Annotated in this window: 82 protein-coding genes, 1 tRNA gene and 1 pseudogene (1 of these 84 running past the window's edge); 32 read left to right on the top strand and 52 right to left on the bottom strand. The window is 47.5% G+C overall.

Annotation, left to right across the window (positions count from 1 at the left end; all coding sequences use genetic code 11):
* The 6 genes from BN3349_RS11980 to BN3349_RS08225 form a co-directional block, all read right to left on the bottom strand.
* On the bottom strand, nt 1–2,149 hold a 2,149-nt coding region (locus BN3349_RS11980; RefSeq protein ID WP_281256023.1), incomplete at its 3' end, for an ESPR-type extended signal peptide-containing protein.
* A gap of 300 nt (nt 2,150–2,449) precedes the next feature.
* Complete coding sequence (locus tag BN3349_RS08245) at nt 2,450–4,522, bottom strand: alpha-amylase (RefSeq protein ID WP_040976843.1); 2,073 nt, start codon at nt 4,520–4,522, stop codon at nt 2,450–2,452.
* Between the two features lie 139 nt (nt 4,523–4,661).
* Complete coding sequence (gene malG, locus BN3349_RS08240) at nt 4,662–5,552, bottom strand: maltose ABC transporter permease MalG (protein WP_032107994.1); 891 nt, start codon at nt 5,550–5,552, stop codon at nt 4,662–4,664.
* Between the two features lie 9 nt (nt 5,553–5,561).
* Nucleotides 5,562–7,112, bottom strand: coding sequence for a maltose ABC transporter permease MalF (malF, locus tag BN3349_RS08235; RefSeq protein WP_040976842.1), 1,551 nt, complete (start codon nt 7,110–7,112; stop codon nt 5,562–5,564).
* 183 nt (nt 7,113–7,295) lie between these two features.
* Nucleotides 7,296–8,486 (bottom strand): maltose/maltodextrin ABC transporter substrate-binding protein MalE, encoded by a 1,191-nt coding sequence (malE, locus tag BN3349_RS08230; protein ID WP_040976841.1) that lies wholly within the window; start codon nt 8,484–8,486, stop codon nt 7,296–7,298.
* A gap of 78 nt (nt 8,487–8,564) precedes the next feature.
* Nucleotides 8,565–8,801 carry a hypothetical protein gene (locus tag BN3349_RS08225; protein ID WP_040976840.1) on the bottom strand — a complete coding sequence of 79 codons (237 nt, stop codon included), beginning with the start codon at nt 8,799–8,801 and terminating at the stop codon, nt 8,565–8,567.
* 91 nt (nt 8,802–8,892) lie between these two features.
* On the opposite strand from BN3349_RS08225, the gene malK reads away from it, so the two are divergent.
* The 3 genes from malK (at nt 8,893) to malM (ending at nt 12,345) form a co-directional block, all read left to right on the top strand.
* Nucleotides 8,893–10,011, top strand: a complete 1,119-nt coding sequence (gene malK / locus BN3349_RS08220; RefSeq protein ID WP_032107991.1) for a maltose/maltodextrin ABC transporter ATP-binding protein MalK — start codon at nt 8,893–8,895, stop codon at nt 10,009–10,011.
* A 101-nt stretch (nt 10,012–10,112) separates the two neighbouring features.
* A complete protein-coding gene (locus tag BN3349_RS08215) occupies nt 10,113–11,384 on the top strand; it encodes a maltoporin (protein ID WP_040976839.1) in 1,272 nt (423 codons plus the stop codon).
* 85 nt (nt 11,385–11,469) lie between these two features.
* Nucleotides 11,470–12,345, top strand: a complete 876-nt coding sequence (gene malM / locus BN3349_RS08210; RefSeq protein WP_040976838.1) for a maltose operon protein MalM — start codon at nt 11,470–11,472, stop codon at nt 12,343–12,345.
* Between the two features lie 154 nt (nt 12,346–12,499).
* Here the strand turns inward: malM and BN3349_RS08205 are convergent, their stop codons facing one another.
* The 17 genes from BN3349_RS08205 to BN3349_RS12055 form a co-directional block, all read right to left on the bottom strand.
* Nucleotides 12,500–13,330 carry a DUF3037 domain-containing protein gene (locus tag BN3349_RS08205; RefSeq protein WP_040976837.1) on the bottom strand — a complete coding sequence of 277 codons (831 nt, stop codon included), beginning with the start codon at nt 13,328–13,330 and terminating at the stop codon, nt 12,500–12,502.
* A complete protein-coding gene (locus tag BN3349_RS08200) occupies nt 13,327–14,064 on the bottom strand; it encodes a HipA family kinase (RefSeq protein ID WP_040976836.1) in 738 nt (245 codons plus the stop codon). The genes BN3349_RS08205 and BN3349_RS08200 overlap by 4 nt, the downstream gene beginning before the upstream one ends.
* A 1,711-nt stretch (nt 14,065–15,775) precedes the next feature.
* On the bottom strand, nt 15,776–17,971 hold the full coding sequence (locus tag BN3349_RS08195) for a DUF927 domain-containing protein (protein WP_040976835.1): 2,196 nt from the start codon (nt 17,969–17,971) through the stop codon (nt 15,776–15,778).
* Nucleotides 17,955–18,398, bottom strand: a complete 444-nt coding sequence (locus BN3349_RS08190) for a hypothetical protein (RefSeq protein ID WP_040976834.1) — start codon at nt 18,396–18,398, stop codon at nt 17,955–17,957. Before BN3349_RS08190 ends, BN3349_RS08195 begins: the two co-directional genes overlap by 17 nt.
* Nucleotides 18,398–18,628 carry a hypothetical protein gene (locus BN3349_RS08185; RefSeq protein ID WP_040976833.1) on the bottom strand — a complete coding sequence of 77 codons (231 nt, stop codon included), beginning with the start codon at nt 18,626–18,628 and terminating at the stop codon, nt 18,398–18,400. The genes BN3349_RS08190 and BN3349_RS08185 overlap by 1 nt, the downstream gene beginning before the upstream one ends.
* 10 nt (nt 18,629–18,638) lie before the next feature.
* Nucleotides 18,639–18,821, bottom strand: a complete 183-nt coding sequence (locus BN3349_RS08180) for a hypothetical protein (RefSeq protein WP_040976832.1) — start codon at nt 18,819–18,821, stop codon at nt 18,639–18,641.
* Entirely contained in the window at nt 18,814–19,041 is a 228-nt protein-coding gene (locus BN3349_RS08175) for a hypothetical protein (RefSeq protein ID WP_040976831.1), read from the bottom strand. Before BN3349_RS08175 ends, BN3349_RS08180 begins: the two co-directional genes overlap by 8 nt.
* Nucleotides 19,042–19,390: 349 nt before the next feature.
* Complete coding sequence (locus BN3349_RS08165) at nt 19,391–20,119, bottom strand: antA/AntB antirepressor family protein (protein WP_040976829.1); 729 nt, start codon at nt 20,117–20,119, stop codon at nt 19,391–19,393.
* Nucleotides 20,116–20,391, bottom strand: a complete 276-nt coding sequence (locus BN3349_RS08160) for a hypothetical protein (protein ID WP_040976828.1) — start codon at nt 20,389–20,391, stop codon at nt 20,116–20,118. Before BN3349_RS08160 ends, BN3349_RS08165 begins: the two co-directional genes overlap by 4 nt.
* A gap of 112 nt (nt 20,392–20,503) precedes the next feature.
* Nucleotides 20,504–20,722, bottom strand: coding sequence for a hypothetical protein (locus BN3349_RS08155; protein ID WP_040976827.1), 219 nt, complete (start codon nt 20,720–20,722; stop codon nt 20,504–20,506).
* On the bottom strand, nt 20,715–21,038 hold the full coding sequence (locus BN3349_RS08150) for a hypothetical protein (protein WP_040976826.1): 324 nt from the start codon (nt 21,036–21,038) through the stop codon (nt 20,715–20,717). The genes BN3349_RS08155 and BN3349_RS08150 overlap by 8 nt, the downstream gene beginning before the upstream one ends.
* 27 nt (nt 21,039–21,065) lie before the next feature.
* Nucleotides 21,066–21,326, bottom strand: coding sequence for a helix-turn-helix domain-containing protein (locus BN3349_RS08145; RefSeq protein WP_040976825.1), 261 nt, complete (start codon nt 21,324–21,326; stop codon nt 21,066–21,068).
* A 13-nt stretch (nt 21,327–21,339) separates the two neighbouring features.
* The gene (locus BN3349_RS08140) at nt 21,340–21,546 is read right to left on the bottom strand and encodes a helix-turn-helix transcriptional regulator (protein ID WP_048736258.1); all 207 of its coding nucleotides are present in this window, start codon (nt 21,544–21,546) and stop codon (nt 21,340–21,342) included.
* A gap of 140 nt (nt 21,547–21,686) precedes the next feature.
* Nucleotides 21,687–22,577 carry a hypothetical protein gene (locus BN3349_RS08135; protein ID WP_048736256.1) on the bottom strand — a complete coding sequence of 297 codons (891 nt, stop codon included), beginning with the start codon at nt 22,575–22,577 and terminating at the stop codon, nt 21,687–21,689.
* 12 nt (nt 22,578–22,589) lie between these two features.
* The gene (locus BN3349_RS08130; RefSeq protein ID WP_040976824.1) at nt 22,590–23,270 is read right to left on the bottom strand and encodes a hypothetical protein; all 681 of its coding nucleotides are present in this window, start codon (nt 23,268–23,270) and stop codon (nt 22,590–22,592) included.
* A gap of 492 nt (nt 23,271–23,762) precedes the next feature.
* Nucleotides 23,763–25,022, bottom strand: a complete 1,260-nt coding sequence (locus BN3349_RS08125; protein WP_040976823.1) for a tyrosine-type recombinase/integrase — start codon at nt 25,020–25,022, stop codon at nt 23,763–23,765.
* A 319-nt stretch (nt 25,023–25,341) separates the two neighbouring features.
* Nucleotides 25,342–25,436, bottom strand: a tRNA-Sec gene (locus BN3349_RS12055).
* 164 nt (nt 25,437–25,600) lie between these two features.
* On the opposite strand from BN3349_RS12055, the gene selA reads away from it, so the two are divergent.
* Nucleotides 25,601–26,986, top strand: a complete 1,386-nt coding sequence (gene selA / locus BN3349_RS08120) for an L-seryl-tRNA(Sec) selenium transferase (RefSeq protein WP_040976822.1) — start codon at nt 25,601–25,603, stop codon at nt 26,984–26,986.
* The gene (gene selB / locus BN3349_RS08115; protein WP_040976821.1) at nt 26,983–28,842 is read left to right on the top strand and encodes a selenocysteine-specific translation elongation factor; all 1,860 of its coding nucleotides are present in this window, start codon (nt 26,983–26,985) and stop codon (nt 28,840–28,842) included. Before selA ends, selB begins: the two co-directional genes overlap by 4 nt.
* A gap of 67 nt (nt 28,843–28,909) precedes the next feature.
* Here the strand turns inward: selB and BN3349_RS08110 are convergent, their stop codons facing one another.
* The 6 genes from BN3349_RS08110 to BN3349_RS08085 all read right to left on the bottom strand — a co-directional run bounded on the left by BN3349_RS08110 (nt 28,910) and on the right by BN3349_RS08085 (nt 33,660).
* Nucleotides 28,910–29,629 carry an MgtC/SapB family protein gene (locus BN3349_RS08110; protein ID WP_040976820.1) on the bottom strand — a complete coding sequence of 240 codons (720 nt, stop codon included), beginning with the start codon at nt 29,627–29,629 and terminating at the stop codon, nt 28,910–28,912.
* 300 nt (nt 29,630–29,929) lie between these two features.
* Nucleotides 29,930–30,745: a shikimate 5-dehydrogenase gene (locus BN3349_RS08105; protein WP_040976819.1), complete on the bottom strand. Its 816-nt coding sequence runs from the start codon at nt 30,743–30,745 to the stop codon at nt 29,930–29,932.
* A 27-nt stretch (nt 30,746–30,772) separates the two neighbouring features.
* Nucleotides 30,773–31,570: a serine O-acetyltransferase gene (gene cysE / locus BN3349_RS08100; RefSeq protein WP_032107973.1), complete on the bottom strand. Its 798-nt coding sequence runs from the start codon at nt 31,568–31,570 to the stop codon at nt 30,773–30,775.
* 9 nt (nt 31,571–31,579) lie between these two features.
* On the bottom strand, nt 31,580–32,593 hold the full coding sequence (gene gpsA / locus BN3349_RS08095; RefSeq protein WP_040976851.1) for an NAD(P)H-dependent glycerol-3-phosphate dehydrogenase: 1,014 nt from the start codon (nt 32,591–32,593) through the stop codon (nt 31,580–31,582).
* A 96-nt stretch (nt 32,594–32,689) separates the two neighbouring features.
* On the bottom strand, nt 32,690–33,196 hold the full coding sequence (gene secB, locus BN3349_RS08090; protein ID WP_040976818.1) for a protein-export chaperone SecB: 507 nt from the start codon (nt 33,194–33,196) through the stop codon (nt 32,690–32,692).
* Between the two features lie 17 nt (nt 33,197–33,213).
* On the bottom strand, nt 33,214–33,660 hold the full coding sequence (locus BN3349_RS08085) for a rhodanese-like domain-containing protein (RefSeq protein WP_032107971.1): 447 nt from the start codon (nt 33,658–33,660) through the stop codon (nt 33,214–33,216).
* A 258-nt stretch (nt 33,661–33,918) separates the two neighbouring features.
* Here BN3349_RS08085 and BN3349_RS08080 point away from each other — a divergent pair, with 258 nt between their 5' ends.
* The 5 genes from BN3349_RS08080 to BN3349_RS08060 all read left to right on the top strand — a co-directional run bounded on the left by BN3349_RS08080 (nt 33,919) and on the right by BN3349_RS08060 (nt 39,732).
* Nucleotides 33,919–35,232, top strand: coding sequence for an anaerobic C4-dicarboxylate transporter (locus BN3349_RS08080; protein WP_040976817.1), 1,314 nt, complete (start codon nt 33,919–33,921; stop codon nt 35,230–35,232).
* Nucleotides 35,233–35,433: 201 nt separating this feature from the next.
* The gene (locus BN3349_RS08075) at nt 35,434–36,102 is read left to right on the top strand and encodes an NAD(P)H-dependent oxidoreductase (protein WP_040976816.1); all 669 of its coding nucleotides are present in this window, start codon (nt 35,434–35,436) and stop codon (nt 36,100–36,102) included.
* Nucleotides 36,103–36,187: 85 nt separating this feature from the next.
* Entirely contained in the window at nt 36,188–37,729 is a 1,542-nt protein-coding gene (locus BN3349_RS08070) for a subtype B tannase (protein ID WP_040976815.1), read from the top strand.
* Between the two features lie 171 nt (nt 37,730–37,900).
* Nucleotides 37,901–39,184 carry an NAD(P)/FAD-dependent oxidoreductase gene (locus tag BN3349_RS08065; protein WP_040976814.1) on the top strand — a complete coding sequence of 428 codons (1,284 nt, stop codon included), beginning with the start codon at nt 37,901–37,903 and terminating at the stop codon, nt 39,182–39,184.
* A gap of 86 nt (nt 39,185–39,270) precedes the next feature.
* Entirely contained in the window at nt 39,271–39,732 is a 462-nt protein-coding gene (locus BN3349_RS08060) for a DMT family transporter (RefSeq protein WP_032107966.1), read from the top strand.
* A gap of 48 nt (nt 39,733–39,780) precedes the next feature.
* Here BN3349_RS08060 and pssA read toward each other — a convergent pair whose 3' ends face one another.
* Nucleotides 39,781–41,148, bottom strand: coding sequence for a CDP-diacylglycerol--serine O-phosphatidyltransferase (gene pssA / locus BN3349_RS08055; protein ID WP_040976813.1), 1,368 nt, complete (start codon nt 41,146–41,148; stop codon nt 39,781–39,783).
* Between the two features lie 176 nt (nt 41,149–41,324).
* On the opposite strand from pssA, the gene BN3349_RS08050 reads away from it, so the two are divergent.
* Nucleotides 41,325–42,404: a TrmH family RNA methyltransferase gene (locus BN3349_RS08050; protein WP_040976812.1), complete on the top strand. Its 1,080-nt coding sequence runs from the start codon at nt 41,325–41,327 to the stop codon at nt 42,402–42,404.
* Here the strand turns inward: BN3349_RS08050 and BN3349_RS08045 are convergent.
* On the bottom strand, nt 42,395–42,655 hold the full coding sequence (locus tag BN3349_RS08045) for a YfhL family 4Fe-4S dicluster ferredoxin (RefSeq protein ID WP_040976811.1): 261 nt from the start codon (nt 42,653–42,655) through the stop codon (nt 42,395–42,397). The genes BN3349_RS08050 and BN3349_RS08045 overlap by 10 nt on opposite strands.
* A gap of 83 nt (nt 42,656–42,738) precedes the next feature.
* Between BN3349_RS08045 and BN3349_RS08040 the strand changes: the two genes are divergently transcribed.
* Nucleotides 42,739–43,437 carry a ribonuclease T2 family protein gene (locus BN3349_RS08040; protein WP_040976810.1) on the top strand — a complete coding sequence of 233 codons (699 nt, stop codon included), beginning with the start codon at nt 42,739–42,741 and terminating at the stop codon, nt 43,435–43,437.
* A 95-nt stretch (nt 43,438–43,532) separates the two neighbouring features.
* Here BN3349_RS08040 and BN3349_RS08035 read toward each other — a convergent pair whose 3' ends face one another.
* Genes BN3349_RS08035 through BN3349_RS08020 form a run of 4 tightly spaced genes read right to left on the bottom strand, consistent with a single transcriptional unit; the run spans nt 43,533 to nt 47,344 of the window.
* Nucleotides 43,533–44,606 carry a sulfate/molybdate ABC transporter ATP-binding protein gene (locus BN3349_RS08035; protein WP_040976809.1) on the bottom strand — a complete coding sequence of 358 codons (1,074 nt, stop codon included), beginning with the start codon at nt 44,604–44,606 and terminating at the stop codon, nt 43,533–43,535.
* A 10-nt stretch (nt 44,607–44,616) separates the two neighbouring features.
* Entirely contained in the window at nt 44,617–45,441 is an 825-nt protein-coding gene (gene cysW, locus BN3349_RS08030) for a sulfate ABC transporter permease subunit CysW (RefSeq protein ID WP_040976808.1), read from the bottom strand.
* Between the two features lie 9 nt (nt 45,442–45,450).
* Nucleotides 45,451–46,263 (bottom strand): sulfate ABC transporter permease subunit CysT, encoded by an 813-nt coding sequence (gene cysT / locus BN3349_RS08025; protein ID WP_040976807.1) that lies wholly within the window; start codon nt 46,261–46,263, stop codon nt 45,451–45,453.
* A 46-nt stretch (nt 46,264–46,309) separates the two neighbouring features.
* The gene (locus tag BN3349_RS08020; protein ID WP_082024896.1) at nt 46,310–47,344 is read right to left on the bottom strand and encodes a sulfate ABC transporter substrate-binding protein; all 1,035 of its coding nucleotides are present in this window, start codon (nt 47,342–47,344) and stop codon (nt 46,310–46,312) included.
* Nucleotides 47,345–47,780: 436 nt separating this feature from the next.
* On the opposite strand from BN3349_RS08020, the gene BN3349_RS08015 reads away from it, so the two are divergent.
* The 3 genes from BN3349_RS08015 to BN3349_RS08005 all read left to right on the top strand — a co-directional run bounded on the left by BN3349_RS08015 (nt 47,781) and on the right by BN3349_RS08005 (nt 51,443).
* Nucleotides 47,781–48,956, top strand: a complete 1,176-nt coding sequence (locus tag BN3349_RS08015; RefSeq protein ID WP_040976806.1) for a phosphoglycerate kinase — start codon at nt 47,781–47,783, stop codon at nt 48,954–48,956.
* An 81-nt stretch (nt 48,957–49,037) separates the two neighbouring features.
* Complete coding sequence (gene fbaA, locus BN3349_RS08010) at nt 49,038–50,117, top strand: class II fructose-bisphosphate aldolase (protein ID WP_032107957.1); 1,080 nt, start codon at nt 49,038–49,040, stop codon at nt 50,115–50,117.
* A 75-nt stretch (nt 50,118–50,192) separates the two neighbouring features.
* Nucleotides 50,193–51,443 carry an O-antigen ligase family protein gene (locus tag BN3349_RS08005; RefSeq protein WP_040976805.1) on the top strand — a complete coding sequence of 417 codons (1,251 nt, stop codon included), beginning with the start codon at nt 50,193–50,195 and terminating at the stop codon, nt 51,441–51,443.
* Between the two features lie 61 nt (nt 51,444–51,504).
* On the opposite strand, the gene BN3349_RS08000 is transcribed toward BN3349_RS08005, so the two are convergent.
* From BN3349_RS08000 to recO, 4 genes are read right to left on the bottom strand one after another with little or no spacing between them, the layout of a single operon-like run.
* Entirely contained in the window at nt 51,505–51,861 is a 357-nt protein-coding gene (locus BN3349_RS08000) for a diacylglycerol kinase (RefSeq protein ID WP_040976804.1), read from the bottom strand.
* Nucleotides 51,862–51,876: 15 nt separating this feature from the next.
* On the bottom strand, nt 51,877–54,108 hold the full coding sequence (gene relA, locus BN3349_RS07995) for a GTP diphosphokinase (protein WP_040976803.1): 2,232 nt from the start codon (nt 54,106–54,108) through the stop codon (nt 51,877–51,879).
* A 9-nt stretch (nt 54,109–54,117) separates the two neighbouring features.
* The gene (gene rlmD / locus BN3349_RS07990; protein ID WP_040976802.1) at nt 54,118–55,437 is read right to left on the bottom strand and encodes a 23S rRNA (uracil(1939)-C(5))-methyltransferase RlmD; all 1,320 of its coding nucleotides are present in this window, start codon (nt 55,435–55,437) and stop codon (nt 54,118–54,120) included.
* 3 nt (nt 55,438–55,440) lie between these two features.
* Nucleotides 55,441–56,127 (bottom strand): DNA repair protein RecO, encoded by a 687-nt coding sequence (gene recO, locus BN3349_RS07985; RefSeq protein WP_040976801.1) that lies wholly within the window; start codon nt 56,125–56,127, stop codon nt 55,441–55,443.
* Nucleotides 56,128–56,357: 230 nt separating this feature from the next.
* Between recO and BN3349_RS07980 the strand changes: the two genes are divergently transcribed.
* The 5 genes from BN3349_RS07980 to ruvX all read left to right on the top strand — a co-directional run bounded on the left by BN3349_RS07980 (nt 56,358) and on the right by ruvX (nt 59,477).
* Nucleotides 56,358–57,413 carry a YeeE/YedE thiosulfate transporter family protein gene (locus BN3349_RS07980; protein WP_040976849.1) on the top strand — a complete coding sequence of 352 codons (1,056 nt, stop codon included), beginning with the start codon at nt 56,358–56,360 and terminating at the stop codon, nt 57,411–57,413.
* 10 nt (nt 57,414–57,423) lie between these two features.
* On the top strand, nt 57,424–57,645 hold the full coding sequence (locus BN3349_RS07975) for a sulfurtransferase TusA family protein (protein WP_040976800.1): 222 nt from the start codon (nt 57,424–57,426) through the stop codon (nt 57,643–57,645).
* A 97-nt stretch (nt 57,646–57,742) separates the two neighbouring features.
* Nucleotides 57,743–58,477, top strand: a complete 735-nt coding sequence (rsmE, locus tag BN3349_RS07970) for a 16S rRNA (uracil(1498)-N(3))-methyltransferase (protein ID WP_040976799.1) — start codon at nt 57,743–57,745, stop codon at nt 58,475–58,477.
* A 20-nt stretch (nt 58,478–58,497) separates the two neighbouring features.
* Nucleotides 58,498–59,055 (top strand): YqgE/AlgH family protein, encoded by a 558-nt coding sequence (locus BN3349_RS07965; RefSeq protein ID WP_040976798.1) that lies wholly within the window; start codon nt 58,498–58,500, stop codon nt 59,053–59,055.
* The gene (gene ruvX, locus BN3349_RS07960; RefSeq protein ID WP_040976797.1) at nt 59,055–59,477 is read left to right on the top strand and encodes a Holliday junction resolvase RuvX; all 423 of its coding nucleotides are present in this window, start codon (nt 59,055–59,057) and stop codon (nt 59,475–59,477) included. Before BN3349_RS07965 ends, ruvX begins: the two co-directional genes overlap by 1 nt.
* A 98-nt stretch (nt 59,478–59,575) precedes the next feature.
* Here ruvX and BN3349_RS07955 read toward each other — a convergent pair whose 3' ends face one another.
* The gene (locus tag BN3349_RS07955; protein ID WP_040976796.1) at nt 59,576–60,259 is read right to left on the bottom strand and encodes a 2,3-diphosphoglycerate-dependent phosphoglycerate mutase; all 684 of its coding nucleotides are present in this window, start codon (nt 60,257–60,259) and stop codon (nt 59,576–59,578) included.
* A gap of 190 nt (nt 60,260–60,449) precedes the next feature.
* Here BN3349_RS07955 and envC point away from each other — a divergent pair, with 190 nt between their 5' ends.
* Nucleotides 60,450–61,679, top strand: coding sequence for a murein hydrolase activator EnvC (gene envC / locus BN3349_RS07950; RefSeq protein ID WP_082024894.1), 1,230 nt, complete (start codon nt 60,450–60,452; stop codon nt 61,677–61,679).
* A complete protein-coding gene (locus tag BN3349_RS07945; RefSeq protein WP_040976795.1) occupies nt 61,676–62,524 on the top strand; it encodes a divergent polysaccharide deacetylase family protein in 849 nt (282 codons plus the stop codon). The genes envC and BN3349_RS07945 overlap by 4 nt, the downstream gene beginning before the upstream one ends.
* Before the next feature lie 40 nt (nt 62,525–62,564).
* Here BN3349_RS07945 and BN3349_RS07940 read toward each other — a convergent pair whose 3' ends face one another.
* The 7 genes from BN3349_RS07940 to yrfG all read right to left on the bottom strand — a co-directional run bounded on the left by BN3349_RS07940 (nt 62,565) and on the right by yrfG (nt 69,448).
* Complete coding sequence (locus tag BN3349_RS07940) at nt 62,565–64,097, bottom strand: YifB family Mg chelatase-like AAA ATPase (protein WP_040976794.1); 1,533 nt, start codon at nt 64,095–64,097, stop codon at nt 62,565–62,567.
* Between the two features lie 103 nt (nt 64,098–64,200).
* Entirely contained in the window at nt 64,201–64,818 is a 618-nt protein-coding gene (gene yihA, locus BN3349_RS07935) for a ribosome biogenesis GTP-binding protein YihA/YsxC (protein ID WP_040976793.1), read from the bottom strand.
* A gap of 20 nt (nt 64,819–64,838) precedes the next feature.
* Entirely contained in the window at nt 64,839–65,318 is a 480-nt protein-coding gene (gene trmL, locus BN3349_RS07930) for a tRNA (uridine(34)/cytosine(34)/5-carboxymethylaminomethyluridine(34)-2'-O)-methyltransferase TrmL (protein WP_040976792.1), read from the bottom strand.
* Between the two features lie 222 nt (nt 65,319–65,540).
* Nucleotides 65,541–67,157 (bottom strand): phosphoenolpyruvate carboxykinase (ATP), encoded by a 1,617-nt coding sequence (pckA, locus tag BN3349_RS07925; protein ID WP_040976791.1) that lies wholly within the window; start codon nt 67,155–67,157, stop codon nt 65,541–65,543.
* Between the two features lie 253 nt (nt 67,158–67,410).
* Nucleotides 67,411–68,280, bottom strand: coding sequence for an Hsp33 family molecular chaperone HslO (gene hslO, locus BN3349_RS07920; protein WP_040976790.1), 870 nt, complete (start codon nt 68,278–68,280; stop codon nt 67,411–67,413).
* 94 nt (nt 68,281–68,374) lie between these two features.
* On the bottom strand, nt 68,375–68,788 hold the full coding sequence (gene hslR / locus BN3349_RS07915; protein WP_040976789.1) for a ribosome-associated heat shock protein Hsp15: 414 nt from the start codon (nt 68,786–68,788) through the stop codon (nt 68,375–68,377).
* Between the two features lie 3 nt (nt 68,789–68,791).
* The gene (gene yrfG / locus BN3349_RS07910; RefSeq protein ID WP_040976788.1) at nt 68,792–69,448 is read right to left on the bottom strand and encodes a GMP/IMP nucleotidase; all 657 of its coding nucleotides are present in this window, start codon (nt 69,446–69,448) and stop codon (nt 68,792–68,794) included.
* A gap of 72 nt (nt 69,449–69,520) precedes the next feature.
* On the opposite strand from yrfG, the gene nudE reads away from it, so the two are divergent.
* The 9 genes and pseudogenes from nudE to BN3349_RS07865 all read left to right on the top strand — a co-directional run bounded on the left by nudE (nt 69,521) and on the right by BN3349_RS07865 (nt 78,793).
* On the top strand, nt 69,521–70,078 hold the full coding sequence (nudE, locus tag BN3349_RS07905) for an ADP compounds hydrolase NudE (RefSeq protein ID WP_040976787.1): 558 nt from the start codon (nt 69,521–69,523) through the stop codon (nt 70,076–70,078).
* A gap of 151 nt (nt 70,079–70,229) precedes the next feature.
* A complete protein-coding gene (locus BN3349_RS07900; RefSeq protein ID WP_040976786.1) occupies nt 70,230–72,257 on the top strand; it encodes an OPT family oligopeptide transporter in 2,028 nt (675 codons plus the stop codon).
* 85 nt (nt 72,258–72,342) lie between these two features.
* Nucleotides 72,343–73,152, top strand: a complete 810-nt coding sequence (cysQ, locus tag BN3349_RS07895; protein ID WP_040976785.1) for a 3'(2'),5'-bisphosphate nucleotidase CysQ — start codon at nt 72,343–72,345, stop codon at nt 73,150–73,152.
* 74 nt (nt 73,153–73,226) lie between these two features.
* The gene (gene zwf, locus BN3349_RS07890; RefSeq protein ID WP_040976784.1) at nt 73,227–74,717 is read left to right on the top strand and encodes a glucose-6-phosphate dehydrogenase; all 1,491 of its coding nucleotides are present in this window, start codon (nt 73,227–73,229) and stop codon (nt 74,715–74,717) included.
* A gap of 72 nt (nt 74,718–74,789) precedes the next feature.
* Nucleotides 74,790–75,488 (top strand): 6-phosphogluconolactonase, encoded by a 699-nt coding sequence (pgl, locus tag BN3349_RS07885; protein WP_040976783.1) that lies wholly within the window; start codon nt 74,790–74,792, stop codon nt 75,486–75,488.
* 243 nt (nt 75,489–75,731) lie between these two features.
* Nucleotides 75,732–76,103 (top strand): annotated as a pseudogene (locus BN3349_RS07880) (aspartate/glutamate racemase family protein); the annotation flags it as partial.
* Between the two features lie 126 nt (nt 76,104–76,229).
* A complete protein-coding gene (locus tag BN3349_RS07875) occupies nt 76,230–76,646 on the top strand; it encodes a hypothetical protein (protein WP_032107933.1) in 417 nt (138 codons plus the stop codon).
* 294 nt (nt 76,647–76,940) lie between these two features.
* The gene (gene gnd, locus BN3349_RS07870) at nt 76,941–78,395 is read left to right on the top strand and encodes a decarboxylating NADP(+)-dependent phosphogluconate dehydrogenase (protein WP_040976782.1); all 1,455 of its coding nucleotides are present in this window, start codon (nt 76,941–76,943) and stop codon (nt 78,393–78,395) included.
* A 113-nt stretch (nt 78,396–78,508) separates the two neighbouring features.
* Nucleotides 78,509–78,793 (top strand): YfcZ/YiiS family protein, encoded by a 285-nt coding sequence (locus BN3349_RS07865; protein ID WP_040976781.1) that lies wholly within the window; start codon nt 78,509–78,511, stop codon nt 78,791–78,793.
* A gap of 67 nt (nt 78,794–78,860) precedes the next feature.
* On the opposite strand, the gene BN3349_RS07860 is transcribed toward BN3349_RS07865, so the two are convergent.
* Together BN3349_RS07860 and BN3349_RS07855 are read right to left on the bottom strand one after the other, a co-directional pair.
* Entirely contained in the window at nt 78,861–80,705 is a 1,845-nt protein-coding gene (locus tag BN3349_RS07860; RefSeq protein WP_040976780.1) for an ABC transporter ATP-binding protein, read from the bottom strand.
* Between the two features lie 104 nt (nt 80,706–80,809).
* On the bottom strand, nt 80,810–81,853 hold the full coding sequence (locus BN3349_RS07855; protein ID WP_040976779.1) for a glycosyltransferase family 9 protein: 1,044 nt from the start codon (nt 81,851–81,853) through the stop codon (nt 80,810–80,812).
* A gap of 104 nt (nt 81,854–81,957) precedes the next feature.
* Here BN3349_RS07855 and BN3349_RS07850 point away from each other — a divergent pair, with 104 nt between their 5' ends.
* A complete protein-coding gene (locus tag BN3349_RS07850; protein WP_040976778.1) occupies nt 81,958–82,698 on the top strand; it encodes a 3-deoxy-D-manno-octulosonic acid kinase in 741 nt (246 codons plus the stop codon).
* 74 nt (nt 82,699–82,772) lie between these two features.
* Here the strand turns inward: BN3349_RS07850 and coaD are convergent, their stop codons facing one another.
* The 3 genes from coaD to tpiA form a co-directional block, all read right to left on the bottom strand.
* Complete coding sequence (gene coaD, locus BN3349_RS07845; protein WP_040976777.1) at nt 82,773–83,243, bottom strand: pantetheine-phosphate adenylyltransferase; 471 nt, start codon at nt 83,241–83,243, stop codon at nt 82,773–82,775.
* A 2-nt stretch (nt 83,244–83,245) separates the two neighbouring features.
* Nucleotides 83,246–84,532 (bottom strand): lipid IV(A) 3-deoxy-D-manno-octulosonic acid transferase, encoded by a 1,287-nt coding sequence (waaA, locus tag BN3349_RS07840; RefSeq protein ID WP_040976776.1) that lies wholly within the window; start codon nt 84,530–84,532, stop codon nt 83,246–83,248.
* Nucleotides 84,533–84,644: 112 nt separating this feature from the next.
* Nucleotides 84,645–85,247, bottom strand: the 3' portion of a protein-coding gene (gene tpiA, locus BN3349_RS07835; RefSeq protein WP_040976775.1) for a triose-phosphate isomerase. 165 nt of this gene lie beyond the right edge of the window; only the last 603 of its 768 coding nucleotides appear in the window; its start codon lies beyond the right edge, outside the window — the gene reads right to left on this strand; its stop codon occupies nt 84,645–84,647.

Below are 85,247 nucleotides of genomic sequence, written 5' to 3'. Positions count from 1 at the left end.
CTGTGGCTGAACTCGCCGCTGAAGTCGCAGAATTCTCCGCTTTTGTGGCAGAGCTTGCCGCGGCAGTTGCGGAACTAGCTGATTCGGTAGCCGAACTCGCCGCAGATGTTGCAGAACTATCGGCTTTTGTGGCAAAACTTGCAGCCGCAGTTGCGGAACTAGCCGATTCAGTGGCTGAAGTCGCAGCCGCAGTTGCGGAACTCGCAGCCGAAGTCGCAGAGCTATCAGCTTTTGTTGCCGAACTTGCAGCGGCAGTTGCAGAATTACCTGCTTCCGTGGCTGAACTTGCCGCCGCGGTTGCGGAACTAGCTGATTCGGTAGCCGAACTTGCCGCAGCACTTGCGGAATTACCTGCTTTCGTCGCGGAACTTGCGGCAGATGTTGCAGAACTATCCGCTTTTGTGGCAGAACTTGCAGCCGCAGTTGCGGAACTAGCTGATTCGATAGCCGAACTCGCCGCAGCACTTGCGGAATTACTTGCTTCTGTTGCTGAACTTGCCGCAGATGTTGCAGAACTATCCGCTTTTGTTGCAGATTTACCCGCTTCGGTGGCTGAACTTGCTGCGGCGGTCGCGGAACTAGCCGATTCGGTGGCTGAAGTTGCAGCCGCAGTTGCGGAACTATCAGCTTTGGTGGCTGAGCTCGCTGCGGCGGTCGCAGAACTAGCCGATTCGGTAGCCGAACTCGCCGCGGAAGTTGCAGATTTACCCGCTTCGGTGGCTGAACTTGCCGCAGATGTTGCGGAGCTATCGGCTTTTGTAGCAGAACTTTCAGCCGCAGTCGCGGAACTAGTCGATTCAGTGGCTGAAGTCGCAGCCGCGGTTGCCGAACTTGCAGCTGCAGTCGCAGAATTTTCCGCTTTTGTGGCTGAACTCGCTGCGGCAGTCGCAGAACTAGCCGATTCGGTAGCCGAACTCACCGCAGACGTTGCAGAACTATCGGCTTTTGTGGCAGAGCTTGCCGCAGATGTTGCAGAGCTATCCGCTTTTGTGGCAGAAGTTGCAGCCGCGGTTGCGGAACTAGCTGATTCGGTAGCCGAACTTGCTGCTGCACTTGCAGATTTATCAGCTTCTGTGGCTGAACTTGCGGCGGCAGTTGCGGAGTTACTCGCTGCGGTGGCAGCGGTTTCAGCACGAGTGACAGCGCTGTTGATGGCAGATAGTGAGTTTGTAACGGTTTGTGCGGCTTGTTCGGCGCTTGCGATAGAATTTTTTGCCGAGTCGGATAATCCATAAATAATATTGCCGTTGGAATCGGCAGTTACTTTAAGATCCGAGGTGGCGCCGAACGAAATTTCATTGCTGCCTTGTGCCGATGACCATATTTTCCCTTCCGTTGCCGTGCCGTCGCTTTGATTATTGGAAATAGTAAATTTATAAGTCGATTCGGAACTTGCGCTGTTAACAGATTCCTGAATCGTTGTAATATTTGCTTGCAGTTGGCTAGCTACGGCAAAAAGCTGCGAACCGTTAACCGCTTCAGTTGAATTGGCACTTAACTTTCCCGGTGCCACATTCACAATCAGGCGCTGTTCATTCTCTCCTGTTCCACCGACACTGACAAATGATCCCGCCCCCGAAATTCCGCCGGCAAAATTAGAATAAGTAATATTATTAATCGTGACCGAACCCAGACTATTCGTATCCTGTACACTGTAACCGGTTGAATTGGTTCCAATAATTACTGCACCGGTAAGCCCATTTCCGTTACTGGCAGCAATATTGTTACCGATAATAACCATATTCTGTGCCGATGCGGTACTGTTATTCCCTATCACATAAGACCCAGCCGCATCCCAATCAATTGTGCTGTTTGAACCGAAAATCCCGCCCTGACACCCCTGCGGATTCGGCACATTATTCTGCCCGAATACAATCAAATGAGATTCGCTGTTCTGACAATCCCCGGCAATATTATTGCCGGAACCGTAATTAGTTATAGCTAGCGAATATTGCATCGGCAAAATCGTTCCCAATAATACACAAGTCAGTAAAGTGAATTTACCACCGACAGACAAATCCGCCGCTTTAATCGCCGCTTTTTTCGCTTCGGCATTTGAACAAGACTTCACCTTGCCTTTAGCCAGTTCAGAAACCACAGTCAGCCTGTTTAACGTAGTGTTCCAGATAACTTTGTATGTGTTGTTCATCATTATTTCCTTCGTTAGGTTTTGATCTAAAATTATCGGCATTTATGCCAAGTTTTTTTGCTGATAAATAACTCAAACCGCGATCATTTATTGAGCAAAATTTTTTTTAAGACGCACGAAAGGAAGGCAGTCATCCCCCGATAAAAAATCGGGAGATTTCCACCGCACTTTTCTGCGTTTATAAAACTATGATCAGATAACTAAGACAGCGAAAAAATATAGGTTATATTTTTGCTAACTGAAAACATATCTAGTTAAAATATAAGGAATATTTTACTTAATTATGTTGAAATGTCGTTGTTAGTTTCCCGCCCAAACCACCATTACTCTGTCATCGCCGTAGTGGCGGTCGAATGAAAAATACTTGCCGTTTTGCACCGCACTTTGCACACCGGCACCAATTGCCGGATGCTGCTGACGAAAATGACTTAAGATTTGCCAATGTGCGAGCAATTCGGCTTTTTCGTCATTTTCCCGCAACTCCTGCCAGTTCATGTCGGAACGGGTTCCCTGTACGGGATCCGAGCCGGTCGGACCGAATTCGCGTCCGCTTTCATCACCGTAATAGATTTGCACGGCGCCCGGTGCCAGCAGCAGTAAATTAGCGGCGATTTTTTGTTTATGCGGATTTTGCTCGCTGTCGCTATGGAAGAACAGACGCGTGTCATGGGAAGACAGATAACTGAGCACATTAAAATCCTGCAATTTGCCGTTCATTTCCTGATAGACAGGGTCGATTTTAGCAAAACAATCTAAAGCGTTTTTTGCCTGATCCTGAAAATCAAAATTGATCATGGCATCAAAGCCATGTTGATAATAACTGCTCTTCGCCACGCCATGTCCCCAAGCCTCGCCGGTCATCCAAAACGGTTGATTAAAACTTTCCTGCGGATGTCCGGTCTGCCATTCTTGCAATGCCTTTTGCGCTTCGGTTTTCAGCTGTTGCCATGTGCTTTGCTCCACATGTTTCGCCGTATCCACGCGGAAACCGTCCACGCCGTATTTACGCACCCAATCGCTCAGCCAAGTGATCAGATAATCGCGCACTTTGGCATTCGGCAGCGGCACGGCATGGGTGTCTTTATGTTGATAAAACGGCGGTAAACCGACCGCACTTTCGGCTTCGGTTTTCAGATCCGGCAGTGAAGAAAGCGACATTCTTAAATCATCGAATTTCGGGCTGTCGTAATCGCCGATATCGGAACGCACCCAATCTTTGCCCCACCATTGCGCCCAGCCGGCTTTATCACCGAAATTAATGTAGTCGTTAAAACTATGCCAGTTTTGTCCTTTCTTCGGTTGCCAGTTCGTCCAGTTATCGCCGAGAATGGTTTGGCGTTCGTCATCTTTGAGATAAAGCGCGCCGAACTTGAATTGCTGCATATCCGCCAAGGTGGCATACCCGGTATGATTTAGCACCACGTCGAACAGCACGCGCATTCCCCGTTGGTGCGCCTGTTGGATAAAGTTTTTCAGCTCCGCTTCCGTGCCCATGTTGGCATCCAGGTTAGTCCAATCCTGATGATAATAACCATGGTAGGCATAATGCGGAAAATCGCCTTTATCACCGCCACCGACCCAGCCGTGCATCTGTTCCAGCGGAGAACTGATCCAAATTGCATTCACACCAAGCTGCTGTAGATAATCCAGTTTCGCCGTCAACCCCGCCAAATCGCCGCCGTGAAAGGTGCCGATTTCCTGCATGCCGTCTTTTTGGCGTCCGTAGCTGTTGTCATTATGCGGATTGCCGTTGTAAAAACGATCGGTTAAGACAAAATAAACCGTGGCATTTTTCCAGTTAAATTCGGCGGGTTTTTGTACCGCACTTTTTTCCGTCGCTTTTTCCAACAACAATAATCCACCGGACTGCGCCGCTGGCATTAAGGTGAGTTTGCCGTTTTCCACTTGCGCACTGTTACCGGAATAAAAATCGCGCACCAGTTCACCGTCCTTAAACGTGGCGCTGACATCAATCTCCAGCGGTTGTTTATTCCAGACCTGACAGGTTTTCACTGTTGTCTTTCGGTTGTCCGGCTCTTGTTTGATACTCACACGTAAAGTCGGTGTACCGCTGCGCATATCAATTTGCGCCAGATAAGTGCCGTCGCGGAACAGGCGCAGCTGTGGCACGTCACCCGCGCAAGGAACTAACGAGACAGTTTGATTTAATTTGACCGCACTTTGCGGCTGGTAACATTGATTATGAAAGGTAAATCGCAGCGGATAATAGCCTTTCTTCAATGCCGTTTCGGATTGAAATAACTGTTTTTCCCCACTTTCGCCGAACCCGCGGAAACTGTCATGCTGCCATTGTCCAGCAGCGCAGGCGGTCATTGAGCAGAACAGTGATAAATAAAGCATAGACTTTTGCATAAATCACTCCTGTAAATGTTTATAAATGCCGTTGTCTTATTCTTATTTTAGGTTGTGTTGCGTTTTAGTTTTACTGAAACATTAATGAATAGGAGAAAAAAAAGTGTGGTACACGGATACACATACCACACCCAAATAATCAGCCTTTTACCCCGCCTGCGGTTAAACCACCGACCAACCAGCGTTGTGCCAACAGGAACACCGCAGTAATCGGAATGGCGGACAATACCGCAGCGGCAGCAAAATCACCCCACAAATAGTTTTGCGGATACAGGTATTGCTGCATACCGACCGCCAGCGTGTAGCTGTTCACATCACGCAGCAACAGCGATGCAACCGGCACTTCGGTAACTGCCGAGATAAACGACAGAATAAACACTACCGCTAAAATCGGTACCGATAACGGCAGTAAAATCAAACGGAATGCCTGCCAAGGTGTCGCCCCGTCCAGCGCGGCAGCCTCTTCCAGCGAACCATCGATAGTTTCAAAATAGCCTTTGATTGTCCACACATGCAGCGCAATACCGCCCAAATAAGCAAATACAACGCCGGCATGGGTATTCAGCCCCAGAAACGGTACATATTGTCCCAAACGATCAAACAAGGCATATAATGCCACCAGCGACAGCACCGCCGGGAACATTTGGAAAATCAGCATGCCTTGTAAAATGGTTTTTTTGCCTTTGAATTTCATCCGTGCAAAGGCATAGGCGCAAGTGGTGGAAAGTGCCACAATGCCGACGGAGGTAATGGTTGCCACTTTGACCGAATTCCATAACCAGAGCAATACCGGGAACGGCGGCGGCGTAACCGAACCGTCCGCATGCACAACATCAAACCCTAATGCCAGCTTCCAGTGTTCCCACGAGATTTCGCGCGGAATAATATCGCCAATCGCCAGATTACCCGGGCGCAGCGAAATACCGATCACCATCAGCAACGGAAACATAATCAGGGCTAAAAAGCAGATTAGCAGCACATGGGTCGCCCACAAACGATAACGCATAGATTTTGGTTGTACGATAGCCATGATGTCCTCCTAATCCAGTTTCATTTTTGTGGCTTTAATATTCAGTAACGCTAATCCGCCTACCAATAAGAAGATAATGGTAGCGATTGCCGCGGCTAAGCCGAAATCTTGCGTGCCACTGCCTTCAAAGGCGATACGATAAGTATAGCTGACCAACAAATCGGTATAACCTGCCGGTGTGGTAGTGCCGATCATATCCGGACGACCGTTGGTTAACAGCTGGATCAGCACGAAGTTATTAAAGTTAAAGGCAAAGGACGCAATCATTAACGGAGTCAGCGGTTTTAACAATAACGGCACGGTAATTTTGCTGAAATTCTGCCATGTGGAGGCACCGTCCATGGCGGAGGCTTCGTATAAATCCTGCGGAATGGCTTTCAACAATCCCATACACAAAATCATCATATACGGATAACCCAGCCAAGTATTGACGATAAGAATCATGGATTTCGCTAACAACGGATCATTAAACCACTCTGGACGAATACCGAACAGCTGATTTAAGATCATATTGATTTCACCGAAACTCTGATTAAACAAGCCTTTGAATACCAAAATAGAAATAAACGACGGTACTGCATAAGGCAAAATCAGCAGTAAACGATACACCGCTTTACCGCGCAGGGCTTCCCATTGCACCACGCAAGCCAGCACCATTCCGATAATTACGGTAAATGCTACAGTTAATACGGAAAATACGACCGTCCAGATAAAGATTTGTACAAAAGGCTTCTGAATACCGGCGTCGGTAAAAATTTTAATAAAATTACTAAATCCGGTGGAAACGGTAAAGCCCGGCTCCAGCGTTTCGTTCAGCCAGTCGCCACTTTCATTAATGGCTTGGAAAAAGCCGGTATCCTGATTGGCGCGGTATTTTTTACCGTTTTCATTATTTAGCAAAATGCCGCTTTCGTCATCATAGCTGTAACGCGCTTTTTGTTCCGAAAATTGACGCAGCGAACTCATTGTCAGCTCGTTACCGTCCGGCAGTACAATCGTCATATTCTGCAATGCACTGCGGTTTTGCGTAATCACACGCAGCGGCGCAGGCTCTCCCTGCGGTGCCGGTTGTTCGATGACTGTAACTCGTTTATCGGTTAGCGCAATATTTTCCGCGGCAAAATCCTGTCCGCTATTCGGGTTATGCAGCGCAATGATAAAACGATCATCGGACTGCGGATACAGTTTGAAATCGAATTTGTCGCCGGAAAAATAATGCTGCTGACTTAATACATTCAGCGCCCGTTCAAAAGCCAGCTGGTTGGTACCGCTGTAATTGGTAAAGGCAATGGCAATGGTTGCCACCAGCGGGAACAGAATAAAAATCGTCATGCCCATAATACCGGGATACACATAACGCCAAGCGTACACTTTTTTACTGCTGAAAATATAAATACCGGAGGTCAGAATCACTAACGTCAGAATGGCAAATAAGTATTCACCCTGCGAATACATCAGCATAACCAGATAGAAATCAATCAGTAATACCGCTCCGATAAGAAGATATCTTAACCAATTGAATGAGGATTGCGATTTGGTCGGATTAACCGCTTGTAGCATAATACACCTCGAAATGTCAGAAAAACGAACCGCACTTTTAAGCGGCATTCATTATGGCTGTTTATGATTATAATGAGTTGTCGTCCGATACGGTCGGCATCCTGCCGATATAGACCTCCTTTTATGCGCTGAAACGGGATTCCGCATCGGAAGAAAACGGGCACGTCGGTGCCCGCTTAACGATTATTGCTGTTTCTGAATACGTCCGTGCGCGTCATCCAATGCTTCTTTCACACCTTGACGACCGCTGACCGCATTCACGATAGCCGCTTTTTCTGCGTACCAAAACGCCGCCATTTGTGGAATGTTCGGCATGATTTCACCATGCTGCGCATTTTCCATAGTTGCCGCAATGCGTGGGTCTTTGGCTAATTTTTCCTGATAGGATTTTAACGCTACCGCGCCTAACGGTTTGTCTTTGTTTACGGTATCCAGCCCCTCATCGGTCAATAGATAGTTTTCCATAAACTCTTTCGCCAAGTCTTTGTTCGGGCTGGCAGAGTTTACACCGGCACTCAATACGCCGACGAACGGTTTGGACGGCTGACCGTTTAAGGTCGGTAATACCGCTACGCCGTAGTTGATATTGCTTTTCTCAATATTGCCCCAAGACCAAGGTCCGTTGATGGTTAATGCGGTTTCGCCTTTATTGAAGCTAGCTTCCGCCACGGAGTAATCCATATCCGCATTGATGACTTTATTTTTCACCATATCCACCACGAATTGCAGACCTTTCTGCGAACCGGCGTTGTTTACCCCGATGTCATTCACATCATATTTACCGTTGGTGAATTTAAACGCATAACCGCCGTTAGATGCCACCACCGGCCAAGTGAAATACGGTTCGGACAGATTCCACATAATCGCGTTTTTACCGTCTTTTTTCAGTTTTTTATCCAGTTCAACAATTTCTTCCCACGATTTCGGCGGCTGTGGCAGTAAATCTTTATTATAGATTAACGATAAGGATTCAATCGCCACCGGATAAGCGATGACTTTGCCGTTATAGGTTTCGGCATCCCACGCGAAATCAACGAATTTGTCTTTAAATTCTTTGCTCGGTTGTAACTCCGCCAACAGTCCCGCCTGCGCATAACCACCGAAACGGTCATGAGCCCAGAAAATAATATCCGGACCATCACCGGTGGACGCCACCTGAGCAAATTTTTCTTCCAAACGATCCGGATGCTCAACCAACACTTTCACGCCGGTATCCGCTTCAAATTTTTTACCGACTTCGGCAAGACCGTTATAGCCTTTATCGCCGTTAATCCAGATAACCAGTTTACCTTCGGTCATTTTTGCCGCTACGGAAGCGGAAAACATCAAACTTGCCGCAGTGGTCAGTGTGAATGCCAAGAGTTTTTTATTCATAGTGTTGCTCCTTATGATATGGACTTAAATTTGGATGGTCTGAGGATAACCGGACAGCCTATCCTGAGTTATCGTAGATTATGCAGTAATATTTTCATTTGTTATCCTCCCCCCTGCTCCTCCCTGCTGGAAATATCCTGATCTTTCAGCGATTTTTCTATTTTTTGTGATACGCCTCACAAATTTTTCAACCCAAAACGTGACCTGCCTCACATAAAAACGAAATTTTCCGTGTTGCCGATTTAATTTCCCGCCGCCGACGCTTTTTTCATCTAATCCTGAAAAAAATCGCAAAAGGAGGATTTTTTTCAACATTATATAGCGGATGATTAGCTCCGTAATGAAAAGACACAAAGAATGACTAAAAAATTACTACAAATTATAAATTTATAAAAAGAGGTTCTCTATGGCAAATGTATCGTTACGCAATGTAGGCAAATCCTACGGCAACGTACATATTTCTAAAGACATCAATTTAGAAATTAATGAAGGTGAGTTCGTTGTATTTGTCGGTCCTTCCGGCTGCGGTAAATCAACCTTACTGCGCATGATTGCCGGACTGGAAGACATTACCACAGGCGAACTTTATATCGGCAATCAGCTTATGAATGATGTGCCGCCGGCAAAACGCGGTATCGGCATGGTGTTCCAATCTTATGCCTTGTACCCGCACCTTGATGTGGCGGAAAACATGTCATTTGGTCTGAAATTAGCGGGCGTCAACAAAGCGGAGCGCGACCAGCGCGTCAATCAGGTCGCTGAAATTCTACAGCTGGCGCACTTATTGGATCGCAAACCGAAAGCCTTATCCGGCGGTCAACGTCAGCGTGTGGCAATCGGGCGCACTTTGGTTTCTCAGCCGGAAGTTTTTCTGCTGGATGAACCGCTATCCAATCTGGACGCCGCACTACGCGTGCAAATGCGGGTGGAAATCTCCAAATTACATAAAAAATTGAACCGCACTATGATTTATGTGACCCATGATCAGGTCGAAGCCATGACGCTGGCGGACAAAATCGTGGTGCTGAATGCTGGCGGTATCGCACAAGTGGGCAAACCGCTGGAACTCTACCATTATCCGGCAAACCGCTTTGTGGCAGGTTTTATCGGCTCACCGAAAATGAACTTCCTGCCGGTTAAAGTAACCGGTGTGGAAACCGAGCGGGTGCAAATCGAATTGCCAGATGCGCATCACCATAATTTCTGGATTCCGGTTTCCGGCAAAGGCGTCAGTGTCGGCGACAATCTTTCCTTAGGCATTCGCCCGGAACATTTGGTACCAGCCGAGCAGGCGCAGGTAACATTGCGCGGTAAAGTGCAGGTGGTGGAACTGCTAGGCAATGAAACCCAAATCCACCTTGAAATCCCGGAAATCAAACAACCGACACTGGTATATCGGCAAAACGATGTAGTGCTGGTTAACGAGGGCGACGCGCTGGATATCGGTATCGTGCCGGAACGCTGCCACCTGTTTAAAGAAGACGGCACCGCCTGCCGACGCTTATTTAAAGAACGCGGCGTGTAAGGATTTCGGCATTGATTGGCGAGCTGAATCAATGCCATTAAAACCAATATCAATTCATTGATATACCCCTAAATGTTATTTAATAAATAATGAGGTCAATTATGAACAGTAAAAAGACTCTACTAGCAGTAGCCATCACTGGCGCACTGATCGCGACCAGCGCCAGTGCGGTTGATTTCCACGGTTATGCCCGTTCCGGTATCGGCTGGACATCCGGCGGCGGCGAACAAACTGCATTCACCGTCAACGGCGGCGGCTCGAAATACCGTTTAGGTAACGAAGCAGAAACCTACGCAGAATTCAAATTAGGTCAAGAGCTTTTCAAAGACGGCGATAAATCCATCTATTTAGATTCTAACATTGCCTACTCTGTAAACCAGCAGGTTGACTGGGAAGCCACCAGTCCAGCACTGCGCGAAATCAACGTGCAGTTTAAAAACTTCGCCGACAGTCTGCCGGGTGCAACATTATGGGCCGGTAAACGTTTCTACCAACGCCATGATGTGCACATGAATGACTTCTACTACTGGGATATTTCCGGTCCGGGCGCAGGGGTTGAAAATATTGATTTAGGTTTCGGTAAATTATCTTTGGCGGTAACGCGTAATACCGAAGAAGGTGGCGCATATGGTTGGGAATACAACCCGATTACCAAAAAATGGGATTCGACTAAAGACAAAAACAAAGACGTTTATAATGATGTCATTGATGTACGTTTAGCCGACCTGAAAGTCAGCGAAAACGGTCGTTTGGAAATCGGTTTTGATTACGGTAGCTCTCACACCAAAAACCATGCTGCTCGTGAAGCTGATGCAACCAAAAACGGCTATATGGTAACAGTTGAACACACCCAAGGTAACTTCTTCGGCGGTTTCAATAAATTTACTGCACAATATGCCACAGACTCGATGACTTCTTGGAATACCGGTCACTCACAAGGCGGTTCAACCACTAACAAAGGTCATATGTTGCGTTTAATCAATCAAGGCGTGGTTGCGGCAAGCGACAAAGTGGAAGTGATGTACGCATTGATTTACGAAAAAACCGACTTAGACAACAAACAAGGCAAAACTTGGTATTCCGCCGGTATCCGCCCAATGTATAAATGGACTGATACTATGAGCACCTTAGTCGAAGTAGGTTACGACCGCATTAAAGACCAAAACACAGGCTTGAAAAACGACTTAACCAAAGTCACTCTGGCTCAGCAATGGCAAGCAGGCTCAAGCATTTGGGCGCGTCCTGCAATCCGTGTGTTCGGTACTTATGCGCACTGGAACGACAAATTCAATACGACAAACCGTACCAACGCCGGTTATAAAGCCAAAGACGGCGAATTTGTTGCAGGCGTTCAGTTTGAAGCATGGTGGTAAACCTTCCGCTGCTTCGGCACTAATTACAGGGGAAGTACGCTTCCCCTGACAATCACAGTAATCGCAGATTTGCAATGAGGTTAATATGAAAAAAACACTTTTAACGACCGCACTTTTTTTGGCTAATATGTTTGTTGTTTTGCCAAGCTCGGCAGCACCGATTCATATTAACTCAACCGTTCTGTCTCAATTACACTGGCAAGACATTCAACTTGCCGAAACAGTCAAAACTACCTTAAGCGAACAGCAAAAACAGGCGTTTACCGCACAATTTGCCGGCACCGAAAGCCCGATTGCGGCATACCGCATTCCGGCGAATCAAGGCACCATTGAGATTACGATTGAAAGTACGGTGTTGGATCAGCACGTATTTGTACCAAGTGCGGTGGTATTAGACAATAATTTTAATGTGGCGGCGACTTATCCGTCTTCCGAATTTAAATTTGCAGAAGAGCGCGGCATGAAACCGAATCGCTTTTCCGCCGAACTGAATTTAACTCCGGCATCCAGCCAGGATTACATTTACCTGCTGGTTTACACCACCCAGCAAGATTTAAACAAAACCACAACCGTGCCGCATCCGTCCAAAACCTTTGCCAAAGCCACCGGCAAACAGCCGCCGGCGATTCCGGATATTGAAGTGCAGCACAGCCGCAACGGCGAAATCAGCGTCAATGTCAGCGCAGCCAGCGGCACTCGTTTTATCGGCTTACCGACCGGCGTATTCGGCTCCAGCAAACCGGCTGCCACACCGGTGGGCGCAGCACCGGCTCAAACCGCCAATAGTAAAGCCGTCAACACACCGGTGGACAGCGAAACTGAAGCCTATTTTAAACAGGCAGTCAGCAAAGCATTAAAAGAAAACGACGTCAACCGCGCCATGAATTTAGTGAACGAAGCGGAAAAACTGGGGCTTACCTCACCGCGCAAAGTTTTCTTACAACAGGTTTCCTCTAAGTAGTAAACATCCTAATGTCTTTTTCATTATGGTTTTGCCACTGTGAATAACAGTGGCTTTTTTTTGGCATTGCCGCCCTGCCGGAACAAACAATAAATCCGCAACAATAAAAAATTCCCCCCACAAAAAAACTGCCATAACGGCGGTTCGCTCTAATTCACATTTTTATATCCTGCGCGAAAGCAAGAATGTTCTTATTATCCTGCCAATCGGTATGCTGGAGCTTGAATTTATCAAAAGTATGCTTTATCGTCGTCAATATATTCATCTTTGAATCCGTATCTGCGGTATCTAAAGTAAATAAAATATTGTCTCTTTTTAATAATCCTTCTTCGCTTGCCCGGTTTATCTTTGCAACCCAGCTGTCACAATGCTCAATCATTCCCGAGGTTTCAGCCTGATCAAATGCCAACGGCTTAATTCCTTTCAAAATCTCTTTCGTGCTCTCATTTTGCAATGCCAAAGGAAATTTAAACTTGGCCGTACTCCCTTGAACGAGCTGCTCTTTATATTGCGCAAGCAGTTGATCATTTTGTGCTTTAAATAATTTTTTATATTCCCTAACAATGTGGAGTTCTTGACTTTCCGTTGCAACCCCCGCACCTTTAATGAATTTCTCATATAACTCATTAAATTTAGCAACAGGATCATCCACTAATCCCACAGCCGCATTACTAAACTGAAATAAACCATCTTTTTGCTCCGTATAATGATGAAAAAAATTAATCATTTCATCATTAGTATTAAATGGTACGCTAGAGATTTTATCAACAATATATCTTAGCTGCTCATTAATCATGGGATGCACGTCATAGAAAATTTTACTTTGACGAAAGAAATGATTTACTCGAATATCGTTTTTTTTCACTATACGATAAGTCAATTTTTTTGCATTCGGTTCGCACATCAACAGACCGATATTCACAAATTCTCCGCTTTCAAAAAAAGGAAGAAATCTTACAAAACTGTATAAAATCGGCGTTTTCATGATATTTTTTTCCAAAAACTATCGGTTAATATGCGGTTAATAATATTTTTTATTGATTTCAGATAACAACAACCGTCATCGTCCGGCAACCATTCTTCCGGAATGGATCCCAATATATCATCAATATCTCGAGCCACCTCACAAAATTTATCTTGCAAATAAGGTCGATCCACTAAATCAAAAATCCAATTCCGGTTTGCCTTAGAAAAAATATGATATGCGAAATGAGTATCTGATAAATCCGCATCAAAAGCAAGATTATGATCAATGATAAATAATTTTTTTAATGAACGACTAAAGAGCAAATTCACATTGCCGGTATCTTTGTCCGAAAGCGTTCGGTCAGAATTATTTATCCAAAAATCAAAAAGATAAATTTGTTTTTGTAACAAAACATCACAGCAGACATAAGCCTGCTTAAATTTGACTAAAACCGCATCGTCAATATATTCAATACCAAAAGCCAATCCTTCACTAATTCCTTCCCGCCAATCAGGACACACACTTTTGGCAATAAATTCGGAAATATAAACAAGTTTAAAATCCGGAATTGGCAATCCCAGCTTTTTAGCCAGACAGGCTGCCACATATTCGGCAATAATCTGTTTTGACGTTAGAGAAGACTTTGTTTTAACCACATAAGTTTTTCCATTACTTGCCTCACACAGATACGGGCGAGTAACACCACTGCGAATACTGAATCGATCCTTTACAACAAGTATTTCTACTGTCATTTTATACCTTTTAATATGTTATTTATCAGATTCCATAAAACAGCTACTCAATCCCGTTACCTCACTGGCAAAAATGCGTAGAATTTTATTAAAGATCAATGACTCTGTATGCTGAACTGGCGGAGATCATGGGAGTTGAATTTAACCAATAACCAATTGATTTTAAAAAGATTAAATTTAGCAATCCCATTCCGGGGAACTTCTTGGGGAACTAAAAAATTTTTTACCATTCATTCTGATTATTTTCTACACAATTTTTTCAGTTCGTTAAGGCTTTTAAAAATTAACCCCATGCAAGTATTGCTCCTTGTCTCTTTTTATGGACTCGCAAAAATCCGCCTCTACGCGCGCGCGTATTGTTCCCGAAATTCATATCAAATCTTAATTTCGCGGTTGTAAAAATTGAGTTGAACAGGCGGTTCTAAGTTTGGAATACTGTAGAGATTTTACTCGCCCCTTTACCAATTGCAGGGATTTTAAAATTAACCCCATGCAAGTACATTTCCGCCACCGAATGAAAGTTTTTTGACATTATAAAAAGAGAATTCCAAAAAACAAAAGCAAATGTTTATAACTCGTTGAGTATTTTCCGGCAAAAGGTACTCCCGGCGGGGTTCCCTAAGCCACGGGGGTTGCGGTATCGCGGGTTTCGGCAGTTTTTTGATTTTTTCGGTGATCCACCACAACATAATAACAATTTGTTTTTATTGTTGTTTTTGTTTTAGTGATTGTTCATTTTTAATTCTGAGGGGTTGTGCTGTGAGCGATTATTACAGTATTAGCAAAATGGCTCGAAGGCCCGGCAGCCGATTTTGCGACTGCGGGGGTATATTGGCAAAAATACAGGGTATTTGTAAAGCATTTTTTTGAAATTTTTCTTAGATTTGATTCTGAGATTGAAATTAGATTTAAAACATCGCATAAAACCAGCCTAAACGCGCAGTATATAGACTTTACCCCTTAATCTGATAGTTATATTAATAAAATAAATAACCTCTCAAATCGCTTTATATTGCGTTTTTTGCACTTCATCATAAATCACGCCCTTGAGCTGCTTAAATTTTGAGAATACGCAGATTTTGCAGCTATATAAAAAGGCTATAAAAACTGTAATAGCGATAAAACGGAGTTCCCCGTGCGGTATTTAAGGCCTTTTCGCTGAACTTTTTACCCACCCCTCCCCTTATGAAAAAGCTCAATGCACCGCACTAGGCTTTTTAAATCGTTATGATATATAAGGTTTCACCTATGGATCAACAAGGGGACTTTCACCATCTAAAAAATAAAAAAAGTGTATAGATACGCGAAAATCGTTAGACACACTAGACACAGCCAATTTTTAGAAAAAATATTGTTACTTTTCAAATGGTTAATCCTCATTTTTGTGTCTAAACGCATTAGACACACCTTAGACACAGCCAGACACACTTTAGACACATTAGCGGATTGTTCATTTTTTAATTAGACACAAAACCCCGTTTTTTAGACACAAAACCCCTAAAATTAGACACAAAAAGGGCATTTTTAGACACAGCATTTTTATTAAGCGATTGATATATATATTTTTTCTTATTTTGTGTCTAGTGTGTCTAAGTTTTTTTGATGTTTTCTACACACGGAAAAATTTTTTTCGTTGGTGGATAAAAAAAAAGCAAATCATTTCTGATCTGCCCTTTGTTGTTTGATAGGCTGGGCCTTTCAAAATAGGCTTTTATTCCCTTTCTGCGCTTTCCTCGTCCTCTTCATCTAATACCGCTAACACATAACAGCGAATTGTTTTATTCCCTCGGATGGCTCTCGGTAATTGTTTCCGGTATTTGTAACCACTGGCATTTGAAGTTTCTAACATACCAGCACCGGCTAAGACTTCATTCGCCTGCTTCTCATTAAAGCCTTTAATCACATCTTCAAGATAAACTTGCGGAAATACCCAATATTTATCGCTTTCTTGTGGCTCTTTGCTATCGGCGAGCTGGCGATAGCCTGCCGTGTCATTCGGCTCTTTTTGATTCGGATTAAAGGGAAATTCGATAAACCTCGCACCGTTTCGTAATAGCCACCCGTTCACCTGCTCAATAATCTGCTTCTCTTCTCTCGAATGTAGCCCGTACTCATTCACCCATTCGTTAAAACTGCGTAAAAGTGCGGTCTGATTTTCCTGTGTTTCCCAGCCGGTTAAATGGCTTGCCAGTTGTAAAGCGGTTTCAAGTATGGCAAATCGACCTGCCACTCGTTTAACTTGTGGGCTAGCGTCATTGGGTAGCATTGATTGCCATTGCTCCCCATAACGTTGATATTCAGCCGCCACCGCACTTTTATTTTCCAATAGCCACTCAATCCACGCTTTCCCCATTGTGCCATAGTAACGCTTTGCCATTGCGTTTAAATGGTCGGCGTGGGCTTTACCATTGCCAAAATGATAAAACTTATCGGCTTGTGTGATAGGGATATTTAACAGGCGTACTAATTGCCCTGCATTGGTTCTGATTTTATCCTGCTTGAGATATAACTCTAAATCTTGCTCACCGGTGGAAAATGCCAATATCTGCCAGCGGGTTAAATCACGGTTTCCGCCGTCCTTTGCGCCTTGAATTTTACCTACACCGTTAAATAATGCGTAAGCAGTCTGTTCTACGTGCTTTTTGCTTGCCCCTTGTCCGATTTCATCAAGGGGGATAAAGCCATCATTACGCGCGGCTGCTTCGTTAATTAAGCCTAGGCTTGTGCCATTCCACGACAAGCGAATCATATCCGGTTCGCCATAGATTGAGCTTGCAATGTTTGCTATGGTGGTTTTGCCTGCACTGGATTTCCCGAATAGGTGAACGCCAAAACTTTCCGCTCCAATTAATCCAATCAAAGGCGCAGCCAAAGAACACGCCATACCTAACATCATTGAATGATTGCCCTCGAGATATTGCCCGATTTCCTGTTGCCAGTCATTTAACGCGCCTTTGGCTTGATAGCCTGCGGTGGTGGATGATTTACTGTTGAAATAAACGGGCCGACTTGGTTTTCCCAACACTTCGCCATTTGGCAAAATATACGCATTAAAATCCGCCTGCCAGCCAGTCTCATTTACAATCTGATAAATGGGTTTATTCTGCGTATCTTGCAGAAAATCCGCTAAATAAGGCTTGAGCCGTTGATTATTGGTTACTCTTACGCCTTTTTGCTTGAGTAGTTGCCACCCTGCACGTTCGCCAATATCCGCCCACGGAAGCGCGATTAAAGTCGGTTCGGTTTTGCCTTGTGCCTGAAAGGAAAGCATCGAAAAATATTCACTCTCGGAAATACCCACGCCCACCACGTCCACACAATCCGCTAACCATTCGCTTTTTTCGTTTAATTCGCCCGTGTCCTTGTCTAACTTCGGAATAATGCGATAAATGCCCGCTATGCCGTTTTCCTTGCGTTCTTCGATATAGGGTTGATGATTATCTCGGGTGGGTTCCACAATTAGCTGAATGTTCCCGTGATAGGTTTCCCCCTTGCGTATGCGCTGAATATATCGGCTCACATCTTCAATCATCTGCAACGCTTCATCACAATAAATCACACTTTCGGCTGCCGTATGTGTGGCAAGATTCAAATAAACCGCCTCTAAGGTCTCCGAGTCTAACGTGTTGCCGCCATTTGCCCGAATTAAACGAACATAACGGGCGTTTTTCGGGGCAATTCGTAATGATTGGATAGTTTCTAAGGCTTTATCGTCCACCACCACACAAGGCGATTTGAGGGCATTCTCGCCTAAGGCATTTTCGAGGTCGATTTCAACCGCACTTTTGCCCGATTCGTCAATGTGTTTGGCAATCTCCCACGCCTGCACACCTAAGCAAATCGTGATTTCCGTTTCGCCTGTTTGGTCTTGTAGTTTCACATAAGGGGCATTAATTAAGCGTGCCATGATTTACCCCCTCAACCGCACCTTTCTCAATTGTGTGAATGCGCATATTGACTACTTTTTGAAAATAGGAAAACGCCTCGACCAAGGAATTCACTACACAATGTTTTAATAAACCATCTATCAGTTCATCATTAAATAATTCCGCCGCTACCTCTTCCGGATTGGGTGAAGGTGGTTTCGGTGCCATTGCTAATAAATGCTTATTGATAGCCAGTAGTTCATCATGAACAATTTTTAGCCCGCCGAGATATTCAGCGGGATAATCAATAAACTGTTCGGCTAATGCCTGAATTGCTTCCGTCGTATAAGGGAAAGACGAATTAAAGGCTTCATCTTTGCGTTTTCCCATGTTCTGATGACTAATTGAAATCGCGTTTAATTCAACGGCGCTTAATTTGGAATAATCCATTTCTTGATTGAGATCCATTATTTCACCTCCTCGCCAAGCATAAAGGCGATACGATGATTAATCTCTGCAATCCCATCTTCCAATAAGCGGTTAATTCCTTTTAATGCTAACTCCATTTCGCAACTATCGACACTGTCTAAATCGGTGTGGGTAAAAAGTAAATTTAATAGCACGTTCACTTCTTCAAGGTTACTTACTTCAGATTTCAGTAAATTAAATTGGAATTGATCAATACGTTGATTAAGCATAAATCACCTCTTATAACTCTTCTTCTAACGTCATCACGGCATCAAGCACTAAACGCGCTACGCCACGGAAAGCGGTTTCATAGATGACTGGATCTGTTTTCTCAACTTCGCCTACTACCTTGCTGATTAATTCGGCAATGGCTTGCGCTTCCCATAGGGTTTTTAGGGCTTCTCTAGTTTCGTTGTTACGCATAAATCACCCCTTGCACACGGTGGTTTTGAACACGAGTTTTTTTAAGGTGAACGGGATTGATTTGTCCGCACGAAATCAGCAGATAATCTTTTGAGAAGTGATTTCTGGCGGTGTTTTCGTTTTCCGCTTCAACGGCTAAGCGGTGTGTTGGGAAGGTGTGAAGATTTAATGCGGTGTTCGCGAAATCTTGGCGAGAAATGCCACGGAATAAATAAATCATTGCGATTTGCTCCAATTGTAAAATTTTAGGGCTATCGCTTGGCTTCCTACGGCTGGGCGATAGCGTGTTACGGGGTAGGAAACTGCTCACAATTGGAAAAGCAGCCAGTCTTAAAGACTGCCCATAACACGCCATCATTGATGAATAAATCAATCTCCCCAAATTCGGGGAACGTATTTATTTTAGGTGTGTTAAATTCACGAACAAAAAAAGCACGATTTAACGGCGTGCTGTTCGCCAATTGTAAATTATTCAGCTTCCTACGGCTGGCAATCTCTTTTCAGACTGCCTTTTCACTCTATGCCTATCGCGGGAAAGTGTCAAGCGGTAAATTTATTTTGATGTTGTCTTATGCCGCCAACTGTTCGCTTAAATAACGTTGGCTTAATTTCTGCAACTGTGCCTTGCGTTCTTGGTAGCTTGTATCAAGCTCAATCAGTGCGGCGTTGGTAGCTTGTAGTGTTTTCAATAAGCGAATTTGTGCCACATTGAAATAATCCCGCACATTGCCTTTAATCCCTTTAGCCGCTTTCCATTTGCGAACATTTACCCCTAACACTAGACTGTCTAACATTTCTTGCTCTTGGCTGTAATGATAGGGTTTCGGCTGTGTTCCGTTTCTCTGTAACCGTGCTTTGATTGCGTCCGTCATTTCTCGGTTTCTGTCGATACTTTCCAATCGTTCAAGGGTTTTGGCTAAGGTGTTTTTATAAACCTTTGGCGCAACCTGTTTTAACTGCCTTTCTGCCTCGATAAAGTGCTGTCTAACCGCTCTGCCGATTTCGTTTTTCTCCATTAAGCAAAGGTGCTTTGCCATATCAAGGGAAACGATATAATCATAACTGCGTGTATCTCCACCTTTTGCGCTTGCCAATTTTGGCAAACCAATGGTTGAATTCTGAACAATTACAAAATCTTGATTTTCACTAAATCCCGCCTGTTTTATGCGTGCCTTAATCCAGTGTTGATACATTCGGCCTACGTTCAACAGGCGATGAACATCACGCGCATTAATGCCTTGATTTCCACCATCAAGGGCTTGTGTTGTTTGTAATAGATTAATAATTTCAGTTTTCATTGAGTCATCTCCTTTAGTCGCTTTTGCATTTGGATTAAATGTTTCTGTGTGGTGTAAAAGCTCGTTTTTAGTGATTCATTCAACGGGTGCGCGTCGATAGCGCGTTCTAAATCACTTGCCTTGAGTTTTAATACGTCCACCACCTCTTTTATCGGGTAAGGCTCGAAATCGTCATACAGGCTTGGGAAAGTGAAGATTTGAGCCGATTTCTGATAGTGTCTAACCGCTTGAATCAAAATAAGCGGGGTATGTTTGGCGATTGCGCATTTCATAAAAAAGTTACTCTTTTCTAAGCGGATCTTTGTTGCTCAAAGGCGCTGTTATTTTTTTAAACCCTTGGGGCTTTCTTGGGGTGACTTTCAATTTTTGCCCGTAACTCATTATCTAAATCCTCTTGAGTTGCTCTTGTGCGATTTCAATCAGGCGTGCTGTATTGCCTAAGTGCGCGTGAACAAGTTTCCACATATCAGTAGGTGTTAGGTTGTCTTTAAGTTCTCTTTCCTCCACCATTGCTCCGGTGATTTCCCGTAGTTTGGCGATATATTTCCGCGCCATTTCTAGCGTGGGCTTTTCCTGTTCTTCGTTGGTAGTTTGATCAGTCATTGGCCACCTCTCCCTTTAAGTTCACCACCGGCAAACAGACTGATTCATCTTTGGTTTTGTGGTGGATAGTCAATCTCTCAAGTTCTTGGCGTAATGCTTGAATATCCATTAAGGCAAGGTTTGCCATCTCATTAATCAGATCAAAGATTTCATTTTGCGACATCGGTGTTTTTGTGCCGTCAGGGTTGAGAGTTGATGCATTGCCGGTAACGGCTGAACTTGAAAATGCTTCAATACGGCTAATCATCTCCTCAATGCCCGCCAGTGTTGCGCCTTGTTGTTTTTTCTGGTTAATTGGTGTCATTGCATTATTCATCGTTAAAATCGCTCTATGCTCGTTATATTAAGAATTTTGGCTTACTTCGTTTTCGTGCAGAACATAAACGCCCACGCGGTGAGTTAAGCCGGTGTTGTCGGTTTCGTCACGAAAGAACGTATCAATTAAATAACCTTGATTACGCAATTCCTTAATGCGTGCCAGCGGGGAATAAACGCCCATTTGCCGTAGTTCGTTGGTGCTGTGCGGACGCTCTCTTAGCCGTTCAATGGTGAATCGGCGTTGTTCGCCCGTGCTGGTGGTGGAAAGAAAAGGAATTTGATTCATTTTTCCCCCTCCATCAGTGTGCCTTTGCGGTTTCGCCATTAAGCCATGCCATCACGTCAGCATATTTCCAACGGCTCATGCGCCCTAATTTTTCAGGCGGTGCTAATAAGCCTTTTTTCACCTGTTGATAAATGAATGTATGTGATACGCCGCCGGCAAGATCTTTAACCTCTGCCAATGAACAACGTTTATTTGGATCGGTTTGTGTTTGAAGTGTCATTGCTTACCCCTAGTGTTTATAAACTAATATCAACCGCCAGCAGTGGACGGTGTAGGGGTATTGTGGGAGATAAAATAAAAAAGACTGGAAATTGCCAGTAAATTCCAGCGTTTTCCAGTCTTTTCCCGTTTTAGGTGTGGTTATAAATCTACGGATTTAATCCAGTTTTGGAGAGTTCGCCCGCTTGGCAAGTGCTTATCTAAACCGCTTAACTCAAAACTCTTTTGAATCACGCCGTCTTTGCTCTTTTCACTGGAGTTTGGATCGTAAATATACGGACGGGGATTTTCTGCCACTTGCTCGCCATAATGAATAAATAACAGTGATTTTATGAATGCGTTCTTTTTGTTATCAGACGCGGTGTTATTGGGCTTTTGTTGCAATTGTTCTCTTAGTTCTTCTATGATTTTGTCTTTTTCGGCAAGTTGATTTTCCAATTCTAAAATACTTTCAGAATCTACTGCACTTTGCTTAGGCTGTACCTTTAGCTCTGCATTTTCAGCTTTTAAACCTTCGTTTTCGGCTTGTAGTTGTTCATTTTTAGCTTTCTCGGCTCGTAGTTCAGCAATGATTAAATCTTTTGCTGTGTCTAAAATGTCAGGTTTTGACAGGTTTTCATTTTCTACTAAATTCCGGTATGGTGGAACGTTCCACTCATATCCTCTTGAGTTTGCAATATTTCTCGCTGTTGAATGAGGGATAAATATAGCTGTTAAATTTCCATTTATATCATATTCAATCGTTGATTTAATTAGTCCTTTTTCTGCTTGTTGAGATATAGCAGCATAAATGACATTATATCTTGGATGTTGTGTCGCATTGATATCTTCTGGGTGTAGACCTAAAAAAATACAAATAACATCATGTAAGTGTATCTCAGGGAATAAAGCGTAATCTTCTAAATATTGCTCATCACTGCTTTTTTGTAGTTCAATTTTTAGATCTAAGGCTTTTTCAATGTCAGATCTATTTATCAATAATTGTTTAAAATCTTGCTCTGTAAAAATTCGCTGTGCTTGTCTTTGGTACATTTCTCATTTCCTCTAGAAAGGAATTTCATCTTCTGGTTGATATTCATTGTAGCCGTTATTTTTCTGAACAAATTTCAATAGCTCTTTAATATTGGTATCGTCCTTGTCTATATTTTTCTTAATACCACTGTATCTGCGGTAAAGCTGAACATCTCTCCCTTGTAACAATCTAAGTAAATCTACCGCTGTTTTGGATAGATTTTCATAGTCTGGCTTAGCCCACTCTAAAAGCGCATAAAGGCTAATATAATCGCCTTCTATTTGGCTAATTTGTTGTAGTGGAATCGAGTTTACTTTATTCAGTATTAATGATTTAGATATTTTAATTCGTTGAATGATTTCAGAACGCCTAACAAAAAACATATCAATATTTTCAATATCAAGAGAATTACGCAAAATAATGTCTTTTAAATGACCTTTAACAAAATTAAAAGCGTCTTTAAAATTATTCTCCATTGGCTCGTAAATTTCTCTTTCACTTCCAGTTTTATTTATAATTGTGCAGTAACAAAAGGAATTGATATAAGCTCCATTCTGTCGAAAATCAAATAATAGTGTTTCTAATTTATCGGCAATTTGGCTTGGTGTTTGATTTGTGTAGGTTGATATTTGGAGAATTAACTCTTTAAAACTAATTAGTGGATCGTAAGAGTTTTCCAATAAAGACAAGAACTGATTATCTTCATAAGTCATAAAACGCCCCTATGCGTAAGTCCCTATTCCTGAAAGGAAGTGCGACAAAATGAAAATAGGGTTTCATTCTTTCGGTTTGGGTAATTAATCCGCACCTAGTCGCACTATATCTAGTATTAATCTTGCCGTATCTTTACGGCGGTTTATGTTGGCTTATTCTTTCACAAGGGAAATAAGGTTTCAATAGGACGAACAAAAAAAACTGTATAAATAACCAGGTTTCTGAACGCTATAAAAAGGCGGTTTTACCGGAAGATGATGATGCCTAAAAAGTGAAAAAACTGCCGAAAACCGCGCGCTCCCAACCCCTTGGAAGCCCTAACCCGCTTGGGAGTACCTTTTATTCAAAACTTAACAAGCCATCTCTTGTTGCCGTCATCTGTTATCATCATAAAATCTTAATTTCACGGTTGTGAAAATTGAGTTGAGTGGGCGGTTTGTTCTGCTGATCGCCATAGCGATTTTATAGCCCCCCTGCGACTTCTTACCGGGTTATTTATCAACAATTGGACGGGGGGCTAATGATTCCACATAATCCGCCCATGCCTGCAACATCTCTGCCCGCTGGTGGATATAGTAAGCCTTGTTATATGTTCCCCTGATCGCGTTCTTATCCTTGTGTGATAGGGCTTTTTCAATCCAATCTGCGTTATAGTTCTTGTCATTCAGTGAGGTGCTGAACAAATGCCTGATGCCGTGGGTAGTCAATCGCCCTTCGCCCATGCTCCGAATAATGGCCATGCGCAAGGCTTCAATGGTGATATGCCCACTCTTGGCGGCGGTACTAGCAAAGACAAAAGGGCTACCAGTTAGACTAAGTGCGGTCTGAATTTCCCGCATTTTTTCAAAGATGGCCATCGCTTGACGGGAAAGGGTGACAATATGCAATCGTCCTTCCGGTAAGTTCTTATTGCCTTTCTGTACTCGATAGCTCCATGTTTGCGCTGAGGTGTCTATATCTTCCCATTGCGCCCGCGCTATTTCGCTCGGTCTGCTTCCGGTCAATAGTGCTAACATCACAGCATAGAACGACAATAAGGAAAATCTGCCATCATCTCTTGCTTGGTAGAATTTTGCTAAAAATTCCGCCAGCTCGTCGGGCGCTATGGTGTTCATGCCTTTTACGCGCGGTTTATCAAATTCTCGTTGGATCTCAGCTAAGTTATTGACGGCAATTAAGCCACGGTGCAAAGCGTAACGCATAACATGATTTACGTTGTTTAAGATCTTCCTGACGGTTTCTAACTTCCCTGCACGCTCTAATGGCTTGAAAGCATTAATGCCAATAAGTGCGGTCAGTTGGTCAATTGGATATTTACCGATAGCGGGGAGAATGTGCCGCTCAAATAAAGCCCATGTATCTTTTGCGGTGCGCTCGGTAAAGTCAGCTTTCATCTGTCTATCCTTAAACCATGCTTCTGCCATGCGCGCAAAAGTGCGGTTCTGTTTGTCTGCATTTTCTTGTCTAGCTTGGGCTTCGTAAGTGCGAGGGTCGATTTTCTTTGCTAATAACTGCCGATATTCTTCACGCTTGGCGCGCACATCGGCAAGGGACAATTCAGGATAACTGCCTAAGCCTAATTTATCCCGTTTCTTTGTGATTGGGTGATAGTAACTAAAAATCCATAACTTCGCCCCGTTTGGTTTTATGCGTAGGATAAGCCCTCCACCATCGGAAAGTATATATTCTTTCGATTTGGGCTTTGATTTTTTAATTTCTGTATCGGTAAGCGGTGTTGTCACTTTAGGCATTTATAGTTCCCCACAGATGGTTGTAGTTCCCCAGCTCTTTAGGAGTCACAACCAACAATCAAAAAATTAAACCTCAATAACGCCTTTTGAACATTGAGTTTATTTCTATTTTAGTTCCCCACGAATAGCCCATTTATATAAAAATTAGGGAGTGATTTTAGGGAGTAAGTGAAAATATCACTTCTGGGGAACTACCTGGGGAACTAAAAAACTGTTGCTAGTAGTTTATGGTCGTTTACGTTAAATTACAATAACGCCTTTAAAATACTGGGTTTATTGAGTGATTAGTTGACGTGAATTTATGCAGGTTTATATGGATTGGCGGAAGATCATGGGAGTCGAACCCACCCAAGATTGCTGGCAACCTTAACAGGATTTGAAGTCCTGCCGCTTCACCGGAAACGACGATCTTCCGCAAAAGGCGCACCAACTTTAAACCAATTCGCCGGATTATTCAAGTGCGGTGAAAAATTCATTAATTTTGCCGCGAAAATAACGACCGACACAATTTCCTACTGAATTTCCTGCTAAAAAACAGTATGATTAAGCCCAACTCAAGGCAAGAAAGGAACCCAAAAATGACCGCACTTTTTCAGCAGCTGCCGGCTATTGATAAACTGTTAAAAACCGCTGAGGGTAAACGGCTGCTCGCCGATTTCGGTCACAGCGCGGTGGTCAATGAGTGCCGCCGCCTGTTGCAACAAGGCAGAGAACGGATTAAACACGAACATCAACTGCCCCACGAATTCCGCGAGCACGGGCTGATTCTAGCAGCCCTACGCCAGCACTTGCAGCAGCGCCAGCAGGTGCAAATACAACCGGTGCATAATCTTACCGGCACGGTGTTACACACTAATCTGGGGCGCGCGTTATGGTCGCAAACGGCACAGCAGGCAGCGCTGGCGGCAATGCGCGGCAATGTCGCACTGGAATACGATTTGCAGGAAGGGCGACGCGGTCATCGGGACAGCTATATCAGCGAGTTGTTATGCGAGCTAACCGGTGCAGAAGCAGCTTGTATCGTCAATAATAACGCGGCGGCGGTGCTATTGATGCTAGCGGTGCTGGCAAAAGACAAAGAGGTGATTATCTCGCGCGGCGAGCTGATCGAAATCGGCGGCGCGTTCCGCATTCCGGATATTATGCAGCAGGCAGGCTGTCGGCTGGTGGAGGTTGGCACCACCAATCGTACCCATTTAGCTGATTATCGCAACGCGATTAACGACAATACCGCACTGCTGATGAAAGTGCACAGTAGCAATTATCAAATCTGCGGCTTTACCGGTAGTGTGACAGAACAAGAGCTGGCGGCGCTGGGCAGGGAGTGTAATCTGCCGGTGATTACCGATTTGGGCAGCGGTGCGCTAACGGATTTGTCCGCCTATTCCCTGCCTGCCGAACCGACGGTGCAGGAAAAATGGCAGCAGGGTGTTTCGCTGATTTCATTTTCCGGCGATAAATTACTCGGCGGTCCGCAGGCGGGCATTATTGTCGGCAAACGGGCGCTGATTGCGCAACTGCAATCCCATCCGCTAAAACGCGTATTGCGCTGCGACAAAGTGATTCTCAGCGCGCTGGAAGCGACCTTGCGGCTATATTTGCAGCCGGAACTGCTGGCACAAAAACTCACTACGCTGGACCTGCTGACCCGCCCGGTCGCTGAGTTGCAACAACAGGCGCAAGCCTTAAAAGTGCGGTTGGAAAATCACCTAAATCAGGATTATATGTTGCGTATCGAACCGAGTTCCGCGCAAATCGGCAGCGGTTCGCAGCCGCTGGCGGAGATTCCGTCCGTGGCGGTCACGATTGAGGCGAAAACACAGGCAACACCGACCGCACTTTATGCGCGGCTTAAATCGCTGCCGCAGCCGGTTATCGGTCGGATTGAGCAGAATAAAATATGGCTTGATCTGCGCAGTCTTGCCGATATTAACGAACTATTACACACGCTGGAGAGCTTATGATTATTGTCACCGCCGGTCATGTGGATCACGGTAAAACCGCTTTATTACAAGCCTTAACCGGCACGGATACGGCTCATTTGCCGGAAGAAAAAAAACGCGGCATGACCATTGATCTCGGCTATGCCTATTTGCCGCTGAAAGAACGCGTTTTAGGTTTTATTGATGTGCCGGGGCATGAAAAATTCCTACCGAATATGCTGGCGGGGCTGGGTGGTATTCACTATGCCATGCTAGTTATTGCGGCTGATGAAGGCGTGCAGGCGCAGACCGCGGAACATCTGGCAATATTGCGTCTGCTGCATATTGACGGGTTGATGGTGGTGATTACCAAGGCGGATCGTGTTGATGCCGCGCAGATCGAGCAGCTCACCCGCCAGCTCATGCAGGATTATCCGTTTTTAGCGCAATGTCCGTTGTTTGTCACCTCTGCCCAGACCGGCAGCGGTATTGAGGCATTGCGCGATTATCTGGCGCAACTGCCAAACCCGGCGGAACAAGACAGACCGTTTCGCTACGCTATCGACCGCGTTTTCAGCGTGAAAGGCGCCGGTACGGTGGTCACCGGTACCGCATTTGCTGGCACGGTGCAACTTGAAGATACGCTGTATTTATCCGGCGGGCAGAAAGTGCGGGTAAAAAATATCCACGCCCAGAATCAGCAAAACACGCGCGGAGTGGCAGGTCAACGGTTAGCGCTGAATATTAGCACCGATTTAGCGCGCAACGAAATTGAGCGCGGCGACTGGCTACTGGCGCAACCGCCGTTGCCGCCGACAGAACGCGTTACCCTTTGGCTTGAGGCGGCGCAGCCCTTAACGGAAAGCCAGCCGGTGCATATTTATCACGCCGCGGCACGCACTGTGGGCAGACTCAATCTGTTGCAGGAAAAAAAACTGGCGTCGCAACAGCAGGGATTTGCCGAGCTGATTTTAGACAAACCGCTGTTGCTGGCGTACGGCGACAAACTGATTTTGCGCAGCGGTGATGCCAAATCTGTGCTTGCTGGCGCCAAAACGGTGGAGATTAACTCACCGAAACGCCATAAACGCAGCGCAGAAAGACTGGATTACTTACGCGCGCTGATTCAAACCAACAGCGCCGCCGAACGCATTAAACGGTATCTGGCACAACAGCCGCTCCCATTAGCCACATTAGCTTGGACGGAACAGTTAAGCGCCGAGCAATTGCAGGACATCATCCGCGCCAATCAAGACGTGGTGTTTCAAGAGTGGGGATTTAACCGCCATTATCAGGCGCAGCAGGCGGAAAAGCTGCTCGCGGCGCTGAGCGAATATCACGCCCTGCACGGCGATCAGCTTGGATTGAGCAAAGCTCGTTTATATCGCATTGCGGCAATTAATCAGCCGGAAAAGCTGATTTATCATATTATCGAGCAGTTGCTTGACAACGGGCAAATTGAACAAACCCGTGGCTGGCTGCATACGCCTGAGCATAAAATCCGTTTTTCAGAGGCGGAAAAAATGCTGTGGCAGGCAGTGGCGGAACAATTTGAGTGCCAACACGGACAGGCGCTGTGGGTGCGGGATCTGGCGGATAAGCTCGGACAAACGGAAAGCGATATGCGTAACTTTCTGTACAAAGCGGGCAAGCTGGGCTACCTGACGCCGATTGTCAAAGACCGTTTTTTGCTGACGGAAAACGCCTACGCTTACGCCCGTCTGATTAAGCAAATTATTGCCGAACAGGGCAGTATTTCCGTGAATCGGCTGCGTGACGAGCTGGGCTGGGGGCGCAAAATCACCGTGCAGTTAATGGAATATTTCGATCGCTGCGGTTTTTTGCGCCGTAAGGGAAATGCGCATATTTTGCGCGACGGCGAGGTGTTCGACTGGTAAACGCGCAAAAGTGCGGTCATTTTTTGCGATGTTTGCGCCGTGTTAAGATCCGCTGAAAAAGCGGGTCTTAATGCTGTAAATCAATACTCACCACTTCCGGTTCGTCTTTCAGCAATAAATACACGCCTTGTAACATTGATTTTTCGGTAATCAGGCATTTGATAATCAGCTTAACCTCGCCGTTTTGCTGATCTTTAACCGTTAAGTTGTCAATCCGATAATTATTGCTGACCAAAATATTCGTCACCTTGCCGATTGCGGTGGCGGTATTAAGTAATATATTGATTTTCGTTCTGCGATTTTTCCGTTTACTGCGGCTGACCAGCTGCTGTACTTTCGGTCCCAAACGCACCGCCAGCAGAATCATCATGGTGGCGATCACGGCGTCAAAGAAAAAACCCGCGCCGGTGGCAATGCCGATACCGGCTGCCGCCCAAATAATCGCCGCCGTGGTCAGCCCGGAAATCGCATCATTGCTTTTGCGCAAAATCACCCCGGCGCCCAGAAAACCAATGCCACTGATCACCTGTGCCGCCAGACGCATGGGATCGGTGCGGATATTTTCCGAAACCTGCGCGTAATGTTCTGCCGATTTAATCGACACAATGGTCAGCACACAGGTGGTTACCGCGATAATCACGCAGGTTTTCACCCCGACCGGTTTGTGTTTCAGTTCGCGCTCCAGCCCGATAATGCCGCCAAGCACCGCGGCGATAACCATTTTGAACAAAATGTCCATATTGTCTGTCGAAAGAAGTTGTTCAAATAACGATAAAGTATTATACATAACGGTTTTCTTCAATCTGTTGGGATGCCGAACGGCAAACGGCGCCCCGATCCGGCACGCCTATACCTCCGCCGATGACGCTTTTTTCTTCTCAAAAATTATCGGCAGGGGAATGTAATCAAACGAACGGCAGATTTTAACAGGATGCCAACTTTGACGCTATATGAATACGCCGAATCCCAATAAAAAGTGCGGTGATTTTTCAACGAATTTCCGGTATATCTCGGCGACAACGATGCGTTGGTCTGTACGGTGAAAAACCGCACCGCCGAGCTCCATCGCCCCGGCAGATAACGATGCTTAACGGTTGGAGCGGGAAAATGCCGCAGCCTCGGCAATCAGCGCATCGCTCGGACGCAGATGCGTATATAACACGAATTGTTCCACCGCTTGTAAAGTCATTACTTCCGCGCCGGAAATCACCTGCTTATTTTGTGCGCGGGCGGCCTGGATCAACGGCGTTTCCGCCGGCATCGCCACCACATCAAACACAGTTTGCGCACCGGCGATCATTGCCGACGGGAAAGCTAGCTGCGATGCCTCATTACCGCCCTGCATACCGATAGGTGTAACGTTGACGATAATCTCCGCCTGCTGTCCAGTTAGGTCGTCAATATAATCATAGCCGTAAAGCTGCGCCAGATACGCGCCGGTCTGCGCGTTGCGAGCATAAACCTGCAATGCACTAAACCCGGCATGCTTAAATGCCGCCACCACTGCTTTTGCCATACCGCCACTGCCCTGCACAATCACACGGGCATGTTTATCCAGATGGTATTTCTCAATCAGCTTAACAATCGCGATATAGTCCGTATTGTAGGCTTTCAGATGACCGTTATCATTGACAATGGTATTGACCGATTCAATCGCCTGGGCAGAGGGATCGATTTCATCCACAAAGGGCATGCAACTTTCTTTAAACGGCATGGACATCGCACAGCCGCGGATGCCGAGCGCACGCACGCCTTTCACCGCATGTTCGATATCCTGCGTGGTAAAGGCCTTATACACAAAATTCAGCCCGAGTTTCTGATACAGATAGTTATGAAAATAGGTGCCGGTATTGCCGGGCCGACCGGATAAGGACATACATAATTGGGTATCTTTATTGATCATTTGTGCTTTCCTGTTAACAAACTGAAATTAAATATTTAAGTTAATTGAATCATCAATAAAATATTGATTCATATCGAAAGCCGGCTTCGCTCCTTTATCCTTGCCGACAGTTTTCGACGGTACGCCTGCCACCGTAGTATATTCTGGCACCGGCTGCAACACCACCGAATTCGCGCCAATTTTGGCATAACGCCCCACTTCAATATTACCCAAAATCTTCGCGCCGGCACCGATCATCACGCCTTCGCGTACTTTCGGGTGACGATCGCCCGATTCTTTACCCGTCCCGCCGAGAGTAACGCCTTGTAGAATGGATACATCGTTTTCAATCACCGAGGTTTCCCCTACAACGATGCCAGTGGCGTGGTCGAACATGATACCATGACCGATTTTTGCCGCCGGATGAATATCCACATCAAAGGCGACGGAAATCTGATTCTGTAAGTAAATCGCCAACGCTTTACGCCCGCATAACCACAGATAATGGGTGATACGGTAGCTTTGTAAGGCATGAAAGCCTTTTAAATACAGCAACGGCGTCGTCCACAATTCCACCGCCGGATCGCGCTGCCGCACCGCGCGAATATCGCAAGCCGCACTTTCGATAATACTCGGCTGCGACTGATACGCTTCTTCTACAATTTCACGTAGTGCAATTGCCGGCATAATGGGATTGGCAAGTTTATTCGCCAGAATATAACTCAGCGCACTGCCCAGATTATGATGCTTTAAAATGGTCGAATGAAAAAAACTCGCCAGCATCGGCTCGCATTCCACCTGTTCTTTTGCTTCCTGACGGATCAGATTCCACAATTCTACCGACATATATTTTCCTTATTCCACTTTACGTTCACGTCCGAGTAAGCTCATTGCCACCTCCTGCGCATTCTTACCGCAGAACAGTACCTGATACACCTGTTCGGTAATCGGCATTTCCACGCCCTGCTGCTGCGCAAGCAAATAGGCCTCTTTGGTATTATAAAAGCCTTCCACTACCTGACCGATTTCCTCCATTGCCGCCTGCGCACTGACGCCTTGTCCCAGCATTAAACCAAAACGGCGGTTGCGGGATTGGTTATCGGTACAGGTCAGCACCAGATCGCCTAAACCCGACATGCCCATAAAGGTATTCGGGTTCGCCCCCAGAGAAACGCCCAAACGACTGATTTCAGCAATGCCGCGCGTGATCAATGCAGTTCTGGCATTGGCGCCAAAGCCCATGCCATCGGACATGCCGGCGCTGATGGCAATGACGTTTTTAATCGCCCCGCCGAGCTGCACGCCGATCATATCGTGATTGATATACACGCGAAAATGCTTACTGCAATGAATACGCGCCTGAAACTCAAGAGCGAACTGCTGATTATTCGACGCCAACGCAATCGCAGTCGGCATACCCGCCGCCAGTTCTTTAGCAAACGTCGGTCCGGATAACACCGCCAGCGGATATTCTTTGCCGAGCGTATCTTCGATCACATGCTGCAATAGGCGTCCGCTGTCGCGTTCCAACCCTTTGGTCGCCCACACAATACGGCTGTCCGCGCGTAAGTGCGGTTTGATTTTGGTGATAACTTCGCCGAATACATGGCTCGGCACCACAATTAATAAATCGCGCGATTTTGCTATTGCCGCCGCCAAATCGGCTTCAATTTGTAGCGCATCGGGGAAACGCACATCAGGCAAAAACGCCTGATTACGCCGTTCGTCAGCCAAGCGGCGCATATGTTCGGGATCATGCCCCCATAGATAAGTGGGATAACCGTTGCGGGAAAAGGTAATCGCCAGCGCGGTACCGTAAGAACCAGCGCCGATCACGGTGATAGGCGAAGCGGATATTGTCGTATTCATCATTTATACTCCGGAAATGGCGAAATTTGACAAGAATGGAAAAATAATAAAGGGCGGAGCAGTCATCCGCCTTTTTCAACAGCTTGTTTCGCCGGGTTAATGCACTTCCTGACTGCCGGATTGTTCTTGCTGTTCTTGCTGCCGTTGTAAATATTCCATAAACAGCGCATCAAAATTGACTGGGGAAAGATTCAATGCTGGGAAGGTGCCGCGGTTAACCAGATTGGACACCAGCTCGCGCGCATAAGGAAACAGCATATTCGGGCACTGCGAAGTCAGGCAATGAGCCAGTTGCATATCTTCCAGCCCGCTGACGGTAAACACGCCTGCTTGTTTTACTTCACAAATAAAAGCAACATCGCCGCTGTCTTCCAAGGTGGTTTCAACGGAAATATTCAGGCAGACTTCATATAAATCATCGCCCAATTGCGTGGTTTCACTGCTTAAATCAAAACCTAATTTCGGTTTCCATTCCTGCTGAAAAATGTGCGGTAAATTTGGCGCCTCAAAGGAGACGTCTTTAACGTAAATACGTTGAATCTGCAATACGGCCTGCGCGTTTTGTTCTTCGTTTGCCGCGACCTCTTGATTTTGCTCTGTCATGGTTTAATCCTTCTTGATTATTTGTTTTTCTTTACTAAAGGGAGATTCTCGGAACGCCAGCCGCCGATACCGTCTTTCAGCGTATAAACCCGGCTGAAACCTTGTTTAGACAGCAATTCAGCCGATGCGCCGGCGGACATGCCGGTTGCGCAGGTCAGAATAACCGCATGTTCTTTATGCTGTTCGATCTTGCCCACATTCTGATTTTTGATTTCGCTGGGCAGCAGGTTAATACTGTTAATAATATGACCGCGTTCAAATTCGTCAATGGTGCGCAGGTCAATGACCACCGCATCGTCATTATTAATCAGGCTGACGGCTTGCGCATTGCCGATGACTTTCACTTTTGTGGTAACGGACTTGGTCAGGGTATAAACCACCATAATAAAAACGGCAAGCCATGCGATGACCATTAAAGAATGATTTTTAGCGAAATCCGTCGCCATAGGGAGAAATTCTTGCATGTTGTTCTCAATGTTAAATTCAATGTTTAAGTTTAAAAATAAGGGCTTAAGTATAACCGCAGTTTCTTCATCTTTCAAAGAAACTATTGCAATTTAATTGATCTATATTATAGAGATAAGACAAGTTTGTTGCTATAGTAGCGTCCGATCGCGCGAGGAAGAATAAATTGATTACTAAGCCGCTTTCTTACGTGAGGTAAATTCCCGTTTCATTTATCGGGAACGCTTCTTTATACATGTTTAAAATAGGGGTCAACCATGTTTTTTCTTCAATTCGCCATCGTGCTAATTTGTATCCTGATCGGTGCCCGCATCGGCGGTATCGGTTTGGGGGTAATGGGCGGTGTCGGTCTTGCCATTCTGTCTTTCGGCTTCGGGCTACAGCCTGCCGGTTTGCCAATTGACGTTATGTTAATGATTATGGCGGTGGTTTCCGCCGCGGCGGCCATGCAGGCGGCAGGCGGGCTGGACTACATGATTAAAATCGCCACCAATATTCTGCGTAAAAATCCAAAATACATCACATTCATGGCGCCGGCGGTGACTTGGACATTCACTGTACTGGCCGGCACCGGGCATGTTGCCTATTCAGTATTACCGGTGATCGCCGAGGTTAGCCGTCATAACGGTATCCGTCCGGAACGTCCGCTTTCCATGGCGGTTATTGCATCCCAGTTCGCTATCGTCGCCAGCCCGATTGCGGCAGCAGTCGTTGCGGTGGTGGCATATCTTGAACCGCAAGGCATTCACTTGGGCGATGTATTGAAAGTCACCATGCCAGCGACAGTGTTGGGTATCGGCGTGGCGTGTATTTTCGTCAACAAAATGGGTAAAGAATTAAAAGACGATCCGGATTATCAGCGTTTATTGCAAGATCCGGAATATATCAAGAAAAATCAAGCCAAAACCAACGTCGCTGAAATTGAAATCAGCAAAACGGCAAAAACTTCCGTATCTTTATTCCTGATCGGTGCGCTGTTAGTGGTAATCATGGGGGCTTTCCCGTCATTACGTCCGAGCTTTGACGGCAAACCGATGGGCATGGCACACACAATCGAAATCGTGATGTTAACCGTTGGTGCGCTGATTATTCTTATTTGTAAACCGAACGGTAATGCCATCACGCAAGGTTCCGTTTTCCATGCCGGTATGCGCGCGGTGATTGCGATTTTCGGTATCGCTTGGTTGGGCGACACCTTAATGCAGGCACACATGGTGGAAGTAAAAGAAAGCGTAAAAGCCTTGGTCGAAACCGCACCTTGGACATTCGCTTTCGCGTTATTCCTGCTGTCCGTGCTGGTTAACAGCCAGGGCGCAACCGTGGCGACCTTGTTCCCGGTAGGGATTGCGCTGGGCATTCCGGCACCGATTTTGATCGGGGTATTCGTAGCGGTAAACGGTTATTTCTTTATTCCGAACTACGGTCCGATCATCGCCTCTATCGACTTCGATACTACCGGCACGACCCGTATCGGTAAATATATCTTCAACCACAGCTTTATGCTCCCGGGTTTACTGAGCATGGCATTCAGCCTGGCTTTCGGCCTGTTATTCGCCAACTTGTTCCTGTAAGCCGACGCTAAAAACAAGCGAAAATCCTACCGCACTTTTAAAAGTTAAAAGTGCGGTACGTTTTTTTTATTTTTCCCGCTTTTTCCGCCCGTTTTCACTTTTATTCTTTTCCGCCAAACCGCTGCATGCCCAAACTATATTGGCATTGCAGACAAAACCTCGCATAATAGATTATAGATTTATCCTCAAGGAGAAAACGCCATGACCATTGACAAACAACAAATCCTCAACGCTTACCATTATCGCCACGCCTGCAAAGCCTATGATCCAAACAAAAAGATCAGCGAGCAAGACTTTCGTTTTATTTTAGAAACCGGGCGCCTGTCACCCAGTTCTTTCGGTTTTGAGCCGTGGAAATTTCTGGTGATTGACAACCCACACATCCGCCAGCTTATCCGCGATAATGCTTGGGGAGCGAAAGATAAAGTCATGGATTGCAGTCATTTTCTGGTTATCTTGGTGCGCCAACCGTCCACGCTGCTTGCCGACGGCGACTATGTGCAACACATTATGCGCGATATTCACCACATTCCGCCGCAAGCATTGCAGCAGCGGCAGGAGTCTTACCGCCATTTCAGCGAACAGGATTTTAAACTGACGCAAGATCCCGTCGCCTTTTATCACTGGGCTTGTCGCCAAAGTTATATCGCACTGGCAAATATGCTGACCTCCGCCGCTATGATCGGTATCGACAGCACACCGATTGAAGGCTTCCCGTTGGAAGAAATGAACGCCCTGCTGGCACAGCAAGGATTGTACGAGCCGCAGCAATATAAGCTGAGCGTGATGGCAGCGTTCGGTTATCGGCGCAATCCGCCGCGGGAAAAAACGCGTCAGGCTTTTGATGAGGTCGTGACATGGATAAAATAATCTCAATATATTTTACAATATAGCGGAACTTAGCACGCCCTGTACCGGTCAAACCACAGGTATATTCACTTTATTTGGAGTCTGTATGCAATTCACCTCTCTGACCGCCCTGCTGATGGGCGCCACCGTCGCAGCAACGGGTTATGCCTTGCCGACAGAAAAAAACGATGCGCTGGCGACAATGCCGTATTTCAACCAAACGCAAGACGGTTATCAACTGACATTTAACGGCGAAAATTACCGTGCCATTGAAACCAGTGTCGACGGTAAGCTGGTGAAATTCCGCGCCTTTGAAAAAATCGTGTATGTTCAGCATCCGCTGGAACCGGATTATCAAACCCTGAACCTGTATATTCCGGAAGCCTATTTCAATCACGGCAGTATCAACGGTTTCAACGCGCAAAACGCCCCAATCTTCCTGCCCAATGCCGTCGGTGGCTATATGCCTGCCAAAGCCGCCACTTATGACAGCAAAGGTTTCGGCGCAAATAGCGGCAAACCTAACGCAATTATGACCGCACTTGCCAAAGGCTACGTGGTGGCAAGCGTTGGCGCACGCGGACGCACGCTGCAACAAAACGGCACATATACCGGCAAAGCGCCGGCAGCGATTATTGATCTGAAATCCGCCGTTCGCTATTTACATTTCAATGACGCAATCATGCCGGGCGATGCCAATAAAATCATCGCCAACGGCACCAGCGCCGGCGGTGCACTATCCGCACTGTTAGGCGCCAGCGGCGACAGCGCCGATTATGCGACATATTTCAACGAGCTGGGCGCCGCCGATGCCAGTGATCGCATTTTTGCCGTTTCCGCCTATTGCCCGATTACCAATCTGGAACACGCCGACAGCGCTTACGAATGGGAATTCAATGGGCTAAATCAATACAGCCGTATGGATATGAGTAAATTAAATGCTGCCGGCTATAACGATCGTAGCAAACCGATGCCAATGCTTGAGGGCGAATTAAGTGCGGCACAAATTGCCGTGTCCGATCAATTAAAAGCGGCGTTTCCCGCCTATTTAAACAGCCTGAATCTGCAAGACCCAAACGGCAACCCGCTGACGCTAGATGCGCAAGGTAACGGTTCCTTCAAAGACTATGTGAAAGGCGTGCTTATCCGTGCTGCCGATAAAGCGTACAAAGCGGGAACGGATTTATCTGCCCTGTCTTGGCTTACGCTCGGCAAAGACGGGGTAAGCGATATCGACTGGCACGGCTACATTCATTCGCAAAAACGGATGAAATCGCCGCCGGCATTTGACGCCCTAGACCTCAGCAGCGGCGAAAACAATCTGTTCGGTACACAAACCGTGGACAATCAGCACTTTACCGCCTATGCACAGCAACATTCCCGCGTACAAGGCGGCATGGCGGAGGCAAAAATCATCAAATTAATGAATGTGATGAATTATCTGGATAATCCAAACGCCGCCGAACACTGGCGTATTCGCGTCGGCAGTGCGGATCGCGACACCTCCCATGCGATCAGCGCAATCCTTGCGGTTAAACTGAACATGGCAGGCAAGCAAGTGGATTATGCGACGCCTTGGGCGGTGGGACATTCCGGCGACTATGATCTGGAAGAACTGTTCCGCTGGACGGACGCCATCAGCAAATAATCCGACAAAGTGCGGTATAAAAATCGCTTATTTTTCACCGCACTTTTGCCGCTTTCTTGAGTGACCTTTCAATCACCCCCGAACACCAGATAAAAGATGCTGGACATTCCCGCATAAACGACTACAATTCTGGCGGTTTTGATCTTAATCAATTTTATAGGAAAGTAGTTTATGAAAACAATCGTTATAGTCGGCGGCGGTGCCGGCGGATTAGAACTTGCCACCGCGCTGGGCGACAAATTAGGTCGCCAGCAAAAAGCGCATGTGATTTTAATTGACAAAAACAGCACTCACCTGTGGAAACCCTTGCTGCATGAGGTAGCGACCGGCTCGTTGGATGACGATATTGACGCGCTCAGTTATCGTGCGCATGCCAAAAATCATCATTTCGAATTCCAACAAGGCGCGCTGACCGCTGTCGATCGCACGCATAAAAATGTCACCTTGGCACCGATTTACAACGCTCAAAACGAATTGCTGGTCGCCGAACGCACTATCGCTTACGATACCTTAGTGCTGGCTATCGGCAGTAAATCCAATGACTTCGGCACCCCGGGCGTGGCGCAGCACTGTATCTTCTTAGACAGCTCAGAGCAGGCGAAACTCTTCCATCACCGCATGATGGAACTGTTTCTCAAATTCGCCAATAACAATGACAAAGAAGTGCATATCGCCATTGTCGGCGGCGGTGCGACCGGCATTGAGCTGTCCGCCGAGTTGTATAATACGGCGAAACATTTGCATCATTACGGCTTCGGCAAACTGAATAACACTAGCCTGAAAGTCACTTTACTGGAAGCCGGACCGCGCCTTCTGCCCGCTTTATCGGAACGCATTTCCGCCGCGGCTGAAAAAGAATTGCGCGCCCTCGGAGTGGACGTACGCACCGACACCGCAGTGGTGCAAGCCGAGCAAAACTGTTTAATCACCCGCGACGGCGACAACATAAATGCCGATTTAATGGTCTGGGCGGCCGGCGTTAAAGCTTCGGACATCACCCGCGATTTTGGATTTTCCACCAACCGCATCAACCAGATCGAAGTTAAAGATACCCTGCAAAGCACGGTGGATGAGGATGTCTATGTGATCGGGGACTGTGCCGCGCTAATGCAGTCAAACGGCAAACCGGTACCGCCGCGCGCGCAGGCAGCACACCAAATGGCGGCGGCATGTGGCAAGAATATTCTGGCGCAACTGGCAGGCAAACCGCTGAAACCGTTTGTGTTCAGCGATCACGGTTCGTTAGTTTCATTTTCACGATTCGGTACGGTTGGCAATCTCATGGGCAATCTAACCAAAGGTTCCATGTTTATTGAAGGCAAAATCGCGCGCATGATGTATCTTTCTTTATATCGCATGCACCAAGCGGCACTGCACGGCTGTTTCCGCACCGGGCTGATTGTGTTGGTCGGTCGAATCAATCGGTTATTGCGTCCGTCAATGAAACTGCACTAATGAATTGCACTAAAGCCATATTCGCGACGCCAAAAGTGCGGTAGAATTTTGCACAGTTTTGCTCATTTCCGTTTAAGGATGTCCGTATGCTGTTATCATTCGTTTTAATCGCACTCTGTGCCGGCGTCGCGTTAGCCACGCAAGCGGCAATCAATTCGCAGCTGGCAGGCTCGCTCATTGGTCAGCCGGCGGTCGCAGCGCTAATCTCCTTTGCCACCGGTACGCTGGTATTATTGCTGATTTGCGGCTGGAAAACCGATCTGCTCGGCGCCCTTCAACAAGTGCCGAAACAACCGTTATGGAAACTTATTGGCGGTCCTTTAGGCGCGCTGGTGGTCTTCACCACGATTTTTCTCGCGCCCAAAATGGGGGTAACCAATATGCTGTTTTTTATTATTGTCGGTCAGCTGATTGCCGCGGCGATCATCGATCACTTCGGTTTGATCGGCATGCCCGAACGCCCGGTACAGCCGTGGCAGATTATCGGCTTTATCGTCATTGCCTGCGGCTTAACCCTGTTTTTCTTCGGCAAAAAAATTTTCGGCTAAACAAAAACCACGCCGCAGCGTGGTTGTCCAAATGTTTCAATAAGAAGGCTATAAAATCATTTTCACCAGTTTATCCGCTTTCAGGCGTGCAAATTTGCGTAGCAGTTTTTGCACCGGCTGCGGATAGGTATCCAAATCGTCCAATTCGGTATAATGTTTCAGCACTGTGGTGTGGCGGCGAATATCATTCAGCTCCTTTTCCGCTCGGGCACGCAATTCCCGTTTCGGATCATGAATAAAGAGCCCGTTTTCTGCATCCAGCCGCCAAGCACGCGGGTTCAGATTATTTCCAGTCAGCAAAATGGCATTGTCGTCCACCCATAGCCCTTTCAGATGATAGGTATTATCGCCGTCTTTCCACGTGCGGATCACCAATTGCCCCTGCGTAATGAAAGATTCAAACTTCTTGCTGAAACGACGTAGATTGCTTTCATACAAATAAGGCAGCGCGCCTGCCATTTTGAACGGTTGGTCGGGCGGAATATAAAAATCGTTCGCCACCTTATCGCCAACAATAATTTCAACCCGTTTGCCCTTTTCCAGTAAACGGTGAATGTTGTAACGCAACGAACGCGGCAGATTAAAATACGGCGTACAAATTACCAATTGTTCTTGCACCAGCTGAAACAGCGCCTCAATCGTGCGGTTTAAAACATTATTGCCTGCCCCCAAGCCGAACAGCGGACACACCGTCAGGCTGTCATGTAACCTGACGGAAGTTGGCAGTTGATACTGTCCCTCGCCGGACAAACTTTTGCGAAAGACACGAATAGCCTGGCGAATCGCTTTGATCTGCGGGCGAGCGCTCACATCCAACGGCGACACTGCACTCGGGTCGAACAAATCGCGCTTGATAAAGCCGACCAACGTATCCGCCAATGCTTTATCGTGAATTTGATGATAGCGGTCGTAGCGATATTTTTCATGCTGAGCAAGATATACGTTATTGATGCTTGCACCACTGTACAGCACGGTATCGTCAAAGATAAAACCTTTAATATGCAGCACGCCGAACACTTCACGAGTATTAATCGGCACGCCGAAAAACATATTCGGTTCCTCGGGCAGCTGATATTTGGCGCGCATCTCGCAATACCAGTCGGCATTCGTCGCCGTTTTTTCCGCACCGAGCAGATTGCGTTGCGCACGGTGCCAATCGACAAAAATTTTCACATCCAGTTCGGGCTTATCCTGTCTGGCGCGGTAAATTTCATCTAAAATCTGCTGTCCAGCTTCATCGTTCTGCCAGTACAGTGCGGTAATATAAATACGTGATGTTGCCTGACGGATCAGCTGAATAATTTGCGCTTTAAATGCGGCGGGGCTTTCGATAAATTCGACCTGTTCCGCCCGTAGCGGCAGACAGGGCAGGCACTCAAGATGTTGGATTGCTCGTTTAGTTTTATTTATCAACATATATCGTTCTCTATAATTGACGCGACGAGAAATTAGTTGGCTAGTTTACAATATTTACCGCTAAAGCGGGTAGAAAAAAGGTTTTTTTTCGTTATAATGCTCACAATTTCCCGTAAAGTGCGCATATTTTTTACTCACTTTATCACTGTTTTTCAATCTATTAGCGGCAAATCATTATGAACGCAAAAAAACCGACCTTTCAGCCAGCAGAGCATTCGAATCGTTTTAACCAACGCACATTAGCCCAAAAAGAGCGGGCAAAAAAACCGGGGCAAACCCGACCGCACTTTGAACGCGCCCGCACATCGGACAAACCCGCCTTTAAACGCGATAAAAATACCGCACGCGCCACTGCCAGCACGCCATGGGATACGGCACGCACGCCGAGCCAGTTCACCGAAATGCAAATGGAAAACGCACGCGGCACCGGCAATGTCAAAGTCACCCTAAAAAGCGCTGGCACGCTCGGTTATGAGAAAAAAACCGGACCGTTATCCCCACGTGCGCCAGAAAAAATTAAGAAAAACCGGGCCGAAGAAACCAAAGTATATGGTGAAAATGCCTGTCTTGCGCTTTTTGCCGAACGTCCGGAAAGCATTGTGCGGGTGTGGACGACGGTTGAGCTTGCCCACCGTGTCGGCGAACTGTTCAGCTATCTTGCCAGCAATAAAAAAGCCTATCATGTAGTGGACGGTCGCGAACTTGAACGAGTCAGCGGCACGGAACATCACGGCGGGATCTGCATGTTGGTGAAGAAAAAACGTCCGTTCACCCTGACCGGCTATTTGAGTCTTGCTCGCCAACGCGATTGTATCGTTCTGCTGGACGGCATCGGCAATGCCCATAATCTCGGCGCCATTATCCGCAGCTGTGCTTTTTATGGCGTAAAATCGGTGGTTACGGCAGATCCCGACGCACTTAATGCGGCATCCGCCGTGCGCGTGGCGGAAGGCGGTATGGAATACATCCATCCGTTGCAAACCGACAGCACGGAAAGCGCGCTAAGCCTGTTGCGTCAGGCAGGTTATCAGGTGATCTGTCCGACCTGCGCGAAGCGGGGCAAATCCGCCGCCGCATTGCCTTTAGCTGACAAAGTGGTTTTTCTGCTGAGTGACGGCGGCGCGGAACAGCTATTGCAGGAAAAAGACGATATCCTTAATTTATCACGCACTAATCCGCTGAAAAGCGGACTGAACGTTGCAGTGGTAGCGGGAATTGTATTGGCGAAATGGGCGGAGCAATCGCATTACAGCTGATCGGCATGATGGATCAGCACAAAGCGCTCCCACAGTTGGGCTTCTGTTTCCGTATGTGCGGGGTCGGTTCTAATGCAGTTGGTTATCGGGCAAACTTTTTGGCAAGTCGGCGTGTCGTAATGCCCGACACATTCCGTGCACAGATTCGGGTCGATCACATAGATCTCGTCGCCGACGGAAATGGCGTCATTCGGGCATTCCGGCAGGCACATATCGCAATTCGTGCATTTGTCGGTAATCAGCAGCGCCATCATTTCCTCCAAGAAAGTTAGAAAATGCGGCATTATAAAGAATACGGATTAAAAATTAAATACTCATTTAAGGCGAAGCACAGATGAATCAAAAACGCATGATGCAATTATCCATTTTTGTGGTGTTCTTTTTTATGTTTCTGTTGGCGGGCTGGTACTATTTTTCGCAGCAGAAACAAGCCGTTTCCACCGTCGTGGAGCGCGATTACGACTATATTATGCAACATGATCCTATCGGGCAGAACGCCAAAGCACCGACGCATTATTATACCTTTGTGCTGTCTTGGTCGCCGGCGTTTTGCGATATTCAGCGCAAGCGATACGGCGAAAACCTGCCCAACTCGCTGAAATACCAATGCGGTAAAACTCAGCAGTTCGGTTGGGTGATTCACGGTTTATGGCCGCAAAATAAATTTGCCCGCCGAGTATCCGATCAGCCCCGTTTCTGTCAAGGCGATTTGCCGATGGTGAAACAGGAGGTCATTGAGCAATTCTTAGCGGAAAGCCCAAGCGCCAATTTATTGCAAGGTGAATGGGAAAAACACGGCGCCTGTGCCTTTGATAAGGCACAAGATTATTTTGCCAAACAACAGGAACTGTTCCACACCTTAAAATTCCCCGCCTATGAGCTGTCATCCCGCAACGAGTTGTTCGCGTGGATGAAAAAGAATAATCCGCAGCTGAAGAATATTTATATCGGCGCCAGCCGCAACGAACTGTTCATCTGCTACGATTTGAGCTGGCAGGTCATCGACTGTCCGCGCAGCCGCACCGGGTATTAACCGCGTCGGCGGTCAGACCGCCCACACCGCAATAATGCCAAAACAGCGAAAAAAAACACCGCACTTTTTATTTAAGTGCGATGTTTTGTCGCGATTTAAATCATAAATTCAATTAATTCGTCACGCGTGAAGATATTAACTAACTTCGGCGTTAAATACACGCTGTCACCCGGCGCAAAGCCCTCTTGTTCCAGTTGGGCGTGATTAATCGACACTTCGATCGGTTTTTCATGGCGGGCAGTCTGTACTTCAACAAAAATCGTCGCTCCGGCGGTATGCAAACGGCTGATATTGCCCTGCATGGCGTTGTCATTTTTCGCTTTACTCATGCCGATTTCATGAGGGCGCACGTAGGCAATCACCGATTGCGGCTGATGATGCCGGTTGAGCGGCTGCACAAAATCGCCGATGCGCAGCCGGTTTTGCTCAATTACGCCGTGCAACACATTCACTTCACCCAGAAAATGCGCCACAAATGCGGTCTGCGGTTGTTTGTACACTTCCTCCGGAGTCCCCACCTGTTCTACTTTGCCTTTGTTCATCAGGATAATTTTATCCGCCACTTCTAAGGCCTCATCCTGATCATGGGTAACAAATAAGCTGGTGACATTAATTTCATGATGAAAATCGCGCAGCCAGCGACGCAGTTCTTTGCGCACCGTCGCATCCAGCGCACTAAACGGTTCGTCAAGCAACAGGACTTTCGGCTGCGTAGCTAACGCGCGTGCCAGTGCCACGCGCTGACGCTGCCCGCCGGAAAGCTGATCGGGATAATAACCGGCAAAGCGATTAAGCTGAACCAAATCCAGCAATTCGCGTACCTTACGCTGAATTTCGTCGTCACTCAGGCGTTCCGACCTCGGTTTGACTTTCAAGCCGAACGCCACATTCTGCGCCACGTTCATGTGCCGGAACAGAGCATAACTTTGAAACACAAAGCCGATGTCCCGCTGTTTTGCGCTCAGCCCGCTGACATCCCGTTCGCCGAATAAAATGGTACCGCTGTCGGCCTCCTCCAACCCGGCAATAATGCGCAGTAAAGTCGTTTTGCCGCAGCCGGACGGTCCCAGCAGCGCAGCCAGTTCACCGTCCCGTACAGTAAAATTAATCTTGTCAAGTGCGGTCAGATTTTCAAATGTTTTTTGAATATCCCGAATAATAATGCTCATGTTGTTCCTCTTATGCCGCTTCTCTGCCGAGTTTACTTTCCGTCCATTGGCGCGCCAGCAGCAATACCAGCGAAAGCAGCAACAATAAAACGGCGACGCTGAATGCGGCGACAATGTTATATTCGTTATAAAGAATTTCAATATGCAGCGGCAAAGTGTTGGTATAGCCGCGAATATGCCCCGACAATACCGAAACCGCGCCGAATTCGCCCAGTGCGCGCGCGGTACAAAGCACTACGCCGTGCAGCAGCGCCCATTTGATGTTCGGCAAGGTGATATAGCGGAAAATCTGCCAGCCGTTCGCGCCCAGCACGGCGGCTGCTTCTTCTTCCTGCGTGCCTTGCGCCTGCATGATGGGAATCAGCTCGCGCGCCACAAAAGGGACGGACACAAAAATAGTCGCCAGCACAATGCCTGGAACGGCATACACGATCTGAATATCCCATGTGTCAAGATAAGGATATAACCAGCTTTGGGTGCCGAACAGCAATACGTAAATCAATCCCGCCACAATCGGCGAAACGGAAAACGGTAAATCAATCAAGGTGATCAGAAACTGACGACCTCTAAATTCATATTTACTCACCGCCCAAGCGGCAAACACGCCGAAGACCACATTCAGCGGCATGGCGATCGCTGCGGCAAGTAACGTAAGTTTTAACGCGGCAATGGTATCCGGCTCAAGAATGGTTGCCCAGAACACCGGAAAGCCTTCGCTGAATCCCTGTGCGATCACAACCAGCAGCGGTAATACCAATAAAATAAGAAAAATCGCCACCGACAAGGCAATCAGCACATAAGCCGCCGGGCTGTATTTCTGTGAATGCAATGACATAATTGTTCCTTAAGAGCCAAAACGCGCAAGGCGGTGCTGGATAATATTGATAATAAATAACAGTGTGAAAGAAATCAGTAGCATAATAACGCCAATCATAGCGGCCGCCACATAGTTATACTGATCCAGCTTTGCCACAATCAGCAAGGGCAGAATTTCCGTTTTAAAGGGAATGTTACCGGCGATAAATACCACTGAACCGTATTCGCCGATGGCGCGCGCAAAGGCAAGGGTGAAACCGATAAGCCATGCCGGCAGAATTGCGGGCAGAATGATGCGGATAAAAATCTGAATTCGGTTAGCGCCCAGAATGGTTGCCGCCTCCTCCACATCTTTCGGCAAATCCTGCAATACCGGTTGTAGCGTACGCACCACGAAAGGCAAGGTAACGAACAACAACGCCAGTGTAATGCCGATGGGCGTATAGGCGATCTTAAAAGAAAACAGCTGACCGATAATCCCGTTTTGTGCATAAATGGCGGTTAACGCAATGCCAGCAACCGCCGTCGGCAAAGCAAACGGCATATCAATAAAGGTGTCCATGAATTTGCGTCCGACAAAACGGTAACGCACCAAGGTCCACGCTAGCACGCCGCCTAGCAAAGTATTGAGTAATGCTGCACTGAATGCCGTACGCAAGGACAACCACAGGGATAGCAGCAGCTGTTTGCCGGTGATCAGCCGTACGAATTCCTGCCAGCTAATCTGCATGGAAAATACAAACAGAGAAAACAAAGGGATTAATACGATCAGGCTTAAAAAGCTGATCGTATAACCCAACGATAATTTAAATCCGGGAATAATGCGGGGTGCCGCTGTCATAAATCACTCCTTGAACAGCCTCCGCCCAAGTGGAAGCCTCTCCTAATCATTCGTTAATCTGAGCAAAAATCTGATCAAATACCCCGCCGTCATCAAAATAAGTCTTTTGCACCTGCGCCCAACCGCCAAAAGCCTGATTAATGTTCACTAACGTCAATGGCGGGAAGCGGTCACTGTATTGCGCTAAAATCGCAGGATTGCGCGGGCGATAAAAATGTTTGGCGATAACATGCTGCGCCTCATCGCTGTATAAATATTGCAGATAAGCCTGCGCCTGTTGGCGCGTGCCTTTTTTATCCACCACGGCATCGACCACCGCCACCGGCGGTTCCGCCAGAATAGAAAGAGACGGAGTGACAATTTCAAACGCATCGCCACCTTGTTCCGCCAATGCCAAATAGGCTTCGTTTTCCCAAGCCAGCAGCACATCGCCCAGCCCGCGCTGAACAAAACTGGTGGTCGCACCGCGCGCGCCGGTATCTAATACCGGCACATGACGATAAATCTCGCTGACAAAGGCTAACGCCTTATCGTCACTGCCGTATTTCTGCTTGGCAAAAGCCCATGCTGCCAAGAAATTCCAACGCGCACCGCCGGAGGTTTTCGGATTCGGCGTAATCACTTCAATTCCTTCACGCACTAAATCGTCCCAGTCATGGATCTGTTTCGGGTTGCCCTTGCGCACTAAAAAGACAATGGTGGAGGTATAAGGCGTACTGTTGTCAGCAAACTTATCCTGCCAATCCGGCGCAATCAGTGGCTGTCGGCTGTTAATGGCATCAATATCGCCCGCCAGCGCCAGCGTGACCACATCCGCTTGCAAGCCGTCGATCACCGAGCGCGCTTGTTTGCCGGAGCCGCCGTGCGAAGTGCGAACGGTGATGTTGTCTCCGCCGGTTTGTCGCCAATGTTGCTCAAACAGTTGGTTGTACTCTTTGTACAGCTCACGGGTGGGATCATAAGAGACATTCAAGATGGTTGTCGCCTGCGCGCCGGACAGCGCCGTAAGTGCGGTGATAATCAGCGCAGTTTTCCGCCCCAGCGACGCCGGTAGCCTAAAATATGAAAGAACGCGTTGCATATTCTCTCCTTCGGTTGTCGGTTGATGTTGTGTCGATTGTTGTTATAAATATATGCTTCAAATTATGCCTGTTATCAGGTTCACTGCATTTAACCATCAAAAATTTAACCGCAGAAATAAAAAAATCGCATTTAATATTCCATATAAATATATCAACGGCGATAAATATCATTTACATCACCGTTTTCCATGCAGTGCGACGCAAAAGTGCGGTCGATTTTTTAAACTTTTTCTTCATTTGATAACGCACATATAAACTTTCGCTCCGAATATTGAAAAAAATATGTCATTTATCTAATCAATTAGAAAGAATTCATTTAAGAACGGGAATAATGGTGAGAATTTGATCTAGACCCGTTACATCAGGGGGAATAAGTGAGTATAATGCACGGCAGTATGTATATTTTTTAATTTTAACCAACCAAGAGGGTAAATTATGTCAGTAATTAAAATGGCCGACCTAGATTTAACAGGTAAACGCGTCTTTATTCGCGCCGATCTGAACGTACCGGTAAAAGACGGTAAAGTCACGTCCGACGCGCGTATCCGCGCCACCATTCCAACCTTAAAACTTGCGCTGCAAAAAGGCGCGAAAGTCATGGTAACCTCCCATTTAGGCCGTCCGACCGAGGGCGAATTCAAACCTGAAGATTCGCTGCAACCGGTGGTCGATTACTTAAATAATTCCGATTTAGGCGTGCCGGTTCGTTTGGTGCGCGATTATCTAAACGGCGTTGAAGTGAACGCCGGCGAAATCGTAGTGCTGGAAAATGTGCGAATTAACAAAGGCGAAAAGAAAAACGATGCCGAATTGGGCAAAAAATACGCCGCACTTTGTGATGTATTCGTCATGGATGCGTTCGGTACCGCACACCGCGCGCAGGCATCCACTTACGGTGTGGCTGAATATGCGCCGGTTGCCTGTGCCGGTCCATTGTTGGCAGCGGAATTAGATGCTTTAGGTAAAGCGTTGAAACAACCACAACGTCCGATGTTGGCGATTGTGGGCGGTTCGAAAGTCTCTACAAAACTGACCGTGCTAGATTCCCTTGCCAAGATTGCCGATCAGTTGATCGTCGGCGGCGGTATCGCCAACACCTTTATTGCGGCAGCAGGCAACAATGTGGGTAAATCTCTGTACGAAGCGGATTTAATTCCGGAAGCGCAGCGCCTGTCTAAAGCGACCGATATTCCAGTACCGGTGGATGTCCGTGTCGGCACCGAATTTTCCGAAACTGCGGCGGCAACTGAAAAAGCCGTTGACCAGGTTGCAGCGGACGAGTCTATTTTCGATATTGGTGATAAATCCGCAGCACAGCTGGCAGACATTATCCGTAATGCGAAAACAATTTTGTGGAACGGTCCAGTCGGCGTGTTTGAATTCCCGAACTTCCGCAAAGGTACCGAAGTGGTTGCCAACGCTATTGCCGAAGCCACTGCAAACGGTGCATTCTCCATTGCCGGCGGCGGTGATACCTTGGCCGCCATTGATTTATTCGGTATCGCGGATAAAATCTCCTATATTTCTACCGGCGGCGGCGCGTTCTTAGAATTCGTAGAAGGCAAAGTTTTACCGGCGGTAGAAATTCTGGAAAAACGCGCCAACGGCTAATCCACCTTATGTGATGCGCGCTGTTCGCAGTGACCGCGCGCATCGTTCCGACCAATTTCAAACAATCATAGGAAGCAAAAAATGGCAAAATTATTAGATATCGTAAAACCGGGCGTCGTAACAGGTGATGACGTACAAAAAATCTTCGCTTATGCGAAAGAAAACAACTTTGCAATCCCGGCCGTCAACTGTGTCGGCAGCGACAGCGTCAATACCGTTCTGGAAACTGCAGCACGGGTTAAAGCGCCGGTTATTATTCAGTTCTCCAACGGCGGCGCGCAATTCTATGCAGGTAAAGGCATTAAACCAGCGAGCGGTATTCGTCCTGATGTGCTGGGTGCCATTGCCGGAGCCAAACAGGTGCATACATTAGCCGCAGAATACGGCGTGCCGGTTATCCTGCATACTGACCACTGCGCCAAAAAATTACTGCCGTGGATCGACGGCTTACTGGATGCTGGAGAAAAACATTTTGCCGAAACCGGCAAACCGTTATTCTCTTCCCACATGCTCGACCTTTCTGAAGAACCGATGGAAGAAAACATGGCAACCTGCCGTCAATATCTGGAACGCATGTCAAAATTAGGTATGACCCTTGAAATCGAAATCGGTATCACCGGCGGCGAAGAAGACGGCGTGGATAACAGCGGTGTGGATGAATCCCGCCTTTACACTCAGCCGGAAGATGTGCTTTACGTGTATGATCAGCTGCATCCGGTCAGCCCGCGTTTCACCGTTGCCGCTGCATTCGGTAACGTACATGGTGTGTATAAACCGGGTAATGTAAAATTAAAACCGTCTATTTTAGGCGCATCGCAAGAATTCGTAGCAAAAGAACGTAATCTGCCAGCAAAACCGATTAACTTTGTCTTCCACGGCGGTTCTGGTTCTTCCACTGAAGAAATTCGTGAAGCCATTAGCTACGGTGCGATCAAAATGAATATCGACACCGATACCCAATGGGCGGCATGGGAAGGTATTCTGAACTTCTACAAAGCTAACGAGGCTTACCTGCAAGGTCAGCTGGGTAATCCTGAAGGCCCTGACGCACCGAACAAAAAATACTATGATCCGCGTGTTTGGCTGCGTAAATCGGAAGAATCCATGTCTAAACGTCTGGAAAAATCCTTCCAAGATTTAAACTGTATTGATGTATTATAATTTTCAGAAATAGTCTAAAATAAAGCCGCACTTTAAAAGTGCGGTTTTTTTTACGCGTAAATTTTGTGGGGTAATATGTCTCTTCTAAAAGGCAATAGGCTTACTTGGCTGGTTAATTTCGCCGTCGGTTTTTTCTTTCTTTCCGTATTAAGCGTCAAAGGCGGACATAATTTTTCACCGTTTCTGTTAATGGTGATCGCGTTTGCGTATTTTATTTATTTTCTCAGCCGAAAACCGCGCTGGTCGGTTCCCGCTGACGAAAAACAACTGATTGTCGCTTATGTGTTTTATTTTTCCATTTTCCTGTTGTCGTTACTGATCAACGGCGGCAAAGCCAGAGAACTGGACAACCCCAGCCGAGTTATTTTTTTGTTACCGTTACTCCTGCTGCTGTTCCATTACCCAATTCGTTTCAAAGTGCTGGCTTACAGCATTCCCGTCGGCGCGCTGATCACAGGATTGGTCGCCTTGTATGATCGCTTTTATCTCGGTGCGTCGATGGCTTATTCACCGCGTACCATGCACATTCAAGGTGGCGATATTGCCATGTCGCTGGGCATGTTTTCGCTGGTCATCGCCTTGTATTTCGCCGCCCACAAACAATATAAGCTCGCCGTACTCTGCACTGTGGCGACGCTGTTCGGCATACTCGGCAGTTTTCTTTCTACCGCGCGCGGCGGCTGGATCGGACTGCCGTTTATTATCGCCGTCATTGTGCTGCTCTATCGTAAAAATCTGAGCAAACCGTTTTTAACCGGCATCTGCTGCGTGATTCTTATCGGCGTCATCACGGCTCTTTCACTACCGAATACGCAGGTGATGAACCGCATTAAAAAAGCCAACAACGAGATCGTCGCCTATTTTGACAAAAATAACGGCGCAACTTCTGTCGGCGCGCGTTTCGATATGTGGAAAGGCGCGCTGTTAATGGCGCAAGAAAAGCCACTTTTAGGTTGGGGAACCGCCGGAGTGGCGGAGCAGTCAAAAAAATACGCCGCACAGAAAATAATCAATAAACAGGCTGCTATTTTTAATCACGCGCATAACCAATATTTAGATGAGCTGGCCAAACGCGGTGTACTCGGTTTATTGGGGCTACTGGGTATTATGCTGGTGCCGATGCGCTATTTTATCCGCAGCCTGTCAAACACCTCAATCGAAGCACGCACCGTAGCGGCGCTCGGCATCGTGCATATTCTGTCGGTGATGTTTTACTGTGTCAGTCAGGGATTTTTTACCCATAATTCGGGTAATATTTTCTATTTCTTTCTGGTTATCGTATTTTTCGCCGCACTTAAACATTTAACCCGAGCACAAAACCCTTAAGCCAATAAGCAAAACAGGGCATATTCGTGTATGCCCTGTTTCGTTTTTTACTGTTTTACGGTCAGCAAAACAGCATTAGTCCCCATACAATCACCATTAGCGTCAGCGCCACAAACACCGCCGCCGAACCCAAATCCTTCGCGCGTCCGGACAGTTCGTGATATTCCGTTCCGATTCGATCGACAACCGCTTCCAGCGCACTATTTAATAATTCCACCACCAGCACCATCAACACGGAACCGACCATCAGCGCAATCTCAATGTGATCCCGCCCAAGCCAGAACGCCAGCGGAATCAGCACTATTGCCAAAAGCAATTCATGGCGAAAAGCGGTCTCATATTTGACCGCACTTTTTAATCCTTTTAATGAATAGCCGGTTGATTTTATCAGGTGGGTTAACCCTGTGGTTTTCTGCATACAATTCCTTATTATTTAAAGACGTTTGGCTTCAATCACATCGTCCAGTTTAGCTAAACGCGCCAGAATTTTACTCAAAATCTGCACATTGTTCAGCTCAATTTCCATATCGATGGTCGCCACTTGCCGCTTGGTGTCCGTACGACTGGATACACCGAGTACACTGATTTTCTCATTTGCCAGCACGGTGGTAATATCCCGCAGCAAGCCGTTGCGATCGCTGGAAATAATCCGAATACTGATGCGAAAACCGCTAGCGTAATTGTCGCCCCATACCGACTCCACCACTCGTTCCGGATGAGAGTTTTGCAGCTCCATAAACTGTTCGCAATCGCTGCGGTGAATGGAAATACCGCGTCCCATGGTAATATAACCGACAATATCATCACCCGGAATCGGCTGGCAGCAACGTGCAATATGGTGCATCAGATTGCCTACGCCTTCAACGATGACATAACCTTTTTTATCATCGTTTTTCTGCTGCGTATTGCTCGCGCCTTTATTTGCTACATGGCGCAAAATTTCTGCGTCGACTTCCTGTGCCGTGGTTTTAATCAGCTTATTCTGTAAAAAATTCACCAACTGATTCAAACGAATATCGCCGCCGCCGATGCCAGCATACAAATCATCCAGATTTTTCAGGTTATAACGCGGTAACGCATGCTGTTCGACCTGCTTCAAACTCAAACCCAGCCGAGTAATTTCGTTTTCTAATAATTCTTTACCAGCAGGAATATTCTTATCGCGATCCAGTTTTTTAAACCAAGCATGAATTTTTGCCCGCGCTTTCGCCGTGTGGGTAAAGCCCAGATTCGGGTTCAGCCAGTCGCGGCTCGGATTCGGCGTTTTTTGCGTGATAATATCGATTTGATCGCCCATTTGTAGCTGATAGGTGAACGGCACAATCCGTCCGCCGACTTTGGCACCGATACAACGATGTCCGATTTCGCTGTGAATGGCGTAAGCAAAATCCAGCGGCGTCGAACCGCTTGGCAAATCCACCACTTCGCCTTTTGGGGTAAACACATACACCCGATCATCAAACACCTGACTGCGCAGCTCCGCCATCACCTCGCCAGAATCGGTAATATCATCCTGCCATGCCAACAGTTTGCGCAGCCATGCGATTTTATCTTCATAAGCGGAACGACCGGTCAACCCTTCTTTATATTTCCAGTGTGCTGCCACGCCAAGTTCCGCATCATCGTGCATTTGCTGGGTGCGAATCTGCACTTCGATAGGCTTGCCGCCCTTGCCTAGCACCACCGTATGAATCGATTGATAACCGTTCGGCTTCGGATTGGCGACATAATCGTCAAATTCTTTCGGCAAATGTTTGAAATGGGTATGCACAATACCCAGTGCGGAATAACAATCCTGTAGTTTCTGCACAATGATTCGCACCGCGCGCACATCATACAAATCACTGAATTCCAAATGCTTTTTCTGCATTTTGCGCCAAATGCTGTAAATATGCTTCGGACGCCCGTACACTTCGACCTGATCGATATTCTCTTTCAGATAACCGGTTAATTCCGCCACAAAATCGGCGATATACTGTTCCCGATCCAAACGGCGCTCTTTTAGCAGTTTCGCAATAATATGGTATTGATCCGGATGCAAATAGCGGAAACAATAATCTTCCAGCTCCCATTTCAGTTGCCCGATCCCAAGCCGATTGGCGAGCGGAGCATAAATATTGGAACATTCTTTTGCCGCCAATACTTTTTCTTCTTCCGAACCGCACTTTTCCGCATCGCGCAGGTACACGATTCGTTCCGCTAATTTAATGATCACACAACGGAAATCATCCACCATGGCAAGCAACATACGGCGCACATTATCCACCTGCAAACTGTCGGCGGAATGGCTGGCATTGAGCTGGCGGATATTATCCATTTCAATCACGCCTTTCACCAGTTTGCTGATTTTCGCCCCGAAATTTTCCTTAATCTGCGCCAGATCGACGATATTATAATGCACGATGGGATAAAGCATCGCCGTAATCAGGCTGTCGGCATCCATATTCAAACTATGCAGAATTTCCACCATTTCTACGCCACCGTGCAGCGAGCAATACTCGCCCGGCGCATCGCCGTTCGGTTTTTGTGCAATATTATCCTGCGAATAATGCCACGCTTTAACCAGCGTTTGTTCTACGTTTTGCGGCAGCGCCAACCCGGCACACCATTTCTCAATCACAAAATCCTTTGGATTTAATAAATGCGATCCGCGTACAGCAACCATAATTTCTTCCTATTGTCGTTTTTCAAACAGGCTGATGCTTTCCAAATGTCCCGTATGCGGAAACATATCGATCATCGCCGTTCGTTTCAACTGATAACCTGAATTCAATAAGATTTCCGCATCCCGCAGCAGCGTCGCGGGATTACAAGAGACATAAAGGATTTTTTCCGCGCCTAAACCGCACAGCGCATTGAGTGCGAATGCGGCACCACTGCGCGGCGGATCAAGCAAAATCTTATTGAATTCGCGTTTTGACCACTGTTGTCGTATAAACGGTTGGTCGAGATCCCCTCGGTAAAATTGGACATTAGTGCAATTATTTCGTTCCGCATTTTTTACCGCTTTTTCCACCATCGCGGAAACACCCTCAATACCGACCGCACTTTTCGCCAGTCGGCTGATAGGCAGCGTGAAATTACCCATGCCGCAGAATAAATCCAGCACGTTATCCTGTTTCGTGAGCGCCAGCCAGTCCAGCGCGGTGTCAACCATTCGCCGGTTCAGCGCGGCGTTAACTTGAATAAAATCCGCAATATCAAACTGTAGGCGCAGATCGTCGTTCAGCTGATAATAAGGTGATTCGCCGTGCAACTGTTCAATGCGCTCGTCATCCTGCACAAACAACATCAAATTCTGCTGCTCGGCAAGCCGTTGCAGTAAAGTGCGGTCGGTTTTCGCCAGATTTCCACGCTGGCGCAGCAACAGTGCCAGTCCGTTATCGGCGACGGTCAGTTCCAGATGTCCCAGCAATTTCGGCTGCGACCAATGGGCAAAAAGTGCGGTCAGTTTCGGCAGTAAATCGTTAATCGGCGCTTCCAGCACCGCGCAGCCTGTAATCGGTACAATCTGTTGCGAGTTTTTGCGCCGAAACCCCAGCGCGACGCCGTTATGCTTGCCGTTACAGCGTATGGCAAAATGCGCCCGACGGCGATAATGCCAAGGTTCGCCGACGATCATCGGCATAAATTCGATGCCCTGCGGCTGCAATTTGCGCAAGCGCTGAAACAGCGCATTCTGTTTCGCCCGACGCTGCAACGCGATGGCGATATGTTGCCCTTGACAGCCGCCGCATTGCTGATAATAAGCACAACGCGGCAAACAGCGCTCCGGCGCAGCATGCAGAATGTTCACCGCCCGTCCTTTTCCGTATTGCCGCTTTTCCTCAAGCACGGCAACCCGCACGGTCTCGCCGGGCAACGCATTTTCCACAAACCAAGTTTTGCCGTTGACTCTCGCCACGCCCAAGCCCTGATAGTCCAATTCCAGAATATTCGCCTCAAATGCCGGCACCGACTTTGTATTTTTCTGCGGGGTATAAAATAACGCCATGATTTATCTTCGATATAAAACGGATTGAGTAAACAGTTCGCGGCTTTTCAGCGGTTTTGCGCCCAAATAGGGTTTCAGCGCAATTCGGATAAAACGTTTCGCCGCCTGTAGTACGGCGGGATCAGTAAATTCCTGTCGCGCAAAAGCAAGCAACTCCCGCCCGTAAAAAGTGAGATTGTCTTTGATTAGTGAAGCGATAAAGCCTTTTTCTGCCCGATAACGATAGGTCATATCTGCATCCACCGGCTCGCCGGAACCCGCGCAATGACAAAAATCCACACCGTATCCCATGGTATGTAACAAACGGAACTCAAACCGGCGCAAACCGCTTTCAAGCTGCTCGGGCGCAGCGGCAAGCGCAGTCAGACAGTGCAGATAATCCTGAAACAATTGCGGATAGGCGGTTTCCGCCGCCAGCAAACGCATAATCAGCTCATTCACATAAAATCCGCTGTAAAGCGCCTCGGTTCGCAGCGGCAGACTAATGGCAGCAGGTTCCGCTTTGGTTAACGTTTTCAGCTCGCCGCGCCCGCTCCAGCGCAGCAGCAGCGGGGTAAAGGGTTGCAAAATGCCCTTCTGGGGCGAACGTTTTGCCCGCGCCCCTTTTGCCAGCAGCGTCAAACGTCCCGTTTCCTCGGTAAACACATCCACCAATAAACTTGTCTCGCCGTAAGCACGGCGATGCAGCACAAAGCCCCGTTGCCAGTTTTCGATAACTCAACCCTTACCTTTAAGATATCACTTCAAACGGCATCTATTTTATCAGATTTTTCACCGCACTTTTCAGCTTTATTTGTGCTATTTTCTCATTCGTTTAATAACAAATTATTATAACTACGAAGCAAAAATTATTGGCGTCGTGCAAAGCGCTTTGCCGATAATAACGCACTTTTATTATTTGTGTCATGACAGGAGTTTTTATTATGTTCAGCGGACTTTTATGCGGCATGCTGCTGGGTTTTGTGATGCAGCGCGGGCGTTTTTGCATTACCGGCGCATTCCGCGATTTATATATCACCAAAAGCAATAAAATGTTTATCGCTTTGCTGATTGCCGTCAGCATTCAATCAGTGGGGTTTTTCGCCTTAAAACAAAGCGGTCTGCTCAGTGTTGAACCGGCGGAGAATCTGGCGTTTTTCGCGGTATTGCTCGGTGCTTTCGTATTCGGCATCGGTATCGTGCTGGCGGGCGGGTGCGCCACCGGCACATGGTATCGCGCAGGTGAGGGATTGATCGGCAGTTGGGTGGCTTTATTCACTTACATGCTGCTCAGCGCCATGATGCGCAGCGGACCGTTAGGGGCATTTAACGACGCCTTGCGCGGTATAACGATTGAACACCGCACAATTTACGATTCTCTCGGCATTTCCCCGTGGTGGCTAGTCACCCTATTAAGCGCTGTAACCTTATTTTACGTTTTCCGCCATCTTACCAAGCCACGAGCTAAGCTGGCCGCACTAAAACCGAAAAAAACCGGTCTGGCGCACCTTTTATTTGAAAAACGCTGGGATCCGTTCTTCACCGCAATCTTGGTCGGCTTAATCGCACTGGCAGCTTGGCCGTTAAGTGTGGCGACTGGGCGGGAATTCGGATTGGGAATCACCGGACCGTCCGCCAACATTATGCAGTATCTGATCACCGGCGAAAGCAAATTCATTAACTGGGGCGTTTATCTGGTGTTAGGCATTTTCGTCGGTTCGTTCATTGCGGCAAAAGGCAGTAACGAATTCCGTTTCCGCGTGCCAGACGTCACCACGCTGTTACGCAGCGCAGTCGGCGGTATGCTAATGGGTATCGGCGCGACACTGGCGGGTGGCTGTTCTATCGGTAACGGCTTGGTGGAAACCGCCTTTTTCTCTTGGCAAGGCTGGCTGGCATTGCCGGTAATGATCGCAGGCACTTGGGTTGCCGCCTATTTCACCATTATCCGCCCGCAGCAACTTAAATTAGCGCAAATATCATTTAACGCACCATAAGGAGAACAATATGATCGTAAAACTAAAAACCACGGGATTAGTTTGCCCGTTTCCATTAGTCGAGGCAAAAGCGGCAATGGCAACCTTAGCTAAGGGTGACGGTCTGCAAATTGAATTTGACTGCACTCAAGCAACGGAAGCCATTCCGAACTGGGCGGCAGAAGAAGGTTATACAGTCACGGATTTTGAACAGATCGATGACGCCAAATGGACGATCACCGTCGTAAAATAACGACGGCGATAACGAATATTCAATAAAGTGCGGTGAATTTTTTCACCGTTTTTTTATTTCTGTTATGATAAGGCAAATTTTTTAATTCCGAATAATTATGAGAATACCCAGAATTTATCATCCCGAACCGTTGACCGAAACAAGCCGCTGCCAGCTCAGCGAAGATGCCGCTAATCATGTGGGGCGCGTGCTGCGTATGCAAGCGGGCGAGCAGCTTGAATTATTCGACGGCAGCAACCATATTTATAGGGCGACGATTATCCGTGCGGATAAAAAAGCCGTCGAAGCAAAAATCAACCAACGATGCCTTGATGATCGCGAAAGCAATCTGCATATTCATCTAGGACAGGTTATTTCACGCGGGGAGAAAATGGAGTTTACTATCCAAAAATCCGTCGAACTCGGGGTCAATATTATCACGCCCTTATGGTCGGAACGCTGCGGTGTGAAGCTGGATGACGAACGCATGGAGAAAAAAATCCGCCAGTGGCGGAAAATTGCTATCGCAGCCTGCGAACAATGCGGACGTAATGTGATTCCGCAGATTCGCCCGATGATGAACTTGCAGGACTGGTGCGCAGAACAAGACGGCAGCCTGAAACTCAACCTGCATCCACGGGCGCAATACAGCATCCGTAGTCTGCCGAACATTCCGCCGGCGGGCGTGCGTCTGCTGATTGGCTCGGAAGGCGGCTTATCGGCGCAAGAAATCGCGCAAACAGAACAACAGGGCTTTACCGAAGTGCTGTTGGGCAAACGCATATTACGCACCGAAACCGCAGCGTTAACGGCGATCAGCGCCTTGCAGGTTTGTTTCGGTGATTTGGCTTAATTTATTGAGATACAAGAGATATGGAACTACAGAATCACTTTCTTATCGCGATGCCGCATCTGGAGGATGAATATTTCAATCGTTCCGTGGTGTATATCTGCGAGCATAACGAACAAGGCGCTATGGGGCTGGTACTGACCCGACCGACGGATTTAAGTATTGCCGAACTGTGTGCGAAAATGAATTTTATGATGGCGGATAACCGTCGTTATCCTAACGAACTGGTATTGGCGGGCGGCCCGACGAACCTTGAACGTGGCTTTATTCTGCATACCGCCGCACCGCGCCCGTTCCAGCACAGCTATAAAGTTACCGATAACTTATATCTGACCACCTCAGCAGATGTCATCGACAGCTTCGGCACCCCCTTGGCACCGCACAAATACTTGGTCGCGCTCGGCTGCGCCAGCTGGTCGCCGGAGCAGCTGGAACAGGAGATCGCCAACAACGACTGGCTGATCGCGCCTGCCAACGAACGGATTTTATTTGATGTGCCTTGCGAAGAACGCTGGCTGGAAGCCAATCTGCTGCTGGGCATCCATAATCACAACTTTGCTTATCAGGCGGGGCATTGTTAATGACGCTCACTGCACTCGCTTTTGATTTCGGTACCCGCAGCATCGGTTGCGCCGTCGGACAAAGCGTCACAGCAACGGCGCAAGCGCTGCCGGCATTTAAAGCGCAGGACGGCATTCCAGACTGGGCGAAAATCGAAAAATGTCTGCGTGAATGGCAGCCGGATATTATCGTTGTCGGTTTGCCGCTGAATATGGACGGCACGGAACAAGCGCTGACGGCGCGCGCCAGAAAATTTGCCAATCGCCTGCACGGTCGTTTTGGCATTCGTGTGGAATTACAAGACGAACGTCTGACCACAACTGAAGCAAGAAGTGAAATCTTTACCCGCGGCGGCTACCGCGCCCTGGAAAAAGGCAAAGTGGACGGCATTTCCGCCTGCTTGATTCTGGAAAGCTGGTTTGAAAGCTGCAATCAGGCATAAAACTCAGTGAATTTGCACCGCACTTTTGCCTATCATACCTGTGTTGACTGCAAAAAAATTCCCCGCATTCATACGGGGAATCTTTATCACATCATCACTTACAGATAGAATTTATCCACAAAGTTTAATTTATCATCCAGTTTCAACACTAACGGCTGACCGGTCGGAATTTCAAAATCCATAATATCCGCATCGGAAATACCGATAATGTGTTTTGCCAGTGCGCGCAGCGAGTTACCGTGCGCGGTAACCAGGACGCGTTTGCCAGACAGCAACGCCGGCGCAATCTGATCTTCCCAGAACGGCAGTACGCGTTCCAAGGTTACTTTCAGATTTTCACCGTCTGGAATCACATCGGCCGGTAAATGCGCATAACGGCGGTCATTATGGGCGGAATTCGGATCTTTCGGGTCCAACAACGGTGGCAACGTGTCATAAGAACGACGCCAAATATGCACCTGTTCGTCACCATATTTTTCCGCTGTGGCTTTTTTGTCTAATCCCTGCAATTCGCCGTAATGACGTTCATTCAAGCGCCAGCTCTTCACCTGCGGAATCCATAACTGACGAGATTCTTCCAACACGATGTTACAAGTTTTGATCGCGCGGGTTAACACGGAAGTGAACGCAATATCAAATTCATAGCCAGCATCCAATAATTTTTTACCGGCCGCTTTCGCTTCTTCCACACCGCGTTCGGTCAGGTTTACATCGCGCCAGCCGGTAAATAAGTTTTTAGCATTCCACTCACTAAAACCGTGGCGAATAAATACTAATTCCATAAAAAAATCTCCTCGTGTCGAATAAAAAATACTGGGCACTTTATAGCAAAATTTTCCTGCTTTTAAAAGCGAAAAGCGGTGCTTTCCTGATCTTCCGCAAGAATTTACAGGAATTTTACACAGGAATATTTAGAGCCTGAAGGCAAATAATGATATATTTATCCCTCGGTTGGAAATTCAGGATTTGGGTATGCCGTTGTCACTCAAAATAAGCAAAACAATAAAAAAACTCACCGCACTTTTCTGTGCCGGAATCGTATTGTCGTTTTCGGTACACGGCAATGACTTGTCTAAAATCCAGCAGCAAATCAAACAACAGGAACAAAAAATCGCCGAACAAAAGCGGGAACAAAACAAACTGCAATCCACCTTAAAAAATCAGGAAACCCGAATTAACGGCGTACTCGGTGAACTGCGCCAGACCGAATCGGATCTGAAAGAAATCCGTAAGACGATCGCTGATACCGACAAACAAATCAAACAGCTGGAAAAACAAGAAGCGGCGCAGAAAAATAAATTGGCAAAACAATTGGATGCGATGTATCGTTCGGGCATCAATCCTACTACGCTGGAAAAATTGTTTTCCGAAGATGCGCAAAAAGCCGAACGCATGAAAGCCTATTATGACCATATGAATCAGGCGCGACTGGTGCTGATTGAAGAGCTGAAAGCCACGCAATTGCAACTGGCGCAGGATAAACTTACGGTGCAGGAACAGCAAAAAGCCCATCAAAATCAATTAGCCAGCCAGAAAAAACAACAGCAGGATTTGCAGAAAGTCCAACGCGAACGGCAATCTACACTGAACCAGTTAAATCGCAGTCTGGCGCGGGATCAAAATAAACTGGACACACTGAAAGCCAACGAAAACGCCTTACGCCGCCAGATTCAACGGGCGGAACAGGCAGCTCGCGAACAGGAAAAACGCGAACGCGAAGCGCTGGCACAAAAACAGCGGCAGGAAGAACGGAAAAACCAGAAACCTTACACCCCAACCGCACAAGAAAAACAGCTGCTGTCCGGCTCCGGCGGATTAGGGCAACCGAGAAAACAATATGCTTCTCCGGTGTCGGGTAAAATCCTCAACAGTTTCGGTTCCAGCCAAATGGGCGAGCTGAAATGGAAAGGTATCGTCATCGGTGCGGGAAGCGGCACACCGGTTAAAGCCATTGCCGACGGGCGAGTGATTTTATCTAGCTGGCTACAGGGATACGGTTTGATGGTGATCGTCAAACACGGGGAAAATGATCTCAGCCTGTACGGTTATAATCAAGCGGTGTCGGTAAAAGAAGGGCAGTTGGTCAGAGCCGGACAAAAAATCGCGGAAGTCGGCTCGTCCGGCGGTCAGGCGCGCAGCGGGCTTTATTTTGAAATTCGCCGCAAAGGTGTAGCGGTCAATCCTACGGGCTGGTTGAGATGATAAAAAAAACCATACAAAGTGCGGTCAAAATTTCAATGATTTGCGCAGCCTTTTTCTGTTCTCCGACGATGGGTGCAAACCACGGACAGCTTGCCATTGTAATCGATGATATCGGTTATCGTGCAAGGGAAGATGCCGCTATTTACGCGCTACCGAAAGAAGTCTCGGTGGCAATTATTCCTTCCGCACCCTATGCCGAGCAACGCAATCGGCAGGCTCAGCAACAAGGACGCGATATTCTGATCCACATGCCGATGCAACCGTTAAGCAACCAGAAAATCGAACCCGGCGGGCTGACGCTGGGCATGAGTCAGGATGAAGTCAACCGGCGAGTGCAAAATGCTAAAAACATTGTTTCCCACGCTATCGGCATGAATAACCACATGGGCAGCGCAGCTACTGCGGATACGGATTTAATGACCAAACTAATGAGCGCGCTGCACGCACAACATCTGTTTTTTCTCGACAGCCGCACAATCGGACGCTCGGTAGCTGGCAAAATCGCCGCACAGCAGGGCGTGATATCGCTGGATCGGCATATTTTTCTCGATGATAGTGATAATTTCGCCGACGTTCAGCGCCAATTCAATAATGCGCTGCATTACGCCCGCAAGCACGGTAGCGCCATTGCTATCGGTCATCCGCGCAAAAATACCGTTGCCGTATTACAGGCGGGCATTCGCCATTTACCGACCGATATTCAGCTGGTCGGTATCGGCAGCCTGTGGCGGCATGAAAAAGTCGTTCCGCCGAAACCGTTTATTATGCTGTTTAACACCCAACCGGCGCCGACCTCCGCACCGCCGTTTACGGCTATTCCGCTGCTACGCGGCATACCGAAATAACATTCGGTTCTGCCGACCAATTTAAGCGAGCAATGCCGCCTTACAGATTATTCGACAGCTTCTGCAACAGTCGGTCCATCGCACGATATCCCAGCGCTTCCGCCAAATGCGGGCGAGCAATTTGCGACTCCTGATTGAGATCCGCGATTGTGCGCGCGACTTTCAAAATACGGTGATAAGCACGGACAGACAGCCCCAGCTTAGTCAGCGCATTTTCCAGAAATACGGCATCATCGCGGCAAAGCCGACAATCCCGTTCAATTTCTCTGCCGCTGAGATGCGCATTGATTTTTCCTGCCCGGGCAAATTGTATTTCACGAACCCGTAAAATTTTCGACCGCACTTTTTCGCTGCTTTCGCCCCGTTCACCAAGCTGTTGCAACGCGCCCTGTGGCAGTAGCGGCACTTCAATGGACAAATCGAAACGATCCAAAAAAGGCCCTGATAATCGGTTCAGATAACGCATCACCTGTTGCGGCGAAGTGCGATTATGCTGCCCGGTGTAATGTCCGGTCGGGCTGGGATTCATCGCGGCAATCAGCTGAAAACGCGCCGGAAAACGAATTTTCGCATTGGCTCGGGAAATAATAATCTCGCCGCTTTCCAACGGCTGACGCAAAGCATCCAGCACCTTGCGCTCGAATTCCGGCAGCTCATCCAAAAACAGCACGCCGTTATGCGCCAGCGATATTTCGCCGGGTTTAGGTAACGTGCCGCCCCCCACCAATGCTGGCAATGAGGCACTGTGATGCGGCGCACGGAACGGACGCTGCTTCCAGTTATGAAAATTCAGTTCATTTTGCACTAGACTGGTGACCGACGCGGTTTCAATCGCTTCCTGCTCGGACATTTCTGGTAGCAATGCGGTTAATCGGCTTGCCAACATGGTTTTTCCCGTTCCCGGCGGCCCCAGAAATAATAGATTATGCTGACCGGCAGCAGCAATAATCAGCGCCCGCTTCGCATGCTGCTGACCGATGATATCGGTTAAATCTTTGCGGTTTTCGCTCGACAAGTCCGATGCCTTCGGCGTATTGGCAACGGTCGCCAGCGGCAATGGCGCCTGATCGCTGAGAAATTGCGCGACATCCAGCAGCGAATCAGCAAAATAAGAATCCTGATCGGACACCAGCGCCGCTTCGTTCGCATTATGACGGGCAATAATCAGACTACGCCCCACCTTTTTCGCTGCCAATATCGCTGGAATCACACCATGCACTCCGCGCAAACTGCCGGTCAGCGCCAGCTCGCCCAGTAATTCGAAACGCTGTAAATTTTTTGCGGCTATTTGCCCGGATGCCGCCAGAATGCCCACCGCAATCGGTAAGTCAAAGCGTCCGCCCTCTTTCGGCAAATCGGCAGGCGCAAGGTTGACGGTGATACGTTTCGGCGGGTATTTAAAATTTGCGTTCAACAGCGCACTGCGCACCCGATCTTGCGCCTCCTTAACAGTTTTTTCTGGCAACCCTACCAGCGTAAAACCCGGTTTACCGTTGCTCAAATGCACTTCAATAGTAACCGGCGGTGCCTGTACGCCCATAGATGCGCGACTATAGACAATAGCTAATGACATAATAATTCTCACATGACCGAATTAGCAGTTACTATAAAAACAGCGCGCGCCGAAACAAATCGAACGCACGCTGTTTTGCGATCAAGATCGTAAAAATACTATGTTATGCCGCAAAAAGCGGGGCAAACCAGCTATCCAGTTTTGCCGACAGCCGTTCAATACCGATTTTATTTTGTGCAGAAAACACTTCCACCTGTATGTCGCCCTGAAACGGCAAAATCGCCTCACGAACCATTTTTACCTGTTTGCTGCGCGCACTCTGACTGAGTTTATCGGCCTTAGTCAGTAAAATCAGCACCGCTAACTCCGCCGACACCGCCCATTCCACCATTTGCTGATCCAAATCTTTAAGCGGATGACGAATATCCATTAACACCACCAGCCCACCCAAGCATTCGCGTTTCTGCAAATATTCGCCGAGGGCTTTCTGCCACTGAATTTTCATTTGTTCCGGCACTGCGGCATAGCCGTAGCCCGGTAAATCTACTAACTTACACTGCGGTTCCACTTCAAACAAATTAATTAGCTGAGTGCGCCCCGGCGTTTTGGAGGTTCGCGCCAAATTTTTTTGGTTAGTCAGCGCATTCAGCGCGGTGGATTTGCCCGCATTGGAACGCCCGGCAAAGGCAATTTCAATGCCCTCATCCTGCGGCAGCGCCTTGATCGTCGGGGCGCTGGTCAGAAACCGGGTTTTGTGATAGTTCAGTTTTAGCTCAGTCATGTCATTCTCTTTGCTTATTGTCATTTAAGGTTGATATTCACTGCGCCTTGATAACCTAACTGGCGCCAAGCTTCATAGACCGCCACGGCAACGGAATTGGATAAATTCATACTGCGGCTGTTTGCCGTCATCGGGATCCGAATTTTACGTTCCATCGGCATATTGTCTAAAATCGTCATCGGAATACCGCGCGTTTCCGGACCGAACATTAAATAATCGCCCAATTCAAACCGCACTTCACTGTGTGCCGGTCCGCCTTTAGTGGTCATGGCAAACAAACGCGCCGGATTTTCCGACTGTATAAAACGGTCAAATGTTTTGTGCTTTTTAATCTGCGCAAACTCATGATAATCCAGCCCGGAACGGCGCAGGCGTTTGTCATCCCAAGTAAAGCCAAGGGGTTCGATAAGATGCAGGCGAAATCCCGTATTGGCGCACAGTCGAATGATATTCCCGGTATTTTGTGGAATTTCAGGTTCATATAACACAATATCTAACATAATTTTCTCTTGATTTAAGGTACCAAAATCTCATTGCGCCCGACGGCGATGCGCTTGCCGTCGGCATCAACGTGCCATGCGGTGGCTTGCAGCAGCAAGCGGTTCGGGCGGGCAATTCAGCACCCGGTAAAATAGCACAAGTCAGCCAAAATAACGAAAAAATAAACCGCACTTTAGCGCGATGTCCAAAGTGCGGTGGAATTATAGCAGGTTTTTTAACGCTTACGCTTTCGGACCTGCTTCAATTAATGCTTTACCTTCGTCATTGGTTGCATATTTTTCAAAGTTTTTCACGAAACGGCTTGCCAAATCCTGTGCTTTTTCCTGCCATTGGGCTTTATCGGCATAGGTATCACGCGGATCCAAAATTGAAGAATCGACGCCCGGCAAGGCTTTCGGAATGGCGAAGTTAAAGATTGGCAACGAACCCATTTCCGCTTTATCAATGGAACCGTCCAAAATCGCATCAATAATACCGCGCGTATCTTTGATTGAGATACGTTTACCGGTGCCGTTCCAACCGGTATTGACCAAATAGGCTTCCGCACCGGCAGCTTCCATACGTTTAACCAACACTTCTGCATATTGTGTCGGATGTAATGTCAGGAATGCCGCACCGAAACAGGCGGAGAATGTTGGAGTCGGTTCGGTAATGCCGCGTTCGGTACCGGCTAATTTCGCGGTAAAACCAGATAAGAAATAATATTTAGTTTGTTCCGGCGTTAATTTAGACACTGGCGGCAACACACCGAACGCATCGGCACTGAGGAAAATCACTTTTTTCGCATGACCAGCTTTGGATACCGGTTTAACGATATTATCAATATGATAAATCGGATAAGAAACACGGGTATTTTCAGTTTTTGAACTGTCGTCAAAATCAACCGTACCGTCCGCCAGCACTACCACGTTTTCCAACAGCGCATCGCGACGGATTGCGCGGTAGATATCCGGTTCGTTTTCTTCCGACAGTTTAATGGTTTTCGCGTAGCAGCCGCCTTCGAAATTGAATACGCCGTCATCATCCCAACCGTGTTCGTCATCCCCGATCAGCTGACGTTTAGGATCAGTGGAAAGCGTGGTTTTACCGGTGCCAGATAAACCGAAGAAGATAGCCACATCGCCCGCTGAACCTACGTTGGCAGAACAGTGCATTGCCGCCACGCCGCGTAACGGTAGGAAGTAGTTCATCATTGAGAACATACCTTTTTTCATTTCGCCGCCGTACCAAGTACCGCCGATTAACTGCACGCCTTCAGAAATATTGAATGCCACGAAGTTTTCAGAATTCAGCCCTTGTTCTTTCCAGTTCGGATTGGTGACTTTTGAACCGTTCATTACTACGAAATCCGGTTTGAAGCCTTGCAATTCTGCGGCGGAAGGACGAATAAACATATTAGTGACGAAATGCGCCTGCCATGCCACTTCGGTTACAATTCGCACCGCTAGACGGGTGTCCGGATTGGCGCCGCAGAACGCGTCAACCACAAATAAGCGTTTGCCGGACAGTTGTTTGGTAACCAGCTCTTTTAAGCTCTGCCATGTGGACTGATTCATCGGTTTATTATCGTTTTTCGCCGCTTCGCTGGTCCACCATACGGTATCTTTGGTTTTTTCATCCAACACGATGTATTTGTCTTTAGGGGAACGACCGGTAAAAATCCCCGTATCCACCGCGACTGCACCGGATTTGGTCACCGTACCTTTTTCAAAGCCTTGTAAACCCGGTTTGGTTTCCTCTTCAAATAATTGTTCATAACTCGGGTTATAAACAACATTTTTCACATCGTAGATACCTAGTTCGCCAAGTTCGCTGATTACTTTGTTTACATCTGTCATAATACACCTCGATTGAAAGTTAATATTTAAAGTTGAGACAAAAACTGTTCAGCATTATATGTAAAGCGAGGGGAAAAAAATGTTAGATTGATCTCAAAATTGAAAAATAATTGGAATTTTTCTAAGAATAGTTGAGATTAATGATATGAATCAAACTATCGCCACCAATTACACCGCATTCAACCAAAACTGCAAAGCAATGTTGCCGGCGAGCGCTCAACAACGCGGGAGCTCGCCCGCGTTTTGATACCGTTTAATCAGCCTGTGCTTTGAGCTGCTCAATCGCTTGTTTGTTAAAGAAATAATGGGTACCGCAGCATTCGCACTGCATATCAATGCTGCCATTGTGTTCAGCCAGAATCTCATCGATTTCTTCATCAGAAATTAAGCGCAACGCCGCACCAGAACGCTGCTGCGAGCAGCCACAATGAAATTCGACCGATTGCGGCGGATAAATTTCTACGGTTTCCTCATGATACAACCGATACAGCAGTTCTTCCGCGCTCAGGGCAAAAAGCTCTTCATCTTTGACTGTGGCAGTTAAGGTGGCGAGGTGTTCAAAATCCTGCGCTGAACCTGTGCCGTCCGGCACGATTTGCAACAGCATGCCCGCCGCCACCGGTTTGCCTTCAAATTCGCCGCTGCGGATAATTAACTGAGTTTGCAACTGCTCAGAACGAATAAAATAATCCTCCAGACATTCGCTCAATGTCGGTTTATCCAGCGGAATAATGCCTTGATAACGCTCGCCTTCCTGCGGCGCAACGGTGATCACCAGCACGCCTTTGCCGACCATTTGAGTTAAACTCATATTATCCTCAATATCGCCCTGCAAGCGCGCCAACGCGCGGATTTGCTGACTGTCCGTGCCATTAACCAGCGCCAGTTTAAGCGCGCCGTCACCCTGAATCTGCACGGTAATGTCGCCTTTGAACTTTAAGGTGGCGGTTAATAAATTGGTTGCCGCCATCATTTCGCCCAACAAATTCCGCACCGCTTTTGGATAATGGTGAGTATTAAGCGTATCGCTGAAGGTTTGATTGAGGCGAACCCACTCGCCACGTACGGCGCGCTGTTTGAACAGATAGCGGTAAAGTTTGTCGTTGTCGGTTTGGTAATTCATTGTGTATCCTAAATTAAATGTAAATTTGCTGTTATCCGCTTTTCACGGCATTTATACAGACAGCAATATGGTAGCGAATTGCAAAATCACAACCCTATGCCTGATGTTTGAACTTAAGCAAATCGCGCCGCTCTTTTTTATTCGGACGTCGGTCGGGATGTGGCATTGATAAGGCATTATTTTTGCGCGCAAGCGCGGTTTTTTCCCGCTTTTCAACACTTTCTTCCGTTTCGCGGTAAAGTAGCTGAGCCTGTACCGCAGCGCGCCGTTGCGCGGAAAGTGCGGTCACAATTACCTCTTTTTCCTCATTGCCCTGACGCAGTTTAATCCGTGCGCCGACTTCTACCGACTTGTTCGGCTTGGTGCGTTGGTTGTTGTAATGCACCTTACCGCCGTCAATCATCGCCTTGGCGAGAGAACGGGTTTTATAAAAACGCGCCGCCCACAGCCATTTGTCCAGACGCACATCATCGTCTTTTTCCGTTAAATCTGCTGCATGTTTCGCCATAATTTAATCCAATAAAGTGCGGTAATCTTTTACCGAGAAATGCCGTTCAAAGGTTTTATCCGCCACGCTGCTGTCCGGATTTTCCACCCCGACGGTGTAAACAATGCCAAAACGCCGGGCGCTGTCGAGCACCTTTTCGGTGTCATCGATAAACAACGTTTTATGCGGATCGAAATAATGCGTTTGCTGTAAATTCGTCCATAGCCGTTGCTGAACTTTCGGCGCATGAAAGTGGTGGCTGGATAAACACAGGTCAAAATGCGCCGCCAAATCGCAATGATTCAGTTTGACCTGTAGGCTAAAAGGGTGGCTGTCGGTCAACAAAATCAGTTGTTTGTTCATTCGGCGCAAGGCTTGCAAAAACGGGTAAACATCCGACCGCACTTTGGTCATCGCGCCTTGTGCGTGCAATAACTCCCGCAGCGGTAAATCCAGCTTTTGCGCCCAGAAATCAATGCTGTACCAGTCCAGATGGTGTTCGATCGCATCATAATGGCGTTTCAGCAGGGTGCGGCTTTGTTCCGCCGATAAGCCGAACTTCGTCGCATAAGCCTGCGGCACCGAATACGCCCAGAAATAATGATCAAAATAGAGATCGATTAAGGTGCCGTCCAAATCTAAAATGACGGTTTGCACCTGCGACCAGTTTATTTTCGCCATTCGCTCTCCCGCTGTTCTCTCCACATGGGCTTTATGGTATCGTTATTCGGTCAGTTTGTAAAAGAGGTGCTTATGCAGGAATTAAAAAAGCCGGAAATTCTCTCCGTATCGGTGGCGGCAAAATCGCGTATTTTTGAAATTCAGGCGGTAGAACTGAAATTTTCCAACGGTGCATACCGGGTTTACGAACGTTTCAAACCGAGTAGCCGTGCTGCCGTGTTAATCTTACCGGTAGACGGACAGGAGCTATTAATGATTCGGGAATACGCGGTGGGAACTGAACGCTATGAACTCGGCTTTCCGAAAGGTTTAATGGATCCCGGCGAAACCCCGCAACAAAGCGCTAATCGCGAACTGAAAGAGGAAATCGGTTTAGGTGCAAATTCCTTGACTCATCTGCGTACCGTCAACAGTTCGCCGAGTTTCATGAACAATCCGATGCATATTTTCGTGGCGCGGGATTTTTATCCCTGCAAACTGGAAGGCGACGAGCCGGAACCGCTGCAACTGGTACGTTATCCGTTAGCGAATATTGATGAACTGCTGCAACAGCCCGATTTCAGCGAAGCACGCAACCTGACTGCACTTTACAGCTTACGGGATTATCTCAAATCCGCCGCTGAATATTAGTTATTTTTTATTAATTCGCATTATTTTTTAGAAACCATAAAAAATAATGCGTTTTTTTTCATTAAAAATAAATTACTCTTATTCATTCTCCCCAACTTGGGGTAGAATTTCTCACCGATTTTAATAATTACAAAAAAGACAGAGGCATATTATGCAGAAATCTACTCATCTCGCGCCCAGCTTGCAGGAACTGACGTTTCGCGGCATGCTGTTGGGCGCATTAATCACCGTGGTATTTACCGCGTCGAACGTTTATCTGGGGCTGAAAGTAGGCTTGACCTTTGCCTCCTCCATTCCTGCTGCGGTCATTTCCATGGCGGTATTAAAAATGTTTTCCGGCTCTAACATTCTGGAAAATAACATGGTACAGACCCAAGCCTCCTCGGCGGGCACATTGTCTTCGGTGATATTCGTCCTGCCCGGTTTGCTGATGATGGGCTACTGGCAGGATTTTCCGTTCTGGCAAACCCTGTTAATCTGTATCGCCGGCGGAACGCTGGGGGTGATATTCACCATTCCGCTACGTCATGTGATGGTGGTGAAAAGTGACCTGCCTTATCCGGAAGGCGTCGCCGCGGCAGAAATTCTGAAGGCGGGCAACCATGAGGAGCAGGATAACAACAGCGAGAGCGGAATTAAAGAAATCGCCGCCGGCGGGGTGATTGCGGCGGTAATCGGTTTTCTAACCAACGGGTTACGTCTGCTAGCCGACGGTGCCAGTCTCTGGTTTAAGGGCGGCAATGCGGTATTTCAGGTGCCGATGGGCTTCTCGCTGGCGTTGCTGGGCGCCGGCTATCTGGTCGGTATCGTCGGCGGTATCGCCATTTTACTGGGAATTGTCCTAACTTGGGGCGTTGCCGTACCTTACTTCACCGCCTCTTCCATCATGCCTGCCGATGCAGATATGATCGGTTATGCCATGGATGTGTGGAAAAGCAAAGTGCGCTTTATCGGCGTCGGCACCATCGGTATTGCCGCAATTTGGACATTATTGGTATTAATGAAACCGATGATTCAAGGAATGGCGCAATCTTTCCGCGCCTTAAAAGATCCTACCTTGCGCCAAAATGACCGGACTCAGCAAGATCTTTCACCGAAAACCATGATTTATGTCGCTATTGTAGCGATTGCCTTGATTGCATTAGCACTTTCGCACTTTATCGAAGCGGCGCCGGTTTCCGCCGAACTGGCGGTTTTACTGATCGCGGTGTGTACCGCTCTTGCCGTTTTTATCGGCTTTTTCGTTGCAGCGGCATGCGGTTATATGGCTGGTTTGGTCGGCTCGTCTTCCAGTCCGATTTCAGGCATCGGCATTATTTCCGTAGTGTTAATTTCCTTAACATTAATGCTGATCGGCAAAACCTCCGGCTTGCTGGATAGCGCGGAAGGTCAGCAATTTTTAACCGCACTAACGATTTTCTCCGGTTCCATTGTGGTGACTACCGCGGCGATTTCAAACGACAACCTACAGGATTTAAAAACCGGCTTATTAGTGGAAGCGACTCCATGGCGTCAGCAGGTCGCACTGATTATCGGCTGTGTGGTCGGTGCGCTGGTTATCGCGCCGGTGTTGGAAATTTTGTATCACGCTTACGGTTTCAGCGGTGCAATGCCACGGGCGGAAATGGATCCGTCGCAAGCGCTTTCCGCGCCACAGGCAACTTTAATGACCACGATCGCCAAAGGTATTTTCTCCGATAATCTGGAATGGACTTATATCTTTATGGGCATTGTGTTAGGTCTGATCTTAATTTGTATCGATGTAGGATTAAGAAAATCCAGCGCCAATCGTTTTGCCTTGCCGGCACTGGCGGTCGGAATGGGGATTTATTTACCGCCATCAATCAACGCACCGATTATTATCGGCGCATTATTGTCGTGGTTAATCAACCGTCATCTGGAAAGCTACGCACGTCAAAAAGACAAAAATGTCGCTGAAGTGAAGAAAAAAGCCGAACGCTATGGCACCTTGTTCGCCGCCGGTCTTATCGTCGGAGAAAGCCTGATCGGCGTGATCCTCGCCTTTATCATCGCCGCTTCCGTCACCTCCGGTGGCTCCGATGCACCGTTGGCATTACAGCTGGAAAACTGGGACGCTACCGCCCAAATCTTAGGCTTACTGGTATTTGTCACCGGGGTAGGCATTTTCGCTCTGCGTATATTAAGAGCGAAAAACTGATATGAATTAAAGGGTGCGAATGATTTGCACCCTTTTTCATTTCTTTTGTTATACTATCGCCACTAAGCGAATATTGAGGCTGACTATGGCGTTACCAACTCCGCAATTATTGCAATCCGCCCTGCACATTGCCCGTCAGGCGGGCGATCACTTAAGCGATTTTTATCAGCGTAACCTGACCGTACATACCAAAACCGACAATACACCGGTCACTGCTGCGGATCTGTTCGTCAGCCGATTTTTAATCGAAAAACTGACCGCACTTACGCCCGCCATTCCGGTGCTGTCGGAAGAAAGCGCTCATATCTCGCTGGCACAGCGTAAAGACTGGCAACGTTATTGGCTGATTGATCCGCTCGACGGCACACAGCATTTCATTAACCGCAGCGGTCAATTTTGTTTGTTGATTGCCCTGATTGAACACAATCGCCCAATAATGGGCATTATTCATGTACCGCTATCGGCACACACCTATTACGCCATGCGCAACGTCGGTGCATACAAGCAAACCCCGGACGGTCTAACGCGGCTCGCCCCGCGCGCGCTGAATCCGGCAAAACCGTTAAAAATCGCTGTTGGTTCTCGCGATGCGCAGGAAAAAGTGCGGTCGATTTTAACCCCGAATTATCAATACGAATTTCTGATCCACGGTTCCTGCGGGCTGAAAGGCGCATTAGTGGCAGAAGGCTGCGCGGATTGTTATGTGCGTTTGGGACAAACCGGCGAATGGGATACCGCAGCGGCGGAAGTGCTGCTGAACGAAACCGGCGGATTTATCGTCGATACCCGCTTCCAACCGCTGACTTACAATCAACGGGAAACGCTGGTCAACCCCGACTTCGTAATGGGCGCGGACAGCGGTCTCGACTGGCGGGCTATCTTTCAATTCGATTAATCAGAACTATTGGTAATTTACCCGGTTTGAGCATATTATTACAGCTCTTTTGACACATCACATTTAGGAACAATATGAACGTTAATGCAGAAAATAATTGTATTGTCATTTTCGGCGCCTCCGGGGATTTAACCCACCGCAAACTGATTCCGGCTCTGTATAATTTATACAAAATAGGACGTTTAACCGAACATTTTTCCGTGCTGGGCGTTGCGCGAACAGAACTGAGCGACGAAGAATTCCGGCAAAAAATGCATAAGGCACTGCTGGAAACAGAGAAAACCGACCGCGATACGCTGGAAAAATTCTGTAGCCATCTGTATTATCAAGCCATTAATACCGCCGAAGCGTCGGACTATGCCAAGCTGACACCGCGCCTGGACGAATTGCACGATAAATACCAAAGCTGCGGAAACACATTATATTATATGTCAACGCCGCCGAGCTTATACGGCGTGATCCCGGAATGTCTGGCGGCACACGGCTTAAACACCGAAGAATTCGGCTGGAAACGGATTATCGTAGAAAAGCCGTTCGGTTATGATATTAAAACTGCCAAAGCCTTAGACGTGCAAATTCACCGCTTCTTTGAAGAACATCAAATTTACCGTATCGATCACTATCTGGGTAAAGAAACCGTGCAGAATTTGCTGGTGCTGCGTTTTTCAAACGGTTTGTTTGAACCGTTGTGGAATCGCAATTTTATTGATTATGTCGAGATCACCGGCGCAGAACAAATCGGAGTGGAAGAACGCGGCGGCTATTACGACGGTTCCGGCGCGGTGCGCGATATGTTCCAGAACCATTTGCTGCAAGTGCTGGCAATGGTCGCCATGGAACCGCCGGCGATCATTAACGCCGATTCCATGCGTGACGAAGTGGCGAAAGTTTTGCACTGCCTACACCCGTTAAGCGCCGAGGACGTGAAAAACAATCTGGTACTCGGTCAATATACCAGTGCCTCAATCGACGGCAAAAAACTCAAAGGCTATACCGAAGAAAAAGGCGTGCCAGCGGATTCCGACACCGAAACCTATATGGCGCTGCGCTGTGAAATCGATAACTGGCGTTGGGCAGGCGTGCCGTTTTATGTGCGCACCGGAAAACGGCTGCCGGTGCGCGTCACCGAAGTGGTGATTCACTTTAAAACCACCCCGCACCCGGTATTCAGTCAGAAAGCGCCGGAAAATAAACTGATTATCCGCATTCAGCCAGACGAGGGGATTTCCATGCGCTTCGGGCTGAAAAAACCGGGCGCCGGTTTTGAAGCCAAAGAGGTATCCATGGATTTTCGTTATGCGGATCTCGCCACCCTAAGCCTGCTGAGCGCCTACGAACGCCTGCTGCTGGATGCCATGAAAGGAGACGCGACCTTATTTGCGCGTACCGATGCGGTACATGCCTGCTGGAAATTTGTCCAGCCGATTCTGGATTACAAAGCCGAACGCGGACGGGTTTACGAATACGAATCCGGCAGCTGGGGACCGGTTGAAGCAGACAAAATGATCGCCAAAACCGGACGGGTATGGCGCAAACCGAGCGGGTTAATGAAGAAAAAAATTTAAATTATTTGCCGGTAGGGCGCTGCCGCGCACCTTTGTTATCCGGCATATTCATACATCATGCGAGGAACAATCATGCAATCTATTATTTTTGACAGCGCACAAGCGGCGGTAGCAAAAATCGCCGACGAGCTAAGCGCCTACAGTGAACAGGAGCGCCCGGTGCATATTTCCTTATCCGGCGGCAGTACGCCGAAGTTGCTGTTTAAAACGCTGGCGAGCGAACCTTTCGCCACCACAGTGCGGTGGAAAAATCTGCATTTTTGGTGGGGCGATGAGCGCATGGTGCCGCCACAGGATCCGGAAAGCAATTACGGCGAAGTACAGAAATTATTATTCGCTCACATCGCCATTCCGCCGCAGAATATTCACCGTATCCGCGGCGAACAACCAGCGCAGGAAGAACTTAAACGTTTCGAGCAGGAACTATGCGCAACAGTTCCCAATCTGGCGTTTGACTGGATTATCCTAGGCATGGGCGCAGACGGGCATACGGCGTCCTTGTTCCCGCACCAAACCAATTTTGACGACCCGAATTTAGCGGTAATCGCAAAACATCCCGACAGCGGACAGCTGCGTATCTCAAAAACGGCAAAACTGATTGCGCAAGCAAAACGTATTACCTATTTGGTGACGGGCGCGGCGAAAGCGGAAATCTTGAAAGAAATTCAAGACGTCCCCCCCGAAAAACTGCCTTATCCCGCCGCTCGCATTCACGCGAAAAACGGCGTCACGGAGTGGTATTTGGATAAAGAGGCGGCGAAGTTATTGTAAATGTTGAGATCGCAAATTGTGATCTCAAAAATCTAAATAATGAAAATTGGTTCATTTTAGGCTTTTTTAAGGTCAACATTTGTGACCTTAAACGGAGAAGATGGCGAAACAGTTCAAGAGAGGCATTGGAAATATTTACCTTATGCCTTTACCGAACAGGCATTGCAATGTTTTCTACAACGCTGATGTTATTTAATAATCGTAAATCAGGTTGTAGCGGTAACACCTTGTACCAAGACAATAAATCAAATTAAGGCGCAAGGGTTAAGCAAAGTGGCATTATTAGGCACAGCGTTTACCATGAGCGACAATTTTTATCTGGATGGTCTAATCGAACGTGGGATTACGCCGATTGTGCCGGATGCGCAAACACAACAAGAAATTCATCGAATTATTTTTGATGAGCTTTGTGTAGGGAAAATCTTATCGCAATCCAAAACTTTCTATTTAGAAACGATTGAAAAATTGACCGCACTTGGCATCAAAGGCGTGATTTTAGGTTGCACGGAAATCGGATTATTGATTGAGCAAACGGATTCGCCGCTGCCATTTTTTGATACTGCCGCATTACACAGCCAAATGGCGGTGGATTTTATTTTAGAAAATACCCGATAGTTGCAAAGAATAAGCAAGATATATGGCATATTGATTGCCTAGAAAACATATCGCAAAATTAAGCAAATATCTTGAGAAAGTGCGGTTAATTCAGCCAATTATTATTTAACATGAAAGGAATTACATATGAAAAAATTATTGACTTTATTTTGTTTATTAAGCCTTGCGGCCTGTTCATCCGGTGTATCATTAAAAGATATTCAAGGAAAAATGCCGCACGACAAGCAGGCTTTTATCGTCGATATTCCGGCAGCGAGTAATGCAGTTTCAAATACGATGGTTGTTGCAATGATTAAAACGTCTGGTTCTCCGTCGGCCTCAAATATCATACAGGTTCTGGGGATGGATAATGTCAACATCGGTGTAATTGGAAACAGTCAAATGCTGAATAAAGCCACCGTGCTGTATGCCCTGGAACAAGCACCGAAAATCGGAAGCAATGTGGGGTTATATATGCTCGGTGACAGCGAAAGCGATAAAGCGGCGTTAGAACAGGCGGCGAAAGCGAAAAAGGTACAATTGAACTATTCGCTAACACGCTAATCGGATAAATAGCCACCGTCGAGCAATCAGTCTCCGGCAAAGAAAACGCCATATTTTCGGCGCTTTATGCCAAAAAACAGATGGTTGGTCGGCAGATTACACCGAACAAGGTCAGCTTAGAACCTGCATTTTGTACAAAGACGGTGAAATGATGAAATATCAACTTTATAATCAGCCAGGGCAAATGGTGAAAGAGATTGAATAATCAATCTGTTTGCTCGGACTATGAACACAACATTGATATGGTATGATGTTGAAAACATTGTAAAGAATTCAAACCAACAGGAGAAAAATATGTCAGTAAAAGGCGACATCGGCGTTATCGGACTCGCCGTAATGGGGCAGAACCTCATTTTAAATATGAACGACCATGGCTTTAAAGTGGTGGCGTTCAACCGCACCACCTCAAAAGTGGACGAATTTTTACAAGGCGCGGCGAAAGGCACTAATGTGATCGGTGCCTATTCGTTAGAAGATTTGGCGGCGAAGTTAGAAAAACCACGTAAAATTATGTTAATGGTGCGTGCCGGCGAAGTGGTTGATCAGTTTATCGACGCATTGTTGCCGCATCTTGACGCGGGCGATATTATTATCGACGGTGGCAATTCCAATTATCCGGACTCAAACCGCCGCGTCAAAACACTGGCAGAAAAAGGCATCCGCTTTGTCGGCACCGGTGTCTCCGGCGGTGAAGAAGGCGCACGCCACGGTCCTTCTATTATGCCGGGCGGAAACGAAGAAGCTTGGCCTTATGTTAAACCAATTTTGCAGGCCATCGCCGCCAAAACCGACCAAGGCGAACCTTGTTGTGACTGGGTCGGTAAAGAAGGCGCCGGCCATTTCGTCAAAATGGTGCACAACGGTATTGAATACGGCGACATGCAACTTATCTGCGAAGCCTATCAGTTCCTTAAAGAGGGATTAGGCTTAAGCTATGCGGAAATGCAGCGCATCTTCGCTGATTGGAAAAATACCGAGCTCGACAGTTATCTGATTGATATTACTACCGATATTCTCGGTTACCAAGATAGCGACGGTCAGCCGCTGGTAGAAAAAATTCTAGATACCGCAGGTCAAAAAGGCACGGGTAAATGGACCGGTATCAACGCGCTGGATTTCGGCATTCCGCTTACGCTGATTACCGAAGCGGTCTTTGCGCGCTGCGTGTCCGCCTTTAAAGAACAGCGCACCGATGCGGCGAAACTGTTTAATAAAACCGTTGCGCCGATTGAGGGCGATAAACAAGTCTGGATCGAAGCGGTACGCAAAGCCTTACTGGCATCAAAAATCATCTCTTATGCGCAGGGCTTTATGCTGATTCGTGAAGCCTCCGAGCATTTCAACTGGAACATTAACTACGGTGCAACCGCCTTATTATGGCGCGAAGGCTGTATTATCCGCAGCCGTTTCTTGGGCAATATCCGCGATGCCTATCAAACCGCCCCGGATCTGGTCTTTTTAGGTTCTGATCCGTATTTCAAAAATATTCTGGAAAACGCGTTGCCGGACTGGCGCAAAGTGGTGGCAAAATCGGTGGAAGCGGGGATTCCGATGCCTTGTATGGCCTCTGCGATCACCTTCTTAGATGGCTACACTTCCGCGCGTCTGCCAGCAAATTTATTGCAGGCACAGCGGGATTACTTCGGCGCCCATACTTACGAACGGACAGACAAACCGCGCGGCGAATTCTTCCATACCAACTGGACAGGTCGCGGCGGCAATACCGCTTCCACCACCTATGAGGTATAATTAACTGCATCGGCGCCCGACCCGTTTAATCGGCGGGCGGGATTGCCCAAAGTGCGGTCAAAAAAACGGCTGTTTTCCGCACATGATGATGTTTTCCAACCGGAGGAGTATATATGAAAAAAGAACAACCCGTTGAATGCGTAGGCTGTAACACCTTTGATGTGGGCACAGTTATCGACAACAGCGACTGTACCGCGCATGTCGAAAGACACTACGCTAGCGAACAAGAAGCGCAAAACGCGCTAGCGGAATTTACCCGCAAAGCCAGAAATGCCGAAACGGATCCTTGCCAGATTCAATCAACTATTACTAAAACGGATGACGGCGTGTTACTGAAAGCGGATTTCACTTTCAGCTGTCAGGCGGAATCACTGATTTTCGAGCTGGGTTTGCGTTAATTTTCGGCATCAACAAAAAAGCAGTTAACCGACGAGGATAACTGCTTTTTTATACGTTAAAAACCGGTTAATCCGTATGCTCGCTTAAAAAACCGCCGCTTTGATGCTGCCATAGTTTCGCATATAGCCCGTTTTGCGCCAGTAGTTGCGCATGGCTGCCCTGTTCGACGATTTGCCCTTTATCCAGCACAATCAAGCGATCCATCGCCGCAATGGTAGATAAGCGGTGTGCAATCGCAATTACGGTTTTATTCTCCATCATTTTATCCAGACTTTCCTGAATCGCCGCTTCCACCTCCGAATCTAGCGCGCTGGTGGCTTCATCCAGTAACAGAATCGGTGCGTCTTTCAGCATCACACGGGCTATCGCAATACGCTGGCGCTGACCGCCGGATAATTTCACACCACGTTCCCCCACATGGGCGTCATATCCGCGCCGTCCTTTGGCATCGCTTAAAAACGGAATGAAATCCGCCGCCTCCGCCCGTTGTGCGGCGTTGAGCATTTCCTCTTCCGTCGCCTGCGGACGACCGTAAACAATATTATCACGCACCGAGCGGTGCAGCAGCGAAGTATCCTGCGTGACTAAGCCGATCTGGCGGCGCAGGCTTTCCTGTGAAACCGCACAAACGTCCTGTCCGTCAATGGTGATTTGCCCTTCCGCACATTCATAAAAACGCAGCAATAAATTCACGATTGTGGATTTTCCTGCACCGGAACGACCGATTAAACCGACTTTCTCACCCGGTTTGATCGTTAAATTAAAATGCGTCAATAACGGTTTTGCCGCATCATAAGAAAAACTCACATCGTCGAAACGAATTTCACCGCGCGTGACATTCAGCGGATAAGCATCCTGTTTATCCACAATAGTGTGCGGTTTGGTCAACGTATTCATACCGTCGTTGACCGTACCGATATTCTCAAACAAACGCGCTGATTCCCACATAATCCAGCGTGACAAGCCGTTTACCCGCAATGCCATCGCAACGGCGGTAGCAATCGCCCCGACGCCGACTGCACCTTGCCGCCACAATACAATACCGAGCACCGCCGTACTCAAAGTCAGCGCCACATTCGCGGCATAGGTCAGCGTGTCCAGCGAAGTGGCTAAACGCATCTGGGCATGTACGGTTAGCATAAACTCTTTCATGGAACGCTTAGCATAAGCGGCTTCGCGCGCACCATGGGAAAATAATTTTACCGTGGCAATATTGGCATAGGCATCGGTAATCCGTCCGGTCATTAGCGAACGGGCATCCGCCTGACGTTCGGCGGTTTTCGCCAGTTTCGGAATCAGTAGCCGTAAAATAACGACAAACAGCACAATCCAAATCACAAAAGGCAACAACAACCAGCCGTCTAACGCCACCAGCACTGCGCCCGAGGTAATAAAATACACCGCCACATACACAAACATGTCGGCAATCGTCAATACCGTATCGCGCACCGCCAGCGCAGTTTGCATCACTTTGGCCGATACCCGCCCGGCAAATTCGTCCTGATAAAAACTCAGACTTTGTCCCAACATCAAACGGTGAAAATTCCAGCGCAAACGCATCGGGAAATTACCCTGCAAGGTCTGCAACCGAATCAACGAAGAAACAAACAACCAGACCACGCTGATAACCAGCACCGCGCCCATGGCAAGCAACAAATGCCCTTTTTCCGCCCATAATTGCGCCGGCGTATATTGCCCCATCCAGTCAATTAATACGCCCATAAACTGAAACAACACCGCTTCCATCACCCCGGTACCAACCACCATCAGCGAGAGCAGCAAGATCCAGCCTTTCATACCGTCCAAGCTCGACCAGATAAAACGTATCAGACCGTTGCCCGGCGTTTGCGGAGATTGCTCCGGATAAGGGTTTAAGCGTCGCTCAAACCATGCAAAAATTTTATTTAACATGACCTTTCCTACATCTAAAAATAAAAGGCAACAAGATAATGTTGCCTTGAAAATTGCGCTTATTATAGCGGAAAATCGGTTATTATTTAACTGTTTTTAAGCCGTCACAATAATCCCAGTTTCCGCATGTGCGCCGCAACATCCGCCACCTCAATTTGCGCCATTAAATTTTTCCCCTTCAATTTCGTTGCCCAAGGCAGTTGTGCGGAGGGTTTACCGAATTCGCGCAGCGCATTCTGCTCATACACAGAAACCACATCCGATAGATTATAATAAGGTCCGGTGCGCAGCGGATTATGATAAGCATACAAGCCGATAACCGGCGTGCCCTGCGTGGTTGCAATATGTGCCGGTCCGCTGTCGGGGGCGATCAGCAAATCCGCCATGCCGATCAACGCGGTTAACTCTGGCAAACTGGTTTTACCGCACAAATTAAGCGGCGTAACATCACATAACGCCGCAATTCGCGCGGTGGTTTCCATTTCCCGTGGTGCTGGCGAACCGCATAAAATCACATGCATATTATGCCACTGCGCCAGATTGGCAATTTGCGCATAGCGCTCCGGCAGCCAGTCTTTTTCCGCTTTGCTGGAACAGGGGGAAATCAGCAGATTTTTGCGTTGAACATCAAGATAGCCGCGCACTTTCCGTTTATCCTCCTCAGTCACGCCCAAATCCCAGTGCGGCGGCGCGACCGGCACACCGAGATAGCGCACAAACGCCAGAAAACCGTCCAGCACATGCACAGATTGCGGATCTTCAATGCGGCGGTTAACAAACAACCATTGTCCTTCGCGCGTTCGCTGCCGACCGAAACCAATCTTATAGCGCGCCCGAATGCCCAACGAAATTAGCGAAGCGCGAACGGCAGTTTGCATATTCAGCAGCGCATCAAACTGCCGCCCGCGTAATTGTTTCCATAACGCCAGCACGCCTTGCCAGCCGCTTTTTTTATCATAAGCAATAAATTCGATTCCCTGCACATGCGCAAAAAGTCGGGCTTCGGTTTTGCCGATAATCCAAGTGATTGTTGTCTGTGGCCAGTGGCGCTGAATCTGCTGTACGGCTGCTAACGCATGGCAAACATCGCCGATAGCGGACAAACGTAAAATACAGATAGACTGCGGCGGTTGAGAGAAAAGCGACATAATTTTTTCCTGTGCACAGCGGTCTGCGTACAACAGACCCTAGAATTATTCTTATTTTCACGTAGAATATTTATGTGCTTTATTTTATAAGAAATTAATTGAATATGCTTGAATTACAGCAACAAAAAACTTTTTTTATATTTAACTTTTCTTCCGCCTTGCCGGATCAGGAACATTTTTTCTCACCGGATTTCTGGCGACAGCAAAACCGAATTATCGGCTCGGCAACAGGTCGCGGTACCACTTGGTTTATCCGCAGCGAGGAGCTGTTCGGCGTTAACTGTGCATTGCGTCATTACTATCGCGGCGGGCTGTGGGGCAAAATTAATAAAGATCATTACTATTTCAGCGAGCTGGCACAAACCCGCAGTTTCGCCGAATTCAAACTTCTGAATAAATTGTATCAGGCAGGCTTGCCGGTGCCGAAACCCATCGGCGCAAAAGTGGAAAAAAGCGCATTTGGCTGTTATCGTGCGGATATTCTGACGGAAAAAGTCGAAAATGCCCGCGATCTGACCGCACTTTTACAGCAACAGTCCCTCTCCGCGCAAGCCTGGCGCAGTATCGGCGGCTTAATTCGACAACTGCATAATCTGCAAATTCGCCATACGGATCTGAATGCCCACAACATTTTAGTGCAACAGCTTGATGACGGACAGGAAAAATACTGGCTGTTGGATTTTGATAAGTGCGGTGAAAAATCCGGCGAAAATTGGAAAACAGAAAACTTACGGCGATTGCACCGCTCTTTTATGAAAGAAACTGTCAGAATGGGCATTCAATTTCGCAGCGAAGATTGGCAGCAACTATTACAGGGCTATCGGCATCCTCTTGCGGCACATTAACGCCCTGTAACGGCAGATAGACCAACAGCATCAACTGCCATTCAAGCCGTTAAGCCCGCTGCGCCGTCCAAATATCAACGTGCCGACAGCGCGCGGAATACCGCCGGCGGCACTAGTTGGCTAACATCGCCACCATGCAGGTAAATCTCTCTGACAATCGTGGATGACAGATAAGCCCATTTTTCCGTCGGTGGCAAAAACAAACTTTCCACCCCTTTGGTCAACAAACGGTTTAGGCTGGCTAATTGCAGCTCATATTCAAAATCGGTGGCGGTACGCACGCCGCGAATAATGGCGTCGATGCGGTTGGTCAGCACAACGTCCGCCAACAAACCGGAAAAACCAAGCACTTTCACATTCGGCACATGCGCCAGCGCCTGTTCGGTCAACGCCACTCTCTCGTTTAAATCGAACAGCGGCTTTTTACGCGGATTTTCGGCAATCGCCACTGTAACTTGCGCAAACAACGCTGCGCTGCGTTCAATAATATCTAAATGTCCGTTGGTAATCGGATCAAAGGTGCCGGGATAAATCGCTGTTTTCATCGTTATACCTGTTTTTCCAGATAGGGACGCAATAAGTCGAATAAACGCTGCAACGCACCGCGGTTTTCAATTAATACTTCATGACCGGCGCTGCCGTAACGTTCACGCAATAGCGGCGAATGTAAGAAAATACTGACCGCTCTTGATAGCGCTTTGCTGTTTTCATTAACCTTCAACGCGCCCTGCACTTCAAGTAATTTGCGAAATACATCGGGAAAGTTGAACGTATATTTGCCGCTGATTACCGGTACTTTAAACGCCAGCGGTTCTAGCGGATTGTGCCCGCCGTGTTTCACTAAACTGCCGCCGACAAAGGCGACATCACAAATGCCGTACATCAGCATCAGCTCGCCCATGGTATCGCCCAGCACAACCTGAACGTGGCAATCGGGAGCGATATCGTCGCTGCGGCGAATGTAATTAAAGCGGTATTTTTTAATTAACTCGGCGACTGCATTAAAGCGTTCGGGATGGCGCGGAACCAGAATCAGCAATAAATCGGGAAAGCGCTTAAGCAAGATGCGGTGAGTTTCTAAAATAATGCTTTCTTCGCCCTCATGGGTGCTCGCCGCCACCCAGACAAAACGCCCTTTTACCCAACTGTCGCGCAATCGCAGAATGTTTGCCGACAATTCCGCGGTAATGGTCAGATCGTATTTAATATTGCCAGTTAATTGCAATTTTTTCGGATTATAACCAAGCGCCTGATAACGCTTACCGCTGATTTCATCCTGTGGCGCAATTAATCGGATTTCCCGCAGCATATTCTGTAATTTATCCTTGATCCAGCCGTAGCGAATTGCCGAGCGCGCCGATAAACGCGCGTTGGCGATAATAAAGGGAACGCCGCGATGATATAACTGATGAATTAAATTCGGCCAGATTTCGGTTTCAATCACAATGCAGACTTTGGGTTGAATAAAGCGAATAAAGCGCCTTAAACAGGTCGGCAGATCATAGGGCAGATACACGTGCGTCACGCTGTCGCCAAACGCCGCCTTCACGCGATCCGAACCGGTCGGCGTCACCGTAGTTAGGGTAATCGGCAAATTCGGGTAATCGCGTTGAATGCGACGAACCAACGGCGTGGCGGCAATCACCTCGCCCACCGAGGCGGCATGAATAATCACACCGTGCGGCTGCGGCGCAGCCAGTCCGGCGGGATAATAGCCGTATCGCTCAGCAAGGCGTTTACGGTAATTTGGCGCCTTAAAACTGCGCAGCAACATAAACAGCAGAATAAACGGTTGGAGAAAATACAGGGTTAATGTATATAAAAAACGCCACATAGCAAACTGACTTTTAATCCCATAAATTGCCGTAGTATAAAGGGTTATCGGCGCGGCATAAAGAAAGTGCGGTAAAAATTACCGCACTTTTGTTCAGGCGAAACGAAACCGATTAATTTTTGGCTTTTGCCGCCGCTTTAACAATCACCGCAAATGCTGGCGCTTTCAAAGAGGCGCCGCCGACCAGTGCGCCGTCGATATCCGGCTGAGTGAACAATTCCGCCGCATTGCCGTCATTGACCGAACCGCCGTACTGAATGATTACCTGATCCGCGACCGCCTGCGATTTTTGTGCGATATGTGCGCGAATAAAGGCATGTACCGCTTGCGCCTGTGCCGGAGTAGCGGATTTGCCGGTGCCAATTGCCCAAATCGGCTCGTAGGCAATCACTGCGCCATTAAAGGCTTCTACACCCAGCGCATTGATAACGGCATCAATTTGGCGTGCGCACACTTCTTGCGTTTTGCCCGCTTCGTTTTCTGCTTCGCTTTCACCGATACACAAAACCGGCACCAAACCGGCTTCTTTTAACACGCCGAATTTTTTCGCAATAAATTCATCACTTTCTTTGTGATACTGGCGACGTTCGGAGTGACCGATAATGATGTACTTGGCGCCGAAATCTTTCAGCATTTCAACCGAAATATCGCCGGTAAATGCGCCTTGTTTGTTTAAGTCCACATTCTGCGCACCTAACGCGATTTTACTGCCGGC

This window comes from Necropsobacter massiliensis (genome assembly GCF_000827595.2).
Taxonomy (GTDB): Bacteria; Pseudomonadota; Gammaproteobacteria; order Enterobacterales; family Pasteurellaceae; genus Necropsobacter; species Necropsobacter massiliensis.
This window is presented reverse-complemented; position numbering and strand designations above follow the sequence as displayed.

What these genes read in the sequence shown, in the direction of transcription:
- BN3349_RS08245 (WP_040976843.1), bottom strand. Translation starts at nt 4,522, where the DNA reads ATGCAAAAGTCTATGCTTTATTTATCACTGTTCTGCTCAATGACCGCC.
- malG (WP_032107994.1), bottom strand. Translation starts at nt 5,552, where the DNA reads ATGGCTATCGTACAACCAAAATCTATGCGTTATCGTTTGTGGGCGACC.
- malF (WP_040976842.1), bottom strand. Translation starts at nt 7,112, where the DNA reads ATGCTACAAGCGGTTAATCCGACCAAATCGCAATCCTCATTCAATTGG.
- malE (WP_040976841.1), bottom strand. Translation starts at nt 8,486, where the DNA reads ATGAATAAAAAACTCTTGGCATTCACACTGACCACTGCGGCAAGTTTG.
- BN3349_RS08225 (WP_040976840.1), bottom strand. Translation starts at nt 8,801, where the DNA reads ATGTTGAAAAAAATCCTCCTTTTGCGATTTTTTTCAGGATTAGATGAA.
- malK (WP_032107991.1), top strand. Translation starts at nt 8,893, where the DNA reads ATGGCAAATGTATCGTTACGCAATGTAGGCAAATCCTACGGCAACGTA.
- BN3349_RS08215 (WP_040976839.1), top strand. Translation starts at nt 10,113, where the DNA reads ATGAACAGTAAAAAGACTCTACTAGCAGTAGCCATCACTGGCGCACTG.
- malM (WP_040976838.1), top strand. Translation starts at nt 11,470, where the DNA reads ATGAAAAAAACACTTTTAACGACCGCACTTTTTTTGGCTAATATGTTT.
- BN3349_RS08205 (WP_040976837.1), bottom strand. Translation starts at nt 13,330, where the DNA reads ATGAAAACGCCGATTTTATACAGTTTTGTAAGATTTCTTCCTTTTTTT.
- BN3349_RS08200 (WP_040976836.1), bottom strand. Translation starts at nt 14,064, where the DNA reads ATGACAGTAGAAATACTTGTTGTAAAGGATCGATTCAGTATTCGCAGT.
- BN3349_RS08195 (WP_040976835.1), bottom strand. Translation starts at nt 17,971, where the DNA reads ATGGCACGCTTAATTAATGCCCCTTATGTGAAACTACAAGACCAAACA.
- BN3349_RS08190 (WP_040976834.1), bottom strand. Translation starts at nt 18,398, where the DNA reads ATGGATCTCAATCAAGAAATGGATTATTCCAAATTAAGCGCCGTTGAA.
- BN3349_RS08185 (WP_040976833.1), bottom strand. Translation starts at nt 18,628, where the DNA reads ATGCTTAATCAACGTATTGATCAATTCCAATTTAATTTACTGAAATCT.
- BN3349_RS08180 (WP_040976832.1), bottom strand. Translation starts at nt 18,821, where the DNA reads ATGCGTAACAACGAAACTAGAGAAGCCCTAAAAACCCTATGGGAAGCG.
- BN3349_RS08175 (WP_040976831.1), bottom strand. Translation starts at nt 19,041, where the DNA reads ATGATTTATTTATTCCGTGGCATTTCTCGCCAAGATTTCGCGAACACC.
- BN3349_RS08165 (WP_040976829.1), bottom strand. Translation starts at nt 20,119, where the DNA reads ATGAAAACTGAAATTATTAATCTATTACAAACAACACAAGCCCTTGAT.
- BN3349_RS08160 (WP_040976828.1), bottom strand. Translation starts at nt 20,391, where the DNA reads ATGAAATGCGCAATCGCCAAACATACCCCGCTTATTTTGATTCAAGCG.
- BN3349_RS08155 (WP_040976827.1), bottom strand. Translation starts at nt 20,722, where the DNA reads ATGACTGATCAAACTACCAACGAAGAACAGGAAAAGCCCACGCTAGAA.
- BN3349_RS08150 (WP_040976826.1), bottom strand. Translation starts at nt 21,038, where the DNA reads ATGAATAATGCAATGACACCAATTAACCAGAAAAAACAACAAGGCGCA.
- BN3349_RS08145 (WP_040976825.1), bottom strand. Translation starts at nt 21,326, where the DNA reads ATGAATCAAATTCCTTTTCTTTCCACCACCAGCACGGGCGAACAACGC.
- BN3349_RS08140 (WP_048736258.1), bottom strand. Translation starts at nt 21,546, where the DNA reads ATGACACTTCAAACACAAACCGATCCAAATAAACGTTGTTCATTGGCA.
- BN3349_RS08135 (WP_048736256.1), bottom strand. Translation starts at nt 22,577, where the DNA reads ATGTACCAAAGACAAGCACAGCGAATTTTTACAGAGCAAGATTTTAAA.
- BN3349_RS08130 (WP_040976824.1), bottom strand. Translation starts at nt 23,270, where the DNA reads ATGACTTATGAAGATAATCAGTTCTTGTCTTTATTGGAAAACTCTTAC.
- BN3349_RS08125 (WP_040976823.1), bottom strand. Translation starts at nt 25,022, where the DNA reads ATGCCTAAAGTGACAACACCGCTTACCGATACAGAAATTAAAAAATCA.
- selA (WP_040976822.1), top strand. Translation starts at nt 25,601, where the DNA reads ATGACCGCACTTTTTCAGCAGCTGCCGGCTATTGATAAACTGTTAAAA.
- selB (WP_040976821.1), top strand. Translation starts at nt 26,983, where the DNA reads ATGATTATTGTCACCGCCGGTCATGTGGATCACGGTAAAACCGCTTTA.
- BN3349_RS08110 (WP_040976820.1), bottom strand. Translation starts at nt 29,629, where the DNA reads ATGTATAATACTTTATCGTTATTTGAACAACTTCTTTCGACAGACAAT.
- BN3349_RS08105 (WP_040976819.1), bottom strand. Translation starts at nt 30,745, where the DNA reads ATGATCAATAAAGATACCCAATTATGTATGTCCTTATCCGGTCGGCCC.
- cysE (WP_032107973.1), bottom strand. Translation starts at nt 31,570, where the DNA reads ATGTCGGTAGAATTGTGGAATCTGATCCGTCAGGAAGCAAAAGAACAG.
- gpsA (WP_040976851.1), bottom strand. Translation starts at nt 32,593, where the DNA reads ATGAATACGACAATATCCGCTTCGCCTATCACCGTGATCGGCGCTGGT.
- secB (WP_040976818.1), bottom strand. Translation starts at nt 33,196, where the DNA reads ATGACAGAGCAAAATCAAGAGGTCGCGGCAAACGAAGAACAAAACGCG.
- BN3349_RS08085 (WP_032107971.1), bottom strand. Translation starts at nt 33,660, where the DNA reads ATGCAAGAATTTCTCCCTATGGCGACGGATTTCGCTAAAAATCATTCT.
- BN3349_RS08080 (WP_040976817.1), top strand. Translation starts at nt 33,919, where the DNA reads ATGTTTTTTCTTCAATTCGCCATCGTGCTAATTTGTATCCTGATCGGT.
- BN3349_RS08075 (WP_040976816.1), top strand. Translation starts at nt 35,434, where the DNA reads ATGACCATTGACAAACAACAAATCCTCAACGCTTACCATTATCGCCAC.
- BN3349_RS08070 (WP_040976815.1), top strand. Translation starts at nt 36,188, where the DNA reads ATGCAATTCACCTCTCTGACCGCCCTGCTGATGGGCGCCACCGTCGCA.
- BN3349_RS08065 (WP_040976814.1), top strand. Translation starts at nt 37,901, where the DNA reads ATGAAAACAATCGTTATAGTCGGCGGCGGTGCCGGCGGATTAGAACTT.
- BN3349_RS08060 (WP_032107966.1), top strand. Translation starts at nt 39,271, where the DNA reads ATGCTGTTATCATTCGTTTTAATCGCACTCTGTGCCGGCGTCGCGTTA.
- pssA (WP_040976813.1), bottom strand. Translation starts at nt 41,148, where the DNA reads ATGTTGATAAATAAAACTAAACGAGCAATCCAACATCTTGAGTGCCTG.
- BN3349_RS08050 (WP_040976812.1), top strand. Translation starts at nt 41,325, where the DNA reads ATGAACGCAAAAAAACCGACCTTTCAGCCAGCAGAGCATTCGAATCGT.
- BN3349_RS08045 (WP_040976811.1), bottom strand. Translation starts at nt 42,655, where the DNA reads ATGGCGCTGCTGATTACCGACAAATGCACGAATTGCGATATGTGCCTG.
- BN3349_RS08040 (WP_040976810.1), top strand. Translation starts at nt 42,739, where the DNA reads ATGAATCAAAAACGCATGATGCAATTATCCATTTTTGTGGTGTTCTTT.
- BN3349_RS08035 (WP_040976809.1), bottom strand. Translation starts at nt 44,606, where the DNA reads ATGAGCATTATTATTCGGGATATTCAAAAAACATTTGAAAATCTGACC.
- cysW (WP_040976808.1), bottom strand. Translation starts at nt 45,441, where the DNA reads ATGTCATTGCATTCACAGAAATACAGCCCGGCGGCTTATGTGCTGATT.
- cysT (WP_040976807.1), bottom strand. Translation starts at nt 46,263, where the DNA reads ATGACAGCGGCACCCCGCATTATTCCCGGATTTAAATTATCGTTGGGT.
- BN3349_RS08020 (WP_082024896.1), bottom strand. Translation starts at nt 47,344, where the DNA reads ATGCAACGCGTTCTTTCATATTTTAGGCTACCGGCGTCGCTGGGGCGG.
- BN3349_RS08015 (WP_040976806.1), top strand. Translation starts at nt 47,781, where the DNA reads ATGTCAGTAATTAAAATGGCCGACCTAGATTTAACAGGTAAACGCGTC.
- fbaA (WP_032107957.1), top strand. Translation starts at nt 49,038, where the DNA reads ATGGCAAAATTATTAGATATCGTAAAACCGGGCGTCGTAACAGGTGAT.
- BN3349_RS08005 (WP_040976805.1), top strand. Translation starts at nt 50,193, where the DNA reads ATGTCTCTTCTAAAAGGCAATAGGCTTACTTGGCTGGTTAATTTCGCC.
- BN3349_RS08000 (WP_040976804.1), bottom strand. Translation starts at nt 51,861, where the DNA reads ATGCAGAAAACCACAGGGTTAACCCACCTGATAAAATCAACCGGCTAT.
- relA (WP_040976803.1), bottom strand. Translation starts at nt 54,108, where the DNA reads ATGGTTGCTGTACGCGGATCGCATTTATTAAATCCAAAGGATTTTGTG.
- rlmD (WP_040976802.1), bottom strand. Translation starts at nt 55,437, where the DNA reads ATGGCGTTATTTTATACCCCGCAGAAAAATACAAAGTCGGTGCCGGCA.
- BN3349_RS07975 (WP_040976800.1), top strand. Translation starts at nt 57,424, where the DNA reads ATGATCGTAAAACTAAAAACCACGGGATTAGTTTGCCCGTTTCCATTA.
- rsmE (WP_040976799.1), top strand. Translation starts at nt 57,743, where the DNA reads ATGAGAATACCCAGAATTTATCATCCCGAACCGTTGACCGAAACAAGC.
- BN3349_RS07965 (WP_040976798.1), top strand. Translation starts at nt 58,498, where the DNA reads ATGGAACTACAGAATCACTTTCTTATCGCGATGCCGCATCTGGAGGAT.
- ruvX (WP_040976797.1), top strand. Translation starts at nt 59,055, where the DNA reads ATGACGCTCACTGCACTCGCTTTTGATTTCGGTACCCGCAGCATCGGT.
- BN3349_RS07955 (WP_040976796.1), bottom strand. Translation starts at nt 60,259, where the DNA reads ATGGAATTAGTATTTATTCGCCACGGTTTTAGTGAGTGGAATGCTAAA.
- envC (WP_082024894.1), top strand. Translation starts at nt 60,450, where the DNA reads ATGCCGTTGTCACTCAAAATAAGCAAAACAATAAAAAAACTCACCGCA.
- BN3349_RS07945 (WP_040976795.1), top strand. Translation starts at nt 61,676, where the DNA reads ATGATAAAAAAAACCATACAAAGTGCGGTCAAAATTTCAATGATTTGC.
- BN3349_RS07940 (WP_040976794.1), bottom strand. Translation starts at nt 64,097, where the DNA reads ATGTCATTAGCTATTGTCTATAGTCGCGCATCTATGGGCGTACAGGCA.
- yihA (WP_040976793.1), bottom strand. Translation starts at nt 64,818, where the DNA reads ATGACTGAGCTAAAACTGAACTATCACAAAACCCGGTTTCTGACCAGC.
- trmL (WP_040976792.1), bottom strand. Translation starts at nt 65,318, where the DNA reads ATGTTAGATATTGTGTTATATGAACCTGAAATTCCACAAAATACCGGG.
- pckA (WP_040976791.1), bottom strand. Translation starts at nt 67,157, where the DNA reads ATGACAGATGTAAACAAAGTAATCAGCGAACTTGGCGAACTAGGTATC.
- hslO (WP_040976790.1), bottom strand. Translation starts at nt 68,280, where the DNA reads ATGAATTACCAAACCGACAACGACAAACTTTACCGCTATCTGTTCAAA.
- hslR (WP_040976789.1), bottom strand. Translation starts at nt 68,788, where the DNA reads ATGGCGAAACATGCAGCAGATTTAACGGAAAAAGACGATGATGTGCGT.
- yrfG (WP_040976788.1), bottom strand. Translation starts at nt 69,448, where the DNA reads ATGGCGAAAATAAACTGGTCGCAGGTGCAAACCGTCATTTTAGATTTG.
- nudE (WP_040976787.1), top strand. Translation starts at nt 69,521, where the DNA reads ATGCAGGAATTAAAAAAGCCGGAAATTCTCTCCGTATCGGTGGCGGCA.
- BN3349_RS07900 (WP_040976786.1), top strand. Translation starts at nt 70,230, where the DNA reads ATGCAGAAATCTACTCATCTCGCGCCCAGCTTGCAGGAACTGACGTTT.
- cysQ (WP_040976785.1), top strand. Translation starts at nt 72,343, where the DNA reads ATGGCGTTACCAACTCCGCAATTATTGCAATCCGCCCTGCACATTGCC.
- zwf (WP_040976784.1), top strand. Translation starts at nt 73,227, where the DNA reads ATGAACGTTAATGCAGAAAATAATTGTATTGTCATTTTCGGCGCCTCC.
- pgl (WP_040976783.1), top strand. Translation starts at nt 74,790, where the DNA reads ATGCAATCTATTATTTTTGACAGCGCACAAGCGGCGGTAGCAAAAATC.
- BN3349_RS07875 (WP_032107933.1), top strand. Translation starts at nt 76,230, where the DNA reads ATGAAAAAATTATTGACTTTATTTTGTTTATTAAGCCTTGCGGCCTGT.
- gnd (WP_040976782.1), top strand. Translation starts at nt 76,941, where the DNA reads ATGTCAGTAAAAGGCGACATCGGCGTTATCGGACTCGCCGTAATGGGG.
- BN3349_RS07865 (WP_040976781.1), top strand. Translation starts at nt 78,509, where the DNA reads ATGAAAAAAGAACAACCCGTTGAATGCGTAGGCTGTAACACCTTTGAT.
- BN3349_RS07860 (WP_040976780.1), bottom strand. Translation starts at nt 80,705, where the DNA reads ATGTTAAATAAAATTTTTGCATGGTTTGAGCGACGCTTAAACCCTTAT.
- BN3349_RS07855 (WP_040976779.1), bottom strand. Translation starts at nt 81,853, where the DNA reads ATGTCGCTTTTCTCTCAACCGCCGCAGTCTATCTGTATTTTACGTTTG.
- BN3349_RS07850 (WP_040976778.1), top strand. Translation starts at nt 81,958, where the DNA reads ATGCTTGAATTACAGCAACAAAAAACTTTTTTTATATTTAACTTTTCT.
- coaD (WP_040976777.1), bottom strand. Translation starts at nt 83,243, where the DNA reads ATGAAAACAGCGATTTATCCCGGCACCTTTGATCCGATTACCAACGGA.
- waaA (WP_040976776.1), bottom strand. Translation starts at nt 84,532, where the DNA reads ATGTGGCGTTTTTTATATACATTAACCCTGTATTTTCTCCAACCGTTT.